Annotated in this window: 102 protein-coding genes and 2 pseudogenes (2 of these 104 cut by a window edge); 50 read left to right on the forward strand and 54 right to left on the reverse strand. The window is 30.3% G+C overall.

The window, feature by feature from the left end; translation table 11 throughout:
* The 4 genes from H0I28_RS04740 to H0I28_RS04755 form a co-directional block, all read left to right on the forward strand.
* Window positions 1-207 carry the 3' portion of a DUF805 domain-containing protein gene (locus H0I28_RS04740; protein WP_218730418.1) on the forward strand. It extends 177 nt beyond the left edge of the window, so 207 of the gene's 384 nt are visible here — the last part of the coding sequence; the start codon falls outside the window, past its left edge; it ends in the stop codon at window positions 205-207.
* Window positions 208-230: 23 nt separating this feature from the next.
* A complete protein-coding gene (locus tag H0I28_RS04745; protein WP_218760727.1) occupies window positions 231-635 on the forward strand; it encodes a DUF805 domain-containing protein in 405 nt (134 codons plus the stop codon).
* Between the two features lie 103 nt (window positions 636-738).
* Window positions 739-1,932, forward strand: coding sequence for a multidrug effflux MFS transporter (locus H0I28_RS04750; protein ID WP_218730420.1), 1,194 nt, complete (start codon window positions 739-741; stop codon window positions 1,930-1,932).
* A 90-nt stretch (window positions 1,933-2,022) separates the two neighbouring features.
* The gene (locus H0I28_RS04755; protein WP_218760728.1) at window positions 2,023-2,727 is read left to right on the forward strand and encodes a pseudouridine synthase; all 705 of its coding nucleotides are present in this window, start codon (window positions 2,023-2,025) and stop codon (window positions 2,725-2,727) included.
* A gap of 88 nt (window positions 2,728-2,815) precedes the next feature.
* Here the strand turns inward: H0I28_RS04755 and H0I28_RS04760 are convergent, their stop codons facing one another.
* The 5 genes and pseudogenes from H0I28_RS04760 to H0I28_RS04775 all read right to left on the reverse strand — a co-directional run bounded on the left by H0I28_RS04760 (window position 2,816) and on the right by H0I28_RS04775 (window position 6,147).
* Window positions 2,816-3,001, reverse strand: coding sequence for a CPXCG motif-containing cysteine-rich protein (locus H0I28_RS04760; RefSeq protein ID WP_218760729.1), 186 nt, complete (start codon window positions 2,999-3,001; stop codon window positions 2,816-2,818).
* Complete coding sequence (locus H0I28_RS04765; RefSeq protein WP_218760730.1) at window positions 3,001-4,005, reverse strand: NADP-dependent oxidoreductase; 1,005 nt, start codon at window positions 4,003-4,005, stop codon at window positions 3,001-3,003. The genes H0I28_RS04760 and H0I28_RS04765 overlap by 1 nt, the downstream gene beginning before the upstream one ends.
* Window positions 4,006-4,038: 33 nt before the next feature.
* Window positions 4,039-4,236: pseudogene (locus tag H0I28_RS17550) on the reverse strand (hypothetical protein); the annotation flags it as partial.
* Between the two features lie 272 nt (window positions 4,237-4,508).
* Window positions 4,509-4,988, reverse strand: a complete 480-nt coding sequence (locus H0I28_RS04770; protein ID WP_068452778.1) for an Lrp/AsnC family transcriptional regulator — start codon at window positions 4,986-4,988, stop codon at window positions 4,509-4,511.
* A gap of 76 nt (window positions 4,989-5,064) precedes the next feature.
* Complete coding sequence (locus H0I28_RS04775) at window positions 5,065-6,147, reverse strand: M14 family zinc carboxypeptidase (RefSeq protein WP_254712835.1); 1,083 nt, start codon at window positions 6,145-6,147, stop codon at window positions 5,065-5,067.
* Between the two features lie 450 nt (window positions 6,148-6,597).
* Between H0I28_RS04775 and H0I28_RS04780 the strand changes: the two genes are divergently transcribed.
* The 5 genes from H0I28_RS04780 (at window position 6,598) to H0I28_RS04800 (ending at window position 9,637) form a co-directional block, all read left to right on the forward strand.
* Window positions 6,598-6,951 (forward strand): helix-turn-helix domain-containing protein, encoded by a 354-nt coding sequence (locus tag H0I28_RS04780; RefSeq protein WP_218753145.1) that lies wholly within the window; start codon window positions 6,598-6,600, stop codon window positions 6,949-6,951.
* An 83-nt stretch (window positions 6,952-7,034) separates the two neighbouring features.
* Entirely contained in the window at window positions 7,035-7,814 is a 780-nt protein-coding gene (locus tag H0I28_RS04785) for a HipA family kinase (RefSeq protein WP_218760731.1), read from the forward strand.
* Entirely contained in the window at window positions 7,804-8,187 is a 384-nt protein-coding gene (locus H0I28_RS04790) for a DUF3037 domain-containing protein (RefSeq protein ID WP_218760732.1), read from the forward strand. Before H0I28_RS04785 ends, H0I28_RS04790 begins: the two co-directional genes overlap by 11 nt.
* 16 nt (window positions 8,188-8,203) lie before the next feature.
* Window positions 8,204-9,037 carry a mechanosensitive ion channel family protein gene (locus H0I28_RS04795; RefSeq protein WP_218760733.1) on the forward strand — a complete coding sequence of 278 codons (834 nt, stop codon included), beginning with the start codon at window positions 8,204-8,206 and terminating at the stop codon, window positions 9,035-9,037.
* An 84-nt stretch (window positions 9,038-9,121) separates the two neighbouring features.
* A complete protein-coding gene (locus H0I28_RS04800) occupies window positions 9,122-9,637 on the forward strand; it encodes a hypothetical protein (protein WP_218760734.1) in 516 nt (171 codons plus the stop codon).
* A 964-nt stretch (window positions 9,638-10,601) separates the two neighbouring features.
* Here H0I28_RS04800 and H0I28_RS04805 read toward each other — a convergent pair.
* Window positions 10,602-10,877 (reverse strand): helix-turn-helix domain-containing protein, encoded by a 276-nt coding sequence (locus H0I28_RS04805; RefSeq protein ID WP_218761598.1) that lies wholly within the window; start codon window positions 10,875-10,877, stop codon window positions 10,602-10,604.
* 157 nt (window positions 10,878-11,034) lie between these two features.
* Here H0I28_RS04805 and H0I28_RS04810 point away from each other — a divergent pair, with 157 nt between their 5' ends.
* Complete coding sequence (locus H0I28_RS04810) at window positions 11,035-11,547, forward strand: VOC family protein (protein ID WP_218760735.1); 513 nt, start codon at window positions 11,035-11,037, stop codon at window positions 11,545-11,547.
* A gap of 361 nt (window positions 11,548-11,908) precedes the next feature.
* Here H0I28_RS04810 and H0I28_RS04815 read toward each other — a convergent pair whose 3' ends face one another.
* Window positions 11,909-12,238 carry a GIY-YIG nuclease family protein gene (locus tag H0I28_RS04815; protein WP_368384466.1) on the reverse strand — a complete coding sequence of 110 codons (330 nt, stop codon included), beginning with the start codon at window positions 12,236-12,238 and terminating at the stop codon, window positions 11,909-11,911.
* Between the two features lie 815 nt (window positions 12,239-13,053).
* The gene (locus tag H0I28_RS04820; protein WP_218760736.1) at window positions 13,054-14,913 is read right to left on the reverse strand and encodes a radical SAM protein; all 1,860 of its coding nucleotides are present in this window, start codon (window positions 14,911-14,913) and stop codon (window positions 13,054-13,056) included.
* 221 nt (window positions 14,914-15,134) lie between these two features.
* Between H0I28_RS04820 and H0I28_RS04825 the strand changes: the two genes are divergently transcribed.
* The 7 genes from H0I28_RS04825 to H0I28_RS04855 all read left to right on the forward strand — a co-directional run bounded on the left by H0I28_RS04825 (window position 15,135) and on the right by H0I28_RS04855 (window position 23,788).
* Window positions 15,135-16,454: a hypothetical protein gene (locus tag H0I28_RS04825; protein WP_218760738.1), complete on the forward strand. Its 1,320-nt coding sequence runs from the start codon at window positions 15,135-15,137 to the stop codon at window positions 16,452-16,454.
* Window positions 16,455-18,224, forward strand: a complete 1,770-nt coding sequence (locus H0I28_RS04830; RefSeq protein WP_218760739.1) for an ATP-binding protein — start codon at window positions 16,455-16,457, stop codon at window positions 18,222-18,224. It abuts the gene before it with no gap.
* A 211-nt stretch (window positions 18,225-18,435) separates the two neighbouring features.
* The gene (locus H0I28_RS04835) at window positions 18,436-19,155 is read left to right on the forward strand and encodes a tRNA-uridine aminocarboxypropyltransferase (protein WP_302850269.1); all 720 of its coding nucleotides are present in this window, start codon (window positions 18,436-18,438) and stop codon (window positions 19,153-19,155) included.
* A gap of 193 nt (window positions 19,156-19,348) precedes the next feature.
* Entirely contained in the window at window positions 19,349-19,954 is a 606-nt protein-coding gene (locus H0I28_RS04840) for a YbhB/YbcL family Raf kinase inhibitor-like protein (protein WP_218760741.1), read from the forward strand.
* Window positions 19,955-19,961: 7 nt separating this feature from the next.
* The gene (locus H0I28_RS04845; protein ID WP_218760742.1) at window positions 19,962-20,612 is read left to right on the forward strand and encodes a peroxiredoxin-like family protein; all 651 of its coding nucleotides are present in this window, start codon (window positions 19,962-19,964) and stop codon (window positions 20,610-20,612) included.
* A gap of 36 nt (window positions 20,613-20,648) precedes the next feature.
* Window positions 20,649-21,173 carry a thioredoxin family protein gene (locus tag H0I28_RS04850; protein WP_218760743.1) on the forward strand — a complete coding sequence of 175 codons (525 nt, stop codon included), beginning with the start codon at window positions 20,649-20,651 and terminating at the stop codon, window positions 21,171-21,173.
* 257 nt (window positions 21,174-21,430) lie between these two features.
* The gene (locus tag H0I28_RS04855; protein WP_218760744.1) at window positions 21,431-23,788 is read left to right on the forward strand and encodes an ATP-binding protein; all 2,358 of its coding nucleotides are present in this window, start codon (window positions 21,431-21,433) and stop codon (window positions 23,786-23,788) included.
* Window positions 23,789-23,892: 104 nt separating this feature from the next.
* Here H0I28_RS04855 and H0I28_RS04860 read toward each other — a convergent pair whose 3' ends face one another.
* The 5 genes from H0I28_RS04860 to H0I28_RS04880 all read right to left on the reverse strand — a co-directional run bounded on the left by H0I28_RS04860 (window position 23,893) and on the right by H0I28_RS04880 (window position 28,831).
* Window positions 23,893-26,334 carry a M1 family metallopeptidase gene (locus H0I28_RS04860; protein ID WP_218760745.1) on the reverse strand — a complete coding sequence of 814 codons (2,442 nt, stop codon included), beginning with the start codon at window positions 26,332-26,334 and terminating at the stop codon, window positions 23,893-23,895.
* 368 nt (window positions 26,335-26,702) lie between these two features.
* Window positions 26,703-27,245 carry a DUF4252 domain-containing protein gene (locus H0I28_RS04865; protein WP_218760746.1) on the reverse strand — a complete coding sequence of 181 codons (543 nt, stop codon included), beginning with the start codon at window positions 27,243-27,245 and terminating at the stop codon, window positions 26,703-26,705.
* 118 nt (window positions 27,246-27,363) lie between these two features.
* On the reverse strand, window positions 27,364-27,870 hold the full coding sequence (locus H0I28_RS04870; protein WP_218760747.1) for a DUF4252 domain-containing protein: 507 nt from the start codon (window positions 27,868-27,870) through the stop codon (window positions 27,364-27,366).
* Window positions 27,871-27,912: 42 nt separating this feature from the next.
* Window positions 27,913-28,335, reverse strand: coding sequence for a hypothetical protein (locus H0I28_RS04875; RefSeq protein ID WP_218760748.1), 423 nt, complete (start codon window positions 28,333-28,335; stop codon window positions 27,913-27,915).
* Window positions 28,322-28,831 (reverse strand): RNA polymerase sigma factor, encoded by a 510-nt coding sequence (locus H0I28_RS04880; RefSeq protein ID WP_218730443.1) that lies wholly within the window; start codon window positions 28,829-28,831, stop codon window positions 28,322-28,324. The genes H0I28_RS04875 and H0I28_RS04880 overlap by 14 nt, the downstream gene beginning before the upstream one ends.
* A gap of 144 nt (window positions 28,832-28,975) precedes the next feature.
* Between H0I28_RS04880 and H0I28_RS04885 the strand changes: the two genes are divergently transcribed.
* Complete coding sequence (locus H0I28_RS04885; RefSeq protein WP_218760750.1) at window positions 28,976-30,472, forward strand: S41 family peptidase; 1,497 nt, start codon at window positions 28,976-28,978, stop codon at window positions 30,470-30,472.
* An 876-nt stretch (window positions 30,473-31,348) separates the two neighbouring features.
* Here H0I28_RS04885 and H0I28_RS04890 read toward each other — a convergent pair.
* A complete protein-coding gene (locus tag H0I28_RS04890; RefSeq protein WP_218760752.1) occupies window positions 31,349-31,897 on the reverse strand; it encodes a transposase in 549 nt (182 codons plus the stop codon).
* Between the two features lie 1,397 nt (window positions 31,898-33,294).
* Window positions 33,295-34,263: a patatin family protein gene (locus H0I28_RS04895; RefSeq protein WP_218730446.1), complete on the reverse strand. Its 969-nt coding sequence runs from the start codon at window positions 34,261-34,263 to the stop codon at window positions 33,295-33,297.
* A 47-nt stretch (window positions 34,264-34,310) separates the two neighbouring features.
* Here H0I28_RS04895 and H0I28_RS04900 point away from each other — a divergent pair, with 47 nt between their 5' ends.
* A complete protein-coding gene (locus tag H0I28_RS04900; protein ID WP_218760753.1) occupies window positions 34,311-35,363 on the forward strand; it encodes an oxidoreductase in 1,053 nt (350 codons plus the stop codon).
* 339 nt (window positions 35,364-35,702) lie between these two features.
* A complete protein-coding gene (locus tag H0I28_RS04905) occupies window positions 35,703-36,557 on the forward strand; it encodes an outer membrane beta-barrel protein (RefSeq protein WP_218760754.1) in 855 nt (284 codons plus the stop codon).
* A 450-nt stretch (window positions 36,558-37,007) separates the two neighbouring features.
* On the opposite strand, the gene H0I28_RS04910 is transcribed toward H0I28_RS04905, so the two are convergent.
* Window positions 37,008-38,840 carry a cation:proton antiporter gene (locus tag H0I28_RS04910; protein WP_218760755.1) on the reverse strand — a complete coding sequence of 611 codons (1,833 nt, stop codon included), beginning with the start codon at window positions 38,838-38,840 and terminating at the stop codon, window positions 37,008-37,010.
* A gap of 422 nt (window positions 38,841-39,262) precedes the next feature.
* On the opposite strand from H0I28_RS04910, the gene H0I28_RS04915 reads away from it, so the two are divergent.
* Window positions 39,263-43,114, forward strand: a complete 3,852-nt coding sequence (locus H0I28_RS04915; RefSeq protein WP_218760756.1) for a T9SS type A sorting domain-containing protein — start codon at window positions 39,263-39,265, stop codon at window positions 43,112-43,114.
* 115 nt (window positions 43,115-43,229) lie between these two features.
* Here the strand turns inward: H0I28_RS04915 and H0I28_RS04920 are convergent, their stop codons facing one another.
* Complete coding sequence (locus H0I28_RS04920) at window positions 43,230-43,853, reverse strand: MarC family protein (protein ID WP_218730451.1); 624 nt, start codon at window positions 43,851-43,853, stop codon at window positions 43,230-43,232.
* A 433-nt stretch (window positions 43,854-44,286) separates the two neighbouring features.
* Here H0I28_RS04920 and H0I28_RS04925 point away from each other — a divergent pair, with 433 nt between their 5' ends.
* The 4 genes from H0I28_RS04925 (at window position 44,287) to H0I28_RS04940 (ending at window position 47,819) form a co-directional block, all read left to right on the forward strand.
* Complete coding sequence (locus H0I28_RS04925) at window positions 44,287-44,901, forward strand: DEAD/DEAH box helicase (protein ID WP_218760757.1); 615 nt, start codon at window positions 44,287-44,289, stop codon at window positions 44,899-44,901.
* A 24-nt stretch (window positions 44,902-44,925) separates the two neighbouring features.
* Window positions 44,926-45,690: a type I methionyl aminopeptidase gene (gene map, locus H0I28_RS04930; protein ID WP_218760758.1), complete on the forward strand. Its 765-nt coding sequence runs from the start codon at window positions 44,926-44,928 to the stop codon at window positions 45,688-45,690.
* Between the two features lie 64 nt (window positions 45,691-45,754).
* Window positions 45,755-46,393 (forward strand): thiamine phosphate synthase, encoded by a 639-nt coding sequence (locus H0I28_RS04935; RefSeq protein WP_218760759.1) that lies wholly within the window; start codon window positions 45,755-45,757, stop codon window positions 46,391-46,393.
* Window positions 46,394-46,568: 175 nt separating this feature from the next.
* A complete protein-coding gene (locus H0I28_RS04940) occupies window positions 46,569-47,819 on the forward strand; it encodes a mechanosensitive ion channel family protein (protein WP_218760760.1) in 1,251 nt (416 codons plus the stop codon).
* 76 nt (window positions 47,820-47,895) lie between these two features.
* Here H0I28_RS04940 and H0I28_RS04945 read toward each other — a convergent pair whose 3' ends face one another.
* The 7 genes from H0I28_RS04945 to H0I28_RS04975 all read right to left on the reverse strand — a co-directional run bounded on the left by H0I28_RS04945 (window position 47,896) and on the right by H0I28_RS04975 (window position 53,549).
* The gene (locus H0I28_RS04945) at window positions 47,896-48,510 is read right to left on the reverse strand and encodes a DUF6515 family protein (RefSeq protein ID WP_218760761.1); all 615 of its coding nucleotides are present in this window, start codon (window positions 48,508-48,510) and stop codon (window positions 47,896-47,898) included.
* Window positions 48,511-48,860: 350 nt separating this feature from the next.
* Window positions 48,861-49,163, reverse strand: a complete 303-nt coding sequence (locus tag H0I28_RS04950) for a hypothetical protein (RefSeq protein ID WP_218760763.1) — start codon at window positions 49,161-49,163, stop codon at window positions 48,861-48,863.
* Between the two features lie 250 nt (window positions 49,164-49,413).
* A complete protein-coding gene (locus tag H0I28_RS04955; RefSeq protein WP_218760765.1) occupies window positions 49,414-50,160 on the reverse strand; it encodes a hypothetical protein in 747 nt (248 codons plus the stop codon).
* 162 nt (window positions 50,161-50,322) lie between these two features.
* The gene (locus H0I28_RS04960; protein ID WP_218760767.1) at window positions 50,323-51,021 is read right to left on the reverse strand and encodes a thioredoxin family protein; all 699 of its coding nucleotides are present in this window, start codon (window positions 51,019-51,021) and stop codon (window positions 50,323-50,325) included.
* Window positions 51,022-51,031: 10 nt separating this feature from the next.
* Window positions 51,032-51,526 (reverse strand): TlpA disulfide reductase family protein, encoded by a 495-nt coding sequence (locus H0I28_RS04965; RefSeq protein WP_218760769.1) that lies wholly within the window; start codon window positions 51,524-51,526, stop codon window positions 51,032-51,034.
* Between the two features lie 319 nt (window positions 51,527-51,845).
* Window positions 51,846-52,574 carry a LytTR family DNA-binding domain-containing protein gene (locus H0I28_RS04970; protein WP_218760771.1) on the reverse strand — a complete coding sequence of 243 codons (729 nt, stop codon included), beginning with the start codon at window positions 52,572-52,574 and terminating at the stop codon, window positions 51,846-51,848.
* 3 nt (window positions 52,575-52,577) lie between these two features.
* Window positions 52,578-53,549: a sensor histidine kinase gene (locus tag H0I28_RS04975; protein WP_254712837.1), complete on the reverse strand. Its 972-nt coding sequence runs from the start codon at window positions 53,547-53,549 to the stop codon at window positions 52,578-52,580.
* 799 nt (window positions 53,550-54,348) lie between these two features.
* On the opposite strand from H0I28_RS04975, the gene H0I28_RS04980 reads away from it, so the two are divergent.
* The 7 genes and pseudogenes from H0I28_RS04980 to H0I28_RS05010 all read left to right on the forward strand — a co-directional run bounded on the left by H0I28_RS04980 (window position 54,349) and on the right by H0I28_RS05010 (window position 60,382).
* A complete protein-coding gene (locus H0I28_RS04980) occupies window positions 54,349-54,846 on the forward strand; it encodes a hypothetical protein (RefSeq protein ID WP_218753207.1) in 498 nt (165 codons plus the stop codon).
* Window positions 54,847-55,151: 305 nt separating this feature from the next.
* The gene (locus tag H0I28_RS04985) at window positions 55,152-55,772 is read left to right on the forward strand and encodes a hypothetical protein (protein ID WP_218760775.1); all 621 of its coding nucleotides are present in this window, start codon (window positions 55,152-55,154) and stop codon (window positions 55,770-55,772) included.
* A 29-nt stretch (window positions 55,773-55,801) separates the two neighbouring features.
* Window positions 55,802-56,365: a Crp/Fnr family transcriptional regulator gene (locus H0I28_RS04990; protein ID WP_218760777.1), complete on the forward strand. Its 564-nt coding sequence runs from the start codon at window positions 55,802-55,804 to the stop codon at window positions 56,363-56,365.
* A gap of 18 nt (window positions 56,366-56,383) precedes the next feature.
* Window positions 56,384-56,770: pseudogene (locus tag H0I28_RS04995) on the forward strand (NAD(P)H-dependent oxidoreductase); the annotation flags it as partial.
* A 320-nt stretch (window positions 56,771-57,090) separates the two neighbouring features.
* Window positions 57,091-57,897: a class D beta-lactamase gene (blaOXA, locus tag H0I28_RS05000; RefSeq protein WP_218760779.1), complete on the forward strand. Its 807-nt coding sequence runs from the start codon at window positions 57,091-57,093 to the stop codon at window positions 57,895-57,897.
* Between the two features lie 214 nt (window positions 57,898-58,111).
* On the forward strand, window positions 58,112-58,813 hold the full coding sequence (locus H0I28_RS05005) for a hypothetical protein (protein ID WP_218760781.1): 702 nt from the start codon (window positions 58,112-58,114) through the stop codon (window positions 58,811-58,813).
* A 390-nt stretch (window positions 58,814-59,203) separates the two neighbouring features.
* Window positions 59,204-60,382 (forward strand): MFS transporter, encoded by a 1,179-nt coding sequence (locus H0I28_RS05010; protein ID WP_218760783.1) that lies wholly within the window; start codon window positions 59,204-59,206, stop codon window positions 60,380-60,382.
* A 72-nt stretch (window positions 60,383-60,454) separates the two neighbouring features.
* On the opposite strand, the gene H0I28_RS05015 is transcribed toward H0I28_RS05010, so the two are convergent.
* The 14 genes from H0I28_RS05015 to H0I28_RS05080 all read right to left on the reverse strand — a co-directional run bounded on the left by H0I28_RS05015 (window position 60,455) and on the right by H0I28_RS05080 (window position 82,793).
* Window positions 60,455-61,675 (reverse strand): ABC transporter permease, encoded by a 1,221-nt coding sequence (locus tag H0I28_RS05015; protein ID WP_218760785.1) that lies wholly within the window; start codon window positions 61,673-61,675, stop codon window positions 60,455-60,457.
* Window positions 61,676-61,677: 2 nt separating this feature from the next.
* Window positions 61,678-62,421, reverse strand: a complete 744-nt coding sequence (locus tag H0I28_RS05020; protein ID WP_218760786.1) for an ABC transporter ATP-binding protein — start codon at window positions 62,419-62,421, stop codon at window positions 61,678-61,680.
* A gap of 6 nt (window positions 62,422-62,427) precedes the next feature.
* Window positions 62,428-63,633 (reverse strand): efflux RND transporter periplasmic adaptor subunit, encoded by a 1,206-nt coding sequence (locus tag H0I28_RS05025; RefSeq protein WP_218760787.1) that lies wholly within the window; start codon window positions 63,631-63,633, stop codon window positions 62,428-62,430.
* Window positions 63,634-63,644: 11 nt separating this feature from the next.
* Window positions 63,645-64,976, reverse strand: coding sequence for a TolC family protein (locus tag H0I28_RS05030; RefSeq protein ID WP_218760788.1), 1,332 nt, complete (start codon window positions 64,974-64,976; stop codon window positions 63,645-63,647).
* Window positions 64,977-65,833: 857 nt separating this feature from the next.
* Window positions 65,834-66,619 (reverse strand): patatin-like phospholipase family protein, encoded by a 786-nt coding sequence (locus H0I28_RS05035; protein WP_218760789.1) that lies wholly within the window; start codon window positions 66,617-66,619, stop codon window positions 65,834-65,836.
* A 236-nt stretch (window positions 66,620-66,855) separates the two neighbouring features.
* Window positions 66,856-67,863, reverse strand: coding sequence for an LLM class flavin-dependent oxidoreductase (locus H0I28_RS05040; protein ID WP_218760790.1), 1,008 nt, complete (start codon window positions 67,861-67,863; stop codon window positions 66,856-66,858).
* A 288-nt stretch (window positions 67,864-68,151) separates the two neighbouring features.
* Entirely contained in the window at window positions 68,152-69,840 is a 1,689-nt protein-coding gene (gene ggt, locus H0I28_RS05045) for a gamma-glutamyltransferase (protein WP_218760791.1), read from the reverse strand.
* 25 nt (window positions 69,841-69,865) lie between these two features.
* Window positions 69,866-71,188, reverse strand: coding sequence for a M14 family metallopeptidase (locus H0I28_RS05050; RefSeq protein ID WP_218760792.1), 1,323 nt, complete (start codon window positions 71,186-71,188; stop codon window positions 69,866-69,868).
* An 8-nt stretch (window positions 71,189-71,196) separates the two neighbouring features.
* The gene (locus H0I28_RS05055; RefSeq protein WP_218760794.1) at window positions 71,197-72,510 is read right to left on the reverse strand and encodes an amidohydrolase family protein; all 1,314 of its coding nucleotides are present in this window, start codon (window positions 72,508-72,510) and stop codon (window positions 71,197-71,199) included.
* 17 nt (window positions 72,511-72,527) lie between these two features.
* On the reverse strand, window positions 72,528-75,542 hold the full coding sequence (locus H0I28_RS05060) for an amidohydrolase family protein (protein ID WP_218760796.1): 3,015 nt from the start codon (window positions 75,540-75,542) through the stop codon (window positions 72,528-72,530).
* A gap of 123 nt (window positions 75,543-75,665) precedes the next feature.
* The gene (locus H0I28_RS05065) at window positions 75,666-76,616 is read right to left on the reverse strand and encodes a hypothetical protein (protein WP_218760798.1); all 951 of its coding nucleotides are present in this window, start codon (window positions 76,614-76,616) and stop codon (window positions 75,666-75,668) included.
* A gap of 15 nt (window positions 76,617-76,631) precedes the next feature.
* On the reverse strand, window positions 76,632-78,029 hold the full coding sequence (locus H0I28_RS05070) for a SusD/RagB family nutrient-binding outer membrane lipoprotein (RefSeq protein ID WP_218760800.1): 1,398 nt from the start codon (window positions 78,027-78,029) through the stop codon (window positions 76,632-76,634).
* A gap of 12 nt (window positions 78,030-78,041) precedes the next feature.
* Entirely contained in the window at window positions 78,042-81,491 is a 3,450-nt protein-coding gene (locus H0I28_RS05075; RefSeq protein WP_218760802.1) for a SusC/RagA family TonB-linked outer membrane protein, read from the reverse strand.
* Between the two features lie 150 nt (window positions 81,492-81,641).
* Complete coding sequence (locus H0I28_RS05080) at window positions 81,642-82,793, reverse strand: FecR family protein (RefSeq protein WP_218760804.1); 1,152 nt, start codon at window positions 82,791-82,793, stop codon at window positions 81,642-81,644.
* 184 nt (window positions 82,794-82,977) lie between these two features.
* Here H0I28_RS05080 and H0I28_RS05085 point away from each other — a divergent pair, with 184 nt between their 5' ends.
* Window positions 82,978-83,502, forward strand: a complete 525-nt coding sequence (locus H0I28_RS05085; protein ID WP_218760805.1) for an RNA polymerase sigma factor — start codon at window positions 82,978-82,980, stop codon at window positions 83,500-83,502.
* Between the two features lie 66 nt (window positions 83,503-83,568).
* Here H0I28_RS05085 and H0I28_RS05090 read toward each other — a convergent pair whose 3' ends face one another.
* Complete coding sequence (locus tag H0I28_RS05090) at window positions 83,569-83,724, reverse strand: hypothetical protein (RefSeq protein WP_218760807.1); 156 nt, start codon at window positions 83,722-83,724, stop codon at window positions 83,569-83,571.
* Window positions 83,725-83,875: 151 nt separating this feature from the next.
* Here H0I28_RS05090 and H0I28_RS05095 point away from each other — a divergent pair, with 151 nt between their 5' ends.
* The gene (locus H0I28_RS05095) at window positions 83,876-84,313 is read left to right on the forward strand and encodes a redoxin domain-containing protein (RefSeq protein WP_218753239.1); all 438 of its coding nucleotides are present in this window, start codon (window positions 83,876-83,878) and stop codon (window positions 84,311-84,313) included.
* A gap of 21 nt (window positions 84,314-84,334) precedes the next feature.
* Here H0I28_RS05095 and H0I28_RS05100 read toward each other — a convergent pair whose 3' ends face one another.
* The 7 genes from H0I28_RS05100 to H0I28_RS05130 form a co-directional block, all read right to left on the reverse strand.
* A complete protein-coding gene (locus H0I28_RS05100; protein WP_218760808.1) occupies window positions 84,335-85,609 on the reverse strand; it encodes a porin in 1,275 nt (424 codons plus the stop codon).
* A gap of 269 nt (window positions 85,610-85,878) precedes the next feature.
* Window positions 85,879-86,268 (reverse strand): group III truncated hemoglobin, encoded by a 390-nt coding sequence (locus tag H0I28_RS05105; protein ID WP_218760809.1) that lies wholly within the window; start codon window positions 86,266-86,268, stop codon window positions 85,879-85,881.
* A gap of 66 nt (window positions 86,269-86,334) precedes the next feature.
* Window positions 86,335-88,554: a nitric-oxide reductase large subunit gene (locus tag H0I28_RS05110; protein WP_218760810.1), complete on the reverse strand. Its 2,220-nt coding sequence runs from the start codon at window positions 88,552-88,554 to the stop codon at window positions 86,335-86,337.
* Between the two features lie 20 nt (window positions 88,555-88,574).
* On the reverse strand, window positions 88,575-88,910 hold the full coding sequence (locus H0I28_RS05115; RefSeq protein WP_218730480.1) for a cupin domain-containing protein: 336 nt from the start codon (window positions 88,908-88,910) through the stop codon (window positions 88,575-88,577).
* Between the two features lie 59 nt (window positions 88,911-88,969).
* The gene (locus tag H0I28_RS05120; RefSeq protein WP_218760811.1) at window positions 88,970-89,401 is read right to left on the reverse strand and encodes an Rrf2 family transcriptional regulator; all 432 of its coding nucleotides are present in this window, start codon (window positions 89,399-89,401) and stop codon (window positions 88,970-88,972) included.
* Between the two features lie 194 nt (window positions 89,402-89,595).
* Window positions 89,596-90,402, reverse strand: a complete 807-nt coding sequence (locus H0I28_RS05125; protein WP_218760812.1) for a universal stress protein — start codon at window positions 90,400-90,402, stop codon at window positions 89,596-89,598.
* Between the two features lie 123 nt (window positions 90,403-90,525).
* A complete protein-coding gene (locus tag H0I28_RS05130) occupies window positions 90,526-91,428 on the reverse strand; it encodes an AraC family transcriptional regulator (protein ID WP_218760813.1) in 903 nt (300 codons plus the stop codon).
* Between the two features lie 207 nt (window positions 91,429-91,635).
* Between H0I28_RS05130 and H0I28_RS05135 the strand changes: the two genes are divergently transcribed.
* The 10 genes from H0I28_RS05135 (at window position 91,636) to H0I28_RS05180 (ending at window position 100,089) form a co-directional block, all read left to right on the forward strand.
* Window positions 91,636-92,220 (forward strand): TetR/AcrR family transcriptional regulator, encoded by a 585-nt coding sequence (locus H0I28_RS05135; RefSeq protein WP_218753251.1) that lies wholly within the window; start codon window positions 91,636-91,638, stop codon window positions 92,218-92,220.
* Between the two features lies 1 nt (window position 92,221).
* Window positions 92,222-92,884 (forward strand): NAD(P)H-binding protein, encoded by a 663-nt coding sequence (locus H0I28_RS05140; RefSeq protein WP_218760814.1) that lies wholly within the window; start codon window positions 92,222-92,224, stop codon window positions 92,882-92,884.
* A gap of 14 nt (window positions 92,885-92,898) precedes the next feature.
* Complete coding sequence (locus H0I28_RS05145) at window positions 92,899-93,528, forward strand: NAD(P)H-dependent oxidoreductase (RefSeq protein ID WP_165734085.1); 630 nt, start codon at window positions 92,899-92,901, stop codon at window positions 93,526-93,528.
* Window positions 93,529-93,542: 14 nt separating this feature from the next.
* Entirely contained in the window at window positions 93,543-94,538 is a 996-nt protein-coding gene (locus H0I28_RS05150; protein WP_218753255.1) for an NADP-dependent oxidoreductase, read from the forward strand.
* Between the two features lie 15 nt (window positions 94,539-94,553).
* Window positions 94,554-95,714 (forward strand): iron-containing alcohol dehydrogenase, encoded by a 1,161-nt coding sequence (locus H0I28_RS05155; protein ID WP_218730488.1) that lies wholly within the window; start codon window positions 94,554-94,556, stop codon window positions 95,712-95,714.
* An 8-nt stretch (window positions 95,715-95,722) separates the two neighbouring features.
* A complete protein-coding gene (locus H0I28_RS05160; protein ID WP_218760815.1) occupies window positions 95,723-96,529 on the forward strand; it encodes a type 1 glutamine amidotransferase domain-containing protein in 807 nt (268 codons plus the stop codon).
* Between the two features lie 226 nt (window positions 96,530-96,755).
* Window positions 96,756-97,553, forward strand: coding sequence for an RNA methyltransferase (locus tag H0I28_RS05165; RefSeq protein WP_218760816.1), 798 nt, complete (start codon window positions 96,756-96,758; stop codon window positions 97,551-97,553).
* 2 nt (window positions 97,554-97,555) lie between these two features.
* Window positions 97,556-98,302: a polyphosphate--glucose phosphotransferase gene (gene ppgK, locus H0I28_RS05170; protein ID WP_218730491.1), complete on the forward strand. Its 747-nt coding sequence runs from the start codon at window positions 97,556-97,558 to the stop codon at window positions 98,300-98,302.
* 56 nt (window positions 98,303-98,358) lie between these two features.
* The gene (locus H0I28_RS05175) at window positions 98,359-98,811 is read left to right on the forward strand and encodes a GNAT family N-acetyltransferase (protein ID WP_218760818.1); all 453 of its coding nucleotides are present in this window, start codon (window positions 98,359-98,361) and stop codon (window positions 98,809-98,811) included.
* A gap of 45 nt (window positions 98,812-98,856) precedes the next feature.
* Window positions 98,857-100,089 (forward strand): M48 family metallopeptidase, encoded by a 1,233-nt coding sequence (locus tag H0I28_RS05180; RefSeq protein ID WP_218760819.1) that lies wholly within the window; start codon window positions 98,857-98,859, stop codon window positions 100,087-100,089.
* Here the strand turns inward: H0I28_RS05180 and H0I28_RS05185 are convergent.
* On the reverse strand, window positions 100,086-100,559 hold the full coding sequence (locus H0I28_RS05185; protein WP_218760821.1) for a hypothetical protein: 474 nt from the start codon (window positions 100,557-100,559) through the stop codon (window positions 100,086-100,088). The two genes, H0I28_RS05180 and H0I28_RS05185, sit on opposite strands and share 4 nt — an antisense overlap.
* Before the next feature lie 107 nt (window positions 100,560-100,666).
* Here H0I28_RS05185 and H0I28_RS05190 point away from each other — a divergent pair, with 107 nt between their 5' ends.
* The 3 genes from H0I28_RS05190 to H0I28_RS05200 all read left to right on the forward strand — a co-directional run bounded on the left by H0I28_RS05190 (window position 100,667) and on the right by H0I28_RS05200 (window position 104,731).
* Window positions 100,667-102,886, forward strand: coding sequence for a bifunctional (p)ppGpp synthetase/guanosine-3',5'-bis(diphosphate) 3'-pyrophosphohydrolase (locus H0I28_RS05190; RefSeq protein ID WP_218730495.1), 2,220 nt, complete (start codon window positions 100,667-100,669; stop codon window positions 102,884-102,886).
* A 73-nt stretch (window positions 102,887-102,959) separates the two neighbouring features.
* Complete coding sequence (locus H0I28_RS05195) at window positions 102,960-103,409, forward strand: Fur family transcriptional regulator (protein WP_165734070.1); 450 nt, start codon at window positions 102,960-102,962, stop codon at window positions 103,407-103,409.
* Window positions 103,410-103,450: 41 nt separating this feature from the next.
* The gene (locus tag H0I28_RS05200; protein WP_218730496.1) at window positions 103,451-104,731 is read left to right on the forward strand and encodes an adenylosuccinate synthase; all 1,281 of its coding nucleotides are present in this window, start codon (window positions 103,451-103,453) and stop codon (window positions 104,729-104,731) included.
* Window positions 104,732-104,872: 141 nt separating this feature from the next.
* Here the strand turns inward: H0I28_RS05200 and H0I28_RS05205 are convergent, their stop codons facing one another.
* The 6 genes from H0I28_RS05205 to nirK all read right to left on the reverse strand — a co-directional run bounded on the left by H0I28_RS05205 (window position 104,873) and on the right by nirK (window position 111,288).
* Complete coding sequence (locus tag H0I28_RS05205) at window positions 104,873-105,379, reverse strand: cytochrome c family protein (RefSeq protein WP_218760823.1); 507 nt, start codon at window positions 105,377-105,379, stop codon at window positions 104,873-104,875.
* A 266-nt stretch (window positions 105,380-105,645) separates the two neighbouring features.
* A complete protein-coding gene (locus tag H0I28_RS05210) occupies window positions 105,646-107,442 on the reverse strand; it encodes a hypothetical protein (protein ID WP_218760825.1) in 1,797 nt (598 codons plus the stop codon).
* 156 nt (window positions 107,443-107,598) lie between these two features.
* Window positions 107,599-108,321 carry an iron-sulfur cluster repair di-iron protein gene (ric, locus tag H0I28_RS05215; protein ID WP_218760827.1) on the reverse strand — a complete coding sequence of 241 codons (723 nt, stop codon included), beginning with the start codon at window positions 108,319-108,321 and terminating at the stop codon, window positions 107,599-107,601.
* 1 nt (window position 108,322) lies between these two features.
* On the reverse strand, window positions 108,323-109,039 hold the full coding sequence (locus tag H0I28_RS05220; protein ID WP_218760829.1) for an SCO family protein: 717 nt from the start codon (window positions 109,037-109,039) through the stop codon (window positions 108,323-108,325).
* Window positions 109,040-109,043: 4 nt separating this feature from the next.
* The gene (locus tag H0I28_RS05225) at window positions 109,044-109,814 is read right to left on the reverse strand and encodes a formylglycine-generating enzyme family protein (protein ID WP_254712839.1); all 771 of its coding nucleotides are present in this window, start codon (window positions 109,812-109,814) and stop codon (window positions 109,044-109,046) included.
* 22 nt (window positions 109,815-109,836) lie between these two features.
* A complete protein-coding gene (gene nirK / locus H0I28_RS05230; protein ID WP_218760831.1) occupies window positions 109,837-111,288 on the reverse strand; it encodes a copper-containing nitrite reductase in 1,452 nt (483 codons plus the stop codon).
* 145 nt (window positions 111,289-111,433) lie between these two features.
* On the opposite strand from nirK, the gene H0I28_RS05235 reads away from it, so the two are divergent.
* Window positions 111,434-111,868, forward strand: coding sequence for an Rrf2 family transcriptional regulator (locus tag H0I28_RS05235; RefSeq protein WP_218760833.1), 435 nt, complete (start codon window positions 111,434-111,436; stop codon window positions 111,866-111,868).
* Between the two features lie 2 nt (window positions 111,869-111,870).
* Window positions 111,871-113,091 (forward strand): hypothetical protein, encoded by a 1,221-nt coding sequence (locus H0I28_RS05240; RefSeq protein WP_218760834.1) that lies wholly within the window; start codon window positions 111,871-111,873, stop codon window positions 113,089-113,091.
* On the opposite strand, the gene H0I28_RS05245 is transcribed toward H0I28_RS05240, so the two are convergent.
* On the reverse strand, window positions 113,060-114,496 hold the full coding sequence (locus tag H0I28_RS05245) for an aspartate aminotransferase family protein (protein WP_218730505.1): 1,437 nt from the start codon (window positions 114,494-114,496) through the stop codon (window positions 113,060-113,062). The two genes, H0I28_RS05240 and H0I28_RS05245, sit on opposite strands and share 32 nt — an antisense overlap.
* Before the next feature lie 269 nt (window positions 114,497-114,765).
* Here H0I28_RS05245 and H0I28_RS05250 point away from each other — a divergent pair, with 269 nt between their 5' ends.
* Window positions 114,766-115,343: the 5' portion of a DUF542 domain-containing protein gene (locus H0I28_RS05250; protein WP_218760835.1), read on the forward strand. 136 nt of this gene lie beyond the right edge of the window; 578 of the gene's 714 nt are visible here — the first part of the coding sequence; it begins with the start codon at window positions 114,766-114,768; its stop codon lies off the right edge, out of view.

The following is a 115,343-nucleotide window of genomic DNA, read 5'->3' on the forward strand; positions in this document are numbered from 1 at the left end:
TTCTATAGTTTAGCTGTTTTAGTGCCATATATAGCTGTTACAGTAAGAAGGATGCATGATGTTGGAAAAAGTGGTTGGTATATGTTAATACCATTTTATAATTTTTATCTAGCTTGCACAAATAGTGAGAATGGCGAAAATAAATGGGGTGAAAACCCAAAAGGTGAAGGAAATAGCTCAGAAATTAATCAAATAGGTCAAGAATAGTATAATTATTAAAAATTAAAAAAATGAATTGGTATTTAAAAGTAGTAAAAGAACATTACGCAGATTTTAACGGTAGAGCAAGAAGAGAGGAGTATTGGATGTTTACATTATTTAATGCAATAATTTCTATTGTAATAAGTGTTGTGTTTGCAGGGATCGGTATTGCTTTAGAATCACCATTATTAACAGGTTTAAGCTATATTTATACTTTGGCTGTTTTAGTACCAAGTTTAGCTGTTCTGGTTAGAAGATTACATGACACCGGAAAAAGTGGTTGGTTCATTTTAATTGGACTAATACCTTTAATTGGTGCTATATGGTTATTGGTAATATTATGTACTGATAGTGTTTCTGGTGCAAATAAATGGGGAGAAAACCCTAAGGGAATTGGAAATAATGCTGCTATAAATGAAATAGGTAGAGAATAACCCTTTCAAATATTAAAATACAATAGAAGGTTGCTTATTTAGCAACCTTTTTTTTTGTTTATTTTTCTCAACTTTAACCCCTAAATAAAACTACTTTTGCCTTGTGAAAATTAGACAAAAATCAGAATCGGAATTTATTATTGTAATGGCCTCATTAATGTCTTTAGTTGCTTTTGCAATAGACGCATTATTACCTGCTATTTCAGATATTAGTGAAACAATTCATATTATAGACCCCAAAAACAATCAGTTATTTATAACAATGATTTTTTTAGGAATTGGTTTTGGGCAACTTATTTCAGGACCATTATCTGATAGTTTTGGTAGAAAACCTATTATCTATGTTGGATTTAGTGTTTTTGTACTTGCTAGTTTTATTTGTCTTTTTGCTACTAATTTAGAAATGATGATTGTTGGTCGGTTTTTACAAGGAATTGGCTTATCTGCCCCAAGAACCATAAGTATTGCTATGGTTAGAGATCGTTTTAGCGGTAATTACATGGCGAGAGTTATGTCTTTTATTACGGTAATCTTTCTTTTAGTACCTGTTATTGCTCCTGCTTTAGGTAAAATATTATTAGATGCCTACGGATGGAAATCTATTTTTTACAGTCAGTTAATTATTGGAGTTTTCATTATGCTTTGGGTTTGGAAAAGACAACCTGAAACTTTAGTGGTAGAAAAAAGAAAGAAATTTAAGTTAGCACTTTTTGTAGAAGGTCTTAAAGAATTTGTAAAGTATAAATATGCTGTAATTTTTACCATATTCTCTGGTTTTATTACAGGATCTTTTATGGTATATTTAAGTGCTAGTCAACATATTTTTGTAGAACAATATCAGTTAGAAGAAGAGTTTCCTTTTATTTTTGCTTGTTTGGCAATTAGTATTGGAATGGCTACTTTTTTAAATGGGAAGCTCGTAGTAAGAATGGGAATGTTTAAACTAGTTTCCTTTTTTACAATAATGTTTACGGTAGTTTCACTAATCTACATTCTCTTTTTTTATGGAGATGCAAATCCTAATATTTATGTTTTATTGATATTTTTTGGCTTGCAGTTCTTTTCAATCGGATTTTTATTTGGTAATACTAGAGCTTTGGCAATGGAGCCTATAGGACATATTGCAGGTGTTGGAGCTGCTATTAATGGTTTTGTTTCTACTATAATGGCAGTACCAATTGCAACTTTTATTGGTAGTTATATTACGGACACCGCTTTGCCTCTATTCATTGGTTTTTTTGTTTGTGGTACTATTGCTCTTTTGTTAATTCTACTTCTAAAGTTAAGGAGAAATTAATTTTAAAAGACGTGTATTTATATAAAAATAGCAGATAAAAATAACCAAATATTAGCTTATCAACTTTAAAAATTATTATAATATTTTAGTATGGAAATTCCTATAATTTATCAAGATGAGTTTATTATTTGCGTTGCTAAACCTAATAATGTACTTGTACATCATGCACATCATTCTAGAAATGTTGCTGATGAAAAATCTCTTTTACAGTTTTTAGATGAACAAGTTGGTGGTAAGTTTTATCCGATTCATCGATTGGATCGAAAAACATCTGGAATTATTCTGTTAGCAAAGGAAACACACTTTGTTTCTCAGTTTCAAGATTTATTTACTGCTAATGAAATTCAGAAAACGTATTATGGAGTGGTTCGTGGTTTTTCTCCGGAATCAAAAATTATTGATTCTCCAGTAAAAGGAAGAGATGCGAATGTGCACAAAGAGGCTTTAACACATTTAAGAACTCTAGAGCAAGTCACTTTAGATATTCCTGTAAAACCGTATGATTCTTCTCGTTATAGCTTGGTAGAATTATCTCCTAAAACAGGAAGAATGCATCAATTACGTGTGCACTCTAATAAAATAAGTCACCCATTAATTGGTGATACAAAATATGGAGACAAGAATCATGATGTAATGTTTGAGGAAAATTTTGGTTGGAAAAATATGTTTTTACATGCAGGAAAACTAGAGTTTAAACATCCTTTTACGGAAGAAGAACTTATCTTAAAAGCTTCTTTTCCTGAAGATTGGATTAGCTTATTTAAAGCTTTTTCTTGGGTAAATCCTATTGAGTAAATAAGTTGTTTCGCAGAGATTCACAGAGAAAAAGTACAGCGTTTTCGGAGTTTTTTTTTAAATATCTTTGTAAATCTCTGTGTAATAATTATTGTTCTATAGACTGTGCGCTAAAACTAGCCAATTCTCCTTCTTCAAAAATTGGTGTAATTTCTATAGGATTACAACAAACTTCGCAATCTTCTATGTAGGTTTGCTGGTAGACGCTTTGGTCTAATATCATTGATATTTCTTCCCAACAATGTGGACATTGAAAAAAATGCTCTACTTCCACTATTCTATTACTTTTAGCACTAATTTACCTTTTTTATCTCCAGAAAATAGTCTGTTATAGGTTTCTTGAAAATTTTCAATACCCTCATAGATATCTTCACGAGACTTTAATTTACCTTCTTTTAACCAAAGTGTCATTTGCTTTGCTGCTTTGCCAAAATCTTTTGTATAATCCATAACAACCATACCTTTCATTGTAGAACGTGTAACTAGTAAAGACAGATAATTACTTGGTCCAGCTACTTTAGATTTGTTGTTGTATTGAGAAATTGCTCCACAAATTACTACGGTTGCTTTCATACGTAGTTTGCTTAAAGCGGCATCCAAAATTTTTCCGCCTACGTTGTCAAAATAAACATCAATTCCTTTTGGGCATTTTTGTTTTAAAGCAGTGTAAATGTTTTCGGACTTATAGTCGATTGCGGCATCAAAACCTAGTTCATTTACAATATAATCACATTTTTCTTTACCACCAGCAATACCAATAACTCTACATCCTTTAATTTTTGCAATCTGCCCAACAATACTACCAACAGCACCTGCAGCGCCTGAAACTAATACAATATCTCCTTCTTTTACATTTGCTACTTCTAAAATACCAAAATAAGCAGTCATTCCTGGCATACCTAAGATACCGAGATACGCTGGCATTGGAGCTAATTTTTCATCTACCTTAAAACAGCCTTCACCATTTGAAACAACATATTGCTGTACGCCTCCCCAACCAGAAACACAATCGCCAATTTGAAAATTAGGATTGTTATTGTTGTTGATTACTTTACCAATAGCACCGGCTCTCATAACACTATCTAATGCTACTGGCGGAATGTAAGATTTGGTATCGTTCATCCAACCACGCATAGCTGGGTCTAGAGAAATATAATGTTGCTGAATTAAAATTTCTCCTTCTTCTAAAGCCGGAATTGGATTTTCTTCAAATTGCCAAGTATTTTTGTCAGGTGTTCCTATCGGACGGTTTTTTAAAGTGATTTGTTTGTTGTTCATTATAAGGTATTTAAGATCTAAAAATAGCAAATTTTAATAATCTATCAAATTTAAAATCGCTTTTTCTAATCTATTTTTTCCTAAATATTGATTTTCTAAATTTTTATCAAACGGAATTGGAGTTCCTAAACTAGCGACTCTTTTTACGGGAGTATCTAAGTGTTCAAAACAGTTTTAATTGATTAAAGCTGAGATATCGCTCAAAATTCTACCAAACAACGAGTCTTCTTGACCGACTCCAGAAAACCATTTAGATATTTTTCCTTGCCTTAAAAGAATCAGTATTTTCTCCTCGATTTAGCGCGAGGTTTTAGCATGTTTTTAAAGGGGCTTAATAAATGTATTGTTATGAATGGAAGAAGGTTCAATAAAATCAATTTTTGAAGACATAAATTGTAGATTTTATCGTTATGCTAACAAACATACAGATAAAGGGATAATCCATAAAAAAAACCTTATCATTTTACTGATAAGGTTTTAAATGGTATTAAAAAAAAAGAAGCTTACAATTGTTGAAAAATTTCGTGCATCATTCTTTTTTTATCATTGATGCTTTCTTCTAAAGCAATCATTGTTTCTGTTCTATTTACTCCAGGAATATCGTCTATTCTGTAAATAATATCTTTTGCATCGTTAGTACCTTTTGCTCTTACTTTACAAAAAATATTGTATTTGCCAGCAGTTACATAAGCTACAGTAACATTAGGAATATTTCTTAAATCTGCAATAACATTCTGAGTCATAGAGGTTTTTTCTAGATACACACCTACATGTGCTATGAAAGAATACCCCATTTTCTCATAGTTTAAAGTAAGCGTAGATCCTTGAATAATACCCTCATCTTCCATCTTTTTTACACGTACGTGAATGGTACCTGCAGATACTAATAGTTGTTTTGCAATATCGGTAAAAGGAGTCCTTGCGTTTTCAATTAACACATCTAAAATCTGATGATCAATTTCGTCTAATATAAATTTTTTCATTTTTTACGTATTATTCAAATTACTACGCAAATTTATGATTTTAATTTAATTAAACTAACATAAAACTAACAAATACTTAAACTTTTTTACCTTCGAAAACGATTTCGCAGTGTCCAATCTTAGAAATTAAACTATTTTCATCTACTTTGTTTAATTTTGAGACAAATTTACCTTCTATTATTTTGTCATCATACTGATATGCAACGTCTTGTTTTGGATCAGCATATCTATGAATGATATCGTAGAAAATTTTATCATTATTTGGAATATTAAAATATTCCTCGTAATTGATAAATGAAGTTGAATTTGCAATGTGATGTAATCCTTGTAATATAGAAAAGAAAGTATATTTTCTCGACTCTTCCCTGTCGTAGTCATCCGGATAATGACCAGATTCAATTAAAATAGTATTGTATCCTAATTTTTGAAAATTATCTCCTGTAGCTGTTGGATAAAATTCATCCGTATATCTACCAACAAAATTAGGAATCACGTTTTGTAACATCGCATTCATACTCACAATCACATCCATGGTAGCTATTCTCCCTTTTGTAAGTCCTCTTGTAATTTCTTCCGAAGGAGCTAAAAAAGAAATCGTTGCAGGGTTTTTGGTTCCCTCTACGCTAAAAATAGTTCTCTGATCGTGTAGGTTAAAACAAAACTGTGGATTAAAATCTTCTAAAATACTACGTAAAAGTTTACTTTCCTTTGCTTCTCTATTTACTGCATCTCTATTAAGATCTACATTATTAGCATTAACTCTAGTGTATGCTAATGCACCATCAGGGTTTAACATCGGTATAAAAAGCAACGTACATTCTTCTAGTATTTTATGAAAAGTACGCTCAGATGAATTTAAAATACAGTTAAAAAGATCAAATAATGCTCTTGTACCTGTGCTTTCGTTTCCGTGCATTTGAGACCATAATAATATTTTTTTAGAACCCGTACCAATTTTTAATTGATGAATAGGTCTGTTTTCTTCAGAAGTACCAATTTTAGAAACCTCAAATTTTGAATCGTATTTAGAAAATAGGTTTTCGATGTCTTTATAGGTAATCCATTTTCCTTGTAGTGTGTTTTCTTTTTCTGCGGAATAAATATTTTCTAAAAAATCGATTGGTAAAGTATTCATGGTATGCTGATATTTTTTTTTCAAAAATAAAGAATTTTTAAAAGTTAGCTATCATTTAAATTTAATCATATCCATAATTATTTATAAAAAAAGAAGGTTTAAGTATTACATGAATTGTCGTTTTAAAATATTTTTTTATTAAGTAATTGATGATCATTTATGCATTTACAATTGTTAATAGTTTACAAGTTACAATTGTAAATTCATCACTTGTTACAAATGTAAATAGAGTTTCGGGACACGTGTGTTACTTTTGTAAATTGCATTATGTAATCAGTACTATTCGTATTGTTCTTAAGTAAAACTAGATAGTAAAATTCTATATATTAAATTTAACATATTATTATTAAGGTGTTTATGTGATTTATATAAAGTTTTACTTCACTATAAATATCACTATTTAAACTGTTTACAATTATATCTTTTGCTGCTATCATTAGATTGTATACATTTGTATAAAGAAACGTTATTACAATGGTAAACATATCTGAATTTACTACACGATTAAAACAAGTGATGGAATTTCACCAGTTATCTGCCTCTATGTTTGCAGATAAAGTGGGTGTACAGCGTTCCAGTATTTCCCATATCCTATCCGGAAGAAATAAACCAAGTTTAGATTTTATTCTAAAAGTAACTACAGAATTTAATGATGTAGATATGTATTGGTTGTTAAACGGAAAAGGTAGTTTTCCTAAAAATGCAGAACCGAAGGCAACTACTGCTCCAACTTTTTTTAATGATACTTCGTCTGAAACGGTTGGAAAAAAAATACAGCGTATTGTCGTTTTTTATTCTGATGGTACTTTTGATGAATATCAGAAATGATAAAATTTTATTAAACACAGATTTTTTAAAACAAATTCTCCTAATTAAACTTCAAGTTATAGAATTAGCATAATTTAGTCTTTATGAATAAAATTGATATTAGAACAGTAAATGTTGTACAATACTTACAACCTTTACGAGAAGGTGGTTCTTTGCCTGCAATTGTAAAAGCAGATGATGGTTTTTTATATGTACTTAAATTTAGAGGTGCAGGTCAAGGCAAAAAAGCATTGATTTCAGAATTTATTGGAGGAGAACTTGCTAGAGCAATTGGCTTACATGTACCAGAATTGGTTTTTATGAACTTAGACGACTCTTTTAGTAAAACTGAACCCGATGAAGAAATTCAGGATTTATTAAAATTTAGTGTAGGTTTAAATTTAGGATTACATTTCTTATCGAGTGCAATTACCTATGATCCTTTGGTTTCTACTGTAGATACATTAACAGCTTCTAAAGTTGTTATTTTAGATAGCTTAATTAGTAATATAGATAGGACTGCAAAAAACACCAATCTTTTAAATTGGAATAATGAACTTTGGATTATTGATAATGGAGCTAGTTTTTATTTTCATCATAATTGGGCAACTTGGCAAAATCATTTAACAAGAACCTTTCCTTTAATTAAATATCATGTGCTTTTACCTAAAGCAACAAATTTACAAGAAGCTTCATCAGAAATTAAAAAAGTGATAAATGCAGATGTAATACATGAAATTGTTGCAAACATTCCAGAAGATTGGTTATTAAATGAAGGAGAAGTTTTAACGTCAGATGAAATTAGAGCAGCGTATATTCAATTTTTAAACGCAAAACTTTCTATGATTGATCAATTAGTTAAAGAAGCGGAAGATGCAAGATAAAGTTACATTCGAATACGCCATTATTAGATTGGTACCAAAAGTAGAACGTGAAGAATTCTTTAACGTGGGCGTAATTCTGTTTTCGAAACGTAAAAAATTCTTAGGGATAAAATACAAGATAAATGAAGATAAACTAAAAGCACTAGCACCAGAATTAGAGTTAGATTTTTTAAACAATTATTTAAATGCTTGGAAATTAATTTGCGAAGGAAAAGCTGCTGGTGGCAAAATTGGTAAATTTGAAATATCAGATCGTTTTAGATGGTTAGCGGCTTGTAGAAGCACCATTATACAGAGTTCTAAAACGCATCCTGGTTTGTGCGAAAATCCTGAAGGAGAATTAAAGGATATTTTTGAAAAGTATGTTTTATAATTTTAATAAAAATTAAATGGAGTTGTTAAAGACAATTTTAGAATTCGAACTTTTTAGTTTTGAAGAATACAGCCTAAAGTTAGGTGCTTTATTCCTAGTGTTACTAATTTACTTAGTAACAAAAGTAGTTTTGTGGTTGTTAAAAAAATCTTTATTTAGAAATAAAAGTGTAGATGAGTTTAGTAAAGGAAATACTTATTCTTTATTTCAAATTATCAAATATATAATTTGGGTTCTTTCATTTGGTTTTATGTTAGAGGCTTTAGGTATTGAAGTAACTCTTCTAATTGCAGGTTCTGCAGCATTATTAGTTGGAGTTGGACTTGGTTTGCAACAAACGTTCAATGATGTTATTTCTGGTATTATTTTACTCTCAGAAAGATCTATTAGAATTTCTGATGTTCTAGAAATTGATGGAGATACTGTAAAAATACAAGAGATTGGTTTGCGAACATCAAAAGGATTAAATACAGACGATATTTCTATTATTATCCCCAACTCTTTAATCACTACTAATAAAGTGATTAATTGGAGTCATCAAGCTAACTTGAATCGTTTTAGAATTGATATTAGAGTTTCTTACAATTGTGATGTAGAATTTGTAATTAAAATTCTAGAAGAAAGCGCTAGAGAACACGCGGAAGTTAGTATAAATAAAAAGGTAGAAGCACGATTACTGAGTTTTGGAGAATCGTCTTTAAATTTTCAAGTATTGTTTTATAGTAGTACCATTTTTAGATCCGATAGAATGAAAAGTGATATCCGTAGAGTTATAAGGCGTAAATTTGTTGAAAATAATATTGCTATCCCTTTTCCACAAATGGATATTCACATGAAACCAAGCAAATAACATTACTTAAAAAAACACACAATTAACATTAAACTTTTAACTAACATTAAAGTCTATATAATAGATTTTTAAAATAAAACAATCATGGCAAAAAGAAAGACACCAGCATCACTTCAAGTTAGAATTATTCACAGATATTTAGGATATTTTTTATCCGGAATTATGTTTGTGTATGCTTTAAGCGGAATTATAATGGTTTATAGAAACACAGACTTCTTAAAAACCGAAGTTGTTACCGAGAAAAAATTAGCTCCAAACTTAAACGACCGTCAATTAAAGCCTATTTTTAAGAAAGGTGCAGAAGTGTTAAAAAAAGAAGGTGACGTTGTATATCTTAAAAATGGAAATTATAATAAAAAAACAGGTATTGCTACCATAAAAAAAATGGAGCTTCCTTTTATTCTTGATAAAATGGAACATCTTCATAAAGCAAATACTAACAGTCCGCTGTATTTTTTAAACATCTTTTTTGGAGCATCCTTATTATTTTTTGTTTTTTCTGCTTTTTGGATGTATACACCTAAAATGCCTGTATTTAAAAAAGGAATGTATTTTACGGCTGGCGGAATTATCCTAACACTTATTCTATTGTTTATATAACACCCAATAAACATTATATAACTTAACTTTTTAATTCGGTTTTACTATTGTTTTTAAGCAGTAGTAAAATCGAATTTTTAAATTATAGAAGCATTTAGTTCTCGACTGCGCTCGAACAGACAATCATGAGGTTTGTTTTTTGAGTTAGAATTAATACACACAGTTTTGTCATTTCGACCTTTGGGAGAAATCACATAAAGTGATGCTATTGTTGTGTTTGTTGTTATGCGATTTCTCCTATCGTCGAAATGACAATCATGAGGTTTTTTTTTGAGCTAGAATTAATACACACAGTTTTGTCATTTCGACCTTTGGGAGAAATCACATAAAGTGATGCCATTGTGGTGTTTGTTGTTATGCGGTTTCTCCTTTCGTCGAAATGACAATTGGGGTGGTTTTTTTTTGAGTTAGAATTAATACATATAGTTTTGTCATTTCGACCTTTGGGAGAAATCACATAAAGTGATGGCGTTGTTGTGTTTGTTGTTATGCGATTTCTCCTTTCGTTGAAATGACAATCATGAGGTTTTTTTTGAGCTAGAATTAATACACACAGTTTTGTTATTTCGAACTTTGGGAGAAATCACATAAAGTGATGACATTGTTGTGTTTTTTGTTATGTGATTTCTGGCCTGCGCTCGAACAGACAATCATGAGTTTTTTTTTGAGTTAGAATTAATACACACAGTTTTGTCATTTCGACCTTTGGGAGAAATCACATAAAGTGATGGCGTTGTTGTGTTTGCTGTTATGTGATTTCTCCTATCGTCGAAATGACAATCATGAGGTTTTGTTTTGAGTTAGAATTAATACATACAGTTTTGTCATTTCGACCTTTGTGAGAAATCACATAAAGTGATGCCATTGTGGTGTTTGTTGTTATGCGGTTTCTCCTTTCGTTGAAATGACAATTGGGGTGGTTTTGTTTTTGCGTTTTAAAATAAATAAAACAAAATCCTTATAATTATTCTGCAATATCTTTTAAACCCCAAGCATCTAAGCTTCTTAGAATTGCTTCTAAAGATCGCCCTCTTTCTGTTAGCGTATACTCTACTTTTGGCGGAACAACAGGGTATACTTTCCTAGAAATAAGCCCGTCTTTTTCTAGCTCTCTTACCGTTTGTGTAAACATTTTGTTAGAAATACCTATTATGTGTTTTTGCAACACTCCAGAACGCAAACCTCCTTCTAATAAATGGAATAAAATTAAAGGTTTCCACTTAGTACCAATTAAATTCATAGTATAATTTAACGGACATACATTTTTTTCTATCAAAATATAATTTTTAAAATACTTATAATCATTAATTTACTCGTTTAGGTAACTATGCTACTTTTAGGTAAGTTATTGCCTATAAGGCAAATATAGATTAATTTTGAAGTCTAAATTAGAAATTATGACTGAAAATAAAAATTACCCAAAATCATTCTCACATATTGGTCTTACCGTTCCTAACATTAAAGAAGCTGTAAAATTTTATTCAGAAGTAATGGGCTGGTATATTATTATGGAACCTTCTACAGTTAAAAAAGAAACAGAAACTGCCATTGGTAAAATGTGTATTGATGTTTTTGGTGAAGATTGGACCGAATTTGAAATTGCGCATTTGTCAACTTCAGATGGCGTTGGTATTGAGTTATTTTCTTTCCCAAACGGAATAAAAGAAGCACCAGAATTTAGTCCTTTTAATACAGGGCTTTTTCATTTTTGCATTCAAGATCCTAATATAGAAGAATTGGTCGATAAAATTGTTGCTTACGGAGGAAAACAAAGAATGCCAATTAGAGAGTATTATCCAAAATACAAGCCATTTAAAATGTGTTATGTAGAAGATCCTTTCGGAATTGTTTTTGAAGTGTACACACATAGTTACGAGTTAACTTATTCTTCTGGAGCGTATGCAAAGTAAAGCGAACAGTTTTGTCATTACGAATGAGGTACGAATGAAGTAATCCCTATTTTGACAAAAAGATTGCTTCGTTCCTCGCAATGACAAATAGACTGTCATTACGAGGACAATAGGACGAAGTAATCTGTTTATTCTGAGTTACAAATTATGAGATTGCTTCGTAACCTCGCAATGACAAATGGACTGTCATTACGAGGACGATAGGACAAAGTAATCTGTTTGTTTTGAGTGAAACATTATGAGATTACTTCGCGTTATATGGCAATGACAAATCTACTGTCATTACGAGGACGATAGGACGAAGTAATCTGTTTATTCCAAGTTACAAATTATGAAATTGCTCTCTTCTGCGCAATGATAATTAAAACTGAAATAACCAACCATCAGACAAATCATTCCAATTAGGATTTTCTAAATTTACCATATCATTTTTACGTTTTCTATTTCCAGCTTTTAATTGTTTCTCTCTTACTATAGCAGAATTTATATCATCATATTCTTCAAAATACACTAATTTATCACAATTGTATCTTGCTGTAAAACCTTTGTACTCTTTCGTTTTATGCTGATAAATTCTTTTTAATAAATTACTAGTGACTCCAATATATAGAACAGTATTATTTTTATTGGTTAAAAAGTAAATATGGTATTTTTTCATGTTTTTTCCCTCTAAAATAAATAATTTTGTCATTACGAGGAAGTTCTGACGAAGTAATCTGTTTGTTTTGAGTAGCATATTATGGGATTGCTTCGTAACCTCGCAATGACAAATCTACTGTCATTACGAGGACGATAGGACGAAGTAATCTGTTTATTTTGAGTTACACATTAAGAGATTGCTTCGTTCCTCGCAATGACAAATGGACTGTCATTACGAGGACGATAGATAGGACGAAGTAATCTGTTTGTTTTGAGTTACATATTATGAGATTGCTTCGTAACCTCGCAATGACAAATGCACTGTCATTACGAGGACAATAGGACAAAGTAATCTGTTTATTTTGAGTTACACATTAAGAGATTGCTTCGTAACCTCACAATGGCAAACGGACTGTCATTACGAGGACAATAGGACAAAGTAATCTGTTTATTTTGAGTAGCATATTATGGGATTGCTTCGTAACCTCGCAATGACAAATCTACTGTCATTACGAGGACGATAGGACGAAGTAATCTGTTTGTTTTGAGTTACACATTATGAGATTGCTTCGTAACTTCGCAATGACAAACGGACTGTCATTACGAGAACAATAGGACAAAGTAATCTGTTTATTTTGAGTAGTATATTATGAGATTGCTTCGTACCTCGCAATGACAAATGGACTGTCATTACGAGGACGATAGGACGAAGTAATCTGTTTGTTTTGAGTGATACATTATGAGATTGCTTCGTAACCTCGCAATGATAAATGGACTGTCATTACGAGGACGACAGGACGAAGTAATCTGTTTGTTTTGAGTGATACATTAAGAGGTTGCTTCGTTCCTCGCAATGACGTTGAAAAACTACTCTTTCAAGCATTTTTCAATCAAATTACTTTCTAGCGTTATTCTAGGAACCTTAAAATCGAAATATTTGTGCAGCGGAATTTCAAATCCTTTGTGATTTAAGTAGTTGTTTAAAGCTGAATTTAAACCCTCGCTATATAAATGATGCTCTGCTCCTGTTGGATCTTCGTGATATAAATCGTTTTCTGCAAATCCTTTAAATTCTGGACCAATAATATTAATCTCAAATTCGTCTGGGTTTTTACCAACCGGACTGTGGCTTGTGCACGCAAATTGATGCCAAAAAGCAGACTGAATGCAATTGTTGTAAAATAACTGACGTACCACTTCTAAAGAATCGATGGTTTCTTGCGCTGTTTCTGTAGGAAAACCAAACATTAAATAGGCATGTACCATAATATTTTCATCAGAAAAGGCTTTGGTTACCCTTGCAACTTGTCCGATGTCAACTCCTTTTTTCATTTTCTCTAACAATCTATCAGAGGCAACTTCTAATCCGCCAGTAACCGCAATACAACCAGATTTAGATAATAATGCGCACAATTCTGCATTAAACGTTTTCTCGAAACGGATGTTGGTCCACCAAGTAATGTACACTTTGCGTTCTAGCAACTTGTTTGCCAAGGCTCTTAACATTTTTGGTGGCGCTGCTTCGTCTACAAAATGGAAACCTGTAATTCCGGTTTCCGATATTATTTGTTCAATTTTATCTACCAAATCATCGGCAGTGGTGTTTTGGTAATTGCTAATATAATCTAGATTTACATCACAAAAAGAACATTTTTTCCAGTAACAACCGTGAGAAATGGTGAGTTTGTTCCACTTTCCGTCAGACCACATTCTGTGCATCGGATTCATTACATCTAAAAAAGACAAATATTTTTCCGTTGGCAAACCAATATAACTTGGCGCTGGTAAATTCTTATGATGAAATATCGTGTTGGGCAATTTATTTGCATACACAACTTCGTTATTTCTACAGATATAGGTTCTTTCTAGCTGCTCCTCGCCTATTTTTCCGTCTAAAAATTCTGTGATTCTTAACAACGGACCTTCGCCATCATCTAAAGTGATAAAATCTACAAAATCGAAAATTCTAGGATCCGACAAACGTCTTAATTCGGTGTTGCAATAACCGCCACCCATTCCTATTTTTATGTTCGGATAATTCTGTTTGATAAACTGCCCGCAACGCAACGCAGAAAACAAATTACCCGGAAAAGGAACTGTAAAACAGATTAAATCGTACTTGTTTTCTTGTAATTCTTGGTCTAACAAATACAACATTTCGTCTTCTATCAGCGTCGTTTCAAACTGCAAACAGTCGTCTAACTCATCGAAACTAGAAGCTGCTCTACCTATTTGTTCTGCATAACGTGTAAACGAGAAAAACTCATCTACATTGGCGTTTATAAAATCGCCCAGTTCTTCTACAAACAACGTGGCAATGTGTTTGGCTTTGTCTAAGATTCCTAATTTCCCGAATTCGGTACTTAAATCTTTGTCTAATTTTATGCGTCGGTGTCCGTGTGGCAAATAATCTTTATGCACAATTTGATACGCTGCCGTAACTTCTTGCACACGCAAATAGTTCATTACAGAATCTACTTTATTAATGTATTCTTCCTTTTGTTGCCAAACCAAAGGCAATTCTTTACCACCTAGCATTTCTGCTTGTTTAAAAATAGCATCTATAAATTCTTTGGTAAACACTGCCGTAAACAACTCGATACTTAAATCTATTTGTGTTGTTGGTACCTCTTTAGAATCTAAAAATCCTTTAATGTAGGCTGTTGCAGGATATGCAGTATTTAACTGTGTAAATGGTGGAGTTACTAGAAGTGTGTTTATAGACATAAATAAAATAAAGTGCAAAGATACTACCTCATTTAGGAAAAGGGCAGAAAAGTTTTATTGGTTTTTGTTGATGGGGATTTGGAAGGAGGTTTTTGGTTGATAAGTTGTTATAACCTGCTTTTTAACTTTTGAATTTTTTGAATGGAAAAGGTTAATTTTGTTAGGAGCGTTTATGAAAATTAAAATTTTGAATTAACCTTAAAGTCAATTAAAAAAAAACTATGAGCAGGGAAGCTGATTATACAATCAAAGGATTTATCTATCAATTCAATAAAACTCTTGAACAAGTATTATCTGAACCAAATGGAACTGAAATAACTGTAGAAGGAATTATAGAAGATATTGATGTAGTATCAGCTGGATTGACAAAAGCAATTCAATGTAAATATCACGAAACAAAAGAAAAATATAAATCATCTGACATTTCAAAACCAATTTTGCAAATGTTAGTTCATTATGCTAAAAATAAAGATAAAAACATTCAATACATACTTTACGCTCATTTCTCAGATGAAACTGAAGGTGAAAAAACAATTTCTAAAAGTGATATTGAAACAATCCTAAAATCAAAAGACAAATCTTATCTCAATTATATTTCTGAACTAAAACCGCCAAAAACAGAAGCAATAAAAGCACTTCTATTAAAACCTAAAAAAAGTGCAGAAGACATAAAAAAAATTACAACATATTATGGTACAGCCACTGATTTGGAGCTGAAAATTGATATAGATAACTTTTTAAAACCTGAAAGTTTTAAGTTTATTATTGGAAAGTCTTTTGATTCGTTAATAATAGATATAAAACAATTACTAGAAACTAAAAGTGGCTTTACAAAAGTTGATATTGAAGAACTATTTTATCCAAATGCTATCCAAAAAATAGCTAATAAAAGTATATTACATAATCCAGAGGACAGAAAAATAAACAATACTAACTTTATATCAGGTTTAGAAAAAAGTAAAAAAACAGCAATAACGAGATGGACAAGGGAACTTTTAACATATTCAAAACTTTTAACAAAAAGAAGAAGTCAGTTAAAATTGAACTTACAGGCTAATCACAGACAAAGATACTTTCTATTCAATGAATCAAATATTGAAGATTTTGAAAATAAAATCGTGAAGTTTATTTCAGAGTATATCAGTAAATATCATTATAAAATTAAACTCCATAGTAAAACACCTGTTTTCTCCATAAAAACGGAAAACGATAATTTAATCCCGCAAATAGAAAGTAGGCTGCACCAAAAAGGATTGAAATTTCAAAATGGATTAAAAGGGAATGACTTTTTTCAAGGCGAGTTTTTAAGAGAACCTACAATCATTAGCACAAAAAACTGGAGAGAATTCCAACTAAGGATTTGCAATTATAATATTGATTCAGCCAAAGCTATAAACACTAAAAAAAGTGATGACCTTTTCTTAATTGGTAAAGAAGACTTTGAGCAAATAGACAAACAAGATATAAATATTGAAGTTTTAGAAGTATCTAACCTAAATGAACTACAGTACTTATTAATGCTAACTGACAATTTTGAATAAATGGAAAATAAGGAATTAATAAAAATAGGAACTGTCATTGAAAGTGCTTCTAATTCAATTATGATAAGAATTGAAAATGATGAGACATTTGAAAAGAACAAACAAGCAATTCAAATAGGTAAGTATCTACAAATTAAAGAGGGAAACCATAATTACGTAATCTGCGTCATTCAGAGCATAAAAATTAATGACGACAATAATAAATATATAATCAATTCTCAACCAATTGGTATTTTCTCAGAAGGCTTCAAACAAGGTAGCTCGATTCTGCCTTCACCAACAGAAGAAGTATTTATTGTTTCTAAAGATGTTATGAGTAAAATTTTTAGCAAAGACAGTGATTACTCATTTAAATTTGGTGAATTAATTCAAAATAGAGAGATAAATTTACATATAAATGGAAATAGTTTTTTCAGCAAACATATTGCAGTTGTTGGTTCAACGGGTTCTGGAAAATCTTGTACAGTTGCTAAAATTCTACAAGATGTTGTTGGTATAAATAAAAAAACTAACTTAAATAATGGTAATCAAAAGAATGCACACGTAATTATTTTTGATATTCATTCTGAATACAAATCTGCATTTGAGATTGACAGTAAAGAAAATTTCAATCTTAACGCTCTTGATGTTGACAAGTTAAAACTTCCATATTGGTTAATGAATTCTGAGGAATTAGAATCATTATTTATAGAAAGTAACGAACAGAACTCGCATAACCAAGTTTCGCAATTTAAGAAAGCTGTCACACTAAATAAAGAAAAACATAATTCAACACTAAAAAACGTAAATTACGACACTCCTGTTTATTTTAATATCCAAGAAGTTTATAATTTCATTTGCAATAAAAATAATTTAACTGTTTACAAAAAAGGAGACAAACTTTTATTAGCTACTTTATCATTTGAAAAAGAGTATTCGGAAAATGACTTATGGAATGAAATAATTTTTGAAACATCTACAGCAAATAGCAAACACGCTACTTTTGGAGAAAAAGTTGCCAAATATGGTGGTTTCAATGGTGAATTTGAAAGATTTATTTCTAGATTGGAAACTAAAATAAATGATAAGCGATTAAGCTTTATACTCGAACCAATTAAAGATGATCGCAAATTATATAAAACAGATGATTTTGAAGAAATACTCAAACAATTTCTTGGATATTTAGATAAGTCGAATATTACAATAATAGATTTAAGTGGTGTTCCTTTTGAGGTACTAAGTATAACTGTGAGTTTAATTTCAAGATTAGTATTTGATTTTGCTTTTCATTATTCAAAGTTAAGACACAGTACTAGTGAATTAAATGACATTCCGTTTCTAATAGTTTGCGAAGAAGCTCATAATTATATTCCTAAATCTGGTGGTGCAGAATACAAAGCTTCAAAAAAATCAATCGAGCGTATTGCAAAAGAAGGTAGAAAATATGGATTAAGTTTAATGGTTGTTAGTCAAAGACCTTCTGAGGTTTCTGATACTATTTTTTCCCAATGCAATAACTTTGTTGCTTTAAGATTAACTAATATTAGCGACCAAAATTACATAAAAGGACTATTACCCAATAACGCTAACTCAATTACTGACATATTACCCACTTTATCTGCTGGAGAATGTTTAATTGTTGGAGACGCAACACCTATGCCGGCAATAGTGCAAATGGAAATGCCTGACCCTGAGCCAAAATCGGAAAGTATTAAATTTCATAGCCAATGGGAAAACGAATGGACAGATGTTACATTTAGTGATGTAATAAAAAGGTGGAGGAAAGAATAACAGATTTATTTTAATAATGAAATTTATCGAAATATTAGATGCTTTCTTTTAAACAAAGATTATTTTTTGTAATCATAATTGATTACAATGTGCTTTGCTTTTACTCCTTTTTTGACCCAAAAAACTCTAAATTTGTTAGTTACGTTTATAAAAAAATCTAACGTTAAAATACCCCTATAAACATTATCTTTAAATAGAAAAAAACCACACCTTGCCTCTAACTATAAAACAACCCAGAATAAAATGTTACAAATGCATGCGATCATCAAGCACGTGTATTTGCAAATACATTAGTTCTTTGCAGACCAAGACACGTTTTATTATTTTGATGCATCCAAAGGAGTACAAAAAAGAAAAAAAAGGAACGGGATTTATGACGCATCTTCAACTTGAAAATTCAGAAATCATCGTTGGTGTCGATTTTACGAATCATAAACGTATCAATGAGATACTTACAGAAGAAAATAGTACCTCTTTCTTATTGTATCCTGGCAAGGATAGTTTTAATTTATCAACAAGAAAAAGTGCAGAAATACATACGGTTATAAATACGAATGCTAACATTTTTATTCTAGATGGCACCTGGCCTTGTGCTAGAAAAATGTTGAAACTAAGTAAAAACTTGCAAGCCTTAAAAAGAGTGAGTTTTGACAACAAGATAACATCAAAATTTATTATCAAACAGCAGCCAGATCCTCTTTGTTTAAGTACTATTGAGTCAGTTTATACAGTTTTAAATTTATTAAAGAAAGCCGAATTAGAAAAATGCGATACCAAAGACTTTTTAATTCCTTTTGAAAAAATGATTGCTTATCAACTAGAGTATACGCTAGACCCAACTCATAAAAACTATTGCGCTACAGAAAACAGTACAGAAATTTCTAAGAATCTGTATAAAAAACCAACAGAAAGACGTGTTATTTTTGAATAGCAATTTATAGATTTACAGTATCGATACCATTTTATACGCTGCTAGATATTTTCTTTGTTAAAACTTCCTTAAGACTATTGACTCTTGTGGTTTTTTAACTGAAAAACCTTAAATTCGTTAATGCTTACGCTTCATTAGTGAAACGATTTTATAGCACCTCACGGATTACATCACATTATTAAGAGATCTTAAAATGGCATCAAAAAAAAGTATCCTATTCATCATGGCAATAGCTATTATTTCGTTGCAATCTTGTCAAAAACAGACTTCCACTTTTAAAAACTACGACGATTTTAAAACCATTAACGCAGACTTTATAGTAAACAGTAAAGCTGTTGTAAATGGCGAGTTGTTAGCCGCTTACAAATGCGAAGAAAAAGTAAAAGATGTAGAAAATTCTATCCCTTTATCTTGGGCTAATGTACCAGAAGGCACCAAATCTTTAGCGGTTGTAATGTATCATTATCCTAAAAAAAATAATATTGATGAAGTAAACTCGTACTTACTTTTATGGAACATTGATCCATCGGTAACTTCTATTCCTTACAAAATGGCCAACAACCCCAATTGGGTAATGGGAGCAAATAAAGACGGAACCGCAATTTCTTACACTTCGCCTTGTTCTCGTGGCCCAGGAAAACACACCTATACCATTGCGTTATTTGCGTTAAAAGAACCTTTAAAATCGCTTCCTAAAAAGAGTTCTGTACTTGTAAATTACACTACATTTATGGAAGCCATTTCTAAAGTTGAAGTGCTAGACAGAACAAGCTTAACATTTACAGATTTAAACGAATAATATAAAAATGAAAACTTTAAGAGAACAAACAGATGCTAAAATAGCAGCAGGACGAAATGCAAAACCAGACTTTATGAAAGGTGTTGATGACGTTATTGAGAAAGCAAAAGCTTTTGAAGAAGGAAAAAATGCACTTAAAGTTGGCGAAAAAGCACCCAATTTTACGCTACCAAACGCTGAAGGAAAAATGATATCCTTAGATATATTATTAAAAAATGGCCCCGTTGTAATTACATTTTATCGTGGCGATTGGTGTCCGTATTGCAACTTACAATTAAGAGCATTACAAGCTAGATTACCCGAAATTCATAAACTTGGCGCAAGCTTGGTTGCTATTAGTCCGCAAGTACCAGACGGTTCCTTAACCAAAAGTGAAATTAGCGAAATGGATTTTACGGTATTATCCGACCAAGATGCAAAAGTAGCTACAGTATATGGTGTTGCTTGGAAAGTGCCAGAATTTTTAGCAGAACACATGCGTGCAGACCGAGGTTTAGATTTAGATAAAGTAAATAACGGAGATGGAAGTATATTGCCTATTCCTGCTACTTTTATTTTAGGGAAAGATGGCGTTGTTACTTGGAACTATGTAAATGTAGACTACAGATCACGCTCTGAACCAGAAGAAATTATTGAAGCTTTAAAAAAGCTGTCTTAAATTATTTATATTTGAATATCACTTTAAAAAAAATCCATGAAAATTAAAATTATTACCCTTTTTATCACCGCTTTATTAGCTGTTAATTTACAAACATCTGCACAAGAAAGTACCGATGTTCTATTAAAAAATGCACAAACAATAGCTAAAAAAGAAGGAAAAGCTATCTTTATAAAGTTTGAAGCTTCTTGGTGTGGTTGGTGTCATAAAATGACCAAAGACATGAAAGCAGAAACCACAAAAAAGTTCTTTAATGATAATTATGTAATGGTGCCTGTTGTAGTTAAAGAATCTAAGGATAAAAAACATTTAGAAAACCCAGGTTCAGATCAATTATTAAAGCAATACAATGGCGATACAGCAGGTTTGCCTTTTTGGGTTATTTTAGATGCAGACTTAAAGGTAATTACCAATTCTTATGATGTGAATGGTAATAATTTAGGTGCTCCAGGAAGTGCAGCAGAAGTAACAGTATTTATTGAAAAAATAAAGAAATCTGCCAAAAAAGTTACGGAAAACAATATTGAAAACATTACAAATCAATTTGTAATGAAAAAATAAAAACCAGATTCAACACGGTTATAGTACAAAATAGGCATCCAACATTTTAGATAATGTTGGATGTTTTCTGTTAAATCCCTTTTCTGTTTTCAGTAAAACAAACTATACAAAATATTTTACAGTATAAAAGTTTTACTATAAATTTAAAAAATTAAAAGATATTAGGTTTTTCAAATAATAAATACCCTATTTTTTTAAAATTTAAAACCGAAATTTAAAAAGATTAAAACAGTTTTTGTTTCCTTAAAATAGTAAGAATGAAATTTATACAAATTAAAAAGCTACTCCTATTTTTCATTCCATTATCTGTAATAACGTATCTAGTTATCGATAATTATTATACAATTATTACTGAAAATCAATTGGAGATTATTAAAAATGGAGCTGCTAATGATTTGAATTCTAAAGGAATTTTAATTAATGATATGTATAAATATCTAGCAAAAGATATTGATATTATTGATTGGGAGTACAAAAAAGATTTTGCGTTAGATTTAGAACCAAATAAAGACAAATTAGAAGACCTTTTTCTTCATTTAGCTAATTTACAAACTACTTATGATCAAGTTCGTTTTATAGATACATTGGGTAATGAAATTGTTCGTGTAGATTTTGATAGTATCAATGCAGCAAAAGTTACAGCGTTTAAGAAGCTTCAAAATAAAAGTGATCGTTACTATTTTAAAAATGCTCAGAAATTAGAAAAAGATGATATCTATTTTTCTGATATTGATTTGAATATGGAATATGGTAAAATTGAAACCCCATACAATCCAGTGCTTAGAGTCGCTAAAAAAGTATATACCACAGATGGAAATTGGAATGGTGTATTGATTATCAATTATTTTATGGACAATCTGTTTCATAAATTATCTACTCAGAGTAATCTAGAATATACCAGTTTTGAACTAAGAACCGAAGAGGGATTCAACTTAGTTTCAGAAGACACACACAAGAACTTTAAGCACATTACGTCTAGTTCTGATAGTTTGGCGTTATACAATACAGATCAAGAATTTTGGAGTGAAATTCAGAAAAATCCGGTTGGAAATTATGCTTCTAAAGATGTGCTCTATCTTTATGAAAAATTAAAAATAGATAGCAATAGTACCAAAAATAGTAATTATAAAGCCAAAACATCATTTTTACTTATTCATAAAATAGATTTAAAAAAAGTACAAGCCTCTCAGTTTATTTATGTTTTCTACAAATGGTCTTCTTTTATTATTATAATCATTTTAATACTTTTAGTGTTATTAGGAATTCAATATTACAATCATAAATTGCATGTTCAAAATAATTCGTTACAAGGTAAAAATGATGAATTAGAAAATTTAAAAAATAAACTTCAAGAAACTTTAAGAATCAAATTAGATGAATTAAACCTGACAGAGAAAAAGTTTTATTCGATCTTTAATAATGCAGGTATTGGAATTACACTAATCGATTTAGCAGGAAAACCTGTATTTACAAACAAAAAATTAATAGATGTTTTAGGATATTCAGATAAAGAACTGAAACAAATGACTTTTTCTGATTTTACATACCCTGATGATTTAGAAACCGATTTGATTCAATTTAATAAGTTAATAAATAGAGAGATAGATTCTTACAACATAGAAAAACGATATGTACGTAAAGATAAAGAGGTTATTTGGGGTGATTTAAACGTTTCTCTATTACTTAATGACGAAAACGAAATTATAAATGTAATAGGTGCTGTTAGTGATATTACAGAACGTAAAGAAGCACAAAAAGAAACTAAAAACCTTAAAAAAATAATTCACAGTCTAAACTATATTGCAACAGTTTTAAAAATTGATTCTACAGAGAATATTTCTGAAGTGAATGAATCTGTTAATTTAGTAAAATACATAGAAAAGCAATCGGAAGATATTTTAAATGCCAACAAAGCAAGAGAAGAGCTTTTAACAAATTTAGAACACAAAAATACCGAGTTAAACAACTATGCACATATTGTTTCACATGATTTAAAATCGCCTTTAAGAAGCATTTATACCTTACTGAATTGGATTCAAGAAGAACCTGAAAATACATTAACAGAAGAAAGCAACATGTATGCTCAATTAATTTTAGAGAACCTAGAAAAAATGGAATCTCTAATTACGGGAATCTTAAGTTACTCGAGTATAGACGATGATAAAATGTCTGAATACGAGATTAATACGCATGATTTGGTGAACGAAATTGTAAAATTAATTCTTGTGCCAAAATCTATTGAAATCAAGATAGATCAAAACCTTCCTATTATTAATGGGAACAAGCATCGAGTTCTTCAAGTATTTCAGAATTTAATTCAGAATGCTATAAAAAGTATCACGAATGAAACAGGTAAAATTGAAGTTGGTGTAAAAGAAATGCCTGATTTTTGGGAGTTCTATGTAAAAGATAACGGAAAAGGAATTGAAGAAAAATACTTCAAAAAAATATTTGAGCTATTTCAAAGTATAGATGAGAGTGAAACTAAATCAGGAATTGGGCTTTCTATTGTTAAGAAAGTAATTCATTTTTACAAAGGAGAAATTTGGGTTAAAAGTGAAGTTGCTAAAGGAACTACTTTTTACTTTACGCTTCCTAAGATTTCAAATAAATGAAAAACACTTTTAATATCCACTTTGTAAAGTTGATAAAACAAAAAAATCTAAGCTTATTAAGCTTAGATTTTTTGTTTTTAAGAGACTGTGTTAAAAAGGAATCGTTATAATAATTTTGCCATTCCTTCTTTTATAATTTCTGTATTTCTAACTTTATTATCTGTGTCTTTTGCCTTTTGATCGCTTATCATGGTTCTCATTAAATTGATAACCACTTTATCAAAATTAAAGGACTTATATTGATTTCCTTTAACCACCATATCATCTACTAAATTCTGAATTGCCTCAGAGTTATTACTTTCAGAGATTTGTTTAAATGCTTTTTGATACAAGCTTTTTGTAGCATCGTCTCCTGTTAAAAACATACCAGATAATACGCTTTTTGCTATAAAAGGCAATTCGTTTTCGTCTTTTTCTTCAATGTAAATACGTGTTAAAGGCGTCGCTAATATTTTTCTAATTTCATCTGGTAATTCTCTAGACTTGGCAACTGCTGTTGGTTTGTCTATATAATACATGGCAACCAAAGATTTTCCTATTACAGAATACGATTTACTTTGTAAGCCTTTCTCGAAAATGCCTTTTAATTCTGGATCTGTTAATTTACCCAAAGTTTCAATAGCAGTTGCTTGTACTAATGTTTTCTCATCATTATTTGCCATTTGCATTATTTTATGAATGGCATCTTTTTTAGAAAACTTATTTATTAAGTCGATTTTCTGTAAAGCAAGTATTCTAATTTTGTAAGAAGCATCACTCATTGCTCCCTCAACTGCATTAAATGCATCTTTTTCTTCCTGTTTCTTAGCTACTTCTAATAAAGCTTCTCTTCTATGTTGATAGTTCTCTGCATTTTTTAACTGAAAGATATAATCACTTAAAACCTTGTTCTCTGTTATTTCAGATAGCAAAACTCCATCAGCATTTATCTGAATTAACGTTGGTTGTTTTGTATAAGGAAACGTAAAAGAAGCGTCATTTCCATTTACAAAAACGTTATGTCTTGTTTTTTTTCCGTTTTCGAAAATATCAATGGCTAAAGGAAATTTAAACTCATTTACATTTAACTGTAAAAGGTTTACAGTTACTTTTTTCTGAATGGTATTGTAGTCATAAGAAACCTCAATTCTTGGGTGTCCTGCTCCAAAATACCATTGGTTAAAAAACCAGTTTAAGTCTTTACCAGTTATTTTTTCAAAAACCAATCTTAATTGATGAACTTCTGCTGCTTGGTATTTATTTTCAGTTAAAAATGTTTTTAATCCTAAGAAAAAAGCTTCATCACCTAAATAGTTTCGCAACATATGTAAAATAGCGCCACCTTTATTATAGCTCACTAAATCGAACATATCTTCTTTATCAACATAGTTAAAACGAACCAAATGTTTATCTGTATTTTGTCCGTCTAAATACGCCTGACTATCTTCAAATAAATGCATGTCTGCATCTAATTTTCCGTACTTATGCTCTCTCCAAAGGTATTCACTGTAATTTGCAAAAGACTCGTTTAACGTTAAATTAGACCAACTTTCTGAAGTAACCAAATCTCCAAACCAATGATGAAAAAGCTCGTGTGCAATGGTGTTTTCTTGTGTGTTTTCATCAATTAATTGACCTGGTGTTTGGTAGGCTTGTTCCCCATGAATTACTGCTGTTGTATTTTCCATTGCACCAGAAACATAATCTCTACCTACAATTTGGCTATATTTATTCCAAGGATACTCTACTCCTAAGATGTCAGAAAAGAAACCAATCATTTCTGGAGTTAAACCAAAAATATCTTTTGCATACGGAGCATATTCCTTTTCTACATAGTAATCTACAGGAATATTTTTATACGAATCTTTAATAACCTCATACTCTCCTACTCCCATAAAAAATAAGTAAGGCGCATGTTGTTGATCCATTTTCCAATAATCGGTTCTGTTTGTTCCGTTTTTAATTGAACTTTCTAATTTTCCGTTAGAAAGTGTCACAAACTTATCTGGAACCGTAATATAAATTTCTTGGGTAGTTTTCTGATTCGGACTGTCTATGGTAGGAAACCAACAGCTGCTTGCTTCTGTTTCACCTTGCGTCCAGATTTGTGTTGGCTTGTTTTTGTCAGAACCATCAGCATTTATAAAATATAATCCTTTAGCATCGGTTATTGCAGCACTTCCTTTTTGTTGTACTTTTTCTGGACGTGCAGTATATTTTATATAAAGTGTAAACTCTTCGTCTTTTTTATATTCTTTTGGTAGGTCTATAACAATGCTTGCATCATCATAATTATAGTCTAATTTCTTGTTATCTAAAGAAACTTGATGAATAACCATCGCTTTTGCATCTAATGTAATTTTATTAGTTGCATAAAAGTGAGGTTTGGCAGTAACCCAAGCTTCTCCATTTAGCTGTTTTTCATTGAAGTTAAAATCAACCTTTAATTTTGTATGAACTAGATCGTTAATTTTATCTCTTTCTGGTTTATACGTAGTATAGGTTTGAGCAAAACTGATCGTACTCACTAAAATTAAAACAATAAACAGCACTTTTTTAATCATCATAAATTATATTTTCGTAAAGTTTCAAAAGTAATAAATATTACTAGTGCAATTCGTTAATTAGCCGTTAAATAGTTGATGTTACAGTTGCTGTCTGTTCTGTTTTATATCTGTGATGTAAAAAAAGGAATCAAAAGAAAAAAAAACTTGTAATTTTGTTATTTTAAATGAAGAGAATAACTACATAAAGTTAAGTGTAAATTGGTTTTATTTATGTTTACATTTTAATTTTCATAGAAAGGACAATTATAGATCTCATTCATTTTTTAGAATATTTCTTATCCTTTAAAATAGAAGTAATTAATTCGAAGGCAAAAAAAAAAGCTGTAATTTCTAATGAAATTACAGCTTTAAACTTATTATAAAAAGATTTATTTACCTTTAAAAATGGCTCTAAATTGCTCTAAATTTACGTTGTCACCATCAAATTTAACGTTGTTCATCATTTCTATAATTTTAGCAGGATTCATATTGTCGCCTAATAAACGGGCAACTCCTACTCCAATTTCATTACCGTAACCAAAAGCAATTACTTCATCGATAGATTCTGTATCCCCAGTATAGTAAAGACTTACGTTCATTCCCTGTGCTTTTAGAGACATCAAAGATTTATAATCTTCATTATCTTTAAAAATACTTTTTAATTTAGTTTTCTCAACTTCATACGCAGCTTCATTTCCTTTAATTGGCAAAGCTACTACGTTAACTTTTCGGATACTTTTTAACGTTTGTTTTACTTCGTCTGAAACAACTTCCGATTTTAATTGCAAAAAGCTTGTAGGAATATCTACAGTTATAAAACCTGATTTTTCTTGACTTTCGACTAAATATCCTTGTAATGATTTTTCATTTTTACATGAAGTAATCATCAAAACAAGTAATAAAAGTGAAAGTATTTTGGTTATATTCTTCATAATTTATTTTAAGTTTTTGTTGATAAATAATCTTTTTGAGCCCAGTTGAAAATTACCTCTATCGTTTTAGAACTGATAAAGTTCTCAACTGCACTCAAGAAGACATTATTTTAATGATTTAATTTTTAGAAAAAGTGTCTGCTAATTCAGACATTTTATTAATATCTATGTTTCCTGTTAAAGAAACAACAATCGCGTCTGCCTGTCCACTTGTTTGTTTATCAACACCTTTAATAAACATTAAAACTTCACTCACATAATCTTTATTTGGTGTAGATTGTACGTAAATTTTTACACGAGAATTATCGTCTTTAATACGCATTAACTGTGTTAAATTCTGCTTCTTAATTGCAGCATTTGCCATTGACTCCATTTTATTTGCGATGTCTGTATCTTTTGTAGAAAACATTTTAAATTCTTTTAAATCTTGAATCATTTGAAAGACTTTCATGCCTTCGTTATCATCTACTTTAACATTTTTAAACTTAGAAATTAATTCAAAAGCATCTTTGGTAACTACTACCATGTCTACTCCGTTCATATCTTCTAAAGTGTCAAAAAAGGACTGTGCGCTTGTTACCATTGGGGCAACGACTAACGCTATTAATATTGCTATTTTTTTCATAATTTCTGTGTTTACTTGGTTTTACTATTGTTACTTGGTTTTTTATTTTAATATTTTTTTTACGGTATCTTCATAAGTATATAAGGTTGCCACCGCTTGCTCTCCTTTTTGAAGGTTAGATGATAAAAGCATTAACCCTTTACTTATTTGCTCGAATTGTTTTTTAGCTTGGTATCTTTTGTATTCTTGCTGACCAATAAATACACTAAATAATAAGACTACAGACGCTGCAACAGATAACCATTTTAAGTTTCTCTTTTTAGATTTCTTAGGTTCTAACTCAATGGTTTTTGTGTACGTTTCATCTTTGCTTGTAGCAAAATAATTAAACATGTATTCGTATTCTTGCAAATGTGGTGCAACATTCCCTCCTGTGAAATAGTTTCTTAGGGTTGTTTCTTCTTGCAAAGACGTTTCTGCGTTTTCGTATTTTTCTACTAATTTTTCTATGTTAGCTAACTCCATAGTTATGTTTTTTAATTAATTGTTCTCTTATTGTTTTTCTTGCTCTAGACAATGCTACTCGTACTGCTGTAGGTTTCATATCTACCATTTTGCAGATTTCATCAAAATCATATTGTTCAATATCTCTTAATTGAATAATAATTTTTTGTTGCTCTGGCAATGCTGCTATCAATTGGTGCACTTGGTTTACACTGTCTCGATGTTCTACTTGCTTATCTAAAGACGTATCTTTTTCTTTATAATTACTGTGTATTAATGTTAAATTACTTGCTTGTTTACTTTTTAAACGATCATAACAATAGTTTTTTGTCATAGTCATAGCAAACGCTTCAACATTTTTATAATCAGCAATCTTTTCTTTGCTTTTCCATAATTTAAAGATCAGCTCTTGTGTAGCATCTTCAGCTTCTTCTGTAGAAACTAAAAGTCTTTTTGCTAAACGGAAGACTTTATCCTTAAAGGGTAAAACAACTTTTAAAAAGTCTGACTGGTTCATTTGGTTTGGTTGATTTTTGGTGTAAACTGATTTATAATATCGGGTTTACATAATTAAGACGATACACAATATATTTTGTTACAACATTTTTAAAAATAATACTATTTCTTTTTATCTTGCGTTGTATTCTATAAACATAAATTTATGAAGTTTAAATTATTCCCTAAAATAATATTTGTTTTCATTGTTTCTCTACTCTTTATTAACTGTGATAAAAGTGAAGATGGCATTCCAACTGATTTAGAAATTGAAAATTTTGTTTGGGGAGGTCTAAATGCTTACTATTTATGGCAAAGTGATGTTCCTGATTTGTCTGACTTACGTTTTAGCAATCAGAATCAATTAAATAGTTACTTAGAAGGTTTTTCATCTCCAGAAAATTTATTTGATAATTTATTATATACAGCAGAGAATGGTTATCCTGCAAATGAAAAGGGTTATGATCGTTTTTCTTGGATTGTTGATGATTATGTTGCTTTAGAAAATGCTTTTCAGGGAATTACTGTAAGCAACGGAATGGACTTTCAATTATATTTAGAAAACGGAAGTACTACCAATGTTTATGGCGTTGTTAGATATGTAGTACCTGCTTCTGATGCAAAAACACAAGGAGTTTTAAGAGGTATGGTTTTTAGTAGTGTTGATGGAACTCAAATTACAGCTAATAATTATCAAAATTTATTATTTGGTACAAATACAGATTACACCATTAATTTAGCCGATTTTAATGGTGGAAACCCAATTTTAAACGGTACTTCTATTGCTTTAAGTAAAATTCAATTACAAGAAGATCCTGTTGCAAAAGTTGAAGTTTTTGATGAAGGAGCAAATACAATAGGATACTTATTATACAATCAATTTGCAAGTTCTTATGATAGTGAATTAAACGCTGCTTTTGGAACTTTTAAGGCAAGTGGAGTTACAGATTTAATCGTAGATTTACGCTACAATGGTGGTGGTTCTGTACAAACAGCTACTTATTTAGGTAGTATGATTACTAAGCAACCAAATACTACTATTTATTCTCAACAAATATGGAATGAAAAAGTAATGGAAAATAATGACCCTAGCAACTTTTTAAATTATTTTACAGACAGATTAACAAATACGGATGAAAATGGTAATGTTATTTTAGATGAACCTATTAATAGTTTGGGGCTTTCTACCGTTTATTTTATTGTTACAGAAGACACTGCTTCGGCATCTGAATTGGTTATAAATGCTTTAAGTGCTTATATTGATGTAAAATTAGTGGGTACACAAACTGTGGGTAAGCAAGTAGGTTCTATTACATTGTATGATTCTGATGACTATAGAAGAAATGGCGCTAATTTAAACACCAATCATACCTATGTAATGCAACCTATTGTTTTAGAAATAAAAAATGCAAATGGAGAAAATAATCCTAATGGATATACTGCCGAATTTCAATTAGCAGAAGATTTTGGTCAAGATAGTGGTGTTATAAATTTAGGTGTTTTAGGAGATAAAACAGAACCTTTATTAGAAAGAACTATTCAATATATAACTACTGGAGCTAGATCTACAGGAAAAACGATAACTACTTTCAATAAAAATAAAATTACCAATTCTAAATTACAAAGACCTTTTGCAAACGAAATGTATGTAGATTTTAAATAATTAGAATTGAAACTTATAAAAAAATCAGCTAGCGAGAGCGTCCCGCTCGTGCTTCTACATAATATTTATTTATTCAAAAAATAATAATTTAAAACATTATATATCAGATTTTTGTAATTTTCTTTTTGACTTTTTTGTTATAGTGTCACGAGCGGGACGCTCGCGCCAGCAGCAGATAATGATATTAGCTTCTAGCTTAAAATGAGTATAATTGATATTGAAAAACAGAGTGTAGCCAATTAGTAGATTCTATAAATAGTTTTAATCAATAATAACATGCATTTAAGTTAGCGCGAGCGTCTCGCTCGTATTTCTACGTAATATTTATTTATTTATTTATTTATTTATTTATTTATTTATTCAAAAATTATTAATTTAAAACAGTATATATCAGCTTTTTCTAATTTTCTTTTTGACTTTTTTGGTATAGTGTCACGAGCGGGACGCTCGCGCTAGCAGCAGATAATGATATTAGCTTCTAGCTTAAAATGAGTATAATTGATATTGAAAAACAGAGTGTAGCCAATTAGTAGATTCTATAAATAGTTTTAATCAATAATAACATGCATTTAAGTTAGCGCGAGCGTCTCGCTCGTGTCTATACACATAACGTGTTATTTTATTAAAAAGCTAATCATTAAAATATCTGATGTTTGCTTTTTATAAATTGCTTGTTGACTTCTTATTATTGTGTCACGAGCGGAACGCTCGCGTTAACGGACAGTAATTATGAGTTTCTAGTTTAAAATAAATATTATTGACTTGTAGAAAACTAATTGCTTCCAACAAGTAATTCTACAAACAATTTCAATCAATAATAACATATATTCAAGCTAGCGAGAGCGCCTCGCTCGTGCCTCTTATCATCACAATAATCTAATTCAAATCTATCTCTAAAATCGTAGAATCATCATTACCATAATTTCTAGCGCTGCTATATTTCCAATCTATTGGATCAGTTACAAATCCGGTTTCTAAAGGATTATTATGAATATATTTTAGTTTTTGCTCAAATACCTTTAAAGACCAAATTTCAATTGGTTGATTGTGTTGTTGCCAAAATTGTTTATTGGTAACATTACTATTCTTTTTTCCAGCACGTTCAAACATCCAAAGCATCCATTCTTTTCTGCTTTCTTGCGGATTCTCTTCAATCGCTTTCAACATTTTTTTTGAAGTAAAACCTTTAAAATCTCTAATTAATCCAGAGGGATCATTTAATGCAGAACGAAAAATTAAATGTATGTGACTTGGCATTATACAATATCCGTAAATTTCCATTCCCTTATGCTTTCTGCAATAATCTAAAGATTCTATAATACACCAAAAATAAGCATCTCTTGTAAATACATCTATCCAATTTACCGTAGCAAAACTGATAAAATAAGCTCCTGATTTTTCTCCAAATTTATATTTTCTGCTCATATATAAAGTTTATTATGTTTATCTGCTGGCGTTAGCGTCCCGCTCGTGCCCACGCCCACACAATATAAACATACTATTTTAGAAAAAACACAATCACTATAAATGATTCAAACAAACGTTGGTAAATCGTTTGTTGTACTTTATTTGTTGTTTCACGAGCGGGACGCTTGCGTTAGCTAAAGAAATATACGCTCAATCGTTAAGTTTTATTTTTGAAAATCGAACTAACCTTATCCGCTGGCGCAAACGTCCCGCTCGTGCCCACACAATATAAACATACTATTTTAGAAAAAATATAACCACTATAAATGATTCAAACAAACGTTGGTAAATCGTTTGTTGTACTTTATTTGTTGTTTCACGAGCGGGACGCTTGCGCTAGCGAAAGAAATACACGCTCAATCGTTAAGTTTTATTTTTGAAAATTTAACTAAGCTTATCCGCTGGCGCGAGTGTCCTGCTCGTGCCCACACAATATAAACATACTATTTTAGAAAAAACACAATCACTATAAATGATTCAAACAAGCGTTACGAAAATCGTTTGTTGTACTTTATTTGTTGTTTCACGAGCGGGACGCTTGCGTTAGCGAAAGAAATACACGCTCAATCGTTAAGTTTTATTTTTTGAAAATCGAACTAACCTTATCCGCTGGCGCGAGTGTCCCGCTCGAGCTCACACAATATAAACATACTATTTTAGAAAAAATATAACCACTATAAATGATTCAAACAAACGTTGGTAAATCGTTTGTTGTACTTTATTTGTTGTTTCACGAGCGGGACGCTTGCGTTAGCTAAAGAAATATACGCTCAATCGTTAAGTTTTATTTTTGAAAATCGAACTAAGCTTATCAGCTGGCGCGAGTGTCCTGCTCGTGCCCACACAATATAAACATACTATTTTAGAAAAAACACAATCACTATAAATGACACAAACAAACGTTGTATAAATCGTTTGTTGTGTTTTATTTGTTGTTTCACGAGCGAGACGCTCGCGCTAGCGAAAGAAATATACGCTCAATCGTTAAGTTTTATTTTTGAAAATTTAACTAAGCTTATCCGCTCGCGCTAGCGAATGATTAATATAAGTGCGATTATTGATGAAGTGTCATAACCGTTATATCTGAAGGCGTAAAAAAATAAACTAATTAACTTACAAATTTAAGTACCATACGCTGGCGAGAGTGTCTCGCTCGTGCCTACATAATATAAACACACTATTAGAAAAAATACAATTTCTATAAATGACTCGAACAACCGTAACGAAAATCGTTTGTTATACTTTATTTGTTGTTTCATGAGCGAGACGCTCGCGCTAGCGAATGATTAATATAAGTGCGATAATCAATGAAATATCGTAACCGTTATATCTGAAGGCAAAAAAAACTAATTAACTTACAAATTTAAGTCCTCTAAATCGTCTAAACCTTCTTCTATTTCTTGATCTGTTAAAACATCGGGTCTAAATTCACTCATTAATTCTTCTCTCTTAGACTTTGCATATTTATAACCAGATTTCCACCATTTACGCATTAAAGTTTCATCAAAAACTAAAGAATTTGTAGTTAAAACCGTTGGAGTATAATACAAGTTGAGTTTAATGTTTTTATTAGTAGCAGCTAATTTACCAATGGTAATATTGTGTCTTTCTACGTGTGCCAACATAAAATCGAACACATCAAACAATAAAGAAAACGGGTTTGTAGCAGGCAACTTATTAAACTGAGTCACTTCTGTTTCTAAGATAATAGCATCAATTTCTGTGGCACCACGTAAAATTGCTTCTCTAATAGGTACTAAAGACCCAAAACCACCGTCTGCATACTGACAATTATTTTTTTCTAACAAACTCATAAAAGGCACATAGTTGCAAGACCCCCAAATCCAATCACAAAAATCGTCATACGTACAATCGTTAATAGATTTATATTCAATTTGATTGGCTGTTAAATTAGAAACTGTTACAACAACCTCTTTATTGTTTTCTCTAATCTCATTATATATTTCTTTGGTAATTTTTTTCTTAATTAAAGTCCGTAAGTTTTTACTTTCTCCAAAAGTTTTTCTTCCGTTTAAAAAGTTCCAAAAGGTATTTAAATGTCGAATAGTAACCACTTTTTCTCCAGCTACTTTTTTAATTTTAAAAGGATTATTACTGAAAATAGTTTTTTGATTTACATTCGTGTATAATTTTTTTAGTTCATCTAATTTTCCAAGAGCTAAGTGAGAAACCATTAAACTTCCCGTAGAAGTACCAATATATATATCGTAATCTTTTTTTTCTTTTTTCATTAAGTATTGCGCAACTCCGCCTGCAAATGCCCCTTTACTTCCTCCTCCTGAAATTACCAATGCTTTTTTCATTATCTAAAAATGATTTGTTATATTTTAGTGCTATAAAAGTATCAAAAATGAAGAGAATAATCATATTTATTTTTGGTTTCCTAGGTTTGACGTCTTGTGCAGTCAATTATCAACCTAGAGAAATCAATGCTATTACCGTAAAAGAGTTTAAAATAGACAGCGTTAGCATTCGTGCAATTCAGGTTGTCAATAAGCATGAAGTTATATATGCAGGTTCTAATGGAGACATTGGTTTCTTTTCAGATAGCGAAGATTCTATGTTGACAACAAGGGTTTTAGAAGTAAAATATCAAGATTCTATTAGACCTAACTTTAGAAGTATTGCTTCTAATAACAAAGCTGTTTTTGCCTTAAGTATTAGTAATCCTGCTTTATTATATCATCTTTCAGATGGAAAAGCAACTTTAAAATATACAGAAAACCACGAGAAAGTTTTTTACGATGCTTTACAGTTTTTTGATGATAACCAACATGGAATTGCAGTTGGAGATCCTACAGAAAATTGCGCATCTATCCTTTTGACTTCGGATGGTGGAGATACATGGTCTAAAATTCCGTGTGCTAATTTACCTGAATTTGAAAAAGGTGAAGCGTTTTTTGCGGCAAGTAACACCAATATAAAAACGATTGGAAGCTCGGTGTGGATTGCGTCCGGAGGAAAAAAAGCTCGTATTTTAAAGTCTGATGATTATGGAAATACTTGGCAAGTTTATGATACACCAATTGTACAAGGAAATGGACCACAAGGTATTTATTCTATTGATTTTACTGATAAAAATAACGGAATTGCAATTGGTGGTGACTACTCAAAACCTATAGAAAACAAAGCAAATAAAGCCATAACAAATGATGGCGGACTCACTTGGACTTTAGTTGCAGACGGACAAAACCCTAACTACAAAAGCTGTGTACAGTATGTGCCTAAAACCAACGGAAAAGAGGTTTTTGCTGTTGGTAAAACAGGTATTTCGTTCTCTAATAATGGAGGTCTTAGTTGGGTAGAAGTCAGTAAAGAAGCGTATTATGCAATTCAGTTTGTAGATAAAAATACGGCTTGGTTATCTGGAAACAATAAATTAGGGAAATTGATTTTAGACTAGTGTAACAGTAGATTTAAACTATTATTTCAGAATTAAATACTTTAGATTTTCATTTACACACCAAAACGGGAATTAAACACCCATATTATCAGCTTTTTAACGAATATACCTAAGAATTAAGAAGTAATATTTTTACTTTAAAACGAAATAATTCGATGGATTTTTTTACCTTTAGTTAGGTTCATCAACCTTATCAAAAAAAAAGTATATTTGCCTTCGATTTTAATTTAAGGTGTACAATAATGATCTCTAAGTTTTTGTAAATTAGTTGCATTTATGTGAGATATTAGAATCCCTAAAATTTTTATCTTTTTATAAATAATTCAAAAATTATATATTATGAAACAATTAATTACAGCAGTAGCAGCAATTTTAGTTAGTACAGCTTCTTTCGCACAATTTCAAGTATCTGCAAGCACAGGATACGCAATGAGTAGTGCAGGAATGCTTACAGGAACCACAACAACTACAACTAGTACCGAAAATAATTATGGTAGTTACGGAGAAGGTTCAAATGTTCAAATAAGAGGAACGTACTTTTTAAATGAAAAATTTGGATTAGAATTAGGTTTAGGATATTTACATGGTGCAGACCAAACAATTAACAAAACATCTATACCAACAGTTGCAGAAGTAAATGCAGTTGCAAGAGCTCGTGCATTTGGAGCCTCTGCTTCTATGGTATATAATTTTACAGAGAACTTTTACGGGCGTATTGGTGCTTTGATAAAAGTTGGTGGTAAAACAGAAGCAGTTGTTTATAATAAAGTATTCTATACCGATGATAATCCATCGCCTCAAGGCTTACCTAATGGTTCTTATTCTGAAACTAATTATATAGAAGACTTTCACGGACAATTTCCTTTAGGTTTTGTAGGTGCATTGGGATATTCATTTGATTTGAATGAACATTTTTCTCTTTTTGTAGAAGCAGAATATTACGGAATTAGTTTAAAAAGAAAAGATTCTGAATTAAAAGAATTCAATACAGATGTTGCTTTACCTGATGGTACAGTCGTTGCTAATTTCAATTTAGATAACTTACCTGATGGTTTTTATAAGGAAACTACGTATGTAGATGAATTACCTCACAGCAATACTGATGGTTCTAAAAAATTATCTCAAAAAGTACCTTATTCTTCTTTCGGATTAAACTTTGGAGTTACTTATAAATTTAGTGGTTCTAGTAAATAAAAGTATTACTATTTAAGTACAAGTGGTTGTCTAAAAAGTTTTAAATCATGTTATACTGAACTAGCTTCAGATTGATGTAAAACTTTCTTTTAGACAACCATTTTTTTGTCTTCTTCCGTTTTATTAAACGCCATTAACTTCTTCTTTTTTATCATTGATAAAGATAATTTTCAATAACTTTAAGCACCTTTTTACTACGTAGATAATCTTCTATTAATGGACTTAAAGATTGAAGTAAACCTTGAAAACTGAAGTAATTTACTACTTTCTATTAGAATCCAGTTACAAAAAAGTCCTACCGAAGCAGGACTAATATTTTCTTTTACGTTATGTAGTTTTACATTAACAGGAAGTTATTTTATCAATATAACTTGCTAGAACATCATGTTTAAATAAAAACATAAACAACTGTCTTTAAATAAACTAAACAACCTATAATAAACAATAAGTTTAAGTTTGTTGTTTATCTCTTTTAAAATCTTCTTTAAGAGATGCTACTTGTTGTTTATACTCTTCACGTTTTTTAAATATATAATCATCGTCTCCTTTTGGTTCAGCCGCCAAACGCCTTATACTTTCTTCGTCGTACTTAATAAATTTTGCTACTTGGTTTTTTAATGTTTCTTTTTCGAAACCAACTTTAGTTAAAACATCACAAGCCAAGGTTAAGGAAGTATCTAATGTTTCACGATAAATATTTTCAATTCCTAAATTAACCAACTCATAAGCATCATATCTGTTTCTTGCTCGAACCATTAATTCTACATGAGGATATTTTTTCTTAACCTGTTTGCTTATTTGATGTGCAGCATCTGGGTTGTCTACTGCACAAATTAAAATTTTTGCTTCTGCAATACCTGCAGACTCTAACAATCCCATACGTGTTGCATCACCATAATACACTTCAAAACCTAATTTTCTAAGATAATCTACACGATTAGAATCGTGATCTAAAATTGTGGTTTCTATATCATGAGATTTTAAAAAACGACCTACAGTACTACCAAATTGTCCAAAACCAACTAATATAATTTTTTCAGATTTAGTGTGTTCGTCCATTGGTCTTTTTATAGACTCTTTTGTACCTATTCTAGGAAGAATTAAGCGTTCGTTAATCATACTTGCAATAGGTGTAATCCCCATGGTTAAGGCGGTAACTACAAGCATAATATCTAATTGTTCTTGCTCTAAAATACTAGATTGAAAAGCAAATGACAACAATACAAAAGCAAACTCCCCTACTTGTGACAAATTAAAAGTCAACAATAAATTTTGATCTATTTTTAATTTAAAAACAAGTCCTACTATAAATAAAACAATGGCTTTAATAAAAATAACGGCAAGTAAAATACCTCCAATAGTAAAAGGATTGTTTTGAATTACAATAAAGTTAATCGAAGCTCCAACAGCTATAAAAAACAACCCTAACATTAAGTTTTTAAAGGGCTCTAAAGTACTTTCTAGCTCGTGTTTAAACTCACTGTTAGATAGTACTACACCTCCTAAAAATGCTCCCAATGCCGGACTCAAGCCAACGTATTCCATTACAAAGGAAATTCCGAATACAATTAAAAAAGCAGCTGCAATTAAGAGTTCTCTAACTCCAGATTTTACAACTTTACGCAGCATAGGTACAATTAAATAACGACCTGCTATAATAATAAAAACTACAGATGCAATAATGGCAAGTGTTTGCAATTCCATTGGCAAACCATCTAATAAGTTTGCATGACCGCCATGAGTATCTGCAGGCATCTTTGAATTAGAACTCGCCATTAACGGAATAGAACCAATCATAAAAATAACAACGATATCCTGAAATAGTAAAATTGAAAAAGCAGAAGCCCCCGAAGTGGTATGCATCAATCCTTTTTCTTTTATCGTTTGTAGTACAATTGCAGTAGAAGAAAGTGCGACTGCCATAGATAATACCAAGGCAACTTTAGACTCATAATCAAAAGAAGTAAAGAGATAATAAGACAACAACATAGTTAGAGAAACTTGTATACCTCCCATGCCTAAAATGGTTTTTCGCATCTCCCAAAAATTCTTTGGTTCAATTTCGAGACCAATTAAAAACAACATTATTACAACTCCAAACTCAGAAATATGCATAATATCTTGTCCTTCTTCCCCAATAACTCCTAGCATATAAGGTCCAATTACTACACCTGCAATCAAATAGCCTAAAACAGAACTTAAGCCCAATCGTTTGGCAATAGACACGCAAATAATTGCTCCTGCTAACAATATAATTGCTACAAAAAGTAAACTTCCTGTCATATTTTTACTCTATTTATTTGGTTCTTTATTTATAATTACAACTGTAAAAGTTGCAAATCATTATATTAAGTTCAAAGATATCACGATTATTAAATTAATTACTTATTTTTTTAAGAAATCGAATGTTTAAAATTAGTTTTAATTAAAAGACCTTTTTTTATCATTGATAAAAAAAAAAGAAAGGTTTCTGCTATAAATAAGTATAAAGAGTCAAGAATAAAAAAACTTCTATAGGAATGCCAAAAGAATACAGTTTACTTCTTTTATAAGCACTTAAAATTAACTAATTACAATTAAAAAAATGATTTCAAAATAAACAATTTATTTACATATCCGTTATTTAATTAACCAATATGTAATAATAAGTTTCAATTATTTTAACGATGTAAGGTTAATATTGTAGCTATTCTAAAAGAGAAAATATGTATAAAAAAATTACAATTTTAACTGCAGCCTTATTTAGCTATTTTGTTGGTTATTCACAAACAACCTTAAAAATAACAGAAATATGGTCCGGTAATAGTAAGGGGAGTAATCTTACTGGTGATTGGTTTGAAATAACAAATACAGGCTCAGAAGCATGGACTCCTGCCATGGGAGACCTTTATTTTATTGATGATAGAGATGAAATTGATTATATAGATGACGCTGTACTCATAAACGGTATTGCTGTTATTAAGCCAGGAGAATCTATTATTGCTATTAAAGATGAAGATATTACAGAATTTACATCGGTCTGGGATGACGTTTATGATTTAACAGATGTTCAAATAGGAACACACGACGGAAAAGGATTAGGGAAAGGTGGTGATGTTGTTAATTTATTTATCAGTGCAACCGTTCCTACGGATAATAGCACAAGAGTGGATTCTGCAGCGTATCCAGATACAGAAGCAAATCCTGGTCAGTCTTACGATGTTACTAAAGGCGCTTTTAGTGTTATTGGTGAAGCACCATATGTTCCGGTTGCTACAGCAGTAAATGATGAAGGTGAATCTGCCATTGCATCTCCAGGAAATACAGGTTCTACAGCACCTAATTTACAAATTACAGAAATATGGTCTGGTAACGGAAAAGGTGATAATCTTACTGGTGATTGGTTTGAAATAACAAATACAGGTTCTGGCGCATGGACTTCTGCCGAAGAAAACCATTATTATGTAGATGACAGAGATGAAATTGACTATGTAGACGATGCTGTATTATTAAATAGTGTTACCATAATACAACCAGGAGAATCTATTATTGCTATAAAAGATGAAAATTCTACACAGTTTATTGCTGTTTGGGAAAGCGTTTACAACCTAACCAATGTTCAGATTGCTACGCATGACGGAAAAGGGTTAGGTGGCGGAGGAGATACAGTTAATTTATTTGTAAGCACCACTACTCCAACGGATAATAGTACAAGAGTAGATTCTGAAGCATATCCAGATACAGCAACAAATTCTGGTCAGTCTTACGATGTTACCAAAGGAAGTTTCAGTGTTCTTGGAGAAGGGCCGTTTGTACCTGCAGCTACAGCGGTAAATAATGAAGGTGAATCTGCAATAGGATCTCCTGGTAACTTAGAAAAAGTAGCTGCTTCTACTATAAATATCGTTGTAGATACGGCTAATTTAACGTCGTTTTTAGATGTTTCTGAAACAAATGCTGGCTTTGTTAGTGGTGTTGTAAATGATGCTACCGATCCTGCAAGCACTATTGGTATTCCTTTTTTAATTTCAGACTCTAATACAGCATTATCAGATTTAACTGTTTCTATAAATAGTAGTAATGAAGCGGTTGTTTCTAACGCGAACTTAGTTCTTACAGGTACTAGTGGAGAAAGATTATTAAAAATTATACCGAGTACTTTTGGCTTTTCAACGATAACAATTACTGTTAAAGATACAGAAGAAAATGCTGCAACATATACCATTAATTATGCAGCTTCAGCAGCTTCTATTACACCAAGTACAAGTCGTTTTCATACTGGTTCTGCAGACGGTTCTACAGGAATTGCGATAGATGATGATTATATTTGGATTGGTGATGATGAAGATCAAACGATTCGTTTATACAACGCAAATCAATCAGGTTTACCTGTAAAAGAAATCGATTTTAATAGTTTTTTAAGTTCAACCAAAGAAGCAGATTTAGAAGGTTCTTTTAGATTAGATGATACTATTTATTGGATTGGTTCTACAGCAGAAGCTGATAGATCGGTGATTTTTACTACTACTTTATCAGGAACCGGAGCTGCCTCAAACTTATCATACAATGATAAATACAACAATTTACAAGAAGATTTATTAAACTGGGATGAGAATAATCTACATGGATTAGGCGCTAACTATTTCCAATTAAGTACTGTTTTAGAAGTTGAAGCATTGGCACTTGCACCAAACAGCACAACCACTGCTTATTTAGGGTTGCGTAGTTCTACTGTAGAAAACAAAGCCATTGTAATACCTGTAACTAATTTTACCAGTTTACCAGGTATGCCTTCTGGTTCTGCAACTTTCGGAACACCTATTTTATTAGATTTAGCTGGTAGAAGTTTAAGAAGTATGGAATGTAACGAAAACGGATGTATTTTAATCGGTGGTCCTTTCGGAACAAAAACAGATTTTAAATTATATACTTGGACCGGAAATGAGGCTGATCAACCAGAACTAAGAAATGCAGATTTAACAGCATTAAATGCAAACGGTTCTTTTGAAGGTTTGGTTTCGTTGCCAAATTCAACCTTTTTAGGAGCAGATGGTGATACAGATACTGTAAAATTATTGGTAGATTTAGGTGCAACTGTTATTTATAATGATGGTGAAGAAAATAAAGGCTTACGAGATCAATGGAAAAAATTTAGAAGTGATGTAGTTACTTTGGGAACTGTTGGCACACCATTTATTAAAACCCCTGTAATAAACGAGTTTGTAATCGATCATTCTGGAACAGATACACGAGAATTTATAGAAATTTATGGAGATCCTTATACGGATTATTCAAATTATACGATTGTAGAAATTGAAGGAGATAGCGGAAATACCGGTTTAATTGATGATGCAACTTTTACCGTAGGTACTACGGATGAAAATGGGTATTGGACCAGTCCTTTTCAAGAAAATACTCTTGAAAATGGAGCAACAACATTTTTATTAGTGAAGGATTATAGTGGGACACTTGGAGGTGATATAGACACCAATGACGATGGAACAATTGATACCACTTATTGGTCTGCAGTTGTAGATGGTATTGCTAGTTCGGAAGGACAAACCGGTGATTTAGTCTATGCTTTAGATTTAGTTCCTGGTTTTGATGGGAATGAAAATCAAGTTGGTGGTGCTTCTCGTATTCCAAATGGTGTAGACACAGATAGTACAAGCGATTGGGTAAGAAATGATTATAATGGTGAAGGTTTTGACGGATTTACAGGAACTCCTGTAGAAGGTGAAGCAATTAATACACCGAATTCTTACAACAAACTTGTTGGACCTGTTTTAAATATTACAGAAATCTGGCCAGGGAACGGCGAGGGTGATAATCTTACTGCAGATTGGTTTGAAATAACGAATAATGGACCATTACCTTGGACACCAGAATTAGGTGGACTTTATTTTGATGATGATTCTCAAGATCCTGCATCTGCAGTTTTAATTTCTGGGATTTCTTCTATTCAACCAGGAGAATCTGTAATTGCAGTTGATGCTTCAGACACAGATAATTATATATCAGTTTGGGGCGGAGTTTATGCTATTTCGGATGTTCAAATAGGAACCTATGCTGGTGCTGGTTTATCTGGCGGTGGAGATGCTGTAACTTTATGGATTGGAGAACCAACTACGGTTGGAACAATCGTTGATTTTGAAACCTATCCGGATACGGCTTCTAACCCAGGACAATCGTATGATGTTGAAAAAGCTGGATTTAGTGAAATTAATATAGCACCTTATTTTGCCAATGCAACCGTAGTAAATGATGCAAATGAAGCAGCTATAGGTTCACCAGGAAATAAAGGAACTGTTTTAAGTGTTTACGATAATGCAGTAAATACGGTTAAAACGTTTCCTATTCCTTTTGATGATACATTACATTTACAACTAAATACATCAACGAATATAACAATGGCTACCGTAAAAATTATAGATATGTTAGGTGCTGTTGTTTTTAGTAAAAAAATGGATCTATCAACTGGTAAAGTAACTTTAGACAATATGGCTAGGTTGCATTCAGGAGTTTATGTCTTACACGTTGCTGAATTAAATACGACCATGAAAATTGTAAAGAAATAAGCATTCTTTTTAAAAAGTAAAAGCCAGTTAGTAAAACTACTAACTGGCTTTTTTTATTTAAGATTATCTTGAAACCTTCAGACATAAAGTTTAAACTAAAAAATTTACTTTAAAATTATGTGGTTATCAAATCAAAAGAAATTTTAATACCTGTAATTACCATACCTGTACCAATAATGGCAATGATTAAACCCATTATTTTACCAATCACAGAAATTACGTTATTCCCCACTACTTTTACGATTAAATCACTCAATCTAAACGTATAAAAAGTAATTAAACTCATGGTTCCGAAGATCACAATCACTAAAATGATGTGTATGGTTTGTACATTTGCCACAAAGTTCATGGCAGTTACAATGGTTCCTGGACCTGCCAAAATAGGAATTGCCAATGGAGACACCGCAATATCTTCATCAACATCTACATTTTTAATGTTTTTTACATCAGATTTTTTAGATTGTAGCATTTCAAATCCAATGTAAAATATTAAAATACCTCCTGTAATCTTAAATGCAGGGACACTTATATTAAACAATTCAAAAATATATTTACCTAAAAGCACAAAAACAGTTACAATTACAAAAGCAATAATATTACTTCGTTTGTTAATGTCTCTTTTCGTTTCTTTGTCCAAACCTCTCGTTAAAGACACAAAAACCGTCATGTTAGAGATCGGGTTGGTTATTGCAAAAAAGCCTGTAAAAACAGTTATTGCAAAGGTTATTAAATTATCCATTTATTCTAAAGTTTTGAATCTGCAAAACAATTGAATTAGTTCTTTATAACCTAAGTAATTATGATATTTTTTTCTTAAAATATTTACACACATATATCCTCTTTTTAAACCTCCAAAAAATCATTAAAATAGGTCTTATCTGAGTTTAAAAAAGAAGAAGAATACATACGCTTAAAGCAACCTATTTAATTGAGCCTTTTTAAGTATTTTTATTTTATCTATTATTCTGATAAATGTATTTCTAAGGCAGTTTCAATCCTAAATTCTGGTACTACCAATTCTTTTACTCAAAGCCGAAAAATCGGAGGGAATTGTTTGGTGTAAATTTCTGTTCAATGTTCCTATAAAATCGAGTCCTCAAAAGAAATGAGTACGTCAATTAAATTGTATATTTGCTTTTATTTTTACAACAAACATTTACCTTTTTTTAGATATGCCTTTTAAAAAATTACATGCTGATATAAAAGAGATCTTAGAATCTCTAGAAATAACAACTCCTACTCCATTTCAAAGTAAAAGTATACCTGTTATTAAAAGTGGTGCAAATATTTATTGTACAGCTCCAGCAAACAGTGGAAAAACGACTACACTAGTACTTACTACCTTGCATAAATTAAAGTGCCAAGAAGTTGGTTCTGCTCCAAGGGCATTGGTTCTAGTAGAAAATTCTGAAAAAGCACTTGCATTGCATGATGAATTTATAAAACTTAGTAAATACGATGCTTTACGTGTCTATGCTTGTGATGATAGAGAACACATAGAGTTGTTAAAATCAGAAATTTTTGAAGGTGTTGACGTGCTTATTGCTACGCCTAAAACCATGAATAAATTACTTTTATTAGAAGGTGTAAATACCACACAATTAAAGATTTTGAGTATAGATGATGCTGAGTTTTTAGTTGAAAAAACTGCCTATGCAGCATTAATGGCAATTACACAAAGTATTCATAAATGCCAATATGTATTATATTCAGAAAAAATGGACCCTATTTTAAAACGATTTGAGTCTTATTTTATGCAATACGCTAAAACAGTATCTGTTAAATAATATTTCATCCAAAAAAATAAACAAATGTCAATAACTACAGAAGCAGAATTAATCGGAATGCAAAGGGTTAGTGAAGTTGTTGGAACAACGCTAAAACTCATGAAAAAACATGCCAAAGTTGGTATGTCAACTAAAGAGTTAGATGCATATGGAGCTGAAATATTAAAGAGTTATGGTGCTAAATCTGCTCCTTATGAAACTTATAATTTTCCTGGGTATGCTTGTATCAGTGTAAATAAAGAAGCTGCTCACGGAATTCCTTCAGACAAAAAAATATTGAAAGAGGGAGATTTAATAAATATTGATGTTTCTGCAGAGTTAAACGGATTTTGGTCTGATAATGGAGGTTCTTTTGTAATTGGAAAAGACATTCATAATCACCAACCTCTTGTAAATGCTTCTAAAGATATTTTACACAAAGCTATAAGCAACATAAAAGGTGGTGTAAAAATAGCTGATATTGGACATTTAATAGAAACAGAAGCAAAAAAATCTGGTTTTAAAGTGATTAAAAATCTGGCAGGACATGGAGTAGGAAGAAGTTTGCATGAAGAACCTGAAAACATTTTAAACTGCCGTGTAAAATCTAATCGTGAAAGGTTTAGAAAAAATACAACAGTAGCTATTGAAACATTTATTTCAACAAAATCAACTGTGGCTGTAGAATTAAATGACGGTTGGACTTTAGTTGGAAATAGAGGTGGATACGTTACACAACATGAGCAAACAATATTGATTACAGACAAAAATCCTATTATTTTGACTGAATCTAATGGGATGTGGAATTAAAAACCACTTACTAATAAAACGCATTCATTTGCGATTATAACCATCACCCTAAAACGAACACAAAATGATTCCTAAACTACACTATATATCTCAAGGTAATTCTCCAAAAGAACATTTAGAAAATATTCAGAAAGCATGTTCGTCTGGAGCAGAATTGGTACAATTAAACATTGCTGGTATTTCTGAAAAGAAATATCTAAAATTAGCACTAGAAGCGAGAGAAATTACATCTCATTTTCAAACTAGATTAATTTTAAGCAATCACTTTAAAATTGCGAAAGAAGTAAAAGCAGATGGTGTTCATTTAGAGGACATAGATTTCTGCGCTACAACGGCTTTAGAGCATTTATTTACTTGGCAAATTGTTGGTGCAACAGCAAACACCCTGCAAGATTGTAACACCTTAATTAGTAAAAAAGTAGATTATATTACTTTAAGTCCGTTTAAGAATAAGGAAGCGAAAGAGAATTCTATAAAGGATTTAGGTTTAAATGGTTTTTCTTTAATTGTACAAGCTTTAAAAACTGAAACTCCTATTATTGGTGCTGGAGGAATTACAACAGATGATGTTGCTGATATTTTAGAAACTGGAGTTTCTGGAATAGCCGTTTCAGATGCAATTTCACAAAACTTTGATTCCATTAAAAAGTTTAACGAATTGTTAAATGCATCTTCTACACAAGAGCAACGACACACTTTTTAGTCTCAATAATTTACTTTAGAGCTTAGCTCTATAAAATAATTATACATATTAGCTTTAGAGCTAAAATGCTACACTTTATAAAATGAACTGAATAATTTGGTTTGTTTTAAATACATTTATTTATATAATAAGTTGCCCATTTTTTAACATTAAGGCTTATTTAAAATCTTCATTTATGAAAATTACACATCAATTATACGATTATTTAGTAAATACGGGAATCCCTGAAACCTATGCAGCATATATAAATATGTTTGCTTTGCTAATAACTGTATTAATTCTTACATTTTTAATTGATTATATTATTAGAAAAATTCTTGTACAGTTGTTCAGTCAATTTGCTTCAAAAAGTAAGACCAATTTTGATGATATTTTAGTGAAAAATAAAGTACCTCGGAATATAGCGCATATCGTTCCATTAATTTTTGCTTTAGAATGCGTGCCTTTTGTGTTTTTTGATTTTCAATATATAGAAAATATAATTCAGAAAAGTTTAGAGGTATTTACCATTGTTTTAGTACTTTGGATTGTAAGAAGTTTCTTAAACTCTCTTAAAGATTTTTTTAAAACCTTACCTAGTTTAAAAGACAAACCGATAGATAGTTACACGCAAGTATTTATGATTTTTGCTTGGGTATTCGGTATTTTATCTGCCTTTGCAATTATTACGGGTATCGAGTTTATTAAATTTATTACTACTATTGGTGCTGCTTCTGCAGTTATTATCTTGGTATTTAAAGATACAATTTTAGGTTTTGTTGCCAGTATTCAAGTATCTATCAATGATATGGTAAGAATTGGCGACTGGATTACGTTTGAAAAATATGGTGCAGATGGAGATGTTATTGAAATTAATTTATCAACAGTAAAGGTTCAAAATTTTGACAAAACGATTACAACAATTCCTACCTACGCCTTAATTTCTGACTCTTTTAAAAACTGGCGTGGAATGACTAATTCTGGTGGTAGACGTATTAAAAGGTCTTTAAATATCAACTTAGAAAGCATTCATTATTTATCTACACAAGAAGTTGAAGACTTTAAGAAAATTCAGTCTATTAGTGCTTATTTAGAAACAAGACAAGCAGATATTGATGCGTATAATGAAAAAAACAACATCAATAAAGAACTATTATTAAACGGTAGAAATTTAACGAACATTGGTGTTTTTAGAAAATATATTGAAACCTACATAGAAAACCATTCTGGTACCAATAAGGATATGATGATTATGGTGCGCCAAATGCCACCAGAAACGCAAGGTATTCCGATTGAAATTTATGCTTTTAGTAGTGATAAACGTTGGAAAAACTACGAATACATTATGTCGGATATTTTTGACCATGTAATTGCAGCAGTTCCTTATTTTAATTTACAAGTTTTTGAATTACCTAGTAATTCTAGCTTTACAAACTTAAAGCAATAAATTAAAAGCATCTAAAAAGGAGGGTAATTTTACAATTAACCTCCTTTTCTTCAATCAATCAACTAGTATATTTACCTTAATTTACCTCTATAACACCCACTACTTCATAAGCTCTAGTGCCATTTACTTGTACTTTTTCATATAGAATATTTGCATATTCATAATAGGTTTGTCCGTCTATAACTACTTTTTCATAATCATTTGGTAACTCATAAACCACAGTTCCTACTTCTGGTTCTACTACTTCATATTCATTATTTATATTTAGATAAAAAGTACCATTTACATTGTAATAATTGTAATTGTTAAATCTAATTCTTTTATAATTTGTTGGTAAAACACGTACTCTAAACCCAATTTTTGGAGCTATTACGATATAACGTCCTCTAGATTGTGTGTAATACTTATTATTTGCATAATAATAGTTTTGTCCTTTATGGCTTACAACCGTTCTATTTGGGACATTTCTAACAGAAACTACTTTTTTTGTAGGCTTTTTATACGTTACTGTCTTACTTGGTATTCTTCTACTTGCCGTACTTCTTTTAGTCGTTGTTGTAGTTACTGTTCTTGTTGTTTTTGTTGGAGTAGATTTAGTTGTTGTGGTTCTACGTGTTTGTGCAGAAACTTGTGTTGCAACAGCAACGATAAACATAGATGGTATAACGAATGTTTTTATAAATGCTTTCATAATATTCATATTTTTAAATTAAACTTCTTTTTTATACTTCTAAGACTGCTAAATATAACTTAGGTTTAATGACTTTTTAGAGGAATAGATAAACAGGGGATTTATATCTATGAACAAGATCATTTTATAGACGCAATTATATATGAAAAAAGGCCAACATCACTCCTATCCTTAATTCATTTAAAGTATTATTGTTAGTTTTAGATTAGTAGAGAACCATTTGATAACCATAATAGGTTTTACACTGCGTAACCAAATCTATAATAGTATCAATAAAAGACAAATCATATTAGAAACAAAAGAAGACATACTTTACAGTATGTCTTCTTTTGTCCTAATTTAAAACAATATTATTTTAATAACGCTAATAAACCTGTTAATTCAGTTAGGTTTAGAGAAGTGCTATTGTCTGTGTCTAATACGTTAAAGTTTTCTGATACAGAACCAATTGCCTCTGTTGTGCTAATTGTTTCGTCTTTATTAGTGTCTAATAATGTAAAAAGAGTAGAAACTTGCTGTACAGTAGAGTTTGAACTTAAAGAACCTAATAAGGTTGCAGCTTGTTTAAGGTTAGATGAAGAGCCAATGTTCTGAATACTATTACAACTAAACATTGTAACGGTAAGTACTAGGGTTAATGCGATTTTTTTCATGTAATATATGTATGATTTTATGTTGCATCAAAAGTACTTTTAACGATTGGCTTTATAAAACAAAATAGACAAACACCATATATTTACCGCTTAATAAGAGCTCACAACAGATAAAATAAAATGCACTGGATTATTCTGTGAATGATGATAAAAAATCACCTATAATTCTGGAATAATTAATTATTAAATAGTGATTTTGAAGTAGATTTTTTAGCTAAATTTTAGTTTATAAAAGCCAATTAATAATACGCTACTCTATTTCTTCTTGCAACTTTGTAATCAGTATTTTGGTTTTACTATGTAAAGTTCTTGCGTAACCTAATTGTATTTTGGTTTGTAATAATCGATCAATAACACTGTTCTGATATTCTTTGGTAGCCAATAAGGTTTTATAATCAGATTTATTTCCAAATTCTTTAATATGTTTATACTTTAAATCATTGTCAGGAAGCATATCTATCAATGAAATAAATTTTTCTAAAGTAGGTTTTATCTTGTTTTCTACGATGTTTTTATTTTTCTTATCCTGATTATTAAATTGCTCAATTTTGGTTAAATACGTAGCTATTAAATCTTTTAACTTACTACTTTCTATCAGTTCCATTTTAGCTGTACTAAGAATAGATTTTACAGAACTGTCCTGTAAATTAACTTCTTTCACTGCTACATTTAAAATAGTATCTTTTGCACCCTGTGTTAGTTCATTGGTGTTTTTACCAACATAATTTAACGTATTTTCTAAAGACGTTATAGTTTCTGTATTTTCTTCCAAAGAACGTTTTAATAAACGCAAATTGGTTGTTAATTCATCATGTAGATTGGTGTAAATTTCATCTACCAGACTGTTGTTTTTTTGAATATCGCTTAATTCATTTATTTTCCAAGCAATGGAAACAGCAATTACAATCAAAATTATTTCACCTAAAGCATATAAGGCATAGGATTTAAACTTTCTTAAGTCTATTAAATTTCTTCTTATTTTACGAAACAGTTTCATAATACTATTTTGAATGATTTTTTTGTGGATATATAAAAAAAAGTACGCAAATGTTTGTGCATATTTTCCGAAGAAAAAAGAAACACAAACACACACGCACTAGTATTTTAACAGTCTTTTTAAGTTGTTACTCTATAAAGTAATCATGTATTTAATAACGTACTATTTCACTTTTACAGGACACCCAATAGCTTTTGTAAAGTTTGGTGTCGGTTTTTTACCATTTTCTAAAGCCGCAATAGCATTTTCTACATATTTTACTTTAACAGCTTCTGCAGATCTTGCATTATCATCAATAGTACCAATGTATTGTACTTTTTTATTTGCGTCTAATAAAAATACGTGTGGCGTTCTTACAGCTCCAAATTTAGGAGATACTTCCTGGTTTTCATCCGCTAAATACACAAACGGGAACGCTTTTTCTGAGGCTCTTTTTTGCATGGCTTTAAAACTTTCTTTATCATTATCTTCACTTACGTTCGGATTGATAGCAACCACAGCATATCCTTTAGAAGCGTAAGTGTTATGAAGCGCTGTTAACCTGTCTTCATACAATTTAGAAAACGGACATTCATTACACGTGAAAACTACAATGTATCCTTTTGCATCCTTAATATCTGATAAAGAAAATGTACTTTCATCTACATTTTTTAATTTAAAATCAGCAGCTACATCTCCTATTTTGTATCCACCAATTTCTTCTAATGTTTTAGATTGTACTGGACTGTGTCCGCCTCCTGGAGGACCTTTTCTTTCTCCGTTTGGTGGTGGTCCTTTTCTATCTTGTGCCGTTGCTGTATGGGTAATAAATAGACTACTCATTAAAATAATGGCAGCGAAAACTAATTTGCTTTTTTTCATGATTGTGGTTTTAATTTATTTTTTTTATTTCATTTTCAAGGTCTTCTGTACTCTCAAACATACGTTCATGAAAAGTCCTTTTTTTATTATTGAATATGATAGTAAATGGTATAGATCCAGACCAATTTGGGTCTATTTTATCGATCCAACTATTAGCGTCTGGATCGTCTAAAAGAACTACATTAGATATAATTCCTTTTCGTTTTAAAAACGGTTTTACTTTTGTTTCTAAATCATCTGAAAAATCTAAACTTACCAATGTAATTTTTAAATTAGGATGCTTCTTTTGATACGCTTCTAGTATTGGTAATTCTTTTACACAAGGTGCACACCACATTGCCCAAAAATTGACAATATGTATTTCTTCCGAATCTGTATATAAATAAGGCTTTAAAGTTTCAAAATTTAAAACTGGAATATTTATGTTTTTGCTATTCTGTGAATTACTTTGCGTTGTAAAACCAAGAAATAGTACAGAAACTGCTATTAAAATATTTTTATACATATGTATCTCTAATTATTTGATCTTATAAAGTTTAAAAGTATTTGTATTATTCTTTTAAATAAAACAAAATAGATAATACCTCACATTTTATCTATGAAACTGTCTTTATTATAGAAGAAAATTAGAAAACTATAGGGATCTGTAAATGAATAAGATCTCCGTTCGAACGCAGTCGAGAACTAGTTGAGTTTTACAATTCCGACAACGGAGGAATCTCATAAAATGCATAATGTTCTCTTGTTAGGCGGTTCCTCAATTCTTCGGAATGACAAGTTTGGATTGGAATACCACAATCCTCGATTGAAATAACAGTAATTCATTACAAAGAATTATTATTTACAAACTCTAAAAACTTAGGTTTGTAATTTTCAGAAACAGTAATCCGTTGTTTGTTAATTACAATCTGACTTCGTTCTATTACTTCAATATTTTTTAACGATACAATAAAAGAACGATGCACGCGCATAAATTGAGTTTCTGGTAGTTCTTCTTCTAAAGATTTTAAACTCATTAGTGTTAAAATAGCCTTCGGATTGTCTTTTAACCAAATTTTAATATAATCTTTCAATCCCTCTAAATACAAGACATCTGCCAATTTAATACGCAATTGCTTGTATTCAGATTTTACAAAAAGAAATTCTTTTTCCTCAGAAACTATAGGCTGTTTTTTGCCTTTTACCAACTCAAACCAGGTATTTGCTTTGTTAGCAGCAGCCAAAAACTCTGCATAATCAAAAGGTTTTAATAGGTAATCTAGTGCTTCCACTTTAAAACCTTCTAACGCATATTGATCAAACGCAGTGGTAAAAATAACACGAGTTTCTTTTGGTAGCATTTTAGAAAATTCAATACCTGTTAAATCTGGCATTTGTATGTCTAAAAAGAGTACATCTACCGGCTCATTTTTTAAAAATTCCATGGCTTCTATAGCACTGCTACACTTCTTTTTTAGTACTAAAAAAGGTGTTTTTTCTACATAACTTTCTACTAAATTAAGCGCCATTGGTTCATCATCTACAATAACACAGGTAATTTTTATATTGCTCATTATTTAGTTGGTTTCAATTTCTAATCTAGCTATAAAACGATTGTCTTTTACAGTGGTGTTAAAACTATTTTTATTCGGATATAATAATTCTAAGCGTTTTTTAATATTTACAAGTCCAATACCAGAACCACTTTTATCATCAGATTTTTTAGGAAAATCATCATTTTCGATGATAAACAAAACTGTTTTTTCTAAGGTACTAATATTAATATCAATAGTGCTTGGTTTACTCGCGGAAACACCATGCTTAAAGGCATTTTCAATTAACGAAATAAACAATAAGGGTGCAATCTTTATACCTGTTTCTTCGGGGGGAAAATTATAATTGACAACAGTTTTGTCGGAAACACGTAATTTCATTAAATCGATGTACTTTTTCATAAAGTCTATTTCTTTAGATAAAGAAATAGTTTCTTCATTGGTTTCATACAACATATAGCGCATCAGTTTACTTAAACTGTGAATAGATGTTTTGGCTTGATCTGGTGAAATATCTACCATCGCATAAATATTATTTAACGAGTTAAAAAAGAAATGCGGTTGTAATTGATAATGTAAATGTTGTAATTCTGATTTTAATTTAACATTCAACGCTTCTTTACGTTCTGCTTCTGTTTGTATCCATCTTTTGGTGGTTTTTATGGCTATTGAAAATAATAAAGGAGCCATATACGAGAGCATTTGTACGTACAAAAACATTTTAATAGGTGGCCCATTTCCGTCTTTATTAGCTGTTTTCTTTAAACTTTCAGCAAAAAATAAATCTTCAAGCAATTCTTTTAAAATAAGGCTGAACGCAATTATTACTAGGTTAATAAGAATAAACTGAACTGTTTTATTAGAAAATAAGTATTTGTCAATTAATACAAAATAATTAATATAGAAAATAACAGCGTAAAACGCTATGGGTACCCAAAAATGAGCAATAACTCTATTTAAATCTTGCTCTTGTCCGTAAGATAATATGTAAGGCATACTAAAGAGCACGAGCCAAACGAGTAGATGAGAAAAGAGGGTTATTTTTTTATTTTTATGCATTTTGTTAGTGTTTGAAAGGCAAACTTATTTCGCTTACAATTCATTATTTAATAATGCGCTTTTTAAAGCACAAACCAAAGGTAAAAATATTTAGGCTTTTGGTAGTATATAATTGCTATTTTACAGTATTCTCTATACCAATACAACCTTTTTATAGATGACAATTACTTTTATAAAAAGCAAACAGTAGCAAAACGCTAACCTTTTTATTATAAAGCTACTACTCGTTTGCTCCCTATTTGCCTAGTAAAAGTATGTATTTAAAAAATCCCCCCCCAAACCTACCCAAACAAACGCTCAGGATAAACCAAATGGGTCTATTATAAGGTAATTTGTAAATCATTGCACCAAAGCTCTTTTTAGGTTTGGTATTAACTTCTACTTTAAACATAGGCTATCACTAGTGTACTCCTATTAGAATTTTTTAAGAGAATTACATTCATTCCTTTCCTCCTTGTGAGCCTATCAGAGGTATTGTCTTTGCTAGTTTCTTGAAATTTTTGTGATTTCTCTTTTTTCTCAATCTCGTCCATAACTAACTACTTCCATTTTGTCGTATCGCTAGAGTTAAACCTGCATAACTGCAAAGTTCACTTTCACTGTTAAAGCAATCGAAACCGTCACTTTTCATATACAAGACCGATATAATAGCAGAACGGAACTGCTTATTAAAAAATAATTACATAAAAGTGTAACAATTCATTATTATTATCTTCAAATAGTAAAACAAATGTTTATGAATATAACAACAGACTTTAACAAATACTGTTTTGAAATTATTGAAAATGGAAACTCTATTTGCAAATTAACATCTGATTCTAATTCAATTGGAAAAACAAATTATTTAGGAGATTCTATTGAGTTTAGAACAAAAGATAACTGGTGGGAAAGATATCAATATTCTATAATTAAGAATTCAAAAACTATTGGCTCTATCAAATTTAATTGGCTTCTTGATAGTATAATAACGATTAATCAAAAAGGACTAGAAAAAAAATACATCTTAAAAATAAATACTTTTAAGCAGGAATTCAATCTGTATGATGACAATAAAATTCATTTATTAAAGTACAAAAAGACTGAAGGTGATTTTTCTGTTTTTGAAATAAACTGTAAAATTATAAAACAGCCAGAGGAAATAATTGATTTAAATGAATTAATTATTTATTCATACTACCCAGCATTTCTAATTATGCATGGAACATTAATTAATCAAATGAATGGTGGCGGATAATAAAAACTACACAAAACAAAGTAGTGTGGTAAATAAAACAAGTAAAACCTCATTAATTTTTCACTAAAACACTTCTATAATTATTATCATATGTCAATCCTGATTTAGCAATAGCGAAAACTAGTTTTAAAGCTTGTTACAAACTACTATTCACAGTAGTAGTACATCTTTTTGCGTTATATAAATAAGCGATATAAAGACATCATATCAAAGAAAAATGTTCTTTATTCAAAAAGGTCTACTTGATAATTAATATATTTAATTTTATATAATAGAATTAGCAGTAATGCTAAAACGAAACTAAAATGATAGACAGATTTTTAAAAGCAAAACATTGGCAACTTTTCACATTAATGTTTGGAATTCCAATACTATTCCAATTAGTAATGATGGGAACCATGTTTTCGAAAATTAATTCCGAAACAAATCCTGATCCAACAGAAATGTTTAATATATTTAAATTTTTTCCAATAATAATGATACTCTACATGGGCGTCTTTTTTGGTTGGTTTTGGTCTATTGCAATTGGCTTACAAAAGAAAGTACCAGAAAACGTAACAATGAAAACGAAGACATTTAAAGTGTTTTTTTTTATTCCATTAGTTTATATACTCTGTATTTCTATTTTTATTGGTGGAATGTTCAGCGGAATAATGCAAACCGGAACAGGACCAAGTGCAGGATTTGTCGCTGGAATGGTTGGAATAATTCTTCCTCTTCATTTATTGTCAATGTTTGGAATGTTTTACTCTTTGTATTTTGTTGCAAAAACATTTAAAACAGTTGAATTGCAAAAAGAAGTGAATTTTGGGGAATTTGCAGGTGAATTTTTTATGTTATGGTTTTACTTTATTGGAATTTGGATTATACAACCGAAAATTAATAAAATGTCGGAAAATGAAAACACGTTAGCAATAAATAACTGAGCTAGAAAAGCATTGACAACAATAAAAAAATGAGAAATTACCTACGAAAATTTAATATGCTAACCGAACATGAAATCGACCTATTTGAAAGTAAGGTTCAGAATATTAAATTGAAAAAGGGTGATTTTTTTATCAAAGAAAATCGAGTCTCTAAAGAAGTCGCATTTGTCGTTTCTGGATTGTTTAGGTCATTCTATTATTCTTCTTCTGAAAAGGAAGTTACCTATTGTTTTACCTTTTCAAATTCATTTGTTAGCGCCTACTCTTCTTTTTTATCTCAAACCAAAACTATTGAAAATATTCAAGCCCTCACAGATATAGAACTACTAACGATATCTAGAGAAGATATTTTAATATTGGAGAAATCAAGTACAAATTGGTTGAAATTTTTCAAATTAATTACTGAACAAGAATACATTAAAATGGAAAAGAGAGTTTTGTTGTTGCAAAAAGAATCAGCTGAAAAAAATTATACAGATTTACTTATAAATCACCCAGAATATTTACAATCCATTCCTTTAAATTTTCTGGCTTCATATCTAGGTATCACCCAAAGACATTTAAGTAGAATAAGAAAAACAATTACGAATTAGACGGAACCGGATCTATCTGTAGCAATAGAAAAGATTAAAAAAGCAGACCATATTGTTTGGATATTTCCTATGTGGTGGTATGGTTACCCAGCTATAATGAAAGGATTTATTGATAGAATCTTTTTACCAGGAATTACATATCAACCAATTGAAGGGAAATCATTACCTGAAAAACTTTTGAAAGGAAAATCTGCAAGATTAATAATTACGGCAGATACCCCAAAATGGTATGATTTCCTGATTATGAAAAGTCCAGCTATTAACCAATTCAAAAATGGAACATTAAAATTTTGCGGAGTAAACCCTGTAAGAATAACTTATATTGCTTCAATAAAAAAATCCTCTTCAAACTTTAGAACAAGTTGGTTGAAAAAAGTGACATTTTTAGGAGAGAGGTTGAAATAAGTACTGAATTAAAAAGCAACTCTTTTATACATTATTATTACAGGCTCATAATACTATTCGTTAGTATTATGAGCTTTTATTTTTTATTTAATTACTATTTATTTTGATAAAACAGAAACGTAGGATTCGTAATATGGTAAGCCTTATTTTGCAATAGCAAAACGTTGTTTTTTTCAATTTATTTGAAACTGATATCAAAACTAATTTCTTACCATTACCTACTTGCAAAAGTCTTCGAGGTCATTCTTTGTCGGTAATTATTTACTATATTAGTTTCTTAAAACACGCAACAAAACACATACAAAAACATCCGTAACCATATGAAAATAAAAATATTAAATATTATTTTAATAGTAAGTATTTTAGTTTCTTGTAATGAAAAAGCTAAAACAAAAGAAATACTTAAACCTGAATTTCAATCAATTATTGATTCAAGTAATGTAGATGGATCTATTCTAATTTATAATCTACATAAAGATTTATTTTATTCTAATAACTTTGATTGGGCTAAAACGGGACGATTACCCGCATCTACATTTAAAATTCCGAATTCTATAATTGCTTTAGAAACTAAAGTTGTAGAAAATGATAGTACATTATTCAAATGGAATGGAGAAAAAAGAGCTTATAAAATCTGGGAACAAGATTTAATATTAAGAAATGCTTTTCAATATTCTTGTGTTCCGTGTTATCAAGAAATTGCTAATAAAATTGGAGAAAAAAGAATGAATAAATATCTTAAAAAATTACAATTTGGAGATATGAATGTTACCTCTAAAAATTTAGATATCTTTTGGTTAGAAGGAAAATCAAGAATTAATCAATTTCAACAAATAGATTTTTTAAAACGTATTGTTAATTCAGAATTGAAAATTTCTAAAAGAACTGAAGAAATCCTAAAAAGAATATCTTTTATTGAAGAAAACGAAAGATATAAATTATATGGAAAAACAGGTTTATCAGTTAGAAATGGAAATTATAATGGTTGGTTTGTAGGGTATCGTAAATCGAAAAATAACACGTATTTTTTTGCTATTAATATTGAACCTAATGAAAATACGAATAAAGAATTATTTCCAACATTAAGAAAAGAAATCACTCTTAAAGCTTTAGAATTTATGAAATAAATACAGTTATTAATATCTGTATAATTAATAGGTTTTGCTCACTTACAAAATTCCTTGCAGATGTTCTATTCTGTTTTTATTTACTAAATTAGTTACTTAAACATGCCAATAATCATACACAAAAACCGTTGGGAACAATTAAAACCAAATGAACAGACTACTGATATTATTTTTTTCTTTATCCATAATTGGTTGCAGTAAACAAAAGAAGTTTTTGGACAACGGATTGATCAAAAGTGTGGAAGAAATAACCGAATACACGATTCGAATTCAAGAAGATTCCTTAAAAAACGAAATTCAAGACACTCTTTTAATTGCGATAAAAAGATATAGAGATGATGACCAAATTGCTCTTCAAACTCGAAGAACTTTGTTTGACAATGAACAAATGGAAATTGATTATGTCTATGACTCTTCCGACAGATTAAAGCAAGAAATTGTAAAAATGTTAACAGACAGTATGCCTATCAAAGTAAACTATTCATACAAAAACTTTTTGCTTTTTCAGTCAAGCGGAATTATGGACAATGCAACTGAAAGGTTTGAGCAAATAGAAAATTATTATTACAGAAATAACAAAACCAAAGAAAAATCGATAATGCGACAAATATTTATTGATAAAGAAACTAATGACACGATTCGAAATTCAACGGTGATTACTTACTTCAATACTAATAAAAAAATTGACAGTATTTTATCTATCAATCTTCGTAGACAAGGACAGAATCGAAAATCAGTTTACGAATCTGATCGAAAGAATTTTATAGGACTTAAGGAATATAATGAAAAAGATTCTTTGCTGTCAAATCAGAAATTTGAGTATAAAATAGATCAATTTGACAATTGGACTGAAAAAAAGATAATTGAAAATGGAACTTTGAAAACAATGATAATCCGAGAAATAAATTACAAATAACCATACCCAACAAAGAACTGAGCTAAAAAACAAATCTTTTCTTCAAAGGTATTCACAATTATATTACTTGAACGAAAAGAATATATGGTAAAATTAAATAATTCCTTAAAAATACTATTGCTCATACCCATAATAATTAATTATCCACTATTTCTGTAAATACTATCAAATTTTCCATTCGGTTTTTGTAGTTAATTTAATTACTTTAAACACATTGGCAAAAATTAGAAAACGATTACAAAAGTCGTACATGCTTTAGGAGTACAATTCCTTAATTAAAAAATAAAGAAAACTAAAATTAGATAAATTAATTAAGCCTTTAATTACTTATACTTTTTATAGTTTTATACCTTTGATGCATTGTTTAAAGGCATTATTAAGATTTAAAATATGAGTAAAAATTTATCCAATTCCGTATTATACTTAATGAGTATATCTGCTGGACTTGTTGTTGCAAACCTTTATTACAACCAACCTCTTTTACACCAAATGGTTGTAGAATTGGGGGTTAGTGAATCTGCCGTAAGTAATGTGCCTTTAGCAACACAATTAGGGTATGCTTTTGGATTGTTATTTATTGTGCCTTTGGGGGATAAAGTTTCTAACAAAAAAATATTACAGTTCGATTTTGCTTTAATGATACTTTCATTGATTGCGGCTTCATTATCAAGCACATTATATCTATTGATTATAAGTAGTTTTTTTATTGGTTTTTCATCAGCAATACCTCAATTATTTGTACCGATGGTTGCACAATTATCGGATGATAAAGGCAGAGGACGTGCCATTGGTATTGTAATGAGCGGACTACTTATTGGTATTTTAGGAAGCCGTGTTATAAGTGGTGTTGTAGGCAAATGGTACGGATGGCGCTTTATGTTTACTGCCGCAACAGTACTCATGGTATTGTTGTTTATTTTACTTCAATATAAACTACCAAAAATTAAACCTAGTTATAAAGGAAGTTACGGAAGTTTATTAAAATCTATAGGACATTATTTTAAAACAGAACCCTCATTAAGATTGGCTGCATTACGTGGCGGACTTGGTTTTGCAGGATTGAGTATTTTTTGGACAACCTTTGTTTTTTTAATGGAAGATCATTTTGGTTACGATAGTGATATTGCTGGAGCCTTTGGTGTTTTTGGTATTGTTGGTGCACTTGGAGCAACCGTTGTAGGGAAGATAAGTCATAAATATAAACAAAAACAACTTATTGTCTTTTCTACCATACTATTGATGATTTCTTGGATGATTTTCTTTTTTTCGGGATACTCTTTAATTGGTCTAGCATTAGGGGTAATTATTGTAGATTTAGGTTTGCAAGTTTTACACATTACCAATCAGGTTAGTATATTTTCTAAGAATCCAGAAGCTAGAAACCGTGTGAATACAGTTTATATGGTCGGCTTTTTTATAGGTGGTGCTTTCGGTACTTTTTTAGGAGCTTTTGCTTGGGAACATTTTGGTTGGCAAGGTGTTTCTACTTTAGGTTTCCTTATAGCAATCGCTATTTTAATGGTTCAATTTATTTATGACCCAAAGACTTCAATTATAAAAAAAGACTAACTGTTTTAAACAATTAGTCTTTTAAAATATACTTAAATAGCTGTTATATTTTAATTATTAAATGTAATGCTATTACTCGTAACGAAGCGCTGTTATAGGATCTAATGCTGATGCTTTTCTTGCAGGATACCATCCGAAGAAAATACCTGTTACAGCACAAACTACAAAAGAAATAATAATAGAATATAACGCCACACTGGTAGGCCAATTTAAGAATTTCTCTATAAATACCGTGGCTGCAAGTCCCAATAAAACACCTAATAATCCACCGGTAATACTTATTAAAATAGCTTCTATTAAAAACTGCATTAAAATGTCTGCTCCCTTTGCTCCTACTGCCATTCGTAAACCAATTTCTTTGGTACGTTCTTTTACAGACACATACATAATATTCATAATACCAATACCACCAATTAATAATGAAATACCTGCTACTGCTACTAAAAGTAGCGTTAACATTTCACTGGTAGAACTAAAAGTAGAAATTAATTCTTCCATAGAACGTACATTAAAATCGTCTTCATCAGTTTCTCTTAGTTCGTGTTGGGTTCTTAAAATTTCTGAAACTTGCGTTACAGCTTCTGGTGCTTCATCTTCACTTATTGCAGATGCCATAATAGATTCTAAATGAGTTATAGCTAAAATCCTTTTTTGAACTGTTGTGTAAGGTGCTATTACAACATCATCTTGATCTTGACCAAACGTATTTTCTCCTTTTTCTTCTAAAACACCAATAACTTTAAAAGGAATATTGTTAAAACGAATCATTTTCCCTACAGGTTCTGCTCCATCAGGAAAAACATTATCTACCACAGTTTGTCCTATTAAAGCAACTTTTGCAGCTGTTTTTACTTCGGTATCTGTAAACATACTTCCGCTTTGTAAATCGACTACTTTAATTTTTAAATAATCTGGGTTTACACCATAAATAGTACTTGGCCAGTTATTAGCCCCACTAATAACTTGTCCACCTCCATTAACTAATGGTGATATATACGTTAGTAAGTTTGCTTGTTCTTTAATGGCAAAATAATCACTTAACTTTAATGTTTCCATAGCACTTCGTGCTTGCTTAACACCTCCTCTTACATCAGACCCTGGTCTTATAGTAATCATATTAGAACCCATGGCAGAAATAGAAGTTCTAATACTTTCTTTAGATCCTTCACCAATTGCCAACATGGTAATTACTGAAGCCACACCAATGATAATACCTAACATGGTTAATAAGGTTCTTGTTTTATTAAGAACGATGGCTTTAAATGCTATTTTTATTAAGTTTAATAGTCTCATAATTAATCGTCTTGTTTAGGTAATTTGGCTAATTCTATCGCTGCGGATAGAATTTTTTCATTTTGATAATCTTTAATAACATTACCGTCTTTTAACACAATTGTTCTGTTACTAAATGTAGCTATATCTGGCTCGTGCGTTACAAAAGTAATGGTGATGCCTTTTTTATTCAATTCTTGAAATAATGCCATAATTTCGTAAGACGTTCTAGTATCTAAGTTTCCTGTAGCTTCATCTGCAAGAATCATTACCGGATTGTTTACCAAAGATCTTGCAATGGCAACACGCTGTTGTTGTCCTCCAGAAAGTTGCGATGGCGTGTGATCCATTCTATCTCCTAAGCCTACCATTTCTAATGCTTTTATAGCACGTTCTCTTCGTTCTTCTGTAGAAACCTTACTGTTGTACAATAGCGGTAATTCTACATTTTCTATGGCTGATGTTCTTGCTAATAAATTATACGATTGAAAAATGAATCCTATTTTTTCGTTTCTTATGGTTGCCAATTCATTTCTACTTAAATCTTTTACAGAAACACCATCAATTTCATACACACCAGAAGTTGGCTGGTCTAAACATCCTAAGATATTTAAAAGTGTACTTTTACCAGAACCACTAGAGCCCATAATAGTAACAAACTCTCCTTCTTTTATATCAAATGAAATACCTCTAAGTGCATGCACCGTTTCGGTTCCCATGGTAAACTCTCGTTTTAAATCTGCTATTTTAATTATTTCTTTACTCATGGCTTTTTATTTTTTTTTGCCTCCTGGACGTTGTGGCATAAACGGACTTTCATTAGAGTTAGCTCCTGATCCTGCTGATGCTTTCGTAGTTTCTTTTAAACTATACACTAATTTATCATCCTTAGAAACACCACTTAATATCTGAACATTTACACCATCACTTGCACCTAAGGTTACTACTTTTGGAGTAATACTTCTGTCTTTATTCAATACCCAAAGCGTCGTTTCATTCTTTGTAGGAAAATTGGTTGCTTCCAGTATGTTATGATGTGCATTATAGGTTGATAAAATTGCTGCTAATGGACTAAAATTAATCGCTTTTGCTTCTGCTGTTAACACATTTTTCAACTCTAAGGTAAATATTGAAATGGTTGCTGTTAATCCTGGTTTTAATTTTAAGTCTTCATTATCTGCTTTAACCACAACTGTATAAGTCACTACATTTGAGGTTACTGTAGGATCCAAACGTACTTGCGTTACAACACCATTAAAAGTTTCGCCTATATAAGCATCTACAGTAAAGTCTACTCTTTGTCCTTCTTTAACCTGACCTATATCTGCTTCATCTACATCTGCTTCTACTTGCATTTCTTTTAAATCTTGCGCAATGGTAAACAAGGTTGGTGTGCTTAAACTAGCTGCAACTGTTTGTCCTTCATCAATAGCTCTCGATAATACAACTCCGTTTATTGGCGAATAAATATTGGCATACCCTAAGTTTGTTCTTGCGGATTGTAAGTCTGAATAACGTTGAGTTACCGTTCCTTTTGCGGTTTCGTAATTATAGGTTGCCTCATCAAAATCTGCTCTACTAATTACTTGATTGTCAAACAAATATTTTTGTCTATCGTAAATTGTTTTCATGTAATTTCTTTGACTTACCGCATTGTCATAACTTGCTTGCGTTTGCGAAAGAGACGATTTTAAATTGGTTTTATCCAACTCTGCAATTAGCTGACCTTCTTTTACGATGCTGTTATAATCTACATATATTTTTTCTACAACTCCAGATACTTGTGTCCCTACTTCTACTTGCGTAATTGGTTCTATGGTTCCGGTTGCAGTAACCATAGTAGTTACATTTGCTTTTTTAGCCAACACTGTTTTTGCTTCTATAATGATAGCATCATCGTTATTTACAAAAGAGTATCCTACAATAGCCAATACAACGACTACAATGCTGATAATGATGATATTTTTATTTTTTTTCATGATTTTATTAATTAAAGTTTGATATCGTTTCCTTGATAAAATTGTAATAATTGATGGTATAAAATATTTAAGTATTTAGATTGCAAATAGTTTTGTTGTGCATTGGTAAACGTATTTTGACTAATCACTAAATCTGTAGTACTTAAAGCCCCTAATTCGTACTTTTTTTGAGCTAGTTTATAAGATTGCTCTGCAGCTGTTTTAGAAGCTTCTGCTGCAATAACTTGCTCTTGTGCAGACAATGCGTTTTGATACGCTGTTTCTACTTTTTTATACACTTCTTTTTCTGTAGATAACTTTTGTATTTCTGCTTTTTCTATGTTGATGCTTGCCGTTTGTACCGCCGATTTTGTTTGATTTCTATTAAAAATTGGAATCGTTAAAGTCAACCCTAATTTCTGATTGAAATTCACATCAAACTGATCTGAAAATGTATTATCGTTAATACTTGTATATCCAGAACCTAAACTTCCTGATAAAGCCAGTGTTGGTAAAAATCCTCCTTTTGCAATGTCTAGTTGTTTTTTATTGGCTTCTATATTTAAGTTACTAGATTGTATTTCTGGTAAAATCCCCAATGCTTTTTCATACACATCCGCTTTGTTTAATTCTATATTTACCAAATCCATATTTTCATTAATGGTTTCAATTTCCAACTCTTGAATTGGAGATAATTCTAGTAATTGTTTTAAGGCAATAATATATTGTTGATAATTATTCTTAGCAGTAATTACATTGTATTTGTTAGTTGCTGCCTGACTCTGAGCTTCGGTATAATCGCTTAAGGCAATGGTTCCTGCATCTAAACGCGACTTTGCTCTTACTACTTCTGTTTCTGAAGCTAACAAGTTATTTTTTGCTATTTCAATACTTTCTTTGCTATAAAGCGTTTGTAAATAGATTTCTAAAATATTTAAAATAATGTTATTTTGTGTTACTTCTTCTTCAAATACACTTTGGCTAAATAATATCTTATTTTGTGCTATTTGGTTGGTAATCTGATTTCCTTGAAACAACGTCATAGAAGTATTGATACCTACGTTTGTACTGTGTATCTGGTCTGTAACAAAATCACTAGTAATAGGGTCTATTGTATTTCCACTAGAAAAATTTTGAGAAGCGCTTGCAAATAAATTTGGTAATCGAGACGATTTTGCTTTGTTATAATCTACTTCGGCAATGTTTTTAGTAAGTGCTGCATCTTTAATTGTAATATTGTTTTCTAAAGCATATTCGATGCAATCTTGCAAAGACCATACTTTTGATGCGGAATTTGTAGTTACATCTTGCGCAAAAGAAAACTGCACAAATAGTAAGCTTGCTATGAGTATATATAATTTCATTTTATCAGTGTTTTAAATTAACACTTCAAAGGTGAAACTATATACTATCTTATAAGAATGTAATATACGTTTGCAGGAATTGACTATACGAAAACCTTTTTTTTATGGATGGGAATTTTATGATATGTTTCATGAAGAAGACCTATTTATAATAAAAAGGATTCTTTATTAATATGAGATTTAAACCGACTTCAAGTTTTTAAGATCTAAAAGGTCTTTTTAAGTTACAATTAAATTGACTGTGAGTAACGGGAATTTAGCTAGAAGAATTAAAAAGTAAAACTTTAATAACTCTTTTAAAAACTATTTTCATTGTTCTTTTCCATTGATGAAAAGAACCAAAAATCTAGACTTCTGATAATTTTATTGAATTCTACAAGATTTTACACTATCGTATCCAGACCGCAAAAGCTCTTTGGACACTTGCCGCTCCATATCTTTTGAATTACTACTAAAATTATAATATGTCGAGGTTAGATTGTGATTTATATTTTTCAATCGTATTTCATTTTATGTCTCAGAAACATTTACACTTTTTAAAGGGAAAGTCTAATAAGGTTTTTTATAAGTCATTGTTAGGCACGAAGCAATCTATAACTGATACTATAGAATAATTGGATTTGTTTATAATGATCTTAAAGTTATACTTTTTAAAATTTATATTCATTGTTCTTTCCCATTGATGAAAAGAACCAAAAATCTAGACTTCTGATAATTTTATTGAATTCTACAAGATATTACACTATCGTGTCCAGACCGCAAAAGCTCTTTGGACACTTGCCGCTCCATATCTTTTGAATTACTACTAAAATTATAATATTTCGGGGTTAGATTGTTGCTAAATAAAAGAGAATAAATTAAAGACCATCTAAATACAATTTCCCAATATTATAAATCTTTTCAGAATCTTTATTATCCAATCCAGAATACTCAGACAACGGAAAACTAACAGTCATTTTTGTGAAATCAAACTTAAAATTTTCTGCAGCATGCGATTTTAAATAAGTAGCATGTGTAATTACTTTAAACGTAGAATTTAATTGTAAGCGCGTTTTTGGAGCAGGTTCTGCGACATAACTTCCTATAATGGGTAATCCTGATTTTAGAAAGGGTTTTATCGGAAAATTATCTAAAATTCCGCCATCGGAATACAAGGTTTTATTAATGATAATAGGTGTAAAAATACCAGGAATCGCACAAGATGCCAATACAGGTTTTAATAATTTACCCTTACTAAAATAACGAGGTTTACCGCTTTGCATATTAGAGGCAGTAATGTAAATTGGAATTTTTAAATCTCTAAATTTATCTTTTATTTTATTTTCTATAATCGATTTGAATAAAAAAGTATCAAAGATTCCTGCTTTTGTCATGCTAAAGAATGAGAACTTAAAAAGACTCGTTCTTTTAAAGATTTCTAAAATTTCTTGCGTAGAAATACCAGAAGCATATAATGACGCAACCAAAGCGCCTCCACTACTCCCAGAAATAGCATTTATTTGCAAGCCTAAATCTTCTATTTTTTCTATCAAAGCCAAATGTGCAGCACATTTAATGCCGCCTCCCGATAACACTAAGTTTATAGGAATGTTTACATTTAGTTTAGAAAGTTGTTCACTGTAATTTATAGGTATTGGAATCATTTATTTAAACTCTAAAATACACGTAAATATACTTTTAAAATGTCTTATAAGCTATTTATTACGACGGCAATCGTTGTTAGATAATTGTCATAAAATTCGAATAACGATTCTATAGACTTAAATCAAAATGTTTGGTTGAGCGGAGTCGAAACCTATGTTAGCAATTCAATAGTTTTCGACTGCGCTCGAACGGAGAATGAGAGATTTGATAATTACTTTGATTCGTTGCTGATTCATTAAGAATTCAACTCTTTCATAATTTCTGCAAACAATTTATAAGAGCGTATTCTATCATCAATACCATATATATTAGTTACGGCAATCAATTCGTCTGCTTGTGTTTGTGCTAAAAACTCCTTTACTTGTGCTTTTACAGTTGCTTTACTTCCTATAAAAGAATATTTTAGCATTTGATGCACTTGTGGATTTTCTAAAATCTCCTTATAATAATCCGTCATTGGCGTTGGTGGTTGCACAAAATCTCTTTTTCCTGTAAACAAACCAAGTATCATTCTAATTAAAGAAGTAGATAAATTGGCTGCTTCTTCATCTGTTTCTGCAATAATAATATTTACACCCGCAATGATATACGGTTTTTCTAAAACATCCGAAGGTTGAAATTCTTCTCTATAAATTGCCAAAGCATTCCATAAATGTGTAGTAGCAAAATGACTAGCAAATGCATACGGCAATCCTTTTTTAGCTGCCAAATGTGCACTGTCTGTGCTAGAACCTAAAACATAAAGTGGCACATCTACTCCTTCTGCAACAGTTGCTCTTACTTTTGCATGCTCGTTTTCTTTAGAAAAATAAGTCTGAATTTTTTCTATCTCTCTAGGAAAATGTTGCGCTGCTTCCATAAAATCCGATCGAATGGCTTGTGCCGTTTCTCTGTCGGTACCGGGAGCTCTCCCTAAACCTAAATCTATTCTATTTGGATACAAAGCACCTAACGTACCAAATTGTTCGGCCACAATTAAAGGCGAATGATTAGGCAACATAACACCACCAGAACCAACACGAATGGTCTTTGTTCCTTCAGCGGCATAACCAATTAAAATACTGGTAGCAATACTACCAATATTAGTAGAATTATGATGTTCTGCTAACCAATAGCGCGTATACCCAAATGTTTCGGCATTTTGTGCCAGTTCTCGTACATTGTTAAAAGTATCTTTTAAAGTATTTCCTTTAGAAACTAAAGCAAGATCTAAAATGGAATATGCGGTATTTTGAGTTTTCATAAGTATTTAAAATCAATAATTATATCAGAAATATAAAGTCGTTTTGAGGGGTACAAAATTACAGAACATGAAATACCTTTATTATAAAAATATCATAAAATAAATAACCTTTTTATCAGAAATAAAAAAGATTAAATTAATACTTGTACTTTTAGTAGCTACAACGCTTTTATACTTTATAATTATTTTTTTTGTGGATAAAACTTACATTTAAATAACTTCTAAAAATTTGCTTAAAAAAAATACCTTAATCATTAAATTCAACAAAGTTTTATGATCGTTTAACAGTTAAAATCCAAAAGCGCTATCATCACCACGTTTATCAGCTCCTCCTTCTAATTCTCCGTTAGATAATACTCTAATAGCATCTACTTTACCAATAATTGGTGTTCTTTTTTCATTAATTATATAGCCTTTAGATTTAAGATTTTCTATTAAATTAGGAGAAAAACCATTAGGTTCAAATATAACCTGGTCTGGTAACCATTGATGATGAAAACGAGGAGCATTAACAGCATCTTGCATGCTTAAATTAAATTCATAAACATTTAAAATTGCCTGTGCTACTGCTGTAATAATTGTAGACCCACCAGGTGTACCAACTACCATATACAACTTACCATCTTTTTCTACGATTGTAGGTGTCATACTACTTAACATTCTTTTTTCAGGAGCAATACTATTGGCTTCAGCACCAATTAACCCAAACATGTTTGGAACTCCTGGTTTAGAGCTAAAATCATCCATTTCATTATTCATAAAAAAACCTAATTCTTCAATATATAACTTTGACCCATAACCTCCATTTAGCGTTGTTGTTGCAGAAATAGCATTTCCTTCATTATCTATAATAGAATAATGAGTGGTTTCCATACTTTCGTAAATTTCTACATTACCATGGCTTACTTCTGAAGATAAAGTAGCTTTGTTAAAAGAAAAACTAGACATTCTACTTTTAAGATAATTATCATTCAATAACATATCATATGGGATTTCAACAAAATCTGGATCTCCTAAATAATAATTTCTATCAGCATAAGCTCTTCTAGAGGCTTCTGTAAATAATTGCACTGTTTTTGCTGAATTATGACCAAATTTAGAGATATCATAAGGTTCCATCATTTTAAAAATTTGATTCATAGTAATACCTCCACTACTTGGTGGACTCATTGAGATAATTCTTAATTCCTTATAATTAAATTGAACAGGTTCTCTCCATTTAGCTTCATATTTACTCATATCTTCTTCTGTAATTAAACCACCATGTTCTTGAATAAATGTGGCTAATTTCTGAGCAACTTTTCCTTTATAAAAACCATCTTTTCCTTCAGTCATAATAATCTCTAAAGTCTTAGCCAGTTCAGGATACTTTATAGTGTCTCCTTCCTTAAATAATTGTCCGAATTTGGTACTTTCTCCATTTACTTCAATAAATCGATTTCGTGTACCTTTTAATCTTTTTGCTTGTTTTTCGGTAACCACAACACCTTTTTTTGCCAAAGCAATAATCGGTTCCATAATTTCATTTAAGGGAAGTTTCCCAAATTTTTCATGCACAGCCATAACACCAGCAACAGTTCCAGGAACTCCAGATGCTGTACCTCCAGTAGTACTCAGTTTAGGAATGACGTTGCCCAAAGAATCTAAATACATATCTTTATGTGCTGCCAATGGTGCTTTTTCTCTATAATCAAGAGCTCCTATTTCACCATTATTTTTTCTGTACACCATAAAACCTCCTCCGCCAAGGTTTCCTGCAAATGGATAAGCTACAGCCAAAGAAAGTTCTGTTGCTACCAGAGCATCAAAAGCATTTCCTCCTTTTTTTATAATCTCGGCGCCAATTTTAGAAGCTTCTTCACGTGCAGAAACAACCATCGCTTTTTCTGTAACCAAACCTGTGGGAGCAATTTCTTGTTCTTGTTTACAATTTGTAAAAATTAGTAAGAATGTAAGTGCATAAAGTATTTTTCTCATAAGTAGTTATTTTTAGTTGTAAATGCTATTTGTTTTTAATGTTCTCTAACATTAGTTTCATGAGTTCGTTAGCGCCTATTACAGCTTTTTCTTTTAGAAAGTCACGAGGCGTATTATCTCCAACTTCAAATACTAAAGCTTCTGCACCATGTTCTATAAAAAAATAATTTCGTGAAACCGTGGTTGGAACCAATTTATCATTCGGACTTATATTAGGGTCGTAACCTTCTATATTTTCCTTTACTTTACTCAACCAATTAGGAACTAAGTTTGGCATATTTCCTTTTAATTTAGGATCTACAGTGTAGTAAATGTCATCCCAAGTAGAATGAAAATCAATCCCGAAATAAAACTTCCCTTTATTTTTGGCTACCAAACCTTCCATAAAATCCTTTACTGCTCGGGTTTCTGGCTGATTAAAATTAGCCCAATCTCTGTTTAAATCGATTCCGCCAGCATTATGTCTCCAAAAACCATTATCTACTCCATCAGGATTCATTAGCGGTACTACATAAGTTGCAAATTTATTTCTAAATTTTTTAGCTAATTTAGAATCTGATGCAATCGTCTCTACAAAAGCTTTCATAGCTAGATACCCTGTAACCTCAGGAGGATGTTGTCTTGAAATAATCATAATCCTATTTTTAGAATCTGTATTACCTAAACTAAGCATATTTAAATCTCGTCCTTCTGTACTTTTTCCAATGGTACTTTTTGTAACGTATTTTTTTTGGGTTAAACTATCTATCCAGCTATTTACTAAAGTTGAATTTTGCAATTCCTGCCCTGCTACCCATAAAGTATCTGGTCCTATATCTAAACGTAATTTAACTTTTAGAGGCAAAGCACTATTACCAAATGTTTTAGTATTACCTGTATTGTATGCTGTATAACGCATAGAATCTAATGCTACCCAACCTATTCCATCTGTACTAAGTTTTGGATAATACCTATGTTTTATCAATTCTTGATACGTTAATATTAGATTTATAGTTTGCTTTTTCTTAGACCAAACCTTAAAAGTATACCAAGGACTAATATTTATTGGTGTATTTTCTGAGGTGATTAAAGCTGTATATGTACTATCGTTATTTTGAGTAATTCCGTTTAATCTTGCTCCTTCAAACTCGTTAGAAAATGTAACATCGTTATCAGAAAATTTAAATTCTCCTTTCCATTGTTTTTGTACGGGTTTAGAATCTGTAGCAACAATATTTATTGGGCCTTGTCCTTTAAATTTTTCTTTCTGAGCGTAACTAACACAGACACTAAATATGAAAAATAACAGTAGTGTTTTCTTCTTCATTAAATTAAAAATAAAGTCGATTTTAATTAGTTTTAAATACATAAAATAAATTATTTTTTTTGATTATATTTTTCTGAATAAACTTTAAAATTCTCTTGATGTGAACCGTCTAAATTCAATTGTTTCCCTCTAATAAATGCTATTGATAAAGAATTAGACTGAATATCAAGTGCATCTCCATTAGAAACAAATAAACTTGCCTCTTTACCAATAGATATGGTTCCAATTTGATCATCAATACCAAGAATTTTAGCAGGATTTAATGTGATTGTCTTAAGTGCTTCTTCTTTCGTTAATCCAAAAGCCGCAGCTGTACCTGCATAAAAAGGCAAGTTCATAGCATTTGATAATGATCCAGAATGATTTAATGCAACTACAATACCTTCTTTCATTAATAAACTTGGCAACTTATAATAAGTATCATAATCTAAGTCTGATGATCTTGGTAAATTATAAGTAGGCGGAAGTATTACAGGAATTTCGTTTTTCTTTAAAAATTGCTTAACTTTTAATGTAGCTTCAGAAGCTTCTAAAGCAATATTTTTAACTCCGAATTTTTGAGCAAACATAATTCCTTCAATAATTTCTTTAGGTTCATTGGCATGAATTACTAATGCTTTTTCACCAAGATATAAACCTTCTAAAGCTTCTAATTTTAAATTGACTCTTTTATCTTTTGATGCTAAATAAGTTTTAGATGCACTAAATAAATTTTCTAGTTTTTGTCTCTGTATTTTATAAGCAGAATTTGGTAACATTTGACGTGTATTTGTCTTTTTATCAACTACCGCTTTAAGAGAAGATGGCCAATGAAGATGTACCGCAGCTTCCTTTTTAAATACAGCATCTTGCCAATTCCAACCATCCATTTCCATTACAGAAGAAGTACCAGATATAACACCACTAGATCTTATAGATTCTACATACAAAATACCATTAAAACGTAAAGTTGGTATATACGTAGAACCTGTATCAAAAGCATATACCGTTTTTAAATTAGGATTAAAATCGCCTTCTTCTAAAACATCATTAGAATGCGGAACGGCACTTATTTCTTGAATACCAATTGTAGAATTTAAAAGTATAAAACCAGGATAAACATGCTGCCCAGAGATGTCTATAACGTTATAAGATTCTTTATCTAAATCCTCTTCTTTCCCTATATAAGTAATCTTACCTTGGTTAAAACCAACTGCAGTATTTTCTAGAACAAGACCATCTCCTGTATGTATCGTTCCGCCTGAAAGTAAAATAGCTTCTTTTTGTGGTTTTGAAACATTCGGCATCCATTGTCCTAACAAATTATTAGAAAATGAAAGGGACATAATTGATATTAATATTGTAAAAATTTTATATGTTTTCATCGTTTTTAATATTTAAATTAATTTCCCATTTGAATGTATTCACAATCAAACTCTATTCTTTCTTTCGATATTTTTGTTGGATTTACACCAATATTTCCTAATCCAGACATTTTACTTAGAATTCTAGCTCTTTCTTCTCGCATAACTTTTCTTAGTTTTTTATCCTTTTCGATATCAAAATAAATAGCGCCTTCAATAATTGTTTTTTCGGCTTTAGAGTAAATAGATAAAGGTGGTCCAGACCATAATACTACATCTGCAGATTTCCCTATTTTTATGCTTCCCATTGTATCATCTAAATGCAATAATTTTGCAGGATTTAATGTTACCATTTTTAAGGCATCTTCTTGAGAAGTCTTACCGTATTTTATGGCTTTAGATGCTTCATGATTTAAATGTCTAATAGTTTCTCCACTATCTGAATTAATAGCTGTAACAACACCAACATTATTCATTATTGTGGCATTATAAGGAATTGCATTTCTTGTTTCCCATTTAAAATTCCATCGATCAGAAAAAGTACTACCACCAACACCATGCTCTTTCATTTTATCTGCAATACGATATCCTTCTAAAGCATGCGTAAATGTGTTAATTCTAAAATCGAATCGTTCTGCAACATCCATCAGCATTAACATTTCTTTTTGTTGATAGGAGTGTGATGAAATAAATCTTTCTTCTTCAATAACCTCTAACATTGCATCGTGTACTAAGTTTTTTCTAGGTTTAATAGTTTTAGCTTTATTATTCTTACTTAAGTTATTATAAGTGTCCCAATTTTGTTTGTAATAAAGAGCTTCTGTAAATGCATCTGTATAAAATTGTTCCATTCCCATTAAACTTCTTGGAAAACGAATAGAAGGTTTACTTTTTGATCTTTTTGGATTTTCTCCTAAAGCAAATTTTATAAATTTATCTGTGTTTTTTATAATTAATCCATCTGGAGATTCTCCCCATTTTAGTTTGATAATAGCAGATTGACCACCAATAGGGTCTGAAGAACCATGCAATAAATGTGCGACTACAACTCCACCAGCTAAAGCTCTATAAATACCAGGATCTTCGGAATCTACAACATCTTCCATACGAACCATACTAGAATTCGGAGCAATTTCATTAACACCTCTTAATGCTATATGAGAATGTTCATCTATAATTCCTGGAGTAAGATGTTTGCCTTTTCCGTCAATAATAGTAGCATTTTTAGCTACTAAATCTTTTCCTATTTTTGATATTTTACCATCTTCTAATAAAACATTTGTATTTTTTAATATACCAACATCTTCATTAGTCCAAATAGTTACATTGGTAATTAATATTTTTTCTGATGTTGTTTTACTTGTATCTCCAAAAGCTAAAAAAGGATAATACACATCACCTAAGTTTGTATTATTTGTCTGATTAGTTTTTTTATCTGTTATTTTTTCGTCTTTAATTTTTACTGCAGTCCAAGCTATTTCGTCTTTAAAATTTAATAAACCTATACCTTTAAAAACATCAATATCCTTTTCAATTACATTCCAACCTTTTAAATTAAATTGAGATTGATTATCATTAAACTTTAAAACAGAAAGTTCTCCATCCATTTTAAAATCAGCCTTTTTTTCTGATCCATCCGAAGAAATAATTGTTGTCACATATTTCCCTTTATGAACATCAATATTTAACGTTGTACTAAAATCACCAACTTTTAAAGAATACGAACCAGCTATCGTTTTATTAATACTTTCTTGAATAATATAAGGTTTCCCTTTTATCCAATTTTCTAATAACAATGTTCCGTTTTCTAAAATATCTCCATCAGAAATAATAAAATTCGCTAATTTTCCTTTTGATAATGTTCCTACTATTTCTTCTACTTTTAAAAGTTTGGCAGGTGTTGTAGTTAAACTAGAAAGTGCTTTTTCTTTCGTTAAGCCAAAAGAAACTGCTTTTCTTAAGTTTTCTAAAAAATGTAATGGATTTTCTTGAGGATATGTTGTTAAAGCAAACGGAATTCCGTTTTTTTCTAAACTAGCCGGATTAGAAGGTGCAAGCTCCCAATGTTTTAAATCTGCCAATGTTATTTTGTCTGTAATTACTGGATCTGAAACATTATATGATGATGGAAAATTGATAGGAATAACTAAAGGAGAATTTAATTGTTTAATTTCTTCTATACGTTGGTATTCATTACCTCCTCCTTTAATAATAAACTTAATATCAAACTCCACTCCTATTTTATTTACTTGAATATCTGTTAACCAATCTTTGGCTTCAAAAATTTGAGGTAAATTTTTATTGATTTCAATAGCTTCTAAACCAAGGTCAGAAAAAGAACGAGAAGTATTTAATGCATACCATTCCGCATCATAAAAAGTTTGTCTTAATAAAGAAATAGATCCCATTGGAGAAATAGGATAATCTTGTGTAGAACTTCCTTTATCAAAAGAATAATGACTCGCAACTTTACTCTTTAAGGTCATGTTATTATCGTTATCATTACCAAGCGCTACAAATGTTGCTGTACCTCTTGCAATTCCGTCTGGTTTCATGCTTGCCACAGTACCAAAACCTTGTGCTCTTAATTTTACCGCACGTTTTTCATCAACACTAAAATGTTCTGTTCCGTTATAATCAGCTTTAATAGCTTCGTTTGCATTATAAGGTCCTTTAATACTCGATTGTATTTGTTCTCTTTTTATAAATGGATTTACTTTTTTAGGAACAACAACTTCTGGTTGTCCATATGTGCTAAACATATCTATAAATGATGGATAGAGATATTTACCACTAACATCTATTTGCGTATAACCTTCAGGAACATTTCCATCGTTAAGTACAGCTTCTATAATTCCATCTTTAATTAATAAAATTGCATTATTTATTTTAGTTGATGGATCTACTACAATAGTAGCATTTGTAAACGCTACATTTTGTGGTCTGGCATCTGTAACATCATTTTTAGGGAACGTTTCTTGACTATAACCTTGTTTTACACAAAGTAAAATACCCAATAGCATAAGAAACCTATAAACTGTTTTATTGTTCATTTTAAGTGTATTAAGAATTACTATTTATAACTTTATTAAAAACAAAACCCACCTTTTAGATTTAAAATATCGATAAAGGCAGGTTTTATTTAATTTTAAAATTGACAAAGAGTCAATTTTAATTTAATTGATTTGTGTTTCTACAAACTCTAAATAACTTGTTATTGACTTTACAAATCCTTCAGAAAATTTTTCTCTATTTTCTTCAGAAGCACGAACTTTATAATTAGCTTCTATTTGTAATCCAAAGACTTTTGGGTGTTCTTTAGAAGTATACCTTCTTGTATTATAACCTCCTGTAAAGTAAGCTTCATCAGATTTTGGATATGGATCTTGTAAACTAGGCACTGCAGGAAATCCGTTAGATTCGAAATAAGTACCTAAAGCATTTTCTCCTGTCATTAGTTCTTTAAGAGATTTACTGTTACCAGTTAAATTCAATAAATTATTAAGAGATGATTTAGCATTTAATTCTGAACCACTTTTTCCTTTACTATTTTTCTCTAAATCTGATTTACGTAATTGATAACCTAATTCTAATCTTTTTACAGGGTGACTTTGACCATGTAAATCTATATAAAGAGCATAACCATATTTTTCTATCGCTTTATCAAGCGCCTCTTCTATATATTTATGATACTGTTTCCAAGTAGAATACATTAAAGGGTTTTTACAAGTAGCAACTTCCATATCTCTATTCAAGTCAATTTTTGCTCTTGCAATTTGAGAAACAATTAAAAATGGTTTTTTACCTTGTTTTTCAAAAGCTTCACTTATCTGATATGCTAATAAATTAGTATTATCATCTTTTTCTTTTGTACCACATATACGATCCGAGATTTCATCAGGAGAAATTCGTCCTCCATGAGGAGCACTTATCACTAAAGGAATATTACCTTGGGTGGTTTCTATCCAAGAAGGATCGAAAACATCTTTTACAGCAACAGTTTCTTTATTTTCTGAAACTACCTTTTTACTACTACACTGCATTTGTAAAAATGCAGTGGAAGTAAATAAACATAATGCAATATACTTAGTAAAATATAGTTTCTTAATTTGTTTATTGGTTTTCATATTAGATGTTTAATATTATTGATTTACCTCTGTAGCTTCATATAAACCTGGATCTGACGGAGCCATTGTATTCGATAGGATTTCATCTTCTGGGTACAACATGCGTTCTACATTTTGTGTACTTGTAGCTACATTTAAAGCAAATGGAACATCGATATCAGAATCAGATTTTTGTAATCTTCGTGTATCATCAAAAGCCATAAAAGTTGTAAAACCAGAAACATATCTTTCTTCTATAATTTCTCTTAATAAAGCACTATCTGTATCTATACTATCTAGGTTCTCAATTCCACCTGCATTAAAATCTTCTGTGATATAAACTTCATAAGCATAAGATTCTGAAGAAAAATTATCATTTAAAAAACTACCCGTATTTAAAAAAGTACGTAATTCATTTAAATGCTCTAGACCTGTAGAAAAACCGTTTGTTCTTAATCCTGATTCAGCTAAAATTAGAAGGTTTTCTCTATAAGTAATCATTGGTTGAGGTTCTAATTCATGAGCTATACCAAGGTTAGCATCTCCACTTGTTTGGTCTATAGTGTAATATTTTAATCTTGCTGTTTCATCTGTTTTAGAATTGTTACGGGAAACACTACTTGTTTCATCTAACAATTGTTCTAAATAACTACCACTTGTACCTGTATATGGACCTGCTTCTAGTAAAATATAATATTTATTTTTCGTACTATTTTCTCCTGTAATATCTAGCGGATTAAACATCATATTATTAGCACTAGATGAAATTCCATTTGAAGCAGCATTATAAGCCAAACTATACTCTTTTGTATGTGTATAATAACGTCCTTTAAGGGTCCAGGCAGATTCTAACCATTTTTGACGATCACCATTAAAAATAAAATCCTCTAAAACACCATAACCTTCTGCATTTTCAAGCTCTGTAATTGCATCATCTAAAAGAAGTTGTAATTGTGCAAAAACAACTGTTTGTTTATCAAATATTGGATTTTCAATATCTGTTAAAGCTTCAGAATAAGGAATATCTCCAAATAAAGAAGCATAAGTACCAACTAAATGGGCTTCTATTACTTTAGAAATACCTAATAACAAAGGATTATCTATTGTTCTTTCTTGAATTTCTCTTAAAGGTGTTAATACACTTTGGTAACCATCCCAATCGAATGTACTGCTAGTAACACTGTATTGATAACGTTCAAATTCAGTTTGTTCAAAACCTACTAATTGTCCAGACCAATAACCTGCCATTCTACTGTAAGAACCTAATTGAATACTTATATTAGATAATTCCGCCCCATTTAAGAAAAGACCTGCATCTATATCATCCAATGTTAATTGATTTGGATTTTCATTTAAATCGTCAACTAATTTTTCACACCCCATAAATACAAAGGCTGTAAAAATTAATAGAAATATTGTGTGTGTTGATTTCATAATAATAAGGTTTTAAAAATTAGCTTGAATATTAAATAAAACAGATCTAGTTCCAGGATTATTGAAATAGTTCATTCCAAATGCATTACTAACTCCGTAATTGTTAGTTTCTGGATCTACATCCTGAATACCTGTCCATAAAATCAAATCACGACCTGTAACAGAAAATCTTAAAGATTCAAAAGCCATTTTTTTACTAAGCTTAACATTAGATAAAGTATAACCAAGAGTTACATTACGTAATTTTGTCCAAGTAGCATCTTCTATATAAAGATCATTAGTTTTATTAAAACCTAATCCCCCACCAATTCCTCGATACCAAGATTCATCTAATAATACATCTCCATTTCCAAAGTTTTCTATATTACCTCTTACTGTTGTACCTGCTGTAAAAACTTCTCCATTTACGTTTACAAGGTTTTCTGTTAAAGTAACCTCGTTAGCTACATTTGCATGATTACCAAAACCATAAAGAACAATGTTAGTACGGTTAATATAATCACCTCCTTGAGAATGCTCAAATAAAAGACTAAAATCAAAGTTTTTATATTGTAAATTCAAACCTAGTCCACCACGCCAATCAGCATTTGGGTCACCTAACACTCTACTTTGTGTATCTAATTGCGGAAAACCATTAGCATCTAGGTCTAAACTATTATCATCATTTCTAAGTGTTCCTGGTAAGTAAAAAGAACTCATAGCATATCCTTTTACAGCTTTAGACGTTCCTCCAATATCTACCGTTTCTGCCCCTGCAATATCAACTACAACATTTTTATTGTGGTTATAATTTGTGTTTAATGATAACTTAAAATCATCTGTATTAATTATTTTACCTGTAAGATCTATTTCTAAACCTTTGTTTTCTATAATAGCTGCATTTTTATAATTATAGTTGAAACCAGAACTAGGGTTCGCTTTTACTGCAAATAAAATATCTTTTGTTTCATTGCTATAATAAGTAACGCCTAATGATACTTTGTTTTGAAAAAATCTTAAATCTGCTCCAACTTCCCATTCTGTTTTAATCTCTGGTTTTAAGTCTAAGTTTCCTTTTTCCGAATCTACCATAAAAGCTCCACCAAAAGAAGAAAAACCTGTAGTTGCTAAAGTTTCAAATTTATAAGGTGATGGTTGTATACCTACTTTACCCCATGATGTTCTAAATTTTCCAAAACTAAAAAAGTTAGAATCTATCAAATCACTAAATTGCCATGCCATATCGACAGATGGGTAAAAAAAGCTCCCCTTAATTGTAGAAGATGCTTCTAAAGCTCCAGAAAAATTGATAAACAATTGTTTATATAAACTTAACCCTACAATTCCGTAACCACGATTAGAACTAATTTCAGTTAAAGTTCTGTCCCAATATGATGCTGATTGATCTGGATTTAAATCTGTCGTTGTTAAATCTGAATCCACTGCAAAAGGACTTAAATTATTGTAATTAACAATTCTATCTCTGTTATTGTAGTTAAAACCGAAAGTGCCAGACACCCCTAAATCTTCACTAAAATCATAAGTTGCTATCGCAATTCCATCAAAATTAATTTCTTTATTAGTAATATCTGTTTGAGCCCAATAACCACCACTTCTTGTACCACTTGCAGATCCTATGGGGTAAAACTCACTTCTTGTATCATTATAATAATCCATACCACCTCTTAAAATAACTTTTAACCAATCTACAGGATCAATCGTTAACTCTGGATTTACTATAAAACGATTTACATCACTTGGCGCTTTTTGCTCGTTAAGTGTCCATAATGGATTGTTATAAATTGGATTTTCTGATTGCCCTAGATGTCTTCTATAAGAACGTTGTCTATTTGTATAGATATCTCCGCTAGTATCAGTGTAAGTTCCTTTATAATCAGAAATATCAAAATCTGGAGAAGCTCTTAGAAGCCCTAATAAAACTCCATTTGTATTTTCTCCTGCTTGCACAATTCTGTTAGAAGTAGTATTTGTATAAGAAACTCTATTATTCCAAGCTAGCCAATCTGTAATTTTAAACTTAGTGTTTAATCTAATATTTTGTCTTTTATAATCGTAATTTTTAATAATTCCTTCTTGATCTAAATTTTCGTAACTAAAAAAGTAAGAACCAGCTTGCCCACCACCATTTACAGAAATATTATGTTGAGAATAAGCTCCTGTTTGAAAAACTTGATCATAATTACTGTCTTTAAAAGTTTCTTTAGAATTTTTAGAAATTACAGAATAATATTGTTGGCCAGAAGTATTTGATGTAAAAGAGGCTCCTGAGGTATCAACAACGTCTGCTTCACCAGAACGATCTGCTATTTTATCTCCCCATGATTCTCCATAAGAAGTACTATAGACTCCATTTCTACCTTGCCCGTATTTATCTTGAAGTTGAGTACGTACACTAATATCATCATAAGATTGAGAAAAAGAATATTGTACCGAAGGTTTCTTATTTAATTTACCATTTTTTGTAGTTATCATTATAACTCCATTTGCAGCTCTAGAGCCCCAAAGTGCTGCTGCAGACGCACCTTTTAAAATTTGAACAGACTCAATATCTTTAGGATTAATATCGTCTAAACGAGATTGCTGACTTACACTAACGCTACCAATATTATCATTACTAACAGGAATTCCATCTAAAATAATTAAAGGTTGACTTGCTCCTTGAATGGTATTAGCTCCACGAATTTGAATTGATGATCCTGCACCTGGATCTCCGTTTGATTTACCAATACGAACACCAGAAGCTTTACCTGCTAATGAATTAATTAAGCCAGTTTCACCAGATTTTTCAATATTTGCAGATTGAATAGAAGAACTTGTTGCACCCGATCTATCTTTTAATTGTTTTGTACCAATTGCTGTAATTATAACTTCATCTAAGCTATTAACCCCTGGTTTTATAGAAACATTAATTGTTGTTTCTTCTCCTACTATTACTTCTTTACTTTCATAACCTACATAAGAAAATATTAATGTTTTTCCCTTATCAACTTCTATTGTATAATTTCCGTCAAAATCTGTAACGACACCTTTATTAGAGCCTTTAATAACAACACTAACACCGGGTAAGGTTATATTACTTTCATCTGTAACATTACCTGTAACTTTAATAACATCTGCTTTAATTTCTTTTATAGATTGCTCATTATTAGTATCTGAAATTTGTTCTTTCTCTATAAGCACAATTAATTTTCTTCTTACCTCAAACGAAACATTACTCTCTTTTAAAATAATATCCATTAAAGTTCCTATTTCAACCTCTACCACGTTAACGGTCATCTTTTTGTTCAAATCAAGAGAAGAGTCTTTATAAAGGATGTTATAATCAGTACTTTTTTCTATCTCATTGAAAATATTTACTATAGATGCATTTTCCATTTTCATAGAAATCGATTGTAAAGTATTGCTTGTTTCTGCGTTAACTTTAAATAAGCTAGCAAATAAAAATAAGATGGTTATTTTCATTTTCAGATCTATTTTACTTTTAAAAAAGTTTCTGCATAGTGAGTTTTTCATATTTTAAGTTTGTTTTAATAATTGATTTTTTCGTTATTAAAGAGTTTTATAGTTATATTTATAACTCTTTTAGGTTGTTACTAAATGTTATTTCATGTATTATTTGCTTTTTTGAGTTAATATTATTTTTTTGTCTTTTAAAGTGTATTCAAATTTTTTGATTCTTTGAAAACCTTCTAACACTTCTTCAATACTTTCCGTTTTAAAACGACCTGTAAATTTTTCTGTTTTTAATGAATCCTCTTTAATTTCTATTTTTACAGAATAATGTCTTTCTAATTTCTTAGTGATATGAAAAAAGTCTTCATTTTTAAAAAATAAAACCCCTTCTTTCCATGAAATATATTTATTAACATCAACATTTTCTACAATTAAATCTTTCTTAGAATTGCTGTAAGATGCCTTTTGATTTGGTTCTAAAAACACAAACGAAGATATCGGATCTCCTACTTTTTTTACAGCGATACGCCCTTCTACTAAAACAACGTGTGCAATTTCATCGTCTGGATAACTAGAAAAATTAAACTGAGTTCCCAAAACCTTTGTCTTTAACATTTTTGACTTTACCATAAACGGTCTTAAAGAATCTGATTTTACGGAGAAATAAGCTTCTCCAATTAATTCTACCTTTCTTTCTCCTGTACTATAAAATGCGGTTGGATACGTAAAAGTTGATCCTGAGTTAAGAAACACTTCTGTACCATCAGATAAAACAACTTGAAACTTTTTACCATAAGGCACATTTACCGTATTGTAAACTAAAGGTTCTGCACTATCGTTTTTATCAATATCTTGTTTATTATATGTAATTTTTGTCCCTTCTTGTTTTGCTATATATTTATCAGAATTAGAAATAACACTAGAATTTTTTTCATTTAAAATCTCTTTTACTCCGTTATTAAAAGTAATTGTAACATCATTATTTACACTTTTATCTATATCTGATGTTTGTAAAAACAAATAGGTAGCACATGTTAAAACACCTACAAAAATTGCAGCATATTTAAACCAAGTAATTTTATGTTTCTTTTTTGGTTTTGTATGGTTCTCTAATTTAGAAAGCAATTCTTTCTTAAACGTTTCAGTCTTACCATTATCCATATCTCTTGTAAGCAAATAATGTACTTCTACATAATCTTTATAAGAAGTAGGATTTCTCTTAGCCCATTTGGTCAGTTTTTTAATATCTTCGGCTGTTGCCCTATTTTCTAAAAAACTAGCAATGATTTTTGAAATATTTTTATTTTTCATAATTATTAATTACGGAATCCCGAATACTTATTAGTGAAACGATTAGTTTTTATCAAACCCTTGGTTTTTTTTGAAATTTATTAGTAATATTGAATCTTTTATGAAAGAATACAATAAAAATACAAGCAAAAAAAGCAATAACATTGAATTAATCGCAATTCGAAATGGCGATAAAAAAATGTTTATGAAAGTAATAGACTTGTACTATAATGAAATATACATATACGCTAAAAGCCTTTGTCGTGATGAGTTTTTAGCAAAAGACTTAATACAAGATGTATGCTTTAAATTATGGGAGAAAAGAGAGAGCCTAAGCACAAATACGGTATTAAAAGGTTGGCTTTATAAATCTATTAAGTACAAATATTTAGACCACATAAAAAAGTATAAAAAAGAAACTTTTGCTATTGAGAAGACTTTTTCTGATACATTAACAGATGTTATACAGCAAGAATACGATGAAAACCTAAACAGAAAACTAGAATTACTTGAAAAAGAAATAGAAGTACTTCCTAAAAAGTGTAAGCAGGTTTTAGTTATGAGTAAAAAAGAAGGTTTAAGTAATATAGAGATTGCAAATTATCTTGGTATTTCAATAAAAACCGTAGAAGGACATCTCACACAAGGTTTTAAGATTCTTAAGAATAATTTAAATAAAAAATATCAATTACTATTTACATTTCTTTCTTTATCTAAAACGAAGCTGTAACCCACTACTTTCAGGTTAACTATGATCACTTATACATATTACCCTCCCCTCCTACTATCAAAAAAATTATAATGAAGTAGACTTTGAATTCAAAGTACTTCTCAATGATGTTTCGGCATTTTGTGCAAGTTCTCGTACATTGTTAAAAGTATCTTTTAAAGTATTTCCTTTAGAAACTAAAGCAAAATCTAAAATGGAATATGCGGTATTTTGAGTTTTCATAAGTATTTAAAATCAATAATTATATCTAAAATATAAAGTCGTTTTGAGGGGTACAAAATTACAGAAAGCAGTACGTTTTTAAGGGAATATTTTGTTAATATACATAATGAAACCTTAAATTTGTATATCACTCTTAAAACCAAAAATATAGATGCATAGTTTTATAAAATCAATCCCTGTTTTAGATTTAGAAGGTAATGCTGTAGATTTAATAACTGCTTATCAAAATAAAGTTTTACTATTGATAATTTATAACAACGATTGTTTAGGCTGCACGGGGCGTGCCATTCCGTTGGCGTATGAATTTCAGCAAAAATATCCAACCATTCAAGTTGCTGGCATTCATGCCGATTTTCCAAATAGAGAAGGAACAAAAGCCAATATTAAAAGTATTTTTACAAGTGGAGAGAATCCATTTCCTATTTATATTGATAAAAACCACAAAGTTTATGATCAATTTAAAGCAGAAGGAACACCACAATGGTTGTTAATTACAGAAAAAGGAGAATTATATCGTTCTATTTTCGGGTCGCAAGAAAATGCGGCAAATCGTTTGTTTTATGCACTAGAAAGTTTGGTTGAAAAATAATAAACTCGACAACTATCGTTTTTAGTTTACTATTATTTGGTACTGCAATACCAACATACCTTTACGTTCATCTACTTTTATTTGATTATTTATATTTTGATAAACAGGTCTATTTTGATATCCTAAACTTAATTTATTACTGTGCCCTTTAAAGAAACAGTTTACTCCTAAATCATACACCACCATGGTATCATCTAAGGCATCAAAATCTGAATATTGTATGGCAATATTAGGTTGTAATTGATAACTTTTTTTACCCTTTGCTAATAAATAACCTAATTGAAAAAAGGTAGTATTTCCGGTTCCCATCATCGGGAAATCGTTACCACTTCCATTAAAAGAGGTCCCTCCTGAAGTAATATCATTGGCACCAACGTTTCTAACATAATTAGGGCCAAAATCATTATGATTGTATCCTAAATAAGTAGTAATAGCAGTTCCTTTTTCTTTATTTAAAGGAGCATCATAAAACACATCTACTGCCCAATTTTTAAAATCGTAATATTTTTCGATACCATTTACAAGCTGCGAAGTCATTTTAGGTTGATTCATAAAACCAGCACCTAGATTTAAAATGTTTTTTGTTCCTAAATAAGTTCCTGCTCCTCCGCTGTAGGCAGATTTGTAACTTTCATTATCTAAAAACTCATATTTTACATAACCAGAAATTCTTTTTCTTGGTTTATTAATTGCATAGTCTACTTTACCTTCCGTTGCTGCTACTCCATATTGAATAGGGTCTTTTAAAGATAGAATATAATCAAACTTATGTATTTGTCCTTTAGCCCAAATACCTAATCCACGAGCAATATCATCATTTTTATTTACTGTTAGTAGAGAATACAGAGGAGCATCAATAGCCATTAAATTAGCACTACTTCTTACATTCCAACGGTTTAAACCATCCCAACCAGATTCTCCAAAACCTAAAGCAAATTCCTTTGCAAACTCATATTCGGCATACAAATCTAAAACACCAAATTTAAAATCTTTTTCAGATTTGCTATTCATATTATTACCACCAAACAAAGAGTATACATATAATTTAGGTGTTAATTGTGCAGAAACTCCCATTCTTAATCTCCTTATAGAGACATCAAACACATTGTTAGCAGTTTCATTATTTATGGTTGTACCCGGGTTAGTATCCATATACCTAGCCCATAAATTCATTCTAAGCGAGGCTTTTATATAGGTTTCCCCTGTTTCATCGAGATTTAATTTTAGTTTATTGCTTTGTCCGTAGCTAAAATTGGATAATAATGTTAAAATTAAAAGAAGTCTTATTACTTTCATAATTTGTTTAATAATTGTTTGATGCAATTAATGTTCAAACACTTTACAAGCAGCAAAACTATATAAATTCTAATATAGACTTACTGACATTTGTCACTTAATTACTTTTTTAAAATAGGTTTCGTTTTTTTAGATTTTAAAGGCTATCATAATTAAATATTATCAAAAATAAAAATAAACACGAATTTCAGTTTTTGAACCTTAGATCTTAATTATATCAATAAAAAACAGAAGTATTAGTGTTTAAGCGCTTCTAACTGCACAAGAGATTACACTTCTCTACTTTTCCAAACATTTAAATACTGGCCTGTTGCCATTCTTCTAGACGCATCTTTGGCTCTTTGTGCTACATCTCCAACGTATAAAGAATCGATTGTTTGAAACCAAATCTGTAACCATTGTCCAAAATGTTCCTGACTCATGGTATGCTTTAAATGTTTATCGACTTTTAAATGTGCTTTTGTAGGGTTTCCTTTAAAGCAAACATCACCCAATAATGCCGTCACCCAAAAATCGGTTAATTTTTCTAAATGTGGAGGCCATTGTTCTGCTTTTAAATGATGATTAAATATAGGACCTAATAAAGCATCTTTTCTAACTTCATTATAAAAAGTAATGACCAATATATTTATATCTGCTCTGTTTTCTATTTCTTTCATTTTATAAAAAATTAAATCAGCACAAACCTATGAAAGGCCTATGCTGATTCTATATTAATTTAAAAATTAATTTTTCTTTTTGATACAATAAATGGTTTCTTGTATGGTAAACCAACAAAAATAAAAGATACCTACAGAAAAAATAACGTCACCAATCATACGCATCCATTTTAAGGTTTGTACTGTTGGAGAATACAATAATTCTGCATCTCTTGCAAAAGAATATCCTTTTGTAATTGATGTGTATGCCTGTATAATTCCTATAGGTAACATGCTTAAAAAGACCATAGCTATTAAACCAATATTTAAAAACCAAAAAGCTCTTTTTAATTTTACAGAACTCCATACTCTGTCTGAATAAAAACGCAAACAGATAATAATGAACCCCATACCTAACAATCCATAAACACCAAATAAAGAAGTATGTGCGTGTACTGCTGTGGTATTTAATCCCTGAATATAATATAATGCAATTGGTGGGTTAATTAAGAAACCAAATACACCTGCTCCTACCATGTTCCAAAATGCTACAGCAATAAAGAAAAATATAGGCCATTTGTATTTCTGAATCCATTCGTTAGATTTTAAAAGATTCCAATTTTCACGAATTTCAAATCCCATTAAAGTTAACGGCACTACTTCTAAAGCACTAAAGGTTGCACCTAAAGCAATGGCTTGCACGGGTGTTCCAGAATAGTATAAATGGTGTAAAGTTCCAATAATTCCACCTGCTAAAAATATGGTTGCAGAAGCAATAGAAGCTTTTCCTGCAGTTTTTGCTGATAAAATTTTCATTCTTAAGAAAATAAAAGCAATAACTACAGTTGCAAAAACCTCAAAGAAACCTTCTACCCAAAGGTGTACAAGCCACCATCTCCAATAGTTAATTACTGGTAAACTACTGTTTTCTCCATACATTAATCCGGAGAAGAAAAACATACCAATGGCAATAACAGATATTAAAAGAATGATTAATAAATGTTTAGAATCATCATTTTTCTTGATAGCAAACACTACGTGTCTACCTACCATAAGTACCCATAAAACCAAACCGACACCTAAGAATATTTGCCAAAACCTACCTAAATCCATGTACTCATATCCTTGATGACCAAAGAAGAAATTGGTTGTTAAATCTAAAAATTGATGCACACCTAACCACTCACCCATCATAGAACCCAATACAATAAGTAATAACGCTATGAATAGAAAATTGATTCCGAATACTTGATACTTCATATCTTTACCACTAATCATTGGTGCTAAAAATAATCCTGTTGCTAACCACGTTGCAGCAATCCAAAAGACAGCCAATTGTGTATGCCAAGTTCTGGTAATAGAATATGGAAGAAAACTAGATAAATCAAAACCAAAAAACGCTTGACCTTCTACGGTATAATGCACTGTTAAAGCCCCTAAAACAACTTGTAAGGCAATTAATAATGAAATTACAATAAAGTATTTTAATACTGCTTTTTGAGATCTAGAAAGCACTAAAGCATCTAAAGGATCTTTGTCTGGGTGTTTTACAGCTTCTCCTTTTTCATGATTACGAATGTAGTAATACGTTAACCCTCCGATAAATAAAAGTAAAAGAACAATAGAAAACCCAGACCATATTTGAGAGTCTGGCGTAATTGTATTGTCAATTAAAGGTTCGTGAGGCCAATTAGATGTATACGTATAATCTTTCTCTGGTCTGTTGGTACTTGCTGCCCAAGAAGTCCAGAATAAAAAAGCATTTAATTGTGCTAATTTTGTAGTGTCTACTAAAGCCCCTTTAGGAATTGCATATTTTTCATATCCATTAGAAAAAATGTCTGTATAATGTTTGTAATTTTCTAATATAGCCGCATAACGATCTTTAGAAATGGTAATGCTACCTGTTTTAGCATTATAGGTATTTGTTTTAATATGCTGAATTAATCGTGCTTTTAAAGCAGCCTTATTTTCTACACCTAAGTTTTCGTAAGTTGAATTAAAATCTTTTTCTGCCCAAGCATTCAACATAAATACGGCTTCTTTATGTATCCAATCTGCAGACCAATCGGGTGCTACATAACTACCATGGCCCCAAATAGAACCTACTTCCATTCCTCCAATAGATTCCCAAACATTCTGACCAATTTGTATATCTGCTTTGGTTAAAAATGTTTCTCCGGTTTCTTTTATAATAACGGTTTCTGGGATGGGTGGTTGTGTTTGATATACCTCTGTTCCTACCCAAATAAGTACTATAAAGGAAAGGGTTACTACGCTAGTAAATGCGATCCAAACTTTTTTCATTTCTCTTTTCTTTTAATAAATTATACTACGTCTTTTACTCTTTGTACACTGTCTGCAACTGAAACTGTAAGTCTAATTATGCAATCTTCTTTACAATATAAATCGTGAGGTACATTTGCGTCTAACGCAATTAAGTCTCCTCTTTTTAATAGTTGTTTTTCTCCTTCTACTCCAAAATCTATCGCTCCTTCAAATATTTCTATCACAATAGGAAACGGTGCTTTGTGCTCTTTCATTTGTTGCCCTTTTTTCATAAGGATTCTTATCTCTTTTGTAGTTGCTGTTTTAATTAATACGGTTATTGCAGGTTTGTCTTCTCCGTAGATTAAATTTTCTGTTATTGATGTTGCTTTCATAATGTTTAAGTTTAATTAAAGTATTAAAAGATTTTTATATCTTTTATTTGATTAAATTTTTATCGTTTTAAGATGAAACCTTCTAAATTCATATCATTTAAAAGTGATGTAATAGAAGTGTTTTCTAACATGTTTTTTAGGTTTTCACGGATATCAACAAATTTATAATGTAACGGACAAGGTGAATTTGCATCACATTGTTTTAAACCTAAACCGCAACCTTTGTAAATGGTATCTCCATCTAAAACACTTACAATTTCACTTAGTTTGGTTTCCATTTTGTCTTCTGTAATAGTAAAACCGCCATACGGACCTTTTACAGAGGTTATAATATTATTTCTTTTTAATTGCTGTAAAATTTTAGCTGTAAAAGCTTGTGGTGAGTTTATTTCATCAGAAACTTTACTCATACTTACTTTATGACCATGAGCAGTTTCTTGCGCTATAAATAGTACTGCTCTTAAGCCGTATTCACAAGTTTTTGAAAACATATTATCTTAGTTTTAATGCCGCAAATATATGGTATATTTTATAAAGGACAAATATATCCCTTATAAAATAAATATTAATTATGCATCCCTCCTTTTTTCCTAAAAAAACAGTTTCTTGCTAATAAAAAAACCTTGTACTATTCCTTTTGGAACAATACAAGATTTAAATTAGGGAAATATTCAATGAGGAATTGTTATTCTATAGGGATTGACAGTAACGGAATATTTTGCCCAGAAGCCATGACTCTTGTTTTACTTTTATGTACAATAGATTCCCAAAAACCATATTTTTTTGGCATCATAACCAAAAGATCTGAATTCGATTTTTTAATTTCACTCTCAATTGATTCAATTACAGAGTTCGATTTTACATTTTTATAAAAATGGGTAACATCTTCTAATTCTTTATTTAAGATACTAGGTGTTTCTGTCTTTAATTCTTCAACTTTTTGATCCACATAAAAAACAGTTACAGCAGCTTTTAAACTTAAGGCAACCTGACGCAATTTAGCCAATGTTTTTAATGGAATATCTTGTAAAATATCACACGCAAAAAGTATTTGTTTTATTTCCTTAAATTTTGCTTCTAAAGGAATTGCTAATACCGGAAATTCTTTCATACTGATGACACTCGTTGTTGGATTCCCTAATAAATTTTGTTCCATAGATTTTGGAGACATTCCAATTACTAAAAAACGACCGTTATACTCTTTCATTAAGTGATCTACTTCTTCTCCTAAATCGCTATAACTACTCTTGTAAGAAACTTTAATTTGAAACTCTTTACTTAAATTGGCAGCTAATTTTTTTAATTTTTCTTTATTTTTTTGAAATAAAATATCTAAAGACATGGCAGACAACCTACTATTTGCAGCATGTACAGGTAATCTAAATGCATGGAAAAGTACAAGTTCTGACTGAAATTGTTTTGTTAATGCAGCGGCGTATAATACAGCGTTATCAGATAGTTTAGAAAAATTGGTAGCTACTATAATACTCATAAGGTAGATGATTTGATTATACTCAAAGATAAAAAATAATCAGCATTATGAGGTAGTCGAAAAAAGGGATGTATTGGTCAAAAACGTGTTTTTAGAGAAGTTTAACAAAAAATTGTACTTCAATTAATTTGTGTTTTTTCTAAAGTAAGAAGGTGATACACCTGTATTTTTCTTAAAATATTTACCAAAAAAAGAAAGGTTGCTAAATTTTAATTCATTTGCAACTTCAGAAATACTTAATAAAGGATTGCTTAATAATAATTTAGCTTCCATAATTACAGCATCATCAATTAATTGACTGGCAGTTTTATCTGAAACCTCCTTTAAAACCTTTGATAAATGTGCAGCTGTTAAATGCATGCAATCAGCATAGAACTTAACAGAACGTTCATTTTTAAAATGATCATTTAAAATGGTTAAAAACTGAAGTGTTAATTGCTGTTTCCTATTTAAATGCGCTTCTAAATTTGGATATTCTCTTTTAAAAATGGCTCCGTAATGATATAATAATAAACCAAAGGAGTGCATTATAATTTCATTTCTAAAAGGTAAAAGAAGTGCATCTGCATTGTTGTTTTTCGCTAATAATTTAGACAATACTATAGAAGTTTCTTTTTCTCCGTTCAATAATTTTAACTTCGGATAACTGTTTGCCGTTAAAAAGTCTATGGCATCAAATTCTGCTTTTTTTAAAAGGATCTTAAAAATAAAATCGACTGTAAAACTAACGCTAATAATCTCTAGATCTTTACTAATTTCTGTAATTTGAGAAACCGTTTGGGGTTTCACTACAATCATCTCACTACTTTCTAAAGTGTGTTTAATTAAGTTTAACTGTAACTTAATGGATCCTTTAAGTATCAACAAAAAAGTATAATTCCCGGATCTAAAGGGTGCTAAAAAAGGAGTTTCATCAAAATTATTTTTAGATATATGCACATGTAAATCTGTGTACAGTTGTGGCTTGTCTCCAATAATTTTGACAACGTCGTTAATACTATAATTTTTAATGAAAGGTTCTTGCAATTGTTTCTTCTAGTTATTGGTTGATCAAAGATACCAATTTCTATAATCAACTTGTATTATATCTCTTTTCTATTGTCTTCCCTATTCTAGATTTACTTTTGGTTATGCACCGTAATCAATAATATCTATAATTGTATAAATATAAATCTTTGTTAAAAAAAGAATGAACGTTCATTTTTATGTACATTTGCATCAGAATAAAACAATATGGCAAGGCTTCAAAAAAGTATAGATAAACGTAATGCACTAATAAAGGCAACAATTGAGCTCGTTAATAATAACGGATTTCATGCGACACCTATGAGTAAAATTGCGAAAATGGCAAATGTATCCCCTGCTACCATTTACTTGTATTTTGAAAACAAGCAAGATTTAGTAAATAAAACCTATATAGAGGTAAAAGCAAGATATACAGATTATGCATTTGAAACTTATAAAGCAAATATGTCTATTGAAGAAGGTTTTAAATTAATTTGGTATCGCATTGCAACCTTTAAACTAAAGGAATGTGAAAATGCTATGTTTTTAGCACAGTGTGATAATACACCAATGATTGATGAACCAAGTAGACAAGAAGGAATTAAACATTTACAGCCCCTACTCGATCTTTGGATAAAGGGAAAAAAAGAAGGAATTATAAAACCTATGTCAGAATACTTATTGTATGCATATGCTATAAATCCTCTATCTTTTTTAATGATGGCAGAGAAAAGAGGTTCTTTTAAATTAGACGAGACTCATTTAGAAGAAGCGTTTCAATCTGCATGGAGCAGTATAAAACTTTGTAAATAAGATGAAGAAAACGGCAATCATATTAGGTGCAACCGGTTTAACTGGCAATCATATTCTTCATAAATTAATTGAAGATAAAAACTACGAGACAATAAAATTATTTTCTCGTTCTAAAATTGATGGTTTACCCAAAAAGGTAAAACAGTTTATAGGTAACATTTTAGATCTAACACAATTTAAAGCAAATTTTACAGCAGACGAAGTGTATTGTTGCATTGGTACAACTGCTAAAAAAACTCCAGATAAAACATTGTATAAAAAGATAGATTATGGCATTCCGGTTGCTGCTGCAAAACTATCAAAAGAAAATAACATCACTACTTTTTTAGTGGTATCAGCAATGGGAGCGAATGCAAAAAGTACTGTCTTTTACAATAAAACAAAAGGCGAAATGGAACGTGATGTTTTAAAACAAAATATTATAAACACTTTTATTTTAAGACCTTCCTTAATTGGTGGAGAAAGAAAAGAAAGTAGAATCTTAGAAAAAATAGGTTTAGTTGTTATTAAAATAATTCAGCCTTTATTTATAGGAAAACTAAAAGAATATAAAATTATAGATGCTGAAAATATTGCACAAGCAATGATAAACTTAGCAAATACTAAAAATAATGCCGGAGTCATAATTACTTCAAACGATATAAAAGAACTTTCAAAAAAATAAATAAAGAACAAAATATGGAATTATTAGATAAATTAAATTGGAGATACGCTGCAAAGGCAATGAATGGTGAAGTTGTAGCAGAAGATAAAGTAGAACGCATTTTAGAAGCAGCTCGTTTAGCAGCAACTTCTAGTGGTTTACAACCTTTTGAAATCTATGTAGTTAAAAGTCAAGAGGTAAAAGAGAAAATTAGACCAATCGCTTGGAATCAATCTGTAATTACAGACTGTTCTCATTTATTGGTATTTGCAGCTTGGGATACGTATACCCCAGAACGCATTAATTATATGTTCGATTTAACAAACGAAATTCGTGGTTTTGAAAACGAAGGTTGGGAAAACTACCGTCAGATGCTATTAAGCTCTTATCCGCAAAGAGATTCAGAAGAAAATTTTAATCATGCTGCCAAACAAGCGTACATCGCATTCGGACATGCAATTATTGCTGCAGCTTACGAAGGAGTAGACGCAACGCCAGTAGAAGGTTTTGACCCTGTAGCGGTTGATGAAATTTTAGGCTTAAGGGAAAAAGGTTTACGTAGTGCTGTTTTATTGCCATTAGGTTATAGAAAAGAAGATGAAGATTGGTTGGTAAACTTGGTAAAAGTTAGAAAACCGATGAAAGATTTAGTGACTGTAATATAATAAAAAAAAGAAAAATGAAAACGATTTTATTAAACAATAGACCACAAGGAAAACCAACAACTTCTAATTTTGAATTTGTAACGGAAGACACTGAGTTAGCAATTAAAGATGGAGAAATTCTTCTAGAAGCTGCGTACGTTTCTGTAGATCCTTATTTAAGAGGAAGAATGAGCGACGCAAAATCTTATGTACCTCCTTTTCAATTAAACGAACCAGTACAATCTGGTGTTATTGCTAAAGTTACTGCTTCTAAAAATGATAATTTTAAAGAAGGAGATTATGTTTCTGGTTTATTAAACTGGCAAACACAACAAGTTTCTAATGGAGATGGTTTAAATAAAGTAGACGGAACAAAAGCACCATTAAGTGCCTTTTTAGGTATTTTAGGTATGACTGGTTTAACTGCTTATTTAGGACTAAACGAAATTGGAAAACCGAAAGCTGGAGAAACAATTGTAGTTTCTGGTGCTGCAGGTGCAGTTGGTTCTGTTGTTGGGCAAATTGCTAAAATTCTTGGATTAAATGTAATTGGAATTGCAGGTACAGATGAAAAAATTGATATGCTAAAATCTAAATTTGGTTTTGATGCAGGTATCAACTACAACACCAATAAAGATATAAATGCTGAAATTAAAAAATTAGCACCAAATGGTGTCGATATTTATTTTGATAATGTTGGTGGGCCAATTTCGGATGCTGTATTATTTAACATCAACCGTTTTGCAAGAATTATTATTTGTGGAGCAATCTCAGTTTATAATGAGACTGAAATTCCTAAAAGTGTAAGTGTACAACCGTTTTTAGTTAAAAATAGTGCCTTAATGCAAGGATTTATTGTTTCTAATTATGCTGATAAATTTCCAGGAGCTATTAAACAGTTATCAGAATGGTTAGCAGAAGAGAAGTTAACTTACACAGAAACTATCGTAAATGGTTTCGAGAATATACCTACTGCTTTCATCGATTTATTTGATGGTAAAAACAAAGGTAAAATGATCGTTAAAATCTAAAAAAATTAAAAGAAGATGAACAATTTTGAATTAAAAAATCCTACTAAAATTATTTTTGGAAAGGATACAATTAAACAATTAGAAACTGAAATTCCTGCAGATGCAAAAGTATTACTGTTGTATGGTGGAGGAAGTATAAAGAAAAACGGAATTTACGACCAAGTAAAAAAAGCGTTAGCAAATATTGAAGTTGTAGAGTTTGGAGGAATACCTGCAAACCCAGAGTACGCAACCTTAATGGAAGCTTTAAATGTAATTAAAGAAGAACAAATTACGTATTTATTAGCTGTTGGTGGTGGATCTGTAATAGACGGAACTAAATTTTTATCTGCAGCTGCAGTATTTGAAGGAGAAACTCCTTGGGATATTTTGACAAATAACGTTAAAACAGAAAAAGGAATGCCTTTTGGAACTGTTTTAACATTACCTGCTACCGGTTCTGAAATGAATTCTGGTGCTGTAATTACTAGAAGAGAAACAAAAGAAAAACTAGCAATGGGTGGTCCAGGTTTATTTCCTGTATTCTCTATACTAGATCCTCAAGTAATTGCCTCTATTCCGCAACGTCAATTACAAAATGGATTAATGGATTCTTTTACGCACGTTTTAGAACAATACATGACGTACCCGGTTAATGGATTGTTACAAGATCGTTTTGCAGAAAGTATTTTACAAACTATTATTGAAATAGCTCCAAAGGTTTTAAAAGACCCTACAAATTATGATGCAGCTGCAAACTTTATGTGGAGTTGTACCATGGCTTTAAATGGATTGATACAAAAAGGAGTTCCTGGAGATTGGGCTGTACATGCAATGGGCCACGAGTTAACTGCTTTATTTGGTATAGATCACGCACGTACTTTAGCTATAATTACACCTAGCCATTACAAATATAATTTTGACGCTAAAAAAGAAAAATTAGCTCAATATGGAGAACGTGTTTGGAAAATTAAAGAAGGTAGTAAAGAAGATAGAGCGTATGCTGCTATAGAAAAAACAGTTGCCTTTTTCCATAAATTAGGCATAGAAACAAAATTATCTGATTATACAGATAATTATGAAGGAACTGCAGAAGAAATAGCAAAACGTTTTACAGATCGTGGTTGGTTAGGTTTAGGTGAACACCAAAATTTATCGCCAGAGAAAGTAAAAGAAATTGTAAAAATGGCTTACTAATTTTAAGTATGAAATTCACACAAATTATAGCTTTAACGCTTACAATTATTACAGCTTCTAGTTGTAAGGATTCTAAAAAAGAAACTACTACTGATAAAGTATCAGAAGTAAAAACAACAATTAAAAAAGAAAAAAAAATGAATATATTATTTGTATTAACATCTCACGATAAATTAGGAGACACAGGAAAAAAAACAGGATTTTGGGTAGAAGAATTTGCTACTCCATATTATACTTTATTAGATAAAGGAGCAACAATTACTATTGCAACTCCAAAAGGAGGAGCAGCACCAATAGACCCAAGTAGTGATGCTCCAGACGCAGCTACAGCTTCTACAGATCGTTATAATAATGATGCAGCTACTAAGTCTTTAATTGAAAATACAAAGGTATTAGCAGATATGAATGCAGATGATTTTGATGCTGTATTTTATCCTGGTGGTCATGGTCCTTTATGGGATTTAACAAATGATAAAGTATCTGTTGCGTTAATCGAAAAGTTTGATCGTCAAGAGAAACCAATTGCATTTGTTTGTCACGCTCCAGCTGTGTTGAGAGATGTTAAAAATGCAGATGGAACTGCATTAGTTAAAGGTAAAAAAGTAACAGGTTTTTCTAATAAAGAGGAAGCTGCTGTTGGTTTAACAGAAATTGTACCTTTATTATTAGAAGATATGCTTATAGAAAATGGTGCACTTTATTCTAATGGAGAAGATTGGGCTCCGTTTGCAATACAAGATGGTAATTTAATTACAGGTCAAAACCCTGCATCATCAGAATTAGTTGCAGATAAATTATTAGCTAGTTTAAAATAATTAGTATTCTTAAAATCTAGTAAACAGTAAAAAGTTTATTAGTATAGAAAAGGCTCGCAAAATGCGAGCCTTTTAAATTTATAGAAACCAAATAGAACCTCTCCTTTTCATAGAAATTTAAATTTACGTGCATTTAATAGTAAAAATTAATAATTTGGTTTATAAACACAAATATTGTTATTATTTACCTTTTTTCCAATACCTATAAATAGGTATATTTGTACTAATGAAAGAAATAACTAGTATTCAAAATACGTATGTAAAAAATTTGCTTAAACTGCAAGAAAAAGCACGTGAACGAAGAAAACAGGGTTTATTTATTATTGAAGGTAAACGAGAAATTACACTAGCAATTTCTGCTGAATATGAATTCGATACGATTCTTTTTTATCCAGATTTAATTTCAGAAAATGAAATTTTACATCTTTTTAATGCAAATGTAAATAGAATTGAAATCTCTAAAGAAGTTTATCAGAAACTGGCTTATAGAGGATCTACAGAAGGAATAATTGCGGTTACAAAAGCAAAAGACTTCTCTTTAGAGAATATCTTGTTTCAAACTAAAAATCCATTAATATTAATCGCAGAAGGTGTTGAAAAACCTGGAAATATTGGCGCCTTACTGAGAACTGCAGATGCCGCAAATGTAGATGCTGTTTTTATAGCAAATCCTAAAAGCGATTTGTACAATGCAAATATTATTCGTTCTAGTGTAGGTTGTGTTTTTACCAATCAGATTGCCATAGGAACATCCGAAGAAATAATTACGTTTCTACAAGAGAAGAACATCAATATATATGCTGCCACTTTGCAGAATTCTAATGAATATCATGTAGAAAATTATACTGAAAGCACAGCAATTGTTGTAGGTACAGAAGCAACTGGTTTAACTGATGTTTGGAGAGAAGCTGCTACACAAAACGTAAACATACCTATGCAAGGACAAATAGATTCTATGAATGTTTCTGTTTCTGCTGCTATTATTTTATTTGAAGCAAAAAGACAAAGAAAATTTAAAAAGTAAAAATGAAAGTATTAGGAATTGATATTGGTGGATCTGGAATTAAAGCCGCAATTGTAAACACCAAAACAGGAGAATTACTTTCTGAAAGACACCGAATAGATACTCCAAAACCAGCAACACCAGAAGCAGTAGCAAAGGTTGTAAATGAAATGGTAAATCATTTTAATTGGAAAAAAGCAATTGGTTGTAGTTTTCCTACCACCATTGTGAATGGCAAATGTATTCATCCAGGAAATTTAAGTGAAAAATGGTTGAATGTTAAGGTTGATAAATTATTTAGAAAAGAATGTAAATTGCCCTTTTATGTAAGTAATGATGCCGATTTAGCTGGTTTAGCTGAAGTTAGTTTAGGTGCTGCTAAAAAAGAAAAAGGCGTTGTAATTATGGTTACCATTGGTACTGGAATTGGTTCTGGTTTGTTCTTTAACGGAAACCTAATTCCTAATTTAGAAATAGGTAAAATGCTACATACTAATGGAAAAATAATTGAGTTTTATACAGCCGATTCCGTAAGGAAAAAAGAGAATTTAAAATTAAAAGAATGGGCAATAAGATTCGATTCTTTATTAGAATATATTAGAATTGTATACACACCTAGTCTAATTGTTTTAGGTGGTGGAATTAGCAAAAGATATGACGGTTTTAAAGAATATTTACAAACTGATGTAAAAGTAAAAGTTGCTGAATATAAAAATAATGCTGGTATTATTGGAGCAGCAATTTATGCGAGCAAAGAACATAAAAAATAAAACACGCTTTATTAATTTCCTTTTACAATACTACTTTCAGTAAAACTTAATGGACTATGAACTTTAGAAAAGCTACCATAAACGACATTTCGGAAATTATTAAAATGATGGCTGAAGATGAACTTGGTCAAAAAAGAGAAAACTTTCAGAATCCTTTACCAACCTTCTATTTAGAAGCATTTAAAAAAATAGATGCTGATAAAAATCAAGAACTTATTGTTGTCGAAAATAATGATTTAGAAATTATTGGAACTTTACAAATTACTTATATTCAGTATTTAAGTTATTGTGGAGGTAAGAGAGCACAAATAGAAAATGTGTTTATTAGAAGCGATCAAAGAGGTTTAGGAATAGGAAAAAGTGTTTTTGAATGGGCAATAAATCGAGCGAAAGAAAAAAAGGTGCATTTAGTACAATTAACTTCTGATAAAAAAAGACCTCGTGCAATTAAATTCTATGAAGAATTAGGGTTCAAAGGAACGCACGAAGGAATGAAATTACACTTTTAATAAAAACAACACTAAACACACTGTTTAGATCCTTTCAACTATTTTATGCAACCAACTACTTTATTCTATATCATTATTGCCATATTAATCATCAGTTTTCTGGTTGATAAAATTTTAGACACGTTAAATGAAAAACGTTTTGATGCAGAAATTCCAGAAAAGTTAAAGGATGTTTATGATGAAGATGAATACAAAAAATCACAAGCTTATAAAAAGACCAGTGCAAAGTTTTCGAATATAACTTCATTCTTTTCTACACTATTAACCTTAGTTTTCTTTTTTGTAGATGGGTTTAAATATGTAGATAATTTTGCAAGAAGCTATACAGATAATCCAATTTTGGTTGCTTTGCTTTTCTTCGGGGTTATTATGTTTGCATCAGAAATAATGACCACGCCTCTCTCCTATTACAGCACGTTTGTAATTGAAGAGAAATTTGGTTTTAACAAATCTACAAGAAAAATATTTTGGTTAGATAAATTAAAAGGATTGGTAATGAGCGCTTTGTTAGGTGGCGGAATTTTAGCTTTAATTATTTGGTTTTATCAAATTACGGGAGAGAATTTTTGGATTTATGCTTGGGCTTTTGTTGCTATTTTCTCTTTGCTTATGAACATGTTTTATGCAAAATTGATTGTTCCTTTATTCAACAAACAAAGTCCGTTAGAAGATGGCGAATTAAAAACAGCTATAGAAAAATATGCAAAAAGTGTTGGTTTTACCATCAATAATATTTTTGTAATAGATGGTTCTAAACGCTCTACAAAAGCAAATGCTTATTTTTCTGGTTTTGGATCACAAAAAAGAATTACGTTATATGATACTTTAATAAACGACTTAGAAACAGATGAAATTGTAGCTGTATTAGCACATGAAGTTGGCCATTATAAAAGAAAACATATCGTTTTTAATTTAGTTGCGTCAATTTTATTAACAGGATTAACGTTGTTTATTCTTTCCTTATTTATTAATTCTGCCGTTTTATCTGAGGCATTAGGTGTTTCTATACCTAGTTTTCATATTGGATTAATTGCATTCGGAATTTTATATTCGCCGATATCAGAAATTACAAGTTTATTTATGAATTATATGTCTCGTAAATTTGAATATCAAGCTGATAATTATGCGAAAGAAACTTTTGAAGGAAATGCCTTAATAACATCACTTAAAAAATTATCTAAAAATAGTTTGAGTAATTTAACTCCGCATCCGGCTTATGTTTTTGCGCACTACTCTCATCCAACTCTGTTGGAAAGAATTAATAATTTAGAAAGTTAATTTTTTTCTATTACGGAATGCACTATTTTCATTAACATCATTTTATCTTTAGCATCTGCATTAACAGGAAGCATGGTTGTAAGTTCTATACAAGTGTTTTGATCTTGTTTTATATAATATTTTTGTTTTGAGTACTCAATTCCTTTTTTAATTACCGTACCACTTAACAATAAAATATTTTTACTATTTATCTTCTGCTCCCCTTTAAACTCCATTCCTTCATCAGGTTTATTATTTATTTTTGTCTTTTTAGTTTCATAAGAAATAGGTAAAAACAAACCTACAATTAATGCTTGTGGATTTTGTGATACATACATATTTGTAGTTACACTTGTAAAAATATCTTTATTTATATCTATTTCTACTTTCTTTTTTTGAAGTTCAAAAAGACGATTCTGCCCTGCTTTTTCTTGAGAGTTAATAGTAAAACTGATAAATAAAACGATAAAACTGATACAAATATTTTTCATTTTACAAAAATAAGAAATAAATATATTTAGAAAACGAAATACTTGTATGTTAAAATACTTATTCTTAATTTCACTTTGAGTTAACCCCTAGTAATAAAATAACGCATTTGGAATACACCGCAACCATAGAAGAGGAAAATAAAGAAATAGCAAAACGATATAAAGATTTGCTAAAGGGTACGTATGAGATTATGTCTAAAGAAGATAAGGAACTCATAAGAAAAGCATTTGACATTGCTGTAGATGCTCATTCTGATCAACGCAGAAAAACAGGTGAACCTTATATTTATCATCCCATTGCAGTTGCAAAAATTGTTGCTTATGAAATTGGTTTAGATGCGGTTTCTATAGCTTCTGCCCTTCTGCACGATGTTGTAGAAGATACAGAATACACCTTAGAAGACATGGAAAACCTTTTTGGGGAAACCATTGCTAAAATTGTAAACGGATTAACTAAAATATCTCGCTTAAACAAAGAGCAAGATGCTTCTATACAAGCAGAGAATTTTAGAAAAATGCTTTTAACATTAAATGATGATGTTAGAGTTATTTTAATAAAAATTGCAGATAGATTACACAACATGCAAACTATGGATGCAATGCCTGCTCATAAACAGGTTAAAATTGCATCGGAAACTTTATATATTTATGCGCCCTTAGCTCATAGATTAGGTTTGTATAATATAAAAACAGAATTAGAAGATCTTGGCTTAAAATATACAGAACCAGAAGCTTATTTTGGTATTCTTGGTAAAATAAAAGAAAGTAAAGAAGATCAGAAAAAATATTTGCAACGATTTGAAGAGACTTTAAAATCTGGGTTAGATAAGGAGAATTTTGACTATGAAATAAAAGGACGTTTTAAGTCTATTTATTCTATTCGTAGAAAAATGATCAATCAAAATGTAACTTTTGATGAGGTTTATGATAAATATGCCATTAGAATTATTTACAACCCAAATTCTAATGATGATAAGTTTGATGCGTGGAAAATTTATACCATTGTAACCGATTACTTTAAACCCAACCCTACTCGTTTAAGAGATTGGATTTCTCAACCAAAATCTACCGGTTATGAGGCCTTACATATTACGGTTGTAGGACCAGATTCTCAATGGGTAGAAGTACAAATTCGTTCTAATAGAATGAATGAAATAGCAGAAAAAGGGTATGCTGCACATTTTAAATACAAACAGGGAGTAACTAAAGACAACGGATTAGATGATTGGCTAAATAAATTAAAAGAAACCCTAGAAACACAGACTTTAAATGCGGTAGATTTTGTAGAAAATTTTAAACTGAATCTATATTCTAAAGAAATATATGTTTTTACACCTAAAGGTGATTTAAAATCGCTTCCAAAAAATGCAACTGCTTTAGACTTTGCTTTTTCGATACACACAGATGTTGGTTTAAAATGTAGAGGGGCAAAAGTAAACGGAAAATTATTGCCTTTAAGTCATCAATTAAAAAGTGGAGACCAAATAGAAGTAATTACTAGTTCATCTAACAAACCAAATGCTAGATGGTTAGATTTTGTAATTACAGCAAGAGCAAAAGCAAGAATTAGAGCCGCTTTAAATGAAGAAGAAAAATTAATTGCAGACGAAGGGAAAGCAATATTAATACGTAAACTACGTCATTTAAAAATTACTTTTAATGATAAAACAACCAATGAACTCGTTAATTATTTTAAATTAAAAACAAGTTTCGATTTATTTTTTAGAATTGGTAATGGTGCTATAGACAATACACAGTTAAAAGCTTTTGTGTCTCAGCGAAATAGTAAATTATTTAATTTCTTTAAATCTAAATTAAAAAGAAATACTCCAGAAAAAGAATACGTAGAAACAGAAGAAGTATCGAGTAAATTTGATGCTTTAGTTTTTGGTAAAGACGAGCAAAAACTAGATTATAAATTATCTAAATGTTGTAATCCTATTCCAGGAGATAAAGTTTTTGGCTTTTTAACTATTAATGATGGTCTTAAAGTTCATAAAATGAACTGCCCAAATGCTATTTCTTTACAATCTAATTATGCCTATAGAATTATGCCTGCAAAATGGATTGATTCTACAAAACAAGACTTTAAGGTAATTTTACACATTTCTGGTGTAGACAACCAAGGTCTGGCAAATGATGTAACCCGTACCATTTCTGGTAATATGGGCGTGTTTATTAATAGCATTAATATTAAAGGAGATGAAGGTGTATTTGAAGGTAAAATCTCTATAAGTGTAAAGAATATTTCACAACTAGATAAATTGATAAAAAAACTTCTTAAAATAGAAGGAGTTAAAAAAGTAGATCGTGTTAATACTTTATAAATATCAATTGATTAAAAGTCGTATTTAATTAAGAAATAACTGTAAATTTGCTTTTTGTAAAAAATCAATCTAAATGAGTAGTTCTCTTGAAAATCAAGAAGTAGTAAAAAAAGTTTTCACCACATACTTAGGCGAAAATAAGCATAGAAAAACTCCAGAACGCTATGCTATTCTCCAAGAAATATATGCGGCTGAAGAGCATTTTGATATAGAATCTCTATATATAAAAATGAAAAATAAAAATTATAGAGTTAGTAGAGCTACACTTTATAATACAATAGACTTGCTTTTAGATTGCGGTTTGGTTAGAAAACATCAGTTTGACGGACAATCGATGGCACGTTATGAGAAAAGTTATTTCGATAAAAATCATGACCACGTTATTTTTACAGATTCTGGAGAAGTAAAAGAATTTTGTGATCCACGAATTCAAATTATAAAAAAAACCATAGAAGAAGTTTTTGATATTGATATTCATAATCATTCACTTTATTTTTATGGAACAAAAAAGAACAAATCTTAATTAACAACATAACAAAATAAACAACAATTAACACAACTATAATGGCTGTAGATTTATTACTAGGATTACAATGGGGAGATGAAGGAAAAGGTAAAATTGTAGACGTACTTACAAGAAACTATGATATCATTGCACGTTTTCAAGGTGGACCAAATGCAGGACACACTTTAATTTTTGATGGACATAAACATGTTTTACACACAATTCCTTCTGGAATTTTCCACAAAACAGCTTTAAACGTTGTTGGAAACGGTGTTGTTATTGACCCTGTAATCTTTAAAAAAGAATTAGAAAATCTAGACAAACACAATATAGATTATACTTCTAAATTGTTAATTTCTAGAAAAGCACACTTAATCTTACCTACACATAGGTTATTAGATGCAGCTTCAGAAACTTCTAAAGGTAAAGCTAAAATTGGTTCTACATTAAAAGGTATTGGTCCAACTTATATGGACAAAACCGGTAGAAACGGAATGAGAGTTGGAGATTTAGAGTTAAACAACTGGAAAGAAAAGTATGATGCTTTAACTGAAAAGCACATTAAAATGCTAGAATTCTTTGATGTTCAGGTTGAATATGATTTAAAAGAATTAGAAGCAGAATTTATTAAAGGAATTGATAAATTAAGAACTTTAGCTTTTATTGATAGTGAAGAGTTTTTAAACCAAGCTATAAAAGACAAAAAAACAATTTTAGCAGAAGGAGCGCAAGGTTCTTTATTAGATATTGACTTTGGTACATATCCTTTTGTTACTTCTTCTAACACTACTGCAGCAGGTGCTTGTACTGGTTTAGGAGTTGCGCCAAATAGAATTGGTGAAGTTTTTGGAATCTTTAAAGCATATACTACTCGTGTTGGTTCAGGACCTTTTCCAACTGAATTATTTGATAAAGATGGTGAAGACATGGCAAGAATTGGTCATGAGTTTGGAGCAACAACAGGTAGAGCAAGACGTTGTGGTTGGTTAGATTTAGTAGCCTTAAAATATGCTGTAGACGTTAATGGTGTTACACAATTAATGATGATGAAAGGTGATGTTTTATCTGGATTTGATACTTTAAAAGTGTGTACTTCTTATAACTATAAAGGAGAAGAAATTAGTCATTTACCATACAACATAGAACCAGAAAATGTTTCTGTAAACTATTCTGAGTTTAAAGGTTGGGATGAAGATTTAACTAAAATGACTTCTGCAGATCAATTACCAAAGAATTTAATGGATTATGTTGCTTTTATTGAAAAAGAAACTGGAGTTCCTGTATCTATCGTTTCTGTTGGACCAGATAGAAAACAAACAATTACTAGAGAAATTTCTTAGGAGAAAATTTTTATTCTATAAACTTAAAAAGCATCTTTCATTTATTTGAAAGATGCTTTTATTATTTATGCTGCTGTTTATTAATTTTAAAAATCTTTAAATCTTTATTATAAGATTAATTAGAGTTTGATTAACAATCGATTATAGCGTTCTAAAATACTCTAAAACTGCTCTACTTTCTTCTTCTGTTAAATGTTGATTAGCCATTGGAGATCCTTTAAATTGAACTAATAAAGCTTTTGCAATTGGATCCTTTTTAACCATTTCTTCAGGGTTTAAAATCATATTCATAATCCATTCAGAAGAACGTCTTGCTATAACTCCTTCCATACTTGGGCCTATAAATTTTCTATTTACTTTATGACAAGATGAACATTTGTTTTTAAATAATAATTTACCATCTGCAACCATATTTTTATCAATAGTTTCTTTTAAAGTTACAGTCTTTACAGGGCCAATTCCTTTGTTATTTAAATCTATAGCTATTTCTTCTTTTTCTACTACTTTAGTTTTTTTAGCTTTTTCAGGAGCTTTTTTAACAGCTGCTTTTTTAGTAGGTATGTCATCTGTAGATTTCTTTTTTTCTTCTTTTCCACAACTAATTAATAATAGTACTGCAAATAAGGCGATTAAATTTCTTAATTTCATTTTTGTTTTATTTAAAAGGTTAATTGTTATTTTTTCTATCGATATTATTTTTTATAATACTTTTTACTGCTATTTGATTTGTATTACTCCAAACAAATTTAAAAAAGTAGACTGCTAAAAAACATGACTATTATCACATTTAAAAGACTTTTTTATCTTTTATAAAAACAGTAATTATTTAAAAACAAACAGTACATAATTCTTTATATACATAAAAAAGCCTCTTTTAATATTAAAAGAGGCTTTTTCATGTTATATATTGTTCCTTATAAATTCTCTATTTCTAGACCTATTAAAACAAGTTTTTGTTGTTCAATTTTAAGGGAATTTAAAAGTGTTTCTTTACTATTTTTAAAAGCATCTTTTTTCGCTAAAAATAATTCATTATAGTACTCAATTCCGGCTTCTAAATTCTTTTTAAACTTCGTTAAAGTTCTCAATTGTTTTTTATCAATTGTAGTTTTTGCTTCATTTACTTTATCCTGTAAATGAGTAATATAAAGAGATAGTTCTTTTACAAAAACATTTGGTCTATCTGTTCTAGTTAGCATGTTTTTTCTACCATAAATATGGTCTGTAATATCACACAAACTCATTATTTTATCATAATATGCCATATTAGGTCCAGGACAAACAGAAACTCCGTCTCCTACTTTCTTTGTACTTATATTATTTAAAAGTAAAGTTGATGTACCTAAACCAACACAAATACAAGATTTTTCGGTGACTTTATTTACTCTTTCTTCTTTTTCTTCTGATGAAATTTCTAAAGCATCAATTTCTTTCAGTTTTAAATGCTGATACTCTCTAGATGCCGTACACAAACCTGTATCTTTAAATTCATGATTTAAAGCGATAAATTTATTAGGGCAAGAAGTACCTGGTCTTCCTTTATCGATAAGCATTTGTCTTTGCACATCTTTTGTATTTCCTTTTAGAGTGTTAAAAGGAACTCCCAAAGGAGAACTGTTACTTAAATACAAATCCTGTTCTTTGGCTTCTGCTAATTGTGCTACCGTTTTCTCATCGACACTTGTTGCTTCCGGAACCAATAAAAATGGACTTCCCCACCCTACAGAATCTAATTGATATTCTTCTAATAAAAAAGAATGCTCTTCACCAGTACCAACACCACCTTGCGTTGTTATTTTAAGTTCTAATTCTTTGGTAGGAATTATACGGTCTGCATCTTTTAAAGCTTGCTGCATTAATTCTTGCGTTTGACTTATTAAAGTCTCCTTATTTTCTTTAAATTCCTTTAAAACAGGTCCCATTAAAAAACCATCAGTTGCAAAAGCATGTCCACCACAATTTAATCCAGATTCTACTCTATATTCAGAAACCCATAATCCTTTTTTAGCCAAAAACTTTCCTTGAATAAAAGCAGATCGATAATCACTAACTTTTAAAATAATTTTCTTTTTAATGTTTCCGTTTACATCTGGAAAAAAATCATCAAAATTACTCATGTAGGTATATAACCTTGGATTCATACCTGCAGAAAGAATTAAAGACGAAGAAAGTTTACTATTAGAATACCCTCTTAACGCAGCATGTGCATCGTTGTATTCTATTGGTAATAACTCTTTATCTACATAATTTCCTTTATCAATTTTGGTCATAATATTAACATCAATACTACCCATTGATAAATTCTTATTTGCCCAATCTTTTATCTTAGAAAAGTCGACTCCTTCTTCAGTCAACTTTAAAAAGTCTTTTTTTAATGAAGAATATTCTGGTAACATGTGAATATAATCCATTAATGCTTTACTTTTTTCTGATGTAATATTCTTTAATTGATTGAACTTTTCTTCTGTTTGGTCGTGTAATAAATCTAAATAAGAAGTAATTCTCTTTGCTCTAAAATCATCAACTTTATCTGAAATTTCTTTATATGGTATTTCAAATTTTTCGCTGTAAATTTTTCGCATTTTTTCTACTAAAATATCATCCACTAAAGAAATAACAGAATCAATACCAAATTGTGCTACTTTTAAAGGAGAATCTATAGTAAAACCAATTCCCATAACAGGAATGTGAAATGAATGTGAGTTTTTCATGGTTTAATTTAAATGTTTAACTAAATTTAATTAAGCTTGCAATTTATATTTATTTGCTTCTACAAAACATGATTAATATCATTAGAAATAAAAAAAACTAAGCATTAAATAAATAACACTCAGTTTTTTACACTGTCTCTTAAGAATGAAATATTCTTATTGTTTATTTTTTTTCTCTAAAAGAATGGCTTTAGGAAACAAAATATTATTTTCTAAATGTATATGTTGATGTAAGTCTTGCTCAAACTCATCTAACTTAGCATACAACGCTTTAAACGTATTACAAGCTCCTTCTGGTGGTGTATAATTATTAGAAAGTTGTTTAATTTCTTTTAAGATATCACCTGCACTTTCATGTTCATCTTCCATCATTGCTATTGGATTATTTACGGTTCCAAAATGAGGTTGATTTACTTTTACACCTTCTTTATCTGCGTTTACTAACTTTTTAATAAAAGGGAATAAAATAAGTTCTTCCTTTTTTAAATGAGCCGCTAATTCTTGTGCAACCAAATTAAAAAGTCTGTTAATTTCTATAACTTCTGTATAATGATGCCCATGAACTTTTGCAACTTTAGCTGCATATTGCAATACTATAGGGGTATTTTCTTCTACATAAGCATGATGAATGTTTATAATATGATCTACCAGAAAATCTAGCTTCCAGCTATCATAATTGTAAGCATTAGTACTTGGGGTATTTATATCTAGTAGTTCTTTTTCCATTTCTTCAAAAGAAATATTGTGTTTTTTACACGCTTTTTCTATGGAAATTCCGCCTCCACAACAAAAATCTATACCGTGTTTTTTAAATACATCTGCTGTTTTAATATTATATGTTACTACTTCTGCTACTGTATTATCCTTTGTAATTTTCATTTTAATATGTTTTAATAGTTTCTATAATCTTTGTAATCGTTTCTTTATTATCAACACCTAATCCTTCTTGCTGATGTACTAATTCTCCATTCGGGTTAAAAACACTTATAATGTTAGAATGAGAAAAATCTAAAGGAGAAATTTGTTTGTATTTTACCGCTAGTACATTTGAAAATTCTCTAACACCACTTTCTGTACCTTGTAATAAGGTCCAATTTTTATCTGTAAGAAAGTTCTCTTCTGCAAATTCTTTTAACCTCTCTGGCGTATCATTCTCTGGATCTATACTTACCAAAACAAATTCTACATCTTCCTTTAATTCGGATGGAATTTTAGCATCTATATTTCTCATATCAGCTGTTAACCTAGGGCAAGCAGCTTTACAAGTTGTATAAATCATTACCATAACCAAAGTTTTACCTTTTAACTCTTTTAACTGAATTTCAGTACCATTTTGCGTATTCCATTTAGAAGTTAAGTTAAAAATAGACTCATCAGAAATCATGGTAGACAAAACTTTTTTCACTATTTTAGATGTTGGTTTTAAATCCATTTTGCAAACAGGACAAGCACCTTGTTCTAAATAAACTTTATCTCCTTCGCATTTCATAGGACATTGGTATTCTACCTTACTACTTTCTTTAGAAGTAGATGTATTACAAGAACTTAATGAAGTAACTGTAATAATTAATACTATAAGATATTTAAGTGTTTTCATGTTGCTATTTTTTATCATCTTTTACACATCTAAAACCTAGGTTTTTCATGGTATATTTTGCTTTTAAACTCCCTCTAATTGCATACCTCATAAAAGCAGCATAATTCATTAAATCTGTTGCATTTACAGCTGCGCTTCCACAAAACAGATTACTATCTGTATCTACATCTTTTCTAGATTCACCTGTAATTAATACAGAATTAAAATCTGAAGTCCATTCCCAAACTAAGCCATGTAAGTCAAATACTTGCCAATAATTTTTAAAAGTAGACCCTATAGTTTGATTGAAGGTCTTTGGTTTTTCGTACCAACTTAAAATAAAAGCATTGTACTCTTTTTGTTTTCTAGCATCTGGTATTTTTTTATTTGCCATGGCTACATATTCCCATTCATCTACAGTTGGCAATCTTTTTCCCTGACATTCGCAATATTCTTTTGCTGCAAACCAAGATACTTGAGTAATTGGAGAGTTTTCTTTTTTGTTTTCTCCTAAAAGAGTATCCGATTTCCAATCACGTAAATAGCTTTCATCCGCAAATAATTTTATGACTTTACTTTTCTGCCATTTTGGATACTTTTTTACAAAAGCCACATACTCTTTATTTGTAACCGGATATACATCCATTAAAAAGTTATCTATTTCAACTTTCATAGAATCTCTACCATATAATGGGATGTAAGCTCCTCCTTTAATTGGTACCATTTTAGATTGACAACTTGCATAAGTTATATTTAGGAGGATGAAACAAATTGTCAATCTTAAAATAGTTTTCATAGAAATTGAATTGAAATTATTATTAATTATTTTTTACATCTTGTACATTCTTAATGGTAACATTGGTTTTATTATTACCCCAAGAATTATATACATAGGTCATAACATCTGCAACTTCGCCTTCCGTTAATGTTTGTCTTGTCATTACACTATTATATTTTTTACCATTAACAGTAATTTCTCCTGTTTTACCATGCAAAACAATACCAATAGCTCTATTAACATCTGCATTTAAATAATCTGATTTTGCCAATGGAGGAAATGCATTTGGTATTCCTTGCCCTTCCGCTTGGTGGCAAGCAAAACAAGTAGTCATATACACTTGTTTACCATCTGCTATTTTTTTAGCTAAAGGTTTTTCTGTAGTAACCGCAACTTCTTTTTTATTTTTATCTACTGGCATGGTTTGAATTGTTCCCCCTTCTGGGTGATAAATTCCTTCTTGTTTTACTCCAGAATATAATTTTTTATTTTCTTCACCAGACACTTTCAACATTCCTAATGCTCCTTTATTAAAAGCTCTAAAAATTGCATGATCAACCAAAATAAATGTTCCGGGAACTTCTACTTTAAAATCTACAATTGCTGCACCACCAGCAGGAATAGACGTTGTTTGTACGTTTGTATTAATTAAATCTCCTCCTTCTACATGCACATTATCAAAAATTTCTCCAATAACATGAAAAGATGAAGTTAAGTTTGGACCACCGTTACCAACAAACAAACGAACCGTTTCACCAACATTTGCAGTAATAGCGTTATCACCAGTTAATGATCCAACCTTACCGTTAAAAACAACATAATCTGCATCTTCTTTAATTGCTTTTGTCATATCAAAAGGTTGTAAGCCTTTTTCATCAGTAGCTCCTTTCGTATAAAAATCACCTTGCATAATGTAATATTCCTTGTCTACTTTAGGTAAACCTCCTTCTGGTTCTACCAAAATTAAACCATACATTCCATTTGCAATGTGCATTCCAACTGGTGCTGTAGCACAGTGATACACAAACAAACCAGGATTTAAAGCTTTAAAAGAAAACGTTTTTTCATGTCCTGGAGCTACAAATGATGATTCTGCTCCACCACCAGGGCCCGTCACAGCATGCATATCTATATTATGAGGTAATTTATTGTCTGGATGATTAGATAAAGTAAATTCTATTTCATCTCCTACTCTAGTTCTTATGAAACTTCCAGGCACTGTACCTCCAAAAGTCCAATAAACATATTGTACTCCATCTGTCATGGTTCCTTCTTTTTCTAGAATTTCCATATTTACCAATAATTTTTTTGCTGTTCTATTTCCTATTGGAGCTGGCACAAAAGGTGGAGAAGTCAATTCTGCTTCCATAGTTCCTTTTATATAAATGGTAGAACTATCTGCTTTAGCTAGTTCTTGTTTTGGTTCACTCTTACATTTAACTAATAGTAAACTTCCTGCAAATAGTATGCACACTGCTTTTAATAATTTCATTTTTTTGATTTTTAGGTTTAGTTATAATAAAAGACCCTTTAATCTTTTATTGTAAAGCAAAATTATTAATCTTGATTAAAAAAATAAATGATATTTATCATACTAAAAGATAGTTTTATCTTTATATTTTTACAAAAAAAATAAAATGTTATCAAATTCAAGTAAATATGCCATTAGAGCAGTTCTATATCTTACAGAAAAAGCGAGTGTAAACAATAAAATTGGCTCTAAAAAGGTTGCGAATGATTTAATGATGCCAGCTCCTTTTTTAGCTAAAACGTTACAAGAATTAACTAAAAAAAATATAATAAGCTCTGTAAAAGGTCCTCATGGAGGCTTTTATTTAACAGAAGCTAATGAAAAAAACTCCCTATTTGATATTATCGATTGTATTGATGGTGTAGAAAAATTTAATGAATGTTATTTAGGTCAATCAGAATGTAGTTCGGAAAATCCTTGTGTTGTTCATCATTTATATGCTCCATTTAAAGACAAATTAATTTCTAAATTAAAAAAGAAAACCATCTTAGAAATGTCTTTGGAATATGTTAAAAATAATAATATTATAAATACTTTATAATAATGATAAAAGCCAAAACACAAAGTTTTGTGGCACTTTTGTATTTTTTAATAGCTTCTTCTTTAGGTATTCTATTACGTCTTTTTCCAATTATTGATATAAATATTGATTATAAATTTTTTGTACACACCCACTCTCATGTAGCACTTTTAGGTTGGGTATATATTGGATTAACTAGCTTACTATTTTACTTGTATATAAATGAGGAAGCTAAAAGAAAATATACAACAATATTTTTATGTACTCAGATTACAATTGTAGGAATGCTTATTAGTTTTCCAATAACTGGGTATGCTTTATTTTCTATTATTTTTTCTACCTTATTTATAATTTGTTCTTATTGGTTTTTTGCTTTTTTTAGAAAAAATAACCATTTAGAGAAAGACAGTTATGCTTTAAAATTTATAAATACCTCTCTAGTTTTTATGATTATTTCTAGTATTGGCCCTTGGTCATTAGGGATTATTATGAACACTTTAGGTAGTACATCTCATTGGTATAAAAATGCCATTTATTTCTATTTACATTTTCAATATAATGGATGGTTTATATTCTGTTTATTAGGATTGTTTTTTTCACTTTTAGAAAAGTATCGCTGCGTTATTTCTAAAGAAAAAGTTGCTTCCTTTTATAAATTGATGTTATGGGGATGTATACTAACTTTACCACTATCTTTTTTATGGATTAAACCACATGTAACCATCTATTTAATAGCTATATTAGGTGTATTTATCCAACTCTTTTCTTTAAACTATTTATATCAAATAATAAAGAGCCATAAATTTGTTTTAAAACAGAAAACACCTCGTTTTTTCTTTAATTTAATCAGCTTTGTTTTGGTGTTTTTTACTCTAAAAACTTTAATGCAATCTATAACGGTAATTCCTTATTTTGTAGAATTATCTTATCAAATTAAAGACTTTGTAATAGGGTATTTACACCTCGTTTTTTTAGGGGTAATAAGTTTGAGTATCTTCTTTTTTTTACATCAAAACAAACTATTAAAATTACCCAAAATTTGGATAAGCATCTACTTAATAGGATTTCTTTTTTCTGAAATTTTAATATTTTATAAAGGTTTTTGCAATTGGCAGCAATTATCTATTATCAATAATTATTATACAATATTAGTACTGATTTCTGTATTGATGCCAATTGGTGTTTTGGGAATATTTATTACCAATATAAAACCTACTTTTTCCAATCTAAAAGAATCTGTTTAGCAAATACTTCACATTGGTCTAAAGTGTCTGTAACATGCTTTAAAGTTGTTTTAGGGTTTATTAAACACATTCTAATAACTACTTGATTTTGTAAAACAGTGGTTACTAAAAAGGCTTCTCTAGAATCTACCACTCTCGTAGAAATTTCTTGGTTTAATGTATCTACTTCTTTTTCTGTTAAATCTTTATTTAACGGGTTATATCTAAAGTTAATAATTGCTAAAGTAGCCGGAGAAACAATTTCCCAGTTTTTACTTTTTCTTAAGATATCTTCAGTTTTATCAGCCAAATCTATATTATAGGTAATGGCTTTCTTAAATGCATTTAAACCATACGTTTTTATAGACATGTAAAACTTTAAAGCTCTAAACCTTCTTGTTAATTGAATCCCGTAATCATAAAAATTAATTTCAGACTCATTCCCTTCAATATCCCTTAAATATTCTGGTTTTTCACTAAATGTATTACTTAACCAAGAGGCATCTTTTACTAGTAGACAACCAATCTCGTACGGTTGAAAAAACCATTTATGAGGATCCACTGTTAAAGAATCTGCACGTTCTATTCCGCGTAAAATTCTACTCCCTTTTTTAGATAAAATTGCAGCAGCACCATAAGCACCATCTATATGAAACCAGAGATTTTCTTTTTCACAGATGTCTGCTAAATCGTCTAAAGGATCTACAGTACCTGTATTGGTAGTACCTGCGGATGCAATAATACAAAATGGTTTTTTACCTTCTAACTGATCCCTTGCTATTTCATTTTTAAGTTTATTCATGCTAAACTTAAATTCAGAATCTGTCGGAATTATTTTAATTTGTTCTTTTTTAAACCCTAAAACCTGAATTGCCTTAATGTTAGAAGAATGTGCTTGGTCAGATAAATAGATAATACCTTTAGAAAAATCATCACCACACTTTATTCTTCTAGCAGTAGTTAAGGCTGTTAAATTAGCCATAGAACCACCACTTGTAAAAATTCCGCCACCTTTAGTAACAGGGAAATGAAACATTTTTAGCAACCAATTTAAAGTTACTATTTCTAACTCTGCAGCCGCAGGGGAAACAATCCATCCACCAGAAAAAATATTAAAACCTGTTGCTAAAGAATCTGCCATAGTACTAATAAAATTACTTGGGCCAGGTACAAAAGAAAAAGATTTCGGATGGGTAGATATATTACTATTTGGTAGCACATTATTCACCACAAAATCTAATACTTCATTTGCATCGGTAGCATCATCTGGAGCTTCACTTAAAAATAATGAGTCCATTTCTTCTCTAGAAGCCTTAATTACTGGCTTTTTATTTTCTTCTTCTTTGTAATGGTCTACTATAATGTCTACAATCTTATAACCATAAGATTTCATTTCTTCTTTTGTTAAATAAAAAGGTGATTTCATTTTAAAATAATTTTAGCGCAAATTACATCATCTTAAACTTTAATTGAAGGTAAAAGTTGTTTTATCTCAATAGTAAGTTCAAAAAACTTCATTTTAACGTTATGAATAAATGATTTTTATTCATCATTTAACATGTACTTATCCGAAAATGATATCGTTTTAATACAAATATCTATAATTATGTAAAAAAGTGACAAAAGTCATTTTTTATCCCTAATAATAAGATCATATTTGTTAAGAATTCAAAGCCTATCATTGTGAAGGATCTAATGAATAAAAGTGTTGCAACAATAGTTATTGAGAACATAAATACTGCCTCCATTTTTAAAAAATATAAAATAGACTTTAGTATTCATGGAAACATGTTACTTAGTCAGGCTTGTGAAGAAAAAAACACCAATTTAAAACAAATTCTAAAAGATTTGAAGGCCGTAAATGATAAGGTTTACTATTTAAAAGATTATAATTCTTGGAAATTAGATTTTTTAATTGACTTTTTAGTGAATATTCAACATGAATACAAAGAAGAAAATATATTGCTTCTAAAGGAATATGGAGAAAAAGTAGCAACTATTTATGGAGAAGAATATAAGGAGCTTATAGAAATTAATCTGTTAATATTAAGAGTTGCAGATAACATTCTTGAACATATGAAAAATGAAGAACGTATTATTTTCCCTTATATTAAGAAGCTTATTGATGCGAATACTAAAAAAATAGTGACTAACACAAGTAACTCTCCCTTAAACATACCTATTGATATCATAGAAGATGATCATGAAAAGGTGAGTAAAACCTTTAAAAAAATAGCTGAATTAACTAATAATTACAAAATTCCAGAAAATGC

This window comes from Polaribacter sp. AHE13PA (assembly GCF_019278505.1).
Taxonomy (GTDB): domain Bacteria; phylum Bacteroidota; class Bacteroidia; order Flavobacteriales; family Flavobacteriaceae; genus Polaribacter.

Coding starts and splice junctions, on each gene's coding strand:
- H0I28_RS04745 (WP_218760727.1), top strand. CDS start 231: ATGAATTGGTATTTAAAAGTAGTAAAAGAACATTACGCAGATTTTAAC.
- H0I28_RS04755 (WP_218760728.1), top strand. CDS start 2,023: ATGGAAATTCCTATAATTTATCAAGATGAGTTTATTATTTGCGTTGCT.
- H0I28_RS04765 (WP_218760730.1), bottom strand. CDS start 4,005: ATGAACAACAAACAAATCACTTTAAAAAACCGTCCGATAGGAACACCT.
- H0I28_RS04770 (WP_068452778.1), bottom strand. CDS start 4,988: ATGAAAAAATTTATATTAGACGAAATTGATCATCAGATTTTAGATGTG.
- H0I28_RS04780 (WP_218753145.1), top strand. CDS start 6,598: ATGGTAAACATATCTGAATTTACTACACGATTAAAACAAGTGATGGAA.
- H0I28_RS04785 (WP_218760731.1), top strand. CDS start 7,035: ATGAATAAAATTGATATTAGAACAGTAAATGTTGTACAATACTTACAA.
- H0I28_RS04790 (WP_218760732.1), top strand. CDS start 7,804: ATGCAAGATAAAGTTACATTCGAATACGCCATTATTAGATTGGTACCA.
- H0I28_RS04795 (WP_218760733.1), top strand. CDS start 8,204: ATGGAGTTGTTAAAGACAATTTTAGAATTCGAACTTTTTAGTTTTGAA.
- H0I28_RS04800 (WP_218760734.1), top strand. CDS start 9,122: ATGGCAAAAAGAAAGACACCAGCATCACTTCAAGTTAGAATTATTCAC.
- H0I28_RS04805 (WP_218761598.1), bottom strand. CDS start 10,877: ATGAATTTAATTGGTACTAAGTGGAAACCTTTAATTTTATTCCATTTA.
- H0I28_RS04810 (WP_218760735.1), top strand. CDS start 11,035: ATGACTGAAAATAAAAATTACCCAAAATCATTCTCACATATTGGTCTT.
- H0I28_RS04815 (WP_368384466.1), bottom strand. CDS start 12,238: ATGACAAAATTATTTATTTTAGAGGGAAAAAACATGAAAAAATACCAT.
- H0I28_RS04820 (WP_218760736.1), bottom strand. CDS start 14,913: ATGTCTATAAACACACTTCTAGTAACTCCACCATTTACACAGTTAAAT.
- H0I28_RS04825 (WP_218760738.1), top strand. CDS start 15,135: ATGAGCAGGGAAGCTGATTATACAATCAAAGGATTTATCTATCAATTC.
- H0I28_RS04830 (WP_218760739.1), top strand. CDS start 16,455: ATGGAAAATAAGGAATTAATAAAAATAGGAACTGTCATTGAAAGTGCT.
- H0I28_RS04840 (WP_218760741.1), top strand. CDS start 19,349: ATGGCATCAAAAAAAAGTATCCTATTCATCATGGCAATAGCTATTATT.
- H0I28_RS04845 (WP_218760742.1), top strand. CDS start 19,962: ATGAAAACTTTAAGAGAACAAACAGATGCTAAAATAGCAGCAGGACGA.
- H0I28_RS04850 (WP_218760743.1), top strand. CDS start 20,649: ATGAAAATTAAAATTATTACCCTTTTTATCACCGCTTTATTAGCTGTT.
- H0I28_RS04855 (WP_218760744.1), top strand. CDS start 21,431: ATGAAATTTATACAAATTAAAAAGCTACTCCTATTTTTCATTCCATTA.
- H0I28_RS04860 (WP_218760745.1), bottom strand. CDS start 26,334: ATGATGATTAAAAAAGTGCTGTTTATTGTTTTAATTTTAGTGAGTACG.
- H0I28_RS04865 (WP_218760746.1), bottom strand. CDS start 27,245: ATGAAGAATATAACCAAAATACTTTCACTTTTATTACTTGTTTTGATG.
- H0I28_RS04870 (WP_218760747.1), bottom strand. CDS start 27,870: ATGAAAAAAATAGCAATATTAATAGCGTTAGTCGTTGCCCCAATGGTA.
- H0I28_RS04875 (WP_218760748.1), bottom strand. CDS start 28,335: ATGGAGTTAGCTAACATAGAAAAATTAGTAGAAAAATACGAAAACGCA.
- H0I28_RS04880 (WP_218730443.1), bottom strand. CDS start 28,831: ATGAACCAGTCAGACTTTTTAAAAGTTGTTTTACCCTTTAAGGATAAA.
- H0I28_RS04885 (WP_218760750.1), top strand. CDS start 28,976: ATGAAGTTTAAATTATTCCCTAAAATAATATTTGTTTTCATTGTTTCT.
- H0I28_RS04890 (WP_218760752.1), bottom strand. CDS start 31,897: ATGAGCAGAAAATATAAATTTGGAGAAAAATCAGGAGCTTATTTTATC.
- H0I28_RS04895 (WP_218730446.1), bottom strand. CDS start 34,263: ATGAAAAAAGCATTGGTAATTTCAGGAGGAGGAAGTAAAGGGGCATTT.
- H0I28_RS04900 (WP_218760753.1), top strand. CDS start 34,311: ATGAAGAGAATAATCATATTTATTTTTGGTTTCCTAGGTTTGACGTCT.
- H0I28_RS04905 (WP_218760754.1), top strand. CDS start 35,703: ATGAAACAATTAATTACAGCAGTAGCAGCAATTTTAGTTAGTACAGCT.
- H0I28_RS04910 (WP_218760755.1), bottom strand. CDS start 38,840: ATGACAGGAAGTTTACTTTTTGTAGCAATTATATTGTTAGCAGGAGCA.
- H0I28_RS04915 (WP_218760756.1), top strand. CDS start 39,263: ATGTATAAAAAAATTACAATTTTAACTGCAGCCTTATTTAGCTATTTT.
- H0I28_RS04920 (WP_218730451.1), bottom strand. CDS start 43,853: ATGGATAATTTAATAACCTTTGCAATAACTGTTTTTACAGGCTTTTTT.
- H0I28_RS04925 (WP_218760757.1), top strand. CDS start 44,287: ATGCCTTTTAAAAAATTACATGCTGATATAAAAGAGATCTTAGAATCT.
- map (WP_218760758.1), top strand. CDS start 44,926: ATGTCAATAACTACAGAAGCAGAATTAATCGGAATGCAAAGGGTTAGT.
- H0I28_RS04935 (WP_218760759.1), top strand. CDS start 45,755: ATGATTCCTAAACTACACTATATATCTCAAGGTAATTCTCCAAAAGAA.
- H0I28_RS04940 (WP_218760760.1), top strand. CDS start 46,569: ATGAAAATTACACATCAATTATACGATTATTTAGTAAATACGGGAATC.
- H0I28_RS04945 (WP_218760761.1), bottom strand. CDS start 48,510: ATGAAAGCATTTATAAAAACATTCGTTATACCATCTATGTTTATCGTT.
- H0I28_RS04950 (WP_218760763.1), bottom strand. CDS start 49,163: ATGAAAAAAATCGCATTAACCCTAGTACTTACCGTTACAATGTTTAGT.
- H0I28_RS04955 (WP_218760765.1), bottom strand. CDS start 50,160: ATGAAACTGTTTCGTAAAATAAGAAGAAATTTAATAGACTTAAGAAAG.
- H0I28_RS04960 (WP_218760767.1), bottom strand. CDS start 51,021: ATGAAAAAAAGCAAATTAGTTTTCGCTGCCATTATTTTAATGAGTAGT.
- H0I28_RS04965 (WP_218760769.1), bottom strand. CDS start 51,526: ATGTATAAAAATATTTTAATAGCAGTTTCTGTACTATTTCTTGGTTTT.
- H0I28_RS04970 (WP_218760771.1), bottom strand. CDS start 52,574: ATGAGCAATATAAAAATTACCTGTGTTATTGTAGATGATGAACCAATG.
- H0I28_RS04975 (WP_254712837.1), bottom strand. CDS start 53,549: ATGCCTTACATATTATCTTACGGACAAGAGCAAGATTTAAATAGAGTT.
- H0I28_RS04980 (WP_218753207.1), top strand. CDS start 54,349: ATGAATATAACAACAGACTTTAACAAATACTGTTTTGAAATTATTGAA.
- H0I28_RS04985 (WP_218760775.1), top strand. CDS start 55,152: ATGATAGACAGATTTTTAAAAGCAAAACATTGGCAACTTTTCACATTA.
- H0I28_RS04990 (WP_218760777.1), top strand. CDS start 55,802: ATGAGAAATTACCTACGAAAATTTAATATGCTAACCGAACATGAAATC.
- blaOXA (WP_218760779.1), top strand. CDS start 57,091: ATGAAAATAAAAATATTAAATATTATTTTAATAGTAAGTATTTTAGTT.
- H0I28_RS05010 (WP_218760783.1), top strand. CDS start 59,204: ATGAGTAAAAATTTATCCAATTCCGTATTATACTTAATGAGTATATCT.
- H0I28_RS05015 (WP_218760785.1), bottom strand. CDS start 61,675: ATGAGACTATTAAACTTAATAAAAATAGCATTTAAAGCCATCGTTCTT.
- H0I28_RS05020 (WP_218760786.1), bottom strand. CDS start 62,421: ATGAGTAAAGAAATAATTAAAATAGCAGATTTAAAACGAGAGTTTACC.
- H0I28_RS05025 (WP_218760787.1), bottom strand. CDS start 63,633: ATGAAAAAAAATAAAAATATCATCATTATCAGCATTGTAGTCGTTGTA.
- H0I28_RS05030 (WP_218760788.1), bottom strand. CDS start 64,976: ATGAAATTATATATACTCATAGCAAGCTTACTATTTGTGCAGTTTTCT.
- H0I28_RS05035 (WP_218760789.1), bottom strand. CDS start 66,619: ATGATTCCAATACCTATAAATTACAGTGAACAACTTTCTAAACTAAAT.
- H0I28_RS05040 (WP_218760790.1), bottom strand. CDS start 67,863: ATGAAAACTCAAAATACCGCATATTCCATTTTAGATCTTGCTTTAGTT.
- ggt (WP_218760791.1), bottom strand. CDS start 69,840: ATGAGAAAAATACTTTATGCACTTACATTCTTACTAATTTTTACAAAT.
- H0I28_RS05050 (WP_218760792.1), bottom strand. CDS start 71,188: ATGTATTTAAAACTAATTAAAATCGACTTTATTTTTAATTTAATGAAG.
- H0I28_RS05055 (WP_218760794.1), bottom strand. CDS start 72,510: ATGAAAACATATAAAATTTTTACAATATTAATATCAATTATGTCCCTT.
- H0I28_RS05060 (WP_218760796.1), bottom strand. CDS start 75,542: ATGAACAATAAAACAGTTTATAGGTTTCTTATGCTATTGGGTATTTTA.
- H0I28_RS05065 (WP_218760798.1), bottom strand. CDS start 76,616: ATGAAAACCAATAAACAAATTAAGAAACTATATTTTACTAAGTATATT.
- H0I28_RS05070 (WP_218760800.1), bottom strand. CDS start 78,029: ATGAAATCAACACACACAATATTTCTATTAATTTTTACAGCCTTTGTA.
- H0I28_RS05075 (WP_218760802.1), bottom strand. CDS start 81,491: ATGAAAATAACCATCTTATTTTTATTTGCTAGCTTATTTAAAGTTAAC.
- H0I28_RS05080 (WP_218760804.1), bottom strand. CDS start 82,793: ATGAAAAATAAAAATATTTCAAAAATCATTGCTAGTTTTTTAGAAAAT.
- H0I28_RS05085 (WP_218760805.1), top strand. CDS start 82,978: ATGAAAGTAATAGACTTGTACTATAATGAAATATACATATACGCTAAA.
- H0I28_RS05090 (WP_218760807.1), bottom strand. CDS start 83,724: ATGAAAACTCAAAATACCGCATATTCCATTTTAGATTTTGCTTTAGTT.
- H0I28_RS05095 (WP_218753239.1), top strand. CDS start 83,876: ATGCATAGTTTTATAAAATCAATCCCTGTTTTAGATTTAGAAGGTAAT.
- H0I28_RS05100 (WP_218760808.1), bottom strand. CDS start 85,609: ATGAAAGTAATAAGACTTCTTTTAATTTTAACATTATTATCCAATTTT.
- H0I28_RS05105 (WP_218760809.1), bottom strand. CDS start 86,268: ATGAAAGAAATAGAAAACAGAGCAGATATAAATATATTGGTCATTACT.
- H0I28_RS05110 (WP_218760810.1), bottom strand. CDS start 88,554: ATGAAAAAAGTTTGGATCGCATTTACTAGCGTAGTAACCCTTTCCTTT.
- H0I28_RS05115 (WP_218730480.1), bottom strand. CDS start 88,910: ATGAAAGCAACATCAATAACAGAAAATTTAATCTACGGAGAAGACAAA.
- H0I28_RS05120 (WP_218760811.1), bottom strand. CDS start 89,401: ATGTTTTCAAAAACTTGTGAATACGGCTTAAGAGCAGTACTATTTATA.
- H0I28_RS05125 (WP_218760812.1), bottom strand. CDS start 90,402: ATGAGTATTATAGTAGCTACCAATTTTTCTAAACTATCTGATAACGCT.
- H0I28_RS05135 (WP_218753251.1), top strand. CDS start 91,636: ATGGCAAGGCTTCAAAAAAGTATAGATAAACGTAATGCACTAATAAAG.
- H0I28_RS05140 (WP_218760814.1), top strand. CDS start 92,222: ATGAAGAAAACGGCAATCATATTAGGTGCAACCGGTTTAACTGGCAAT.
- H0I28_RS05145 (WP_165734085.1), top strand. CDS start 92,899: ATGGAATTATTAGATAAATTAAATTGGAGATACGCTGCAAAGGCAATG.
- H0I28_RS05150 (WP_218753255.1), top strand. CDS start 93,543: ATGAAAACGATTTTATTAAACAATAGACCACAAGGAAAACCAACAACT.
- H0I28_RS05155 (WP_218730488.1), top strand. CDS start 94,554: ATGAACAATTTTGAATTAAAAAATCCTACTAAAATTATTTTTGGAAAG.
- H0I28_RS05160 (WP_218760815.1), top strand. CDS start 95,723: ATGAAATTCACACAAATTATAGCTTTAACGCTTACAATTATTACAGCT.
- H0I28_RS05165 (WP_218760816.1), top strand. CDS start 96,756: ATGAAAGAAATAACTAGTATTCAAAATACGTATGTAAAAAATTTGCTT.
- ppgK (WP_218730491.1), top strand. CDS start 97,556: ATGAAAGTATTAGGAATTGATATTGGTGGATCTGGAATTAAAGCCGCA.
- H0I28_RS05175 (WP_218760818.1), top strand. CDS start 98,359: ATGAACTTTAGAAAAGCTACCATAAACGACATTTCGGAAATTATTAAA.
- H0I28_RS05180 (WP_218760819.1), top strand. CDS start 98,857: ATGCAACCAACTACTTTATTCTATATCATTATTGCCATATTAATCATC.
- H0I28_RS05185 (WP_218760821.1), bottom strand. CDS start 100,559: ATGAAAAATATTTGTATCAGTTTTATCGTTTTATTTATCAGTTTTACT.
- H0I28_RS05195 (WP_165734070.1), top strand. CDS start 102,960: ATGAGTAGTTCTCTTGAAAATCAAGAAGTAGTAAAAAAAGTTTTCACC.
- H0I28_RS05200 (WP_218730496.1), top strand. CDS start 103,451: ATGGCTGTAGATTTATTACTAGGATTACAATGGGGAGATGAAGGAAAA.
- H0I28_RS05205 (WP_218760823.1), bottom strand. CDS start 105,379: ATGAAATTAAGAAATTTAATCGCCTTATTTGCAGTACTATTATTAATT.
- H0I28_RS05210 (WP_218760825.1), bottom strand. CDS start 107,442: ATGAAAAACTCACATTCATTTCACATTCCTGTTATGGGAATTGGTTTT.
- ric (WP_218760827.1), bottom strand. CDS start 108,321: ATGAAAATTACAAAGGATAATACAGTAGCAGAAGTAGTAACATATAAT.
- H0I28_RS05220 (WP_218760829.1), bottom strand. CDS start 109,039: ATGAAAACACTTAAATATCTTATAGTATTAATTATTACAGTTACTTCA.
- H0I28_RS05225 (WP_254712839.1), bottom strand. CDS start 109,814: ATGAAAACTATTTTAAGATTGACAATTTGTTTCATCCTCCTAAATATA.
- nirK (WP_218760831.1), bottom strand. CDS start 111,288: ATGAAATTATTAAAAGCAGTGTGCATACTATTTGCAGGAAGTTTACTA.
- H0I28_RS05235 (WP_218760833.1), top strand. CDS start 111,434: ATGTTATCAAATTCAAGTAAATATGCCATTAGAGCAGTTCTATATCTT.
- H0I28_RS05240 (WP_218760834.1), top strand. CDS start 111,871: ATGATAAAAGCCAAAACACAAAGTTTTGTGGCACTTTTGTATTTTTTA.
- H0I28_RS05245 (WP_218730505.1), bottom strand. CDS start 114,496: ATGAAATCACCTTTTTATTTAACAAAAGAAGAAATGAAATCTTATGGT.